This window comes from Fictibacillus phosphorivorans, from assembly GCF_023715845.1.
In the GTDB taxonomy this organism is placed as follows: domain Bacteria; phylum Bacillota; class Bacilli; order Bacillales; family Fictibacillaceae; genus Fictibacillus; species Fictibacillus phosphorivorans_D.
This window is the reverse complement of sequence record NZ_JAMBOR010000005.1, coordinates 56918-172260: the sequence shown is the minus strand read 5'-3', so window position 1 is coordinate 172260 and position 115343 is coordinate 56918. Positions and strand designations below refer to the sequence as shown.

Annotated in this window: 100 protein-coding genes and 1 pseudogene (1 of these 101 cut by a window edge); 19 read left to right on the top strand and 82 right to left on the bottom strand. The window is 40.9% G+C overall.

All coding sequences use genetic code 11. The annotated features are described in order from the left end of the window. Positions 1 to 166: 166 nt before the first annotated feature. On the bottom strand, positions 167 to 1423 hold the full coding sequence (locus M3206_RS06400) for an MFS transporter (RefSeq protein ID WP_251311681.1): 1257 nt from the start codon (positions 1421 to 1423) through the stop codon (positions 167 to 169). Between the two features lie 86 nt (positions 1424 to 1509). Next, positions 1510 to 2625, bottom strand: coding sequence for an MDR/zinc-dependent alcohol dehydrogenase-like family protein (locus M3206_RS06395; protein ID WP_251311680.1), 1116 nt, complete (start codon positions 2623 to 2625; stop codon positions 1510 to 1512). Between the two features lie 432 nt (positions 2626 to 3057). Here M3206_RS06395 and M3206_RS06390 point away from each other — a divergent pair, with 432 nt between their 5' ends. Next, entirely contained in the window at positions 3058 to 3861 is an 804-nt protein-coding gene (locus tag M3206_RS06390; protein WP_251311679.1) for a DeoR/GlpR family DNA-binding transcription regulator, read from the top strand. 72 nt (positions 3862 to 3933) lie between these two features. Here M3206_RS06390 and M3206_RS06385 read toward each other — a convergent pair whose 3' ends face one another. From M3206_RS06385 to M3206_RS06360, 6 genes are all read right to left on the bottom strand, one after another. After that, positions 3934 to 4701 (bottom strand): GolD/DthD family dehydrogenase, encoded by a 768-nt coding sequence (locus tag M3206_RS06385; RefSeq protein WP_251311678.1) that lies wholly within the window; start codon positions 4699 to 4701, stop codon positions 3934 to 3936. A 508-nt stretch (positions 4702 to 5209) separates the two neighbouring features. After that, entirely contained in the window at positions 5210 to 6259 is a 1050-nt protein-coding gene (locus M3206_RS06380) for an aldose epimerase family protein (protein WP_251311677.1), read from the bottom strand. A 70-nt stretch (positions 6260 to 6329) separates the two neighbouring features. Next, positions 6330 to 7829: a UDP-glucose--hexose-1-phosphate uridylyltransferase gene (gene galT, locus M3206_RS06375; RefSeq protein ID WP_251311676.1), complete on the bottom strand. Its 1500-nt coding sequence runs from the start codon at positions 7827 to 7829 to the stop codon at positions 6330 to 6332. An 11-nt stretch (positions 7830 to 7840) separates the two neighbouring features. Next, positions 7841 to 8830: a UDP-glucose 4-epimerase GalE gene (gene galE / locus M3206_RS06370; RefSeq protein WP_251311675.1), complete on the bottom strand. Its 990-nt coding sequence runs from the start codon at positions 8828 to 8830 to the stop codon at positions 7841 to 7843. Then, complete coding sequence (locus M3206_RS06365; protein ID WP_251311674.1) at positions 8830 to 10017, bottom strand: galactokinase; 1188 nt, start codon at positions 10015 to 10017, stop codon at positions 8830 to 8832. The genes galE (M3206_RS06370) and M3206_RS06365 overlap by 1 nt, the downstream gene beginning before the upstream one ends. 54 nt (positions 10018 to 10071) lie before the next feature. Beyond that, on the bottom strand, positions 10072 to 11868 hold the full coding sequence (locus tag M3206_RS06360) for a glycoside hydrolase family 2 protein (protein WP_251311673.1): 1797 nt from the start codon (positions 11866 to 11868) through the stop codon (positions 10072 to 10074). Positions 11869 to 12071: 203 nt separating this feature from the next. Here M3206_RS06360 and M3206_RS06355 point away from each other — a divergent pair, with 203 nt between their 5' ends. Next, entirely contained in the window at positions 12072 to 13106 is a 1035-nt protein-coding gene (locus M3206_RS06355) for a family 43 glycosylhydrolase (protein WP_251311672.1), read from the top strand. A 275-nt stretch (positions 13107 to 13381) separates the two neighbouring features. On the opposite strand, the gene M3206_RS06350 is transcribed toward M3206_RS06355, so the two are convergent. From M3206_RS06350 to M3206_RS06325, 6 genes are all read right to left on the bottom strand, one after another. Next, the gene (locus M3206_RS06350; RefSeq protein ID WP_251311671.1) at positions 13382 to 14365 is read right to left on the bottom strand and encodes a LacI family DNA-binding transcriptional regulator; all 984 of its coding nucleotides are present in this window, start codon (positions 14363 to 14365) and stop codon (positions 13382 to 13384) included. Continuing rightward, positions 14352 to 15338, bottom strand: coding sequence for a glycoside hydrolase family 43 protein (locus M3206_RS06345; protein ID WP_251311670.1), 987 nt, complete (start codon positions 15336 to 15338; stop codon positions 14352 to 14354). The genes M3206_RS06350 and M3206_RS06345 overlap by 14 nt, the downstream gene beginning before the upstream one ends. A gap of 57 nt (positions 15339 to 15395) precedes the next feature. Further along, on the bottom strand, positions 15396 to 16226 hold the full coding sequence (locus M3206_RS06340) for a carbohydrate ABC transporter permease (protein WP_251311669.1): 831 nt from the start codon (positions 16224 to 16226) through the stop codon (positions 15396 to 15398). A gap of 15 nt (positions 16227 to 16241) precedes the next feature. Further along, positions 16242 to 17138, bottom strand: a complete 897-nt coding sequence (locus M3206_RS06335) for a carbohydrate ABC transporter permease (RefSeq protein ID WP_251311668.1) — start codon at positions 17136 to 17138, stop codon at positions 16242 to 16244. A 116-nt stretch (positions 17139 to 17254) separates the two neighbouring features. After that, on the bottom strand, positions 17255 to 18529 hold the full coding sequence (locus M3206_RS06330; protein ID WP_251311667.1) for a hypothetical protein: 1275 nt from the start codon (positions 18527 to 18529) through the stop codon (positions 17255 to 17257). Positions 18530 to 18735: 206 nt separating this feature from the next. Continuing rightward, on the bottom strand, positions 18736 to 22152 hold the full coding sequence (locus M3206_RS06325) for a phosphodiester glycosidase family protein (RefSeq protein WP_251311666.1): 3417 nt from the start codon (positions 22150 to 22152) through the stop codon (positions 18736 to 18738). A gap of 431 nt (positions 22153 to 22583) precedes the next feature. Between M3206_RS06325 and M3206_RS06320 the strand changes: the two genes are divergently transcribed. Next, on the top strand, positions 22584 to 24263 hold the full coding sequence (locus M3206_RS06320; RefSeq protein WP_251311665.1) for a bifunctional metallophosphatase/5'-nucleotidase: 1680 nt from the start codon (positions 22584 to 22586) through the stop codon (positions 24261 to 24263). A gap of 325 nt (positions 24264 to 24588) precedes the next feature. Here the strand turns inward: M3206_RS06320 and M3206_RS06315 are convergent, their stop codons facing one another. The 8 genes from M3206_RS06315 to M3206_RS06280 all read right to left on the bottom strand — a co-directional run bounded on the left by M3206_RS06315 (position 24589) and on the right by M3206_RS06280 (position 34631). Next, on the bottom strand, positions 24589 to 26031 hold the full coding sequence (locus M3206_RS06315; protein WP_251311664.1) for an S-layer homology domain-containing protein: 1443 nt from the start codon (positions 26029 to 26031) through the stop codon (positions 24589 to 24591). 824 nt (positions 26032 to 26855) lie between these two features. Beyond that, entirely contained in the window at positions 26856 to 28196 is a 1341-nt protein-coding gene (locus tag M3206_RS06310) for a glycoside hydrolase family 30 protein (RefSeq protein WP_251311663.1), read from the bottom strand. Then, positions 28193 to 28819, bottom strand: a complete 627-nt coding sequence (locus M3206_RS06305; RefSeq protein WP_251311662.1) for a YesL family protein — start codon at positions 28817 to 28819, stop codon at positions 28193 to 28195. The genes M3206_RS06310 and M3206_RS06305 overlap by 4 nt, the downstream gene beginning before the upstream one ends. Positions 28820 to 28856: 37 nt before the next feature. Further along, a complete protein-coding gene (locus M3206_RS06300) occupies positions 28857 to 30467 on the bottom strand; it encodes a sugar ABC transporter substrate-binding protein (protein WP_251311661.1) in 1611 nt (536 codons plus the stop codon). A 64-nt stretch (positions 30468 to 30531) separates the two neighbouring features. Beyond that, on the bottom strand, positions 30532 to 31419 hold the full coding sequence (locus M3206_RS06295; RefSeq protein ID WP_251311660.1) for a carbohydrate ABC transporter permease: 888 nt from the start codon (positions 31417 to 31419) through the stop codon (positions 30532 to 30534). 14 nt (positions 31420 to 31433) lie between these two features. Next, the gene (locus M3206_RS06290; protein WP_425590713.1) at positions 31434 to 32411 is read right to left on the bottom strand and encodes an ABC transporter permease; all 978 of its coding nucleotides are present in this window, start codon (positions 32409 to 32411) and stop codon (positions 31434 to 31436) included. Between the two features lie 63 nt (positions 32412 to 32474). Further along, complete coding sequence (locus tag M3206_RS06285) at positions 32475 to 33494, bottom strand: LacI family DNA-binding transcriptional regulator (RefSeq protein WP_251311659.1); 1020 nt, start codon at positions 33492 to 33494, stop codon at positions 32475 to 32477. A gap of 375 nt (positions 33495 to 33869) precedes the next feature. Then, positions 33870 to 34631 (bottom strand): endonuclease/exonuclease/phosphatase family protein, encoded by a 762-nt coding sequence (locus M3206_RS06280; protein ID WP_251311705.1) that lies wholly within the window; start codon positions 34629 to 34631, stop codon positions 33870 to 33872. A 533-nt stretch (positions 34632 to 35164) separates the two neighbouring features. Here M3206_RS06280 and M3206_RS06275 point away from each other — a divergent pair. The 3 genes from M3206_RS06275 to M3206_RS06265 are packed head-to-tail and all read left to right on the top strand — an operon-like array spanning position 35165 to position 39387. Then, positions 35165 to 37285, top strand: a complete 2121-nt coding sequence (locus M3206_RS06275; protein WP_251311658.1) for an MMPL family transporter — start codon at positions 35165 to 35167, stop codon at positions 37283 to 37285. A gap of 45 nt (positions 37286 to 37330) precedes the next feature. Then, positions 37331 to 38002, top strand: coding sequence for a response regulator transcription factor (locus M3206_RS06270; RefSeq protein WP_251311657.1), 672 nt, complete (start codon positions 37331 to 37333; stop codon positions 38000 to 38002). Further along, positions 37999 to 39387 (top strand): sensor histidine kinase, encoded by a 1389-nt coding sequence (locus M3206_RS06265; protein WP_251311656.1) that lies wholly within the window; start codon positions 37999 to 38001, stop codon positions 39385 to 39387. The genes M3206_RS06270 and M3206_RS06265 overlap by 4 nt, the downstream gene beginning before the upstream one ends. Positions 39388 to 39736: 349 nt before the next feature. Here the strand turns inward: M3206_RS06265 and M3206_RS06260 are convergent, their stop codons facing one another. From M3206_RS06260 to M3206_RS06215, 10 genes are all read right to left on the bottom strand, one after another. Beyond that, positions 39737 to 40579, bottom strand: a complete 843-nt coding sequence (locus M3206_RS06260) for a sugar phosphate isomerase/epimerase family protein (RefSeq protein ID WP_251311655.1) — start codon at positions 40577 to 40579, stop codon at positions 39737 to 39739. Between the two features lie 28 nt (positions 40580 to 40607). Further along, positions 40608 to 41576, bottom strand: a complete 969-nt coding sequence (locus M3206_RS06255) for a Gfo/Idh/MocA family protein (protein WP_251311654.1) — start codon at positions 41574 to 41576, stop codon at positions 40608 to 40610. Continuing rightward, positions 41577 to 42590 (bottom strand): Gfo/Idh/MocA family protein, encoded by a 1014-nt coding sequence (locus M3206_RS06250; RefSeq protein ID WP_251311653.1) that lies wholly within the window; start codon positions 42588 to 42590, stop codon positions 41577 to 41579. Between the two features lie 22 nt (positions 42591 to 42612). Further along, entirely contained in the window at positions 42613 to 43428 is an 816-nt protein-coding gene (locus M3206_RS06245; protein WP_251311652.1) for a carbohydrate ABC transporter permease, read from the bottom strand. 17 nt (positions 43429 to 43445) lie between these two features. Beyond that, positions 43446 to 43874, bottom strand: a complete 429-nt coding sequence (locus M3206_RS06240; protein WP_349773998.1) for a sugar ABC transporter permease — start codon at positions 43872 to 43874, stop codon at positions 43446 to 43448. Positions 43875 to 43898: 24 nt separating this feature from the next. Continuing rightward, entirely contained in the window at positions 43899 to 44393 is a 495-nt protein-coding gene (locus M3206_RS06235) for a carbohydrate ABC transporter permease (RefSeq protein WP_251311650.1), read from the bottom strand. Positions 44394 to 44468: 75 nt separating this feature from the next. Further along, complete coding sequence (locus M3206_RS06230; protein WP_251311649.1) at positions 44469 to 45725, bottom strand: ABC transporter substrate-binding protein; 1257 nt, start codon at positions 45723 to 45725, stop codon at positions 44469 to 44471. Positions 45726 to 45839: 114 nt separating this feature from the next. After that, positions 45840 to 47048, bottom strand: a complete 1209-nt coding sequence (locus M3206_RS06225; RefSeq protein WP_251311648.1) for an ROK family transcriptional regulator — start codon at positions 47046 to 47048, stop codon at positions 45840 to 45842. 291 nt (positions 47049 to 47339) lie between these two features. Further along, positions 47340 to 48365 carry a GDP-mannose 4,6-dehydratase gene (locus M3206_RS06220; protein ID WP_251311647.1) on the bottom strand — a complete coding sequence of 342 codons (1026 nt, stop codon included), beginning with the start codon at positions 48363 to 48365 and terminating at the stop codon, positions 47340 to 47342. After that, complete coding sequence (locus M3206_RS06215; RefSeq protein ID WP_251311646.1) at positions 48340 to 49716, bottom strand: UDP-glucose dehydrogenase family protein; 1377 nt, start codon at positions 49714 to 49716, stop codon at positions 48340 to 48342. The genes M3206_RS06220 and M3206_RS06215 overlap by 26 nt, the downstream gene beginning before the upstream one ends. A gap of 113 nt (positions 49717 to 49829) precedes the next feature. On the opposite strand from M3206_RS06215, the gene M3206_RS06210 reads away from it, so the two are divergent. Both M3206_RS06210 and M3206_RS06205 read left to right on the top strand, forming a co-directional pair. Next, positions 49830 to 50729, top strand: coding sequence for an LCP family protein (locus M3206_RS06210; protein WP_251311645.1), 900 nt, complete (start codon positions 49830 to 49832; stop codon positions 50727 to 50729). Between the two features lie 250 nt (positions 50730 to 50979). Beyond that, positions 50980 to 51282, top strand: coding sequence for a DUF3846 domain-containing protein (locus M3206_RS06205; protein ID WP_251311644.1), 303 nt, complete (start codon positions 50980 to 50982; stop codon positions 51280 to 51282). A 271-nt stretch (positions 51283 to 51553) separates the two neighbouring features. On the opposite strand, the gene M3206_RS06200 is transcribed toward M3206_RS06205, so the two are convergent. The 12 genes from M3206_RS06200 to M3206_RS06145 all read right to left on the bottom strand — a co-directional run bounded on the left by M3206_RS06200 (position 51554) and on the right by M3206_RS06145 (position 64828). Next, a complete protein-coding gene (locus M3206_RS06200) occupies positions 51554 to 52429 on the bottom strand; it encodes a hypothetical protein (protein WP_251311643.1) in 876 nt (291 codons plus the stop codon). 107 nt (positions 52430 to 52536) lie between these two features. Beyond that, positions 52537 to 52770: a hypothetical protein gene (locus M3206_RS06195; RefSeq protein WP_251311642.1), complete on the bottom strand. Its 234-nt coding sequence runs from the start codon at positions 52768 to 52770 to the stop codon at positions 52537 to 52539. Between the two features lie 115 nt (positions 52771 to 52885). Beyond that, positions 52886 to 53899, bottom strand: coding sequence for a UDP-glucose 4-epimerase GalE (gene galE, locus M3206_RS06190; RefSeq protein ID WP_251311641.1), 1014 nt, complete (start codon positions 53897 to 53899; stop codon positions 52886 to 52888). Positions 53900 to 54177: 278 nt separating this feature from the next. Further along, a complete protein-coding gene (locus M3206_RS06185) occupies positions 54178 to 55038 on the bottom strand; it encodes a class II fructose-bisphosphate aldolase (protein ID WP_251311640.1) in 861 nt (286 codons plus the stop codon). Positions 55039 to 55042: 4 nt separating this feature from the next. Continuing rightward, positions 55043 to 56056 (bottom strand): inositol 2-dehydrogenase, encoded by a 1014-nt coding sequence (gene iolG, locus M3206_RS06180; RefSeq protein WP_251311639.1) that lies wholly within the window; start codon positions 56054 to 56056, stop codon positions 55043 to 55045. Positions 56057 to 56074: 18 nt separating this feature from the next. Continuing rightward, a complete protein-coding gene (locus tag M3206_RS06175) occupies positions 56075 to 57667 on the bottom strand; it encodes a solute:sodium symporter family transporter (RefSeq protein ID WP_251311638.1) in 1593 nt (530 codons plus the stop codon). 17 nt (positions 57668 to 57684) lie between these two features. After that, complete coding sequence (gene iolE / locus M3206_RS06170) at positions 57685 to 58566, bottom strand: myo-inosose-2 dehydratase (protein ID WP_251311637.1); 882 nt, start codon at positions 58564 to 58566, stop codon at positions 57685 to 57687. Continuing rightward, positions 58566 to 59597 carry a Gfo/Idh/MocA family oxidoreductase gene (locus M3206_RS06165; protein WP_251311636.1) on the bottom strand — a complete coding sequence of 344 codons (1032 nt, stop codon included), beginning with the start codon at positions 59595 to 59597 and terminating at the stop codon, positions 58566 to 58568. Before M3206_RS06165 ends, iolE begins: the two co-directional genes overlap by 1 nt. Before the next feature lie 30 nt (positions 59598 to 59627). Continuing rightward, complete coding sequence (iolD, locus tag M3206_RS06160) at positions 59628 to 61547, bottom strand: 3D-(3,5/4)-trihydroxycyclohexane-1,2-dione acylhydrolase (decyclizing) (protein ID WP_251311635.1); 1920 nt, start codon at positions 61545 to 61547, stop codon at positions 59628 to 59630. Positions 61548 to 61553: 6 nt separating this feature from the next. Continuing rightward, positions 61554 to 62516, bottom strand: a complete 963-nt coding sequence (iolC, locus tag M3206_RS06155) for a 5-dehydro-2-deoxygluconokinase (RefSeq protein ID WP_251311634.1) — start codon at positions 62514 to 62516, stop codon at positions 61554 to 61556. Further along, positions 62516 to 63334, bottom strand: coding sequence for a 5-deoxy-glucuronate isomerase (gene iolB / locus M3206_RS06150; protein WP_251311633.1), 819 nt, complete (start codon positions 63332 to 63334; stop codon positions 62516 to 62518). The genes iolC and iolB overlap by 1 nt, the downstream gene beginning before the upstream one ends. A gap of 3 nt (positions 63335 to 63337) precedes the next feature. Further along, positions 63338 to 64828, bottom strand: coding sequence for a CoA-acylating methylmalonate-semialdehyde dehydrogenase (locus M3206_RS06145; RefSeq protein ID WP_251311632.1), 1491 nt, complete (start codon positions 64826 to 64828; stop codon positions 63338 to 63340). A 253-nt stretch (positions 64829 to 65081) separates the two neighbouring features. On the opposite strand from M3206_RS06145, the gene M3206_RS06140 reads away from it, so the two are divergent. Together M3206_RS06140 and M3206_RS06135 are read left to right on the top strand one after the other, a co-directional pair. Beyond that, on the top strand, positions 65082 to 65840 hold the full coding sequence (locus M3206_RS06140; protein ID WP_251311631.1) for a DeoR/GlpR family DNA-binding transcription regulator: 759 nt from the start codon (positions 65082 to 65084) through the stop codon (positions 65838 to 65840). A 15-nt stretch (positions 65841 to 65855) separates the two neighbouring features. Then, positions 65856 to 66248, top strand: coding sequence for a tautomerase family protein (locus M3206_RS06135; protein ID WP_251311630.1), 393 nt, complete (start codon positions 65856 to 65858; stop codon positions 66246 to 66248). Positions 66249 to 66292: 44 nt separating this feature from the next. On the opposite strand, the gene M3206_RS06130 is transcribed toward M3206_RS06135, so the two are convergent. Continuing rightward, positions 66293 to 66613, bottom strand: coding sequence for a PTS lactose/cellobiose transporter subunit IIA (locus M3206_RS06130; RefSeq protein WP_251311629.1), 321 nt, complete (start codon positions 66611 to 66613; stop codon positions 66293 to 66295). Then, positions 66610 to 66900 carry a PTS sugar transporter subunit IIB gene (locus M3206_RS06125; protein ID WP_251311704.1) on the bottom strand — a complete coding sequence of 97 codons (291 nt, stop codon included), beginning with the start codon at positions 66898 to 66900 and terminating at the stop codon, positions 66610 to 66612. Before M3206_RS06125 ends, M3206_RS06130 begins: the two co-directional genes overlap by 4 nt. A gap of 242 nt (positions 66901 to 67142) precedes the next feature. Here M3206_RS06125 and M3206_RS06120 point away from each other — a divergent pair, with 242 nt between their 5' ends. Further along, complete coding sequence (locus M3206_RS06120; protein ID WP_251311628.1) at positions 67143 to 68009, top strand: SDR family oxidoreductase; 867 nt, start codon at positions 67143 to 67145, stop codon at positions 68007 to 68009. 44 nt (positions 68010 to 68053) lie between these two features. Here the strand turns inward: M3206_RS06120 and M3206_RS06115 are convergent, their stop codons facing one another. From M3206_RS06115 to M3206_RS06070, 10 genes are all read right to left on the bottom strand, one after another. After that, entirely contained in the window at positions 68054 to 68389 is a 336-nt protein-coding gene (locus M3206_RS06115; RefSeq protein ID WP_251311627.1) for a helix-turn-helix domain-containing protein, read from the bottom strand. 164 nt (positions 68390 to 68553) lie between these two features. Further along, positions 68554 to 69927 carry a sugar transferase gene (locus M3206_RS06110; RefSeq protein ID WP_251311626.1) on the bottom strand — a complete coding sequence of 458 codons (1374 nt, stop codon included), beginning with the start codon at positions 69925 to 69927 and terminating at the stop codon, positions 68554 to 68556. A gap of 70 nt (positions 69928 to 69997) precedes the next feature. Continuing rightward, on the bottom strand, positions 69998 to 71062 hold the full coding sequence (locus M3206_RS06105) for a glycosyltransferase family 4 protein (protein WP_251311625.1): 1065 nt from the start codon (positions 71060 to 71062) through the stop codon (positions 69998 to 70000). Further along, complete coding sequence (locus M3206_RS06100; protein ID WP_251311624.1) at positions 71059 to 72297, bottom strand: O-antigen ligase family protein; 1239 nt, start codon at positions 72295 to 72297, stop codon at positions 71059 to 71061. The genes M3206_RS06105 and M3206_RS06100 overlap by 4 nt, the downstream gene beginning before the upstream one ends. Next, positions 72281 to 73744 carry an oligosaccharide flippase family protein gene (locus M3206_RS06095; RefSeq protein ID WP_251311623.1) on the bottom strand — a complete coding sequence of 488 codons (1464 nt, stop codon included), beginning with the start codon at positions 73742 to 73744 and terminating at the stop codon, positions 72281 to 72283. The genes M3206_RS06100 and M3206_RS06095 overlap by 17 nt, the downstream gene beginning before the upstream one ends. Positions 73745 to 73758: 14 nt before the next feature. Further along, positions 73759 to 74376 carry a CpsD/CapB family tyrosine-protein kinase gene (locus tag M3206_RS06090; RefSeq protein ID WP_251311622.1) on the bottom strand — a complete coding sequence of 206 codons (618 nt, stop codon included), beginning with the start codon at positions 74374 to 74376 and terminating at the stop codon, positions 73759 to 73761. Then, positions 74363 to 75091 (bottom strand): YveK family protein, encoded by a 729-nt coding sequence (locus tag M3206_RS06085; RefSeq protein ID WP_251311621.1) that lies wholly within the window; start codon positions 75089 to 75091, stop codon positions 74363 to 74365. The genes M3206_RS06090 and M3206_RS06085 overlap by 14 nt, the downstream gene beginning before the upstream one ends. A 123-nt stretch (positions 75092 to 75214) precedes the next feature. Then, on the bottom strand, positions 75215 to 76045 hold the full coding sequence (locus M3206_RS06080) for a hypothetical protein (RefSeq protein WP_251311620.1): 831 nt from the start codon (positions 76043 to 76045) through the stop codon (positions 75215 to 75217). Positions 76046 to 76170: 125 nt separating this feature from the next. Further along, a complete protein-coding gene (locus M3206_RS06075) occupies positions 76171 to 77550 on the bottom strand; it encodes a sugar phosphate nucleotidyltransferase (RefSeq protein WP_251311619.1) in 1380 nt (459 codons plus the stop codon). 3 nt (positions 77551 to 77553) lie between these two features. Continuing rightward, positions 77554 to 78774 carry a glycosyltransferase gene (locus M3206_RS06070; protein WP_251311618.1) on the bottom strand — a complete coding sequence of 407 codons (1221 nt, stop codon included), beginning with the start codon at positions 78772 to 78774 and terminating at the stop codon, positions 77554 to 77556. 244 nt (positions 78775 to 79018) lie between these two features. On the opposite strand from M3206_RS06070, the gene M3206_RS18980 reads away from it, so the two are divergent. Further along, positions 79019 to 79201, top strand: coding sequence for an anti-repressor SinI family protein (locus M3206_RS18980; RefSeq protein WP_349773996.1), 183 nt, complete (start codon positions 79019 to 79021; stop codon positions 79199 to 79201). A 735-nt stretch (positions 79202 to 79936) separates the two neighbouring features. Here M3206_RS18980 and M3206_RS06065 read toward each other — a convergent pair. After that, positions 79937 to 82249 carry a glycerophosphodiester phosphodiesterase family protein gene (locus M3206_RS06065; protein WP_251311617.1) on the bottom strand — a complete coding sequence of 771 codons (2313 nt, stop codon included), beginning with the start codon at positions 82247 to 82249 and terminating at the stop codon, positions 79937 to 79939. A 177-nt stretch (positions 82250 to 82426) separates the two neighbouring features. On the opposite strand from M3206_RS06065, the gene M3206_RS06060 reads away from it, so the two are divergent. Next, positions 82427 to 82990 carry a glycerol-3-phosphate responsive antiterminator gene (locus tag M3206_RS06060; RefSeq protein WP_251311616.1) on the top strand — a complete coding sequence of 188 codons (564 nt, stop codon included), beginning with the start codon at positions 82427 to 82429 and terminating at the stop codon, positions 82988 to 82990. Here M3206_RS06060 and M3206_RS06055 read toward each other — a convergent pair. From M3206_RS06055 to M3206_RS06015, 9 genes are all read right to left on the bottom strand, one after another. Continuing rightward, positions 82985 to 83761 carry an HAD-IIA family hydrolase gene (locus tag M3206_RS06055; protein ID WP_251311615.1) on the bottom strand — a complete coding sequence of 259 codons (777 nt, stop codon included), beginning with the start codon at positions 83759 to 83761 and terminating at the stop codon, positions 82985 to 82987. The genes M3206_RS06060 and M3206_RS06055 overlap by 6 nt on opposite strands. Positions 83762 to 83782: 21 nt before the next feature. Then, the gene (locus M3206_RS06050) at positions 83783 to 85483 is read right to left on the bottom strand and encodes an ABC transporter permease (protein WP_251311614.1); all 1701 of its coding nucleotides are present in this window, start codon (positions 85481 to 85483) and stop codon (positions 83783 to 83785) included. After that, positions 85480 to 86610, bottom strand: a complete 1131-nt coding sequence (locus M3206_RS06045; RefSeq protein ID WP_251311613.1) for an ABC transporter ATP-binding protein — start codon at positions 86608 to 86610, stop codon at positions 85480 to 85482. Before M3206_RS06045 ends, M3206_RS06050 begins: the two co-directional genes overlap by 4 nt. A 22-nt stretch (positions 86611 to 86632) precedes the next feature. Further along, a complete protein-coding gene (locus tag M3206_RS06040; RefSeq protein ID WP_251311612.1) occupies positions 86633 to 87667 on the bottom strand; it encodes an ABC transporter substrate-binding protein in 1035 nt (344 codons plus the stop codon). A 504-nt stretch (positions 87668 to 88171) separates the two neighbouring features. After that, positions 88172 to 88504 carry a helix-turn-helix domain-containing protein gene (locus tag M3206_RS06035; protein ID WP_285876776.1) on the bottom strand — a complete coding sequence of 111 codons (333 nt, stop codon included), beginning with the start codon at positions 88502 to 88504 and terminating at the stop codon, positions 88172 to 88174. Positions 88505 to 88519: 15 nt separating this feature from the next. Continuing rightward, positions 88520 to 89146, bottom strand: coding sequence for a class D sortase (locus M3206_RS06030; protein ID WP_251311611.1), 627 nt, complete (start codon positions 89144 to 89146; stop codon positions 88520 to 88522). Positions 89147 to 89160: 14 nt separating this feature from the next. After that, positions 89161 to 89850 (bottom strand): hypothetical protein, encoded by a 690-nt coding sequence (locus tag M3206_RS06025; protein ID WP_251311610.1) that lies wholly within the window; start codon positions 89848 to 89850, stop codon positions 89161 to 89163. A gap of 87 nt (positions 89851 to 89937) precedes the next feature. Then, the gene (locus tag M3206_RS06020; protein WP_251311609.1) at positions 89938 to 90636 is read right to left on the bottom strand and encodes a CalY family protein; all 699 of its coding nucleotides are present in this window, start codon (positions 90634 to 90636) and stop codon (positions 89938 to 89940) included. A 99-nt stretch (positions 90637 to 90735) separates the two neighbouring features. Beyond that, a complete protein-coding gene (locus tag M3206_RS06015) occupies positions 90736 to 91269 on the bottom strand; it encodes a signal peptidase I (protein WP_251311608.1) in 534 nt (177 codons plus the stop codon). Between the two features lie 398 nt (positions 91270 to 91667). Here M3206_RS06015 and M3206_RS06010 point away from each other — a divergent pair, with 398 nt between their 5' ends. Next, complete coding sequence (locus tag M3206_RS06010) at positions 91668 to 94088, top strand: immune inhibitor A domain-containing protein (protein WP_251311607.1); 2421 nt, start codon at positions 91668 to 91670, stop codon at positions 94086 to 94088. A 446-nt stretch (positions 94089 to 94534) separates the two neighbouring features. Here the strand turns inward: M3206_RS06010 and M3206_RS06005 are convergent, their stop codons facing one another. From M3206_RS06005 to M3206_RS05960, 10 genes are all read right to left on the bottom strand, one after another. After that, complete coding sequence (locus M3206_RS06005; RefSeq protein ID WP_251311606.1) at positions 94535 to 95239, bottom strand: LPXTG cell wall anchor domain-containing protein; 705 nt, start codon at positions 95237 to 95239, stop codon at positions 94535 to 94537. Positions 95240 to 95327: 88 nt separating this feature from the next. After that, positions 95328 to 95948, bottom strand: coding sequence for a TasA family protein (locus M3206_RS06000; RefSeq protein WP_251311605.1), 621 nt, complete (start codon positions 95946 to 95948; stop codon positions 95328 to 95330). 97 nt (positions 95949 to 96045) lie between these two features. After that, a complete protein-coding gene (gene sipW, locus M3206_RS05995; RefSeq protein WP_425590712.1) occupies positions 96046 to 96621 on the bottom strand; it encodes a signal peptidase I SipW in 576 nt (191 codons plus the stop codon). Then, positions 96621 to 97448, bottom strand: a complete 828-nt coding sequence (locus tag M3206_RS05990) for a SipW-dependent-type signal peptide-containing protein (protein WP_251311604.1) — start codon at positions 97446 to 97448, stop codon at positions 96621 to 96623. The genes sipW and M3206_RS05990 overlap by 1 nt, the downstream gene beginning before the upstream one ends. A 294-nt stretch (positions 97449 to 97742) precedes the next feature. Next, on the bottom strand, positions 97743 to 98846 hold the full coding sequence (locus M3206_RS05985; RefSeq protein ID WP_251311603.1) for a threonine synthase: 1104 nt from the start codon (positions 98844 to 98846) through the stop codon (positions 97743 to 97745). A gap of 344 nt (positions 98847 to 99190) precedes the next feature. Further along, positions 99191 to 100639: a M20 family metallopeptidase gene (locus M3206_RS05980; protein ID WP_251311602.1), complete on the bottom strand. Its 1449-nt coding sequence runs from the start codon at positions 100637 to 100639 to the stop codon at positions 99191 to 99193. Further along, the gene (locus tag M3206_RS05975; RefSeq protein ID WP_251311601.1) at positions 100636 to 101961 is read right to left on the bottom strand and encodes an amidohydrolase; all 1326 of its coding nucleotides are present in this window, start codon (positions 101959 to 101961) and stop codon (positions 100636 to 100638) included. The genes M3206_RS05980 and M3206_RS05975 overlap by 4 nt, the downstream gene beginning before the upstream one ends. Positions 101962 to 102032: 71 nt before the next feature. Continuing rightward, positions 102033 to 103574 (bottom strand): AbgT family transporter, encoded by a 1542-nt coding sequence (locus M3206_RS05970; RefSeq protein ID WP_251311600.1) that lies wholly within the window; start codon positions 103572 to 103574, stop codon positions 102033 to 102035. Between the two features lie 150 nt (positions 103575 to 103724). Then, positions 103725 to 105050 carry a hypothetical protein gene (locus M3206_RS05965; protein WP_251311599.1) on the bottom strand — a complete coding sequence of 442 codons (1326 nt, stop codon included), beginning with the start codon at positions 105048 to 105050 and terminating at the stop codon, positions 103725 to 103727. Beyond that, positions 105047 to 106324, bottom strand: a complete 1278-nt coding sequence (locus M3206_RS05960) for a M20 family metallo-hydrolase (protein ID WP_251311598.1) — start codon at positions 106322 to 106324, stop codon at positions 105047 to 105049. The genes M3206_RS05965 and M3206_RS05960 overlap by 4 nt, the downstream gene beginning before the upstream one ends. Positions 106325 to 106490: 166 nt before the next feature. On the opposite strand from M3206_RS05960, the gene M3206_RS05955 reads away from it, so the two are divergent. The 5 genes and pseudogenes from M3206_RS05955 to M3206_RS05940 all read left to right on the top strand — a co-directional run bounded on the left by M3206_RS05955 (position 106491) and on the right by M3206_RS05940 (position 109893). Then, positions 106491 to 107435, top strand: a complete 945-nt coding sequence (locus tag M3206_RS05955) for a hypothetical protein (protein ID WP_251311597.1) — start codon at positions 106491 to 106493, stop codon at positions 107433 to 107435. Continuing rightward, complete coding sequence (locus tag M3206_RS05950; RefSeq protein WP_251311596.1) at positions 107383 to 107634, top strand: hypothetical protein; 252 nt, start codon at positions 107383 to 107385, stop codon at positions 107632 to 107634. Before M3206_RS05955 ends, M3206_RS05950 begins: the two co-directional genes overlap by 53 nt. 435 nt (positions 107635 to 108069) lie before the next feature. Next, entirely contained in the window at positions 108070 to 108315 is a 246-nt protein-coding gene (locus M3206_RS05945; protein WP_251311595.1) for a sigma factor, read from the top strand. Between the two features lie 49 nt (positions 108316 to 108364). Continuing rightward, positions 108365 to 108625: pseudogene (locus M3206_RS19175) on the top strand (sigma-70 family RNA polymerase sigma factor); the annotation flags it as partial. Continuing rightward, on the top strand, positions 108625 to 109893 hold the full coding sequence (locus tag M3206_RS05940) for a hypothetical protein (protein WP_251311594.1): 1269 nt from the start codon (positions 108625 to 108627) through the stop codon (positions 109891 to 109893). The pseudogene M3206_RS19175 and the gene M3206_RS05940, both read left to right, overlap by 1 nt. Positions 109894 to 109940: 47 nt before the next feature. Here the strand turns inward: M3206_RS05940 and glaH are convergent, their stop codons facing one another. The 6 genes from glaH to M3206_RS05910 form a co-directional block, all read right to left on the bottom strand. Continuing rightward, a complete protein-coding gene (gene glaH / locus M3206_RS05935) occupies positions 109941 to 110876 on the bottom strand; it encodes a glutarate dioxygenase GlaH (protein WP_425590711.1) in 936 nt (311 codons plus the stop codon). A 296-nt stretch (positions 110877 to 111172) separates the two neighbouring features. After that, positions 111173 to 111511: a DUF3870 domain-containing protein gene (locus M3206_RS05930; protein ID WP_251311592.1), complete on the bottom strand. Its 339-nt coding sequence runs from the start codon at positions 111509 to 111511 to the stop codon at positions 111173 to 111175. Between the two features lie 40 nt (positions 111512 to 111551). After that, positions 111552 to 112763: an L-2-hydroxyglutarate oxidase gene (gene lhgO / locus M3206_RS05925; RefSeq protein ID WP_251311591.1), complete on the bottom strand. Its 1212-nt coding sequence runs from the start codon at positions 112761 to 112763 to the stop codon at positions 111552 to 111554. Between the two features lie 34 nt (positions 112764 to 112797). Then, positions 112798 to 113121, bottom strand: a complete 324-nt coding sequence (locus M3206_RS05920) for a DUF4387 domain-containing protein (RefSeq protein ID WP_251311590.1) — start codon at positions 113119 to 113121, stop codon at positions 112798 to 112800. Between the two features lie 18 nt (positions 113122 to 113139). After that, positions 113140 to 114519 carry an acyclic terpene utilization AtuA family protein gene (locus M3206_RS05915; RefSeq protein ID WP_251311589.1) on the bottom strand — a complete coding sequence of 460 codons (1380 nt, stop codon included), beginning with the start codon at positions 114517 to 114519 and terminating at the stop codon, positions 113140 to 113142. A 157-nt stretch (positions 114520 to 114676) separates the two neighbouring features. Beyond that, on the bottom strand, positions 114677 to 115343 hold the 3' portion of the coding sequence (locus M3206_RS05910) for a GntR family transcriptional regulator (protein WP_251311588.1). It continues 80 nt past the right edge of the window; 667 of the gene's 747 nt are visible here — the last part of the coding sequence; its start codon lies off the right edge, out of view; it ends in the stop codon at positions 114677 to 114679.

Here is a 115343-nt window from a genome sequence, read left to right as displayed (position 1 = left end):
AACGTCAACATTTTTTTGTTTTATTATCGTTTTTTGTTGTTTTAGATTTTTATGATTAAACTTCAACAATAATTGTTTGTTTATAACGTAAAATTAAGAACGCCCATTAAAAGACGTCCTTATTATTGTTTGTTATTATTAATCAATTACTAAATCCTATGAGAACTTACTGTGCTGCCTTAAGTTCAGTAGAGTGGATCCCTTCACTTTTAGGAAGAGTAACAAATTTCATTAGAAATGCACTAACCAAATATAGTCCTGTATATATCCAAATAACACCTACTGCTCCAACTCCACCTATAAAAGCGCCAACAATTGCAGGACCAACAAATGTGCTTAATCCAGCGCCAAGGTTTAATATAGACATTGCCGCTCCTCTATTTTCCGGAGCTAATGAAGGAATTAAAGCAGATAAAGGAACATATCCGGCTAAACAAGCTCCGAAACACGCCGCTACAACCGTTGCCGCTATATAATTTGGTCCCATGAAGGCTGGAACATAGTAAAAAGCCACAGTAAAGACTGCACATCCTACTCCTCCAAACCACATAACGGTATTACGCCACCCTAACTTATCTCCCACAATTCCAAAAATCAGGTTAAAAACAATATTACTCGTCCAAAGGGAACCATAAATTTGCAACCACTCTGTTCTTGTGAATCCAACATCCATCATATAAGCCGGCATAAACACCACAAAGCCATATGCACCCGCTGTATTGATGGTTCTTACAATACCACCTAATCCAATCTTAGGTCTTTCAAATGCAATCGTAATACCTTTTGTTAAATATTTTAAAGCTTCTTGTTTCGTTTGAAACTTTTTCTCGCGGTTAGAATCTTCTTTATTTAGGAAAATTGCTACTGTAGCACCTAAAGCAACAAAGATCAATGCACTCCAAAGGGTATTCATTTCACCTAAAACAGGTAATGCAAAACTAGAATAATATGCACCTAAAACGTTTAATCCTCCTGTAAATGCAAACCAGAACCACCCTACAGCTGTTCCAAGCTTGTCACTCGGAGCATAGTATGTTACCCAGACTAAGAAGGAGTAAGCAAATAACGGATAACCTAATCCTCTGAGAGAGTAAGTTGGAATGATAACCCCAAGGTTCATGGTCGGTAATCCGACTGTTAAGAATACTAGTGTCCCTAATATAAACAAGCTTAATCCTATGATCATAGCATTACGAGGTCCTAATACTTCAGCTAATACCCCTGAAAGCCAAGCAGCAACCGCAACTGCGAAACCGTAAATAGAAAACAATAACGCCGACTGCTGCACGGTTAAACCATTATCCATTAAATACGAGGAAAGCCAACCTTGTTCGAGACCATCCCCCATCATAAAAAGCATAACTCCTAGGTACCCTAAAGCCATTTTGGAATCCATGCCCAGTCTATTCAATAATCCTTGCATACTCACTCCTCCATTCGCCTGAATATTCTTTCTATTCAAGAGATAGGTTCCCTATTATATGGGAACCTATCTCTTCTGTTTTTTTCTTATAGATTTGGGTTAAGAACAACTTTTAAGGATTTCGCCCCGTTTTTCACGAGCTGAAAGCCTTTTTCAAACTCTTCCAAAGGTAATTCATGTGTAACAACTCCATCTGTTGGAAGGTCACCGTTGGCAATTCCTTTAATAACATGTTCATAGCAATATGGACCTAAGTGAGACCCTAATACATCAAGTTCTTTACGGTCACTTATAATACTCCAGTCCACTGTTACCGGATCCTTAAATACGCTAAATTCTACGAATCTACCAAGCTTGCGAATCATAGTTAAACCTTGCTCAACCGATTTTTGAGCACCAGTTGCTTCAATATAAATGTCACAACCATAACCATCTGTTAATTCCTTTACAATAGCTATTGCATCTTCTTTTGCTGGGTTGATGACCATATCAGCACCAAAGTTCTTAGCCAGTTCTAGTCGATCATCGAATAGATCCAACACAATTAACTTCCCTGGTCCTGATTTTTTAATTGCCCCAATCATTCCGAGGCCCAAAGTCCCTGCCCCGGCAAGTACTACTACATCACCTAATTGAATCTGTGCACGCTGAACAGCGTGGAACGAACAAGCGTATGGTTCGATTAAAATAGCCTTTTCAATTGGAAGATCCTCCGGGACTTTATAATTGATTGCTTCCTTTGTAAATTTCATGTATTCAGCCATTGCACCGTTTACATTATTTTGAAATCCATATAAATCATGCTTTTCACACATCCAATATTGACCACGGTTACAAAAACGACATCTCCAGCATGGAACGATTTGTTCTGAGATTACTCTGTCCCCTACTTCAAAATCTTCTACACCTTTTCCTAGTGCCACAACATGGCCGATAAATTCATGACCCGGAATCATAGGAGCTTTAATATAAGCTGGCTGATTCTCGTCTCCCCAAAAACTTGGAGCTCCTTCAAACGCTTTCAAATCTCCTGCACAAATTCCACAGGCTTCAACCTTTACAAGAATCTCACCTTCACCAATCTCAGGAACAGCTACTTCTTCAAAACGATAATCACCTGGTTTATACGCCACTACAGCTTTCATTGTTTTTGGAATGTTTATCTTATTGGGGTCTTGAATTGTCATAGTAGTATTACACATAGAACATCTCTCCCTTTCCAGTATTTCTTACTTTTAAAACAACTTAATTAAAAATAGACTCAGAAGGATAGCGCTTACATTTTTAATAAGAAATATTTGAAAGCTCATCAGTCCTTTACTTAAAGATATACTAATTAAATTCAAACAATTAATTTTAACCTTTTTTATCGTTTACTTTTATAAACGATTGATTTTTTTCATTATATTATTATTTTTATTCATAAGTCAATTATATATTTTTGTTTGTTGTTATTTTATTATCGTTTATCTTTTTATAAAGAAGTAATTTACATTATCATAAATAAATGATGTAATATTATTATAAAAAACGAAAAAAAATGCTTTCGTTTTTATATATTATTGAATTCTTTTGAATTGTTATAAAGAATGAAAAAATTTAACGGTAAAAATAAAACAAATGTGGGTGATCAAATGGCAAAAGTATTTGCTCCTGAAAGAAGAAAACTAATAATGGACAAGTTATATCAGAACCAAAGAGTAACTGTAAAGGAACTTTCAGAAGAGATTAAAGTTTCTGAAGCTACCTTAAGAACAGACCTTACTAAAATGGAAGAAGATGGACTCCTCAAAAGAACTCATGGTGGGGCTATTTTAATAGACATTATAGATAGTGAAACCAACTTTTCAAGTAGGGAAAAAAGAAATAAAGATGAAAAATGTGCTATTGCCAAAAAAGCAGTAGAATTAGTTTCCAATGGTCAATGTATTATGTTAGACGCCAGTTCAACAGCTCTTGAATTGGCCCGTACTTTGAAAGATATGCCAATTCGATTAACTGTTGTAACAAGTGGAATAAATACAGCGCTTGAGTTAAATGAACATCCTGATATCACGGTTATCTTATTAGGCGGGATTGTAAAACGAGGTTCCTACTCTCTAGAAGGTAGTTTAGGTATAAATATTTTGAAACAAATTAATATCGATCTAATGTTTACTTCAGCTAATGGATTTTCATTGGAATCAGGTTTAACTGACTTCAGTGTCTATGAGGTAGAATTAAAAAAAGCTATGGTTAATGCTTCACACAAGGTTATAGCTTTGCTTGACCATACTAAAATTAATAAAAATTCCATTGCATCATTTGCTTCAATAGATCAAATAGATACTATAATAACTGATTTCAAAATAACGGATGATTATGCTAAAAAACTTGAAGAACAAAATATTGACGTTCTGGTAGTATCAACTGATGAAAATGGTCATAATCCTTCTTAAGACAGAAATCACCTGTGAAAAAGAGGTACAGCAATAATTGCTATACCTCTTAAATATTTAAATAGTTCTCCTCTATTTAATTGTATTTCCACCATCAACCACAATATTTTCTCCTGTCATTAAGTTGGTTGCATCGCACGCTAAAAATAAGGCAATAGCAGCAACTTCTTCGGGATATCCAAACCGTCCAAGTGGAATTTCTTTTTTCGCTTTTTCACCCTTTTCTCCTGCCCAAACCTTTTTACCTAATTCAGTTAAAATAACAGTCGGTGAAATAGCATTTACTTTAATGTCGAATTGAGCCCATTCATAAGCAAGTACTTTAGTCATTCCATGAATCCCAGCTTTACTTGCAGCATAAGCGACATGATTATCTAATGCAATAACTGCTGCTTGAGAAGCTAAATTGATAATATTTCCACCATTTCCTTGCTCAATCATTAAACTTCCAACTTTTTGGCTCATTTTAAATGATCCAGTTAAGTTAAGATCAATCGTTTTTTGCCAATAATCATCAGAAATTTTTTCAGCATCATCAAGTAATGCAATTCCAGCACAGTTTACTAAAATATCAACCTTACCGAAGTATTCTCTTACCTTCTGAATTGCAATGTCCATACTCTGATTATTAGTAACGTCACATTGTACACCAATGGCATTTTCTAAATTCAGCTTCTTAGCTAGATCTTCTACATTATCTTTTAGGTCAAAGATAGCAACTTTTGCACCTTTTTCTATGTATAATTCCGATACGGCCTTTCCAATTCCACTCGCTCCACCTGTGACAATAGCTACTTTATCTGTAATATTGAAGTTCTTATCGTATCCATGAAAACCCATAATTCATTCCCATCCTTTACGTTTTTATTTTTAATCATTCAGTAGTGGAAAATATAATTCTAAGTCTCCTAATCTTCTAACCTATTTTCTTTATAAAAAGTAATTCATCATAAATATTTAACTAATTATTTTTATTTTAATACTATTTTTATCGTTTTCCAACTTCTATTTTTGTTTATATTCATTTGTTTTTGTTTGGTATCGTTTTATAACCTCTTATGTAAACAAGAAGATGAATTCCAATATACAACAACTAAAGTAGAGCTATTAAAAGTATGCGGTGTTTGTAAATGATGACAATCGTTTTAATCTACGGATCACAGAGCCAAATTCACTCTAATAAGGTGAAATTATAGAAAAGACCGACTGTGGTGTCGGTCTTTTTAATTTGCGTATGTATCGGATATGTCGATTTGAGTGTATATCCTCTTTTAATTTTTTGTTCTATTTTTGAAAAAACATGGTGACTGATCAATGTAAGCCATATCCTCATTTTAGGGTTTATTCTTTAATCAATCACATCAAACACATACTTCGTAGTTGAACGGAACACCTCATCTTTATCCAATATGTTAGACGGGAAATGAGAATGATGAATACTGTCAGGAAGACCTTGCGTTTCTAAGCAAAGACCGAGATATTTTCTTGCTTTTACTCCTCGAATGGTAAAGTTAGACTCTAGCTGCGTGCCCGTATATAAAACTACACTTGGCTGATCTGTTTCAACCGTCAATTGCCGGCCACTTTCTTCGTCTTTCAATACCATTTCCTTATTCTCCTTTTCAGCAAGCAGAAATGGATGATCGTATCCATTGCCCGCTAAGACATTTTGCGGGTGCTCCGACTCTACTCCGTCCTTTATGTAGCGGCCCTCTCTAAAATCAAAAGGTGTACCCTCTACAGAGAGAATTTCACCTGTAGGAATCAACTCGTTATCGAGTTCCAGAAACGAATCGCTCTTTAATGTCAGGTCATGCTCTAGAATATCCCGCTTTAAATTTCCGGATAAGTTGAAATAAGAGTGGTTGGTTACATTAATCAGTGTTTTTTTGTCTGAAATGGCTTCATAGGAAATCAGGAATTCATTCGCATTGGTCAAGGTATATTTTACTTTCATATCTAGGTTGCCAGGATATCCTTCTTCTCCATCTGGACTGAGATAGTTATACACGATGCTTACTTCACTTTCTCCTTTAAGCACTTGAGAGTTCCAAATCACTTTATCGAACCCTTTTAATCCCCCATGAAGATGATGCCCGTTATTGTTTTTTTCTAGCTGATACGTCTGGCTGTCCAATTCAAAGGTTCCCTCTTTTATTCTACCGGCAAACCGCCCGACTACGGCTCCAAAATAAGGAGAATCGTTGATGTACTCTTCGATCGTATCAAAGCCCAGCACGACATTTTCTCTTTTTCCTGTTTTATCTGGCACGATGATTTTTGATATGATACAGCCATAATCTATGCTAACAACTTCCATGCCTTGATCGTTTACTAGAGTTGTAGATGTTACGGGGTGTCCGTTGATCTCACCAAAGTTCTCTTGCAGAATCTCCACGTTCTCCACTCTCCTATAAGAAAAATGGGCATCCGTCAGAACATGAACGAATGCCTTCTTATTCCTTAAATTAATCCTGCAGCGTAAAAATAAACCTTTTAAATGCATCCTGCCCTTTTTTATTCCGTTTAAAAACACCAGCGTCCATGAGTACACGAAGAAATTTAATCCCTAACTCTCTCTTTAAAATCCCTTCAACGGAATCAGGCGTAATGTCTTTTCCATAACGTTCTTTCATGTCATTGGCCCATGGCAAATGGTATCCTATGAGCTCATCGGTCTCTGCCAGCAAGTAACTTTTTATTTCTTCTAATTCATTTTTTAACCTTGAAGGCAAGACGGCGAGACCCATCACTTCAATCAAACCGATATTTTCCTTCTTGATGTGATGTACATCTTGATGAGGGTGAAAAATCCCAAGCGGGTAAAGGTCGCTTATCCGATTGTTCCTTAAGACAAGATCCATTTCAAATTCCCCGTTCCGATAACGGGCAATGGGAGTAATGGTGTTATGTCTTGTATCCCCTGAATAAGCCTCAATGTCTACACTTGAATCACTATAGGAAATCCATTTGTTCAAAATGAACGTCGCCGCTTCACTAAGTCCCGCTACATCACGGCCTCTTAAACGTATAACAGACATCGGCCATTCAAGGGTAGCTCCTCTAACAGACGGAAATGAGTTCAATTCAAAGGTGAATTCATCTTTTGCTTTTGCCATAGCAAAGTCATAACGACCGCCTTGGTAATGATCATGACTTAAGATCGAACCACCGACAATCGGCAGATCTGCATTAGATCCCGCAAAATAATGCGGAAATTGTTCAACAAAAGAAAGAAGTCTTTCAAATGTATCTTGATTGATCTTCATATCTCGGTGTTCACCCGAGAGTAAGATACAATGCTCGTTATAATAAACGTAAGGAGAATATTGCAGATACCACTCTTCATCTTTAAGATTCAGATGAATCAATCTATGGTTGGAACGAGCGGGATGTCCAATTCTTCCTTCATAACCTTCGTTCTCTATACATAGCAGACAATTCGGATAATCGTTTGACGAAGAAACTTTCATTTTCTTCTCGAGTTCAATTTCTTTAGGATCTTTCTCAGGCTTTGATAGATTGATCGTAATATCAAGTTCGCCATAAGGAGTGTCCGCTTTGTAGCTGATGTTCTTGGCGATTCTTTTTGTCTGAATATAATTGCTGTTTTGACTTAATTCATAAAAGAAAGAGGTTGCTTCCTCAGGATTATCTTTATATTTTTCATAGAAACTTTTATTTAATTCGGAGGGGCGAGGCATAAAACTATTCATAATCTTACTTGATAGAATTTCTTTTTCATCTAGTAAGTTATTAATTAAGTCTTTTTCCACAGCATATTCCACTAACTGCTCCAAAAAATCTGGGATATTACCCGTATTAGAGGGTTCGACTTCTTCTACAAAACTTTTCAATCCAAGGAGCGCAATAACCTGGTTTCGGGCATAGATTTCATCTTGCTTCTGTATCATCTCTAAAGAAACCGCCTTGTCAATCAACTTTTGAATAACCGAATAGATTTCCATCGTCTCCCCTCCTATCGGTTATAACCATTAGGATACGTTTGATGCCAGTTCCATGCATCTTCAATGATTGTTTCGATTTGAGTGCGTTTTGGTTGCCAGCCCAGAAGTTCTTTTGCTTTAGCTGATGAAGCTACAAGAGCTTTTGGATCACCTTGCCTTTTCGGTGCAATTTTTGCTGGAATCGAATGACCAGTTACTTTCCTTGCTGTTTCGATAATTTGCCTCACAGAATACCCCTTGTTGCTACCGAGATTAATAATATTGCTATCTCCCCCGTTTTGAAGATGCTGAAGTGCGAGAATATGAGCATCGATCAAATCTTCAACATGGATATAATCACGTACACACGTACCGTCTTCCGTCTCGTAATCATCGCCGAATATAGAGATGAACTCTCGTTGACCAAGAGCCACTTGTAGAACTAGAGGAATAAGGTGGGTTTCTGGGTTATGATCCTCTCCGATCGTTCCAGCTGAACGAGCACCTGCAACATTAAAATAACGGAGGGATATATATTTCAGGCCATATGCAGTGTCACACCATTTCATTATTTTTTCTACAACCCGTTTTGTTTCCCCATAGGCATTTGTCGGGTTTGTCGGCATTTCCTCTGTAATCGGCATGACTTCCTGATCGCCATATGTTGCAGCAGTTGAAGAGAAAACAATATGCTTAACGCCAAACTCTATCATGACATCCAGTAAGACCTGTGTTCCGGATACATTGTTATCAAAGTACTTAAGCGGCTGTTCCATCGATTCTCCTACTAGAGAATTGGCTGCGAAATGCATGACCCCGGTGATCTCTTCCTTGGTAAAAACACGCTGTAGAAACGCTTTGTCACGAATATCCCCTTCATAAAAAACAGCATCAGGATGAAGCGCCTCTTTGTGACCCGTCTGAAGATGATCTACAACCACTACCTTGTAGGTTTGCTCGATTAATTGGTATACCGCATGAGAACCAATATAGCCGGCCCCACCTAAAACAAGAATGCTCATCACACGACCTCCTTGGTAATCTCTTTTGCGCCATCACCGATTTTGGCAACGTAAAAGTCCGCTTTATATCCGATCTTCTCCAGATATTCTTTTCCGACCCTTTGAATAAAATCTTCTACTCTATCAGATGCGACGATAGCAATCGCACACCCTCCAAAGCCTGCACCTGTCATCCGGGCACCGAGAACACCCTCGTGTTTCCAGGCTGCTTCAACCAGCGTATCGAGTTCCTTCCCAGTGACTTCATAATCATCTCTTAAACTATGATGAGAGTCGTTCATCAACTTTCCGAATGTCTTCATTTCGCCTCTTCTCAATGCATGAAGTGCCTTCAACGTGCGCTGATTTTCATAGACGGCATGACGAGCTCTCTTCATTAATGTTTCATCTGCGATCAGATGTTTACTGGCTTCAAATTCTTTTTCTGAAAGGTCACCTAGTTCATGAATATCGAGAGCGGTTTGCAAGCGGCTTAACGCTTTTTCACACTCTCTTCGTCTTTCATTGTATTTCGAGTCGGCAAGCTCTCTGCGCTTGTTCGTGTTCATGATGACAATGTCATAACCATCTAAATCAAGAGGTGCGTATTCGAACTTTAAAGTGTTGCAATCCAACAGAATGCCGCAATCCGCTTTCCCCATTCCAACCGCAAACTGATCCATGATGCCGCTGTTCACTCCAATAAACTCGTTTTCGACCTTTTTACCGAGTTTCACCAGTTCGATGCGGTCCATATTTAGATCGAACATTTCATTGATCATGATCCCCATCAGCATTTCGAGCGAAGCCGAAGACGATAATCCTGCACCGTTCGGAATGTTACCTTGTATGAGGATATCTAACCCGCTTTTCAATAATCCATATTTATCCTGAATGTAACGGATCACGCCTTTTGGATAGTTCGCCCAGCCATGCTCTTTCCGGTAATCCATCTCATTTAACGAACATTCAATACTGCCTTGATCCGGAAAATTTATCGAATAGAGCTTGATGACCTGGTCATCCCGCTTCTTCACAGCCCCATATGTGCCATAGGTAATCGCCCCAGGAAACACATGTCCTCCGTTATAATCCGTATGCTCTCCAATTAAATTAATCCTGCCTGGTGAAAAAAAGATTCTGACTTCCTCTTGGCCTTCTACTGGAAAGATCTCATGAAATTTTTTGATTAGTAGTTGTGTATCCATCGTTAAGTTCCTCTCATTCTTTTCAGAGTGATGAGTCCAAATCTATTTTTCTATTTAAATGACACCCGGGTGCCACATATCATTGATCTCTTTAATCTTTTCAACTTCACACTTCGGTTTGCGGTCATATGTCAGCAGACCATTGATCTCTTGTTCCACATCTGTTAGCTGTGTATAGCAAAACCCAAACAATGCTTTAGAACTGTATACAGCTTTCATAATCCGTTTGTAATCTTCAACAAAATCCTCGGCATTGTTTACGGATGTGTATCCCCATCCGGCATCTTCTCCTGTTTTAAATCCGATTCCACCGAACTCTGTCAGCAGGATAGGCTCTCCCTCATATGTAAAGCCGTTTGCGTAGATGGAACGTCTTGCTGGTTGTGAAGTAAGTATTCCTTCAACCGACTCAAGATCTTCTTTGTATTTTTCATACTTTATCGTTTCATTCTTATTTCCATGATTATAGTTATGAACCGCACAAATATCTGTTTTTGTTAGCTCCCATCCATCATTCGAAACTACGAGCCTTGTCGGATCTAGGGAATGGATAAGATGATACATCGCAAGCGAGTGGTGCTGCTGCTGGCGGTTATCACGGACATTCGGAATTCCCCAGCTTTCATTAAGCGGAACCCAGGCAACTACAGATGGATGGTTGTAATCACGCTCTATGATTTCAATCCATTCCTTTGTCAGGCGGGCTGCAGCATCTTCACTGAAAGAGGGTGATGCCGCACACTCACCCCAGACAAGATAACCAAGCTGGTCAGCCCAGTAAAGAAAGCGCGGATCCTCCACCTTCTGATGTTTCCGGCAACCGTTAAATCCTAATTGCTTTGAGAGAATAATGTCTTTCTTTAAATCCTCATCAGAAGGGGCTGTGAGAAGTCCCTCCGGCCAATAACCTTGGTCCAGCACAAGTTTTTGATAGTAGGGACGGTTGTTCAGATAGATCATTCCATTTTCAGCGTGGATCTTTCTCATCCCAAAGTACGACTCGATCTCATCCTTTACCTTTTCTTTTTCCAAAACCTTGATCGTTACATCAAAAAGGTTAGGGTTTTCTGGCGTCCAGTTCCACCCATCATGGTGAAAGCCCGTACGGAAAATTTTATGGTTGTAAAGATTGAAAGTCCTTCTGTTATATGGTTCTTGAACGGCTATCGTGTCTTTTACCACTCTTTCACCTTTAAACGATATAACGAATTGAACGTCAACCTCTGAAAGATCTCCATTCACTTCAAATTCCACGCTAACTTCACCACGGTCTACATCTGGAGTAAATCGAAGTTTGGCTATATGATGAGGATCGATGGCTTCAAGCCAGACGGTCTGCCATATTCCTGTTGTCCGTGTGTACCAAATGGCATCCGACTCTTCGATCCAATATTGCTTTCCTCTTGGAATCGTTTCATCTGTCGATGGATCTTCTACTTTTACGACTAGGGTCTGTGTTCCATTTGTCATTTGTTCAGTAATATCAAAGGAAAAGTTCGTATTCCCGCCTTCATGAAAACCTACAAACTCTTCATTTATATAAACCCACGCACGATAATCTACTGCGCCGAAGTGAAGAATGATTCGCTTATCACTCCAATTTTCCGGTACTGTAAATTCCCGCTTGTACCAAACAAGGTCATGAAACGTTGGATCTGAAATTCCGCTTTGTTGTGTCTGATAGGCAAAAGGAACATTGATTTTTTTATCAAACGCCGTACTGTCAGTAAGGAACCATTTTTGTTTCGTTCCTTCATTTCCGTCATCAAAGGCAAAATCCCATTCTCCGTTCAAATTTTGCCATTCTTTACGTACCCATTGCGGACGTGGATATTCTTGACGATAAACCATCTCTATCTCTCCTTTTCAAACCTATTTCAGCCCATTATTGAAAGCGCTTTATATTCATTCTAGTAGATGGGTAAAACAGCGTCAATGATTTTACTTAAATTTTTACTAAATTTTTAACTCAAAAGTTTGAAGTGCTTCTTTTACTTCTTTATGATGAGAAGTGTAGTCGTTTTCTGAAAATTCATGAAAGGATGGTATATTTATTGAAAATAGCAAACTCATTGTTGTCCATCTTGGCAGTCAGCCTTATTTTCATAAGTGGCTGTTCAAAAGAAGAAACGAGCAGGGATCATTCACAGTTCCAAAACCCCGTGTTTGAACCAGTCCTGGCTGATCCTTCTATGATCAAGGGGAAAGATGGAAACTATTATGCTTATGGCACAGAAGATGATTGGGGCGATGGCAAGGGCGCAAAATATATACCCATTATTAAATCTTCGAATCTAACAGACTGGAAATTCGTCGGAGATGCCTTTACGGAAAAAGGTCGGCCAACGTGGAAGCAGGGTGGTTTATGGGCTCCTGATATTCAGCGTTATAACGGAAAGTATTATCTCTACTACTCTCTCTCCACTTGGGGAGACTATGATCCTGGCATCGGGGTAGCAACGAGTGATTCACCAGGCGGCCCCTTTCAGGATCAAGGACAAGTATTAAGAAGCAGTGAAATTGGTGTAGAAAACTCCATTGATCCTTTCTTTATCGAGGATAACGGAATTCCTTATCTATTCTGGGGAAGCTTCCATGGCATATACGGAGTTGAACTGTCAGAGGACGGAACAAAAACAGAAGGAGAAATCTTTCAGATAGCAGGAAATGCATACGAAGCGCCATATATGATTAAACGCGATGGCTATTATTATTTCTTCGGTTCTCTAGGATCATGCTGTGAAGGAAGAAATAGTACTTATCGGGTTGCCGCTGCTCGATCAAAATCTATAAAAGGACCCTATGTAGATAAAAAAGGCGTGGATATTCTTGTTTCTGAAGGTACTCCTGTAATAACTGGCGGAGAAACCTATATAGGTCCTGGTCACAATGCAATCGTTACAGACGATAAGAAGAAAGATTGGATCATTTACCACGCCATCGATAAAAAGCAGCCTAAGCTGGATAACGGTGCGACTCGCCGTCCTCTTTTTATTGACCCTATTGTTTGGAAGGATGGATGGCCTCGTGTAAAAAACGGAGTTCCTGGTGAAGAAGAGCAGTCTCCGCCTTTCCTAAATAAAAAATAAGTCATGCTCGGGATGAAAAGAGGCTGATCAACTTCAAACTCTTTTAAAGAGCGCAATATATTTTCACGGTACGTGTTCTTTAATTCTGTTACACGTTCGCTCAAGATGGCTCACTTTTCGCTCAAAATCCTCGCGTTACGCTCAGAATCACCGACCTACGCTCAAAATTGCTTATCTTCGCTCAAAATGGGTGGGTTTTCGCTCAAACTGGCTTTGCTTGATATAAAAAAAGGGCTTGAACTCAAAAGTTACGAAGCTTTTGAGTTCAACCCTTTTTATGTACTGCTTCCCCGTATTACAAGCTTTGTCGCAAGGACTACTTTTTTGGCAACCTGCCTGTCAGTCAGTCTTTCCACAAGCAGATCAACTGCTGTTTCGCCCATCAGCTCCGTGTATATTTTAACGGTACTTAAAGGAGGATAAATGTATTTTGAAACACTAATATCATTAACTCCTATAAGATTCACCTGATTTGGCACGGAGATGCCTTCTTCATGAAGTGCTCGTAAAGCACCGATCGCGATGGAATCATTTGCTGCAAAAAAAGCGGTTGGCAGCTTATCACCATGCTCTGCGACTGCCTTTTTCATCAGCAAATAGCCATCTTCAACAGAAAACTTACCCATGTATACTTTTGTTTCATCATATATGCCTCTTTGCGAAAGATAATTCTCAAAGCAAACTCTGCGAGGATCTTCGATTACCTCTGTTTGATCGTCATAGCTTTCTCGGCCGCCAATATAGCCAATGTTCGTATGGCCATTGTCCAGAAAACGCTGAAGGACATTTTCAGTCGCTTTGTAAAAATCACTCAGAACAGAATCATATTGATCATCGTCAGGTGAGCTGTCCACGAAAACAATATTCTCAGTCTGCTTTCGAAGCTCTTCGGCCTGCCTTTTATTATATTTTCCAATGGCAATAATCCCGTGAATTTCTTCATTTTTATCCGTGGTATCCTTATACATTTTTACAACCTGGATGCCTAGTGCTTCGCATCGATTCTCGATACCCAGGCGAATAGACATATAATAAAGATCATCCAACTCTTCTTTTTCCGTATACCAGTGAACGATCGCCAGTTTATAGGCAGCCGTGCGTTTTACCTTTTTTTTTCGATAAGATAGCTCTTCAGCAACTTCGAAAATCTTTTTCTTCGTTTCATCACCTACTGAAAGCTTAGAATCGTAGTTCAACACTCTCGATACAGTGGCAATAGAAACCCCGACGCGTTCAGCGATATCTTTAATCGTCGCCATCGTTTTCCCTCATCTCATTTTGCTTATACTCATTGTTTTCAATAGAAATTCCATTTTCAATTTCATCCACTTTTATAAATAGCGGCCGTTCCCTTCCGTGTGGAGTATCCGGATAATGGGTACAGATATAAAGTTGTCCCTCTAGATCACGGAATAAACTCGAATGTCCGGCGTTTCGATCAAGCAGCAGTTCCTTATCGTGCGTCCATTCTCCATCAATCATCCCATCTTTTGACCGGGCTACTGCAACGGTATATCCTCCAAGTCCAGCGTCGCCATAGTTTGGAACAGAATAGCTCGACCAAAGCATGATGAGCTCGCCGTTTTGAGCTTGATACATAAATGGAGCATCTGTTAGATAACCTGTTTTTTCAATCCGAGGGTCACCAAAATGTCTAATCCATGGCATCTTAGAGGCATTTAATATCTCAATTGGTTCACCATAGGACGTTTTCAGATCGTCACTAAGACGAAGAGCTTTGATCCTGCCCTCGTAAAGTTCTGTCCATTCATGGCAATAGATGATCCACCTTTGCCCCTTGCTATCTTCGAAATACGTCCCGTCCAGGCATTCTGAACCATGTGGTGTCACAGACCCTTCGCTGTGCGGAACATAGGGTCCTGCAGGGTGATCAGCAACTAATATACCAGTACCACGATGTTCACCAATTCCGCCTTTAAAAGAAGCAAACATATAGTATTTGCCATTCACTTCAAATACTTCAGGAGCCCAATAATGCCTTACTCCCCAGAATCCTTTTGGAGGCTGAAAAGCAACATAAGGCCCTTCCCAATCAGTGAGGTTATTACTCCAGTACACTTCAAAGATCGGATCCTGATCACCGCAACCATCAGCAAAAGTGGTTCCAAACAAATAGTACTTATTCTCTTTTGTACTTGTAAAGACAAAAGGATCTCTCATATGAACCTCGTCAGTTTTAGCACTTTTTATCGTACGGAATCCTGATTTCATCATACTCTCCTGTTCATTATATTCGTTTTTACTTCATTAATAAATCAACTGTACAAATTACTTAATTCCTGTGTTTGTCACGCTTTTTACGATATATTTGTTGGCGATCAAGAAAACAACGATTCCCGGGATCGTCGCAATAACGGTGGATGCCATCATTTTCGCCGGATTGACGAAGTTAGCGCCCTGAATTAAGGTAGCAATCCCGAGTGTAATGGTTTTCATGTCATTCGAGTTCGTGACGAGTGAGGGCCATAGAAAGTCATTATAGATGCCAAGGAAGGTAATTACACCAAGCGTCATGGCTACCGGTTTTATTGTCGGAAAAATAACATGGTACAAGATCTGCCACTGTGAGGCTCCGTCTATATACGCTGCTTCTTCTAGATCTTTTGGAAACGATATGAGGAAGTTGTACATTAAAAACACACCCATTGTACTCGCTGTATAAGGAAGGATCAACGGGACATACGTATCAAGAAGGCCGGCCTCTTTGAACATATAGAAAGCAGGAAAAAGCGTAACGATTCCTGGGATCGCAAGCGCCGCAAAAACCATCCCCAATATTACTTTCTTCCCTGGCACATTCAATCTAGCTAATGAATAGGCAGCCAAAACATCGATCATAACAACTAAAAACGTCCCTACAGCTGTAATGAGAGCGGTATTGAACAGCCACCTGAAAATAGGTGCTTCACTCACGGATGAGAAAACACTTACGTAATTCTCCATCGTCCATGCTGAAGGCAGAATGTTTGAGCTTGCCATCGATTCGCTTAGCGTCTTAAAAGATGTAAACACCATCCAGACCAAAGGCAGCAAGAACAAAATAGCAATGATTGTTGCCACTATGATGATCGGAAGGCTCTTTCTCGTTGATCTTTTCATCTTTTTCCACTTCCTTTACTCTTTATTCCGGTATGAAAGCCAGTATTGGAGAACGATAATGACCATCATGATCAGTCCCATGATTATGGCCATCGCAGAACCAATCCCAAGCTGGTTCATGCCGAATACAGAAGTCTGGATATTCATGATAAGCGAATTCGTTGATTGTTCCGGTCCGCCACCCGTAATGAGTTTCGTTTGTCCATAAAGGTTAAAGGAAGCAATCACCGTCATAATAATGATAAAAAAGGCAACATTCCTAATCTGCGGCCAAGTTACCGAGATGAACTTGGAGAAAGCTCCCGCACCGTCTAAATCCGCTGCCTCATAAAGAGCAGCATCTACTTCATCTAACGCATTGATAAACAGCATCATGTTAAAGCCGATGGTCCACCATATGGTCGTAATCAGGATGGTTAACCAAGCATACGGCTGTTCACCAAGCCAGTTGATCGGCTCCCTTATGACTCCTATGGACTCCAAGACATTATTAAAATAACCACCATTTCCGTTGAACAGCCATAGAAAAATAGCAGATACAGCCGTTACGGAAATAGAATAAGAGATAAAGAAAATCGTACGGTAAATGGGTTTAAGCTTTCTTGGAAGGTTATCAATGATCAATGCCAGACCAAGACTGATTAACACGAGCGGCGGTACACTGATTACCACGAAATATAAGGTGTTTTTTAAGCCTTTCATAAAAAGGTCATAGTACAGCGTACCAGGAGTAAGTATCGATTTATAGTTGTCCAGGCTGACAAATCCCAGATTCCCAGAAGAAATATTCCAGTTATGAAGACTCACCCAAACACCTAATGCAAGCGGAAGCGCCCAAAACAAGAGAAAGAGAATAACAAATGGCGATACCATGAGTACAGACCAGATTTTATGGGAAGCTCCTTTATACATGTTGACCTCCATCCGAAAGAACAGTTCGTCCCCTCTATGTTTCTGAATCATTCTTTTTATAAATGAAGAGTGGCTGCCCTAGGTTGGGCAAATCCACTCTTTTTGATTTTCTTAACCTATTCATTTTGGGGTGCAGTAGCTGCTACCTGTTCTGCAAGCTTTGTTGCTTTCTTGAGTTCTTTCATCAACTCTTTTTTAGTAAAATTCTCTGTCGTTACGAGTTTACTAAATACCGATTCGTTCATGTAACGCATCTGTTCCCCAAATTGATAAACCTGTGGTGGACTTACATAGTTTTCGAACTGCTTAGCGTTTTGGAAAGCAATCTGATACTTTTCTTGTTCTGCTTCAACTTTTTCAAGTGTAGCAAGGTGTACCGGAGCTTGTCCGCCATCCGCCCAGTTGAGCAGGTTTTCTGGCGTAAACATGAATTTCAAGTATTCAGCAATCCCCTCTTTTACCTTTTCATCCTCAACTTTAGAAGAAAGAGCGATCGTATGAGCGTTTCCGTAAGCAGCTAGTTCTGAACCGATCTGCGGAATTGGTGCTACGCCAAGCTTATCCCCATACTTTTCTTTCGCTGCTCCATAAAACCAGGGTCCAGTAATAGCCACTGCAGTTTTATACGCCTTCCCTTCTTTTGCTTCTTTCATGAATGTTTGGAACTCACCATCCAGACCTAATTTAGGAGGTGATACCTTGTCTTTCCAAACCATATCGTGGAACTGCATCAGGGCATCAGCATATTTCTCTTGAGCAAAGTTTAATTGTTTGCCATCTTTCAATTCGATGCCATTTTGAGCCGCAATCATCAGCATGTAGAACTCTACCAAACCGCTGGAAGGAACACCGAGAGTATACGTATCTTTACTTTGAGACTGAAGCTTTGTATTTAGCGCTTTTAAATCTTCATATGTTTTCGGGGCTTCCGCCGTCAGATCTTTATTGTAAAACATGGTTAACGGGTGAATATCCAGTGGAACTGCAAACATATCGCCATCCAGTTTAGCAATATCTAAACCAGCCTGATGAAAGTCAGATTCCTTAATCCCTGCCTTTTTAATAACAGGACTAATATCTTGGATCAGACCATCCTGGTTATAGGTTTCAAGGTTGTTTCCGTGGACGACAACAAGGTCATAATTACCTGATTTAAACTTCGTATAGTGGTCTTTTTCCTGTAGCTCTGTAACGACATATTTATCTTGAGACTCATTGAAGGCATCTGTGATTTTTTTCATATAGGCGCCGTCTCCACCTGTAAATCCGTTAATAAAGGAAATTTTAATCTTACCATCTGCAGTCTTTTCAGAATCAGACGAAGAGCTTGAACAACCTGCCAGCAACAAAACAACTGAAAGACTTATTGCTAAAAACTTCGTTAATCTCATAAATGGTTTCCCCTTTCATTTCCCCTCTAATTTGACACCCGATGAAAGCGCCTTCAGTAAAATAGTAAACTACTACGAATTATCAGTCAATTGTTTTTACTAAAAATTTAACTAAAACTTTATCTGTTACTTTAGTAACTCACTGTCCTATACAAAACAAAAAAGTAACTATCCTCGTTTAGGAGGAAGTTACTTTTCATAGAACACTAGTGAATGGTTATTCTTTTTTCAGCTAACGTGCCGTTTGATTCTACCCTTAGGAGAATCTCTCCTTGATGGAGGCCAGTCAGTTCTTGTGTGGCGGTGTCAAAGACAGCAATGTATGGGTTTGATTTTTTTGCCTGATCTAGAGCTTCACCAGTTCCAATAAAGAGATTGTCACTTCCACTCCAGTTGACGCTTGCTGGGTATCGCAATGGGAAGTTAACGTTTCCTGCCTGATGTCCAGTCGCGTCCACTTTTACTGTCTCACCTGCTAACATTGTTTCTGGTGCATCCATCGTTACCTCTTCAAGAAGCGGATTGACCTCTGCCCGTACCCATTCTGTATCACGAATCGGACTCTGTTCACTTGATCTCTCTGGTCCGTTCGCTTGTGACGGAATTGGCGTAGGATCGATTCCGAACATGGTCCACTCATGGAAACCGCCAGCATCAGGAGGACCATATGGGGCTTTTCCTGTAGGACCGACAACCATATACGGTACGCCGTCTACTCGTTCAACATTTACCGTATGTGCGTGACCGGAAACATGAAGAACGCCTTTTCCTTTGGATTCTTCTCTAAATTCCGTCAGCCACTTCTCCAACAGTTCAGCTTCTTTCCGGTCTGTCAGTTGGCTGTTTTGTGTAGAAAGCGGATCCCTTGTCGGATGATGCTCCAGAACAACTAGATTTTTGATGGCCGGATCTTTCGCTGCTTTTTCGAGCATGTTTTTAAAGACAACCAACTGTTCGAAATCTGATGTGCGTAAACTGCCGGTTGATGAATCCATAAGCGCAAACTGTGTGCCTTTATGGGTGAAGAAGAAATTGTTTTCTTTAAATGCGTGCAAGAAGTTGTCCAGGTTCCCGGTACCCATGATTTCGTGATTACCTGGAATATAATAGACCGGAATCTGATCTCCTATTTCTTCTTCCAGGATCTGCTTGGCCAGATCAAAATCTTGGGTATAAGCTGTATCCACAAAATCCCCGCCGATGATTAAGAAGTCCGGTTTTTCCTTCACAATCTGTCGCAAGCTTTCTCTTGCCATACGTACTTGCTGGCTGTTTGGATTGGCGGCGATAAACTGGCTATCCGCCATGACAGCGAACTTCCAGCGGTCTTCTCCAATTTCTGCGTTTTGCAAGATGATCGAGTCTTCCTTTTTCAGTACTACCGGTACTTCCACAGTCGGGCTTACTTTTACTGTTAGATCATCGTATACGAGTTCATCCGTGTATTGATTCGCCTGATTGGTTTCAATCGCTCCTATTGTCTTTAGCTCGAGCGGATATTTCACACCAGAAGGGACAGGTATCTCAATTTTTTTCCAGCCTGTCCACGTGACATATGGTCCGTAAAGGTAATGATTGCTTCCGTCAGACCCTTTTGTTGTAAATGACATCCATTCTCCTTTGCCGTTCCCTTTTACCCAAAGACCGATCGATCGGGGTTCTCCTGGCAGGAAGAGAGGATTGACCGGATGAACGTTTGCCGTACGCGTTCCCGTTGATTGCGTAAAGTCGAAGCTGACTTTGATCCCGTTTCCACTTTTACCTTCCCCGGTCTGTATCACACCAGAACCGCGAGCCGAAGAGAATCTCCACTCAGCCAGTGTTTCCATCGTTGAAACATGTTCTGTCTTTAATCCTACTGTAACCGGAAGAAAGGCTTCTTTCCCTTTTACCGTGGCTTTCACTAAGGTAGAACCTTCGTCGGTTTTTGTTTGAACAGAGAAGGAACCGTCTGAATTCGGCTTTACATCAATAACAGACTCGTCAAAATCTACATTCACATCTTGAGGTTCGATGGGTGCGGAATATCCGTTCTTGTCATATCCTTTTATATAGAACTCCCCGGTGGCTCCCTCAGCAAGACCAAGTCTCGGAACATCTGCTTCTATTCTTTCTAACTTCTCCAAAACCGTAACCGGATTAGTTCCTTTAATGTGTTTGTGTTGGGCTTCAATATTTCCTTTTCCTGATCGAGCGGCATGAAATAAACCATCATCATCCAGCTTCCCGACCGATCCGGGAATGGCTCGCCATTTTACTTCTCCCGTTTGTATCGGATCATATACATTGTCAAAACCTTTCGATGAAAACTTTCTGGTTAGCCCCGGAAAGACCCGGTCCGAATTTTCAATCTCTGACTCAGTCGACACGTTCATTCCGAAAAGTTTACCCGTCCCCTTTTCGGTAAAAAGGCCAATTCCGTTCGGGACGGCTCGTTCGATTCCGTCAGACGGACTGTTGACGATGTCCACTTGTTTCTCACCAGGAGTTCGGGCGACCATTGTTGTCGAACCGCCGCCATCCAGATTAAGTGCCTGATAAGCTCCAAACTCTTTCATCAGCTCTCCTAATTCATAGAGAGTCAGCCCACGACTGCTTGTCTGCCTGCCATCGACTGTCACAAGGTACATCTGTTTCCCGTCAGCCGAATAGCCGACTGCCGTTCGTGGGGCAACAACAGAATCGTCCACCTCTTGCACCTCACCATCTTTGACAAGAACAGGGTCCCCTCCAATGGCGAAATTGAATGGGTTGCCATTAGAGACTTTCGGTGCGTATTGAACCGCGATCTCCTGCCCTGCGGTTAGCTGCTGCAAGATTGCATCCCCCGCTTCACGTCCGATCAAGACAAGTGTGTCTTCAGGAATAGGTTCATCAGAAATACCCGGATGGCTTTCTATGACTCTTCCATTTTGAACTCTTACTTCATGTACGGAGTTACTGCTGCCAGCGACTCCACTTCTCGAAGCACTTCCCCAAATGGAAGAATACAAGCCGATTCCATTCGCCGGTATAGCGTACTGGTTAAAGGAAGTCAGTGTATAGGAGGTTTCATTAAACGTGATCGTTCCTTCCAGGAGGACATCTGCAATCTGCCCGATTCCGTTTGCATCCACTCCGGCCGATTTCTCTCTGCCAGTCGCTGCCCCTTTTAGTAGATTCCCATCCTGAACCTCTGCGCCGACCGGTGCTTTTGTTCCATTGATATCAAAAAAGTCGCCGTTCACACCTGCTATTGCGCCTTCGCGATTCGCTGTTTCTGATAGAAGCTCAGCTTTAGACACAATGCCAGGGTGCAGAATATCAGCAAAAACGGAGCCATCCGCCAAATCTACTTTCATCATTTCACCGTTCAGCCACCCACGGGCATCGAAACGTTCGAAGGTCGTTAATTGGACACCATCCCCAATCGTTTCCGTATGATGGTTGGTGACAAGCGTGATCCCATTTTCACTTTCAATAACCGTATGCGGCTCATCATGTTTGGATGATTGCGCTGGCCGCTCGTCTAAAATGCGAACATGGTCTGCATCAGATGGCGGTACTGCATAAACAGACTGCATCATGCCGGCTGCCACAAAAACCGAGAGAGAGACAACGAGGAAACACCGTAACTTATTCACAAATACTCCTCCTAGAAAGATAGATTTATTACTTCTATTAAAACAAATATCTATTCATTTCTAATGAGGCTTTTGTAAAGTTTTGAATAATTTGAAAATATAGGTACTTACTCCTTTCTTCTATTAAACCATGGAAGGAAATGCCTACAACTTTTCTAAAGTAAAAACCCCTCAAAAGACAGGGGTTTCGATAAATTTCAATATTTGTATAAAGGTATCTATTAGTCAATGGCTTTATTCCTAATTTAGGAATTTTTGTAATTTTTACAGGTGTTTTACTTAGGCATCAGGTATTTGTGCTGAGATAGTAAATAGTGTAAATAATGTATAAGATTTAAATTTTTTGTTAATTTCGACATTATTCGACTTTGCTTTAGATTATTACATGCTAAATTAATAACGTATGACAAATTTGAAGGGAATGTGATGGGATGGTTTTGACTAAAAAGTTTAAAAGTTTACTAGCTTCCACACTTGCCGTTGGATTGATTTCCTCCTCGGTGGCAATGCCGGCTTTTGCCGAAAAGAATGATCATGGAAAAAAGCCAAAGAATCCTACATTTAATTTATCGCTTATGCATACAAACGACACGCATGCTCACCTAGATAACGTGGCACAGCGCATTACCGCGATCAAAGAAGTCCGCGCAGAAAAGCCGAGCGCTCTTTTACTAGATGCAGGTGATGTTTTTTCTGGAACACTCTATTTCAACGAATTCAAAGGACAAGCTGATCTAGAGTTCATGAACCTAGCAGGTTATGACCTTATGACTTTCGGTAACCACGAGTTTGACCTCGGTTCCAGTGAAGAAGGACACAAAGCACTTGTTGATTTTGTTAAAGGTGCTGACTTCCCGTTCGTTAGTTCGAATATTAATTTTTCAAAAGATAAGAACATGAAATCATTATTCAAGAACCAAGTGAAACACTCTCCAAAAGACAGCACGATTTATCCATCTGTTGTGAAATGGGTGGACAAACAACGTGTTGGATTCATCGGACTTACGACAGAAGAAACAGTCGACATCTCCAGCCCTGAAAGCATTGAATTCAAAAACTATATTTCATCAGCTAAAAAGGCGGTAAAAGACCTTGAGCGCCGCGGTGTTAATAAAATCGTTGCGATCACACACTTGGGATATGACGATAACGCTGAGTATGACAACGACCTTGAACTCGCCAAATATGTTGATGGGATCGATGTTATCGTTGGCGGACACAGTCATACAAAACTTGAGGAACCTATTGTGAATACAAAAGACGAACATGGTAAAGCAAAAGATGCGACAGTTATCGTTCAAGCTTATCAATATAGCGATTTCCTAGGTACCCTTGATGTCCAGTTCGATAAAAAAGGAAAAGTTGTTGGACAAGCTGGATCTTTAATCGATGTAAGCACAAAAGAAGCTGACCCAAAAGCAGCTAAACTTTTGAAAAAGTACGCTGATCAAATTGAAAAAGTAAAGAACACTCCAACTGGCGGTGTGGCTGAAAAAGAACTCACGAATCCGCGTTCTAGCGAAGATGGACCAAGTGTACGCAGCAACGAAACTGAATTAGGAAACCTAATCACAGATGGCATGCTGGATAAAGCGAAAGATTATAATCCAAATGTGGTGATGGCTTTCCAAAATGGCGGTGGTATTCGTGCACCTATCGATCAAGGGGAGATCACTTATGGTGATGTGTTAACTACCCTTCCTTTCGGCAATACTTTAGCAACGATGAAACTAACTGGAGCTGAAATCAAAAATGCTCTTGAGCACAGTGTAAGTCAGTCACCTAAAGAACATGGCGGATTCCTTCACGTTTCTGGTATGAAGTTCACCTATGACAGCACTCAACCTGCTGGCAGCCGTGTGGTTTCAATGGAAGTAAAAAATGCTGATGGCACATTCACAGCAATTGATCCTGCACAAGAATATGTAATCGCAACTAACGCGTTTACAGCTAAAGGCGGCGACGGATTCACTGTATTTAAAACGGCTTATGAACAAGGCCGCGTTACAGACTTAGGTGCTTCCGACTGGGAGAACCTGCGAGATTATGTGGCGGAGTTAGGTACGGTTAATCCGGAGATTGAAGGACGTATTGTGGATGTTTCGAAGTAAATAAGTGAAGTAGTGATTTAGGGAGCTGGCCGGATGGGGTCAGCTCCTTTTTTGTGGTATTAGTGAACGATGCATAGAGGAGGTTTTTCAGTGCATAGAACCTTCACTTTTGTGCATAGAAAAGTGAAAGATGCATAGAATCTTTACTTTTGTGCATAGACTCTAGTTTTAGATTCATAGAACTCGAAGTTTTGTGCATAGAATCTTAAAAATAGTGCATAGGAAGCTACTTTACAGGATCTTTAGCAAATCCTAGTACCCAACAGACTTCCCTCCCCAAAATAAAAAAGCCTGAAGATTTCTCCTCAGACCTTAAAATCTGCTTTTACTCAAAATTCCATTTCAATGTACCATCGGATGGCTTTCCGTTATATAACAGATCTGCCCCGTATTCTAATGCTATCGTTGATTTACTCAATGGTGCTTGGAAGACAAAGTCGACAGTCTTTGTTTCGCCTGGAACAAGCTTTTTGAAGTTGCCGTACTGCGCTTCTGATGTACCATCATTATAAAAAGTTTTGAATGCCCCTTGGTCAACCGCTTCCGTTGTGTTGTTTGTTTCCGTATAGCTTAAGTGATATTCCACGAAGTTCGTTTTAGTCACTTTAGATAGCTCTGTCACTTGTACAGTCAATCCATTATCTGAAGAAACGTAAGGCGTATTTTCCTCTAGAAAGTCGTATCCTACACCGTCAGATGGAGCTAATTGAATCTCCCTTTCTACGTCAGATCCTTCTTCTAAAATAAGTTCGTTATCTGCGTATGTTTCATAACCTTCTTTATAAGCTGTAAGCGTGTATCTGTCTGCTGCTGCATGAAAAATGAATGTTCCGTCTGCACTTGTTACATCATTAGTAAAGATTTCTGGTGTTGCAAGAACTACGTTAACACCTTCAAGAGGTCTTCCATCTTGGTCAGTGACCACTCCTTGAATCGTACTCAATTCTGGTTCAGCCTCATACCTTATCACTCTAGCTAGAAACGCTGCAAATTCCGCGCGGGTTAATTGATTTTCAGGTCGAAACGTATTGTCGTTAAACCCACTAACTAGACCATACTCAACAAGAGTACTGATCGGTTGATACGCCCAATGCTTTTTAGGTACATCTTTAAAGTTTTCCGATGACGTTCCTTCTAGATCATATGCTCTTACTAAAAGAGAGGCAATTTCTGCTCTTGTTAAGATTTTAGCTGGCTTAAAGGTGTTGTCGCCGTATCCATTCATGATATTTGCTTCTGCAACCGCACCAATCTGATTAGCTGCCCAGTAACCTTTTGATACATCTTTAAATGTTGGTGTCACATTCGGTAAATCAAAGTTACGCGCCATAATCGCAGCTGCTTCAGCACGGCTGATCATTTTGTTGATGCCATAAGAACCATCTGGGAAGCCACTTACTAATCCCAGTTCGTGCAGTAAAAGGATATCATTTTGAGCCCAATGCCCTTTGATGTCATTGAAAGGGAGTCCAAAGGGAAACTCGAATCCTTCTAGATCCACTTTAAAATTTGTACCACCATTTAATTGTTTAACACAAGTAGCGTTGCTGTTGTACTGCGTAATTAACGCCTTTAGTTCATCCATGTTTTTAGCCGTTTTAGCCAATGAAGTCGGTTTGTGAAGCAAGTATACACAATCTGCTGTTCTAAAGTGCCCACCTAATTCATCGAGTGCCCCATTATGAGCGCTGGCTGTTGATGCATTGAAATTGAAAAATACTGCTGATAAAACGGAGAATAATGCCAAAACCTTAACAAAATACTTCATTTCTCTAACCCCTTTTCATTTTTCTCTAATAGTTTAATAACTTCATTTCAAAAAGTATGACGAAGCTACAAATGAACAGGTTTCAAAATTTATGAAATTAATGAAGAATTTGTTATAAGTGAGGTTAGGTTGGCTACTCCTGGAACGAGTAGTATTTGCGGTCTCCTCCAATAAGTGCGTAGAATTACTGTTTTTGTGCATAGAACTTCCATAACGATGCATAGAAAAGTGAAAGATGCATAGAATCTCATTTTTAAGTCATAGCATACAAAGTTTGATGCATAGCATACGAACTTTTGTGCATAGATTTTCCATAACGATGCATAGAATTCCTTTTCCCTTCACATTCCCCTAACATAAAAGGGAGTAAGATGCTAAATTACTTCTTCTAACTAGATAATAGGGTCAGACCCCATCCAATTTTAAATCCATAGAGTGACTATTACGGCTCATAGAAATGTGGAAGGCTCATAGCCACTACACGAAGACCCATAGAATGTTAGTTTTGATTCATAGAACACGAAGATAAGCTCATAGAACCTCTACAACGACCCTTAGCTTCCCTTTTCTATCATCTTTTCCCTAACTTAAAAGGATCACATCCATTTAAACAACCGTTTAAAAAGGTCAGCCCAGCCAAAAAACGCTATCCAAAGCGGGATGCTAAACAAAGTTCCCCAAAACAACCCCTTAAATAAATTCAATTCCTCTTCCATAACTGATTCTCCTGACTAATATGCATTTAATATTAGCCAGTGTGACCCGAGCGATCTTTTTACATACAGAAAAAAGCATCCTACCGCTATCAGTAGGGTGCTTACTACTCATATTTTCACTAAAGTCATCGCACTTTTTGGATCCATTTGAACATGTAAAAGCTCATCATCTTTCTGCTTGAGTTGGACCGATTGTGTTTCTTCACTATCGTTAAATAAAACGGTCACGGTGGATTCATCGGTATTTTTAAACGCGACTGTACGAATCACGTCCGTACTCGTAGATTCGATTCGCACTGCTTTTGGTCCAACAAACTTACTAAAGTGTGCTAACGCGTAATAATCCAGCGTATACGTTAGTTTTTTCGTTTTCTGTTCGACGGTTACAACACCACGACATGTACTGCGGCCAAAGCCTGGAACAGTGGGTCCGTTCTCTTCATCTAATGCCATGTTCCAAAGGACAAAGGACTTCGAATCATTACGCATAATCTCAATCCCTGTGCGCATCACATTGGAAAAAGCCGGTTCAAAGGCTGGGATCCACTCTCCACCTGAACCTTCCGTAAAATGAACTTCTTTCTCTGGATAGGCGCGATGGACTTGATGCTGAGCAACGGGCTTACCGCCATACCAATGCCACGCTACGCCATCCACCGCATCCCCTACATCATCAATGACAAACAACGGATAATCCGGCCGATCCCAGTTATGGTCATAGCACAAAATCTTTGTATCGATTCCGTTTTCCATGAAACGGGGCTTCAGATAATTTTTAATAAAATCAGCCTGTCGTTCTGCTTCCATCAGCATGCCAGGATAGTGTCCGGGAACATACAAAGGTTCGTTTTGCGGAGTGACCCCATAGATTGGAAGCCCGTGTTCTCCATAACTCTGAATATATTTCACAAAGTAATCGGCATAAACACGGTAACAATCTTCCTTCAGCTCACCGCCAATCATAGAGCTGCTTGTTTTCATCCAAGCTGGAGCACTCCACGGGGAAGCCATCAACTTTATATCAGGATTCAGACGCAAAGCTTCCTTTACTAAAGGAACAATATCTTCAAGATCATGGGCAATGGTAAAATGCTCAAGAGAAAAATCCGTCTCCCCTTCTGGAAGATCGTTATAGCTATACATCTCACGGGCGTAATCGGAAGCACCCATCGGATTACGCAACACCGATAGACCGATTCCCTTTTCAGGGTGGAACAGCTTTTCCATTAGTTCCGTTTGCTGTTTCTCGTCCAGCACACTATGGATCAAAAAGGCTGCGGAATCGGTGAAAGATGCACCAAATCCGTCGATCTCTTGATAGGTTTGGTCTTCATTAATCGTTATAACGGTAGATTCAGAAGCTGATAGATTAGATTCTATTTGTTGAAGGTCTTTTTGGACGAACAGCTCGTGTTCGCCGTTTGATTGATAGATCGTCAGGTTTTTCATGTAATCTCCTTTTCATCCTTATAGGCGACATAGTTGTTAAATAATCTTTCAAAAAGAAATGATTTTACATAAGCCGATAGAGAACATCCTAAGAACAACCAAATAATCAGTAATTTCGGAAGGAAGATCGGGATGATCCCAACAAAGAAAAGCGTAATAGCAAATAATAAAATCGAATAAGCCATGGAGTGAAAGCTTATAAAAATAGCATTCTTTATCGTTTGAAAACTACTATTTTCAAACTTAGCAAGCAGGGGGAATACATAGAGAAAGGCAAGCAATGATACGGTAACAACAAACAACATAGGGAAAAGAAACGCTGATCCTTTTCCCATAAAGAATTGCGCTGCGAATAAAAAAGTGACCGCTGCCATTACGATCGTCAACCAGATCTTTGTACTTTGCTTGAAGTTATGTTTAAAACCGTTCCAATAATCAAGGGCGATGCTCGTTTCTTCGTTTCGTGCCATTTTAAAGGTCGTCGTATACATGGCAGTTAATGCTGCGCCTATCGTGATGATCGGCAAACAGCTCATGATGAACAGTACATTTAACGTCAACAGATCAAAGATTCTAGCTAATGTCGTGAATATTTTTCCTTCGATGCTAAAGATTTTCTCCATGTTTGAGTCCCCCGGTTTTTAGCTAAGTTTTGCTTTTTTACTTCATCCCAAGCTTCTCGCGATTCTGCTCCATTTTTTCACTTTTGACCTTCGTGATCTTATCCCAGTTGTTTTCATCCAGGAATTTTTTATAACTTTCAAGCTGTTTATCAAACTGCTTCTCATTCTTAGCTCGGACCATACTTACCACCGTTTTTTGCCATTCGTTATCGATGGCACTGAATGAACGAGCTTCTGGTGTTCCTTGATCTGGATTCGTGCCTTCTAGTACGAAGTGTGGCACGAGTTTATCTTTGCCCCATTCGGTCATCTGTTTCGTTGCTTCGATCGTTGTATCGTCACTCAGCAAATTGTATTTATCATGCCCGAAGAAGAAGAATTCTCCAAAGCGATACTCTTTTTTGTATTGATCCGGATTCTTCGTACGCATTTCTTTGATCTCTGGTTTGAATTCATATTTTCCATCTGCATTTACCGTGTACGTCTCGCCTTCGATTCCATACGTTACGAGTGTTTGGCCCTTTTCGCTCAATAGGTACGTGAACAATTGGATCGCTTTTGCTGGATCTTTACTCTTTTTCGTTACATAGTTCATCATCCAGCCTGTAATCCCTGATTGATTCAATGTAGGTGCATTACCAACTGTACTTTGTGGCCCGTCCACCGCGATGTATTCACTTCCAGGATTGTTGCTCTTGAAGCTTTGCAGGGCCCCACCTTTTTGAGGAATGCCGCTGATTAGCATGGATGCATATTTACCAGCTTTGATCTTCTCTTCCATCGCTGTGCTGTCATCTGCAAAACTATCGTCACTGATGCCGCCCTTTTGATAAACACCGTTAAACGTTTTTAGCCACGTTAAGTAATCTTCATCAAGATTACGGTTATAGAACTTTCCATCCTTCGTTTCAAGCGGAACGCCAATATAATCTTGCAGCACGTCTCCAAACGCTTCACTAGGTCCAAAAGGAATCAATTTTGGGAATTGTTCTTTAATCTTTGTCATCGCACTTTGGAACTGCTCTGGTGTTTTCATCTCCGGTTTTCCGATCGTTTCATAGACATCCTTACGAATAACAAATGCCGTCGTTGCTGGGATCACACCTTTATCATAATCTTCTTGCGTATTGGAGAAGTTGGCATAACCGTATGTTTTTCCGTCCTTGAGCTCGTGCCATTTCAACGTATCTTTTACCGCAACTTTATGAAAATAGGGATCATACTTGTCCGCTAGCTCTTCCAATGGGAGTGCCCATGTGTTCGCTTTTTTCGCGATCGAGGAGTTTGCATCGAAAATAGAGATGATGTCTGGAATATCTCCGCCTGAGAAGAGTGCGTTCAGTTTCGTGTCATCACCCGTGATGAATTTAACATCAATGTTTAAGTCCTTTTTAATCTGCTTCGTTACGAAGTCATTCCCAAAATCGGCATTCCACCAATCTGCGTTTACGTACCACGTCAGCGTAGTGGTCTCTTTTCGTTTATCAAGCTTCCAAGCAGGTGTCTCCTTATCTAGCTTGTATCCCGCGTCTTTTAGACTACCTGTGCTCTCATTTTTAGAATCACTTGAGCAACCCGTTAACACCATAAAAACAGCTAACAGCAACACCAAACTCTTCCCAACCGCTGATCTTAGAATACTCCTCATTTGTACTCCTCCTTTTTATATAAAACCTGTTAACGCTTTCAAGAGTTCATAAAAAATAGGTCCCTTATTCTTTCACTGCCCCGAGCATCATCCCAGAAATGAAATGTCTTTGCAGGAGTGGATAGATTAAGATAATCGGCAAGGTCGTAATAACAATGGTCGCAAGCTGAACGCCTCTTGCTGTCGTTTCAATAACAACCGAGCCCCCTATATTTTGCATCGAGTGGGTTTGAGATTGAACGATGATCTCATAGATTTTCATCTGTAACGGATACAATGCTTGGTCCGTTACGTACAATTTTGTCGTAAAAAAATCATTCCACTGACCGACTCCGTTAAATAAAGCAATCGTTGCCAGCGCAGGTTTAGATAGCGGAAGATAGATCTTCCAAAAGATTTTCCAATCCCCTGCACCGTCAATCTTGGCAGAGTCCTCTAAAGACTTAGGAACATTTCTGAAAAAGTTCATTAAGATAATGACGTCAAAAAAGCTGAATAGGGCTGGGATGATATAAACCCAAAAACTGTTTAATAGTCCTAACGATTTGATAAGTAAATACGTCGGGATCATACCACCACTAAAGAACAACGTGATAATACCGAGCATGGAATATAATTTACGGCCTCTTAAATGCTGTTTGCTGTAGGCATAAGCGACCATCGCACAGAACAAGACATGTGTACTCGCTCCGATTACCGTCTTTGCTACAGATATGAAGAACGCTTGCCAGATCGTCTCATCTCTGAACACAGCTTGATAGTTCTCGAGGGAGAATTCTTTTGGCCAAAATACAAAACCGCCCTCCGCAAGCGATCTTCCAGAACTAAAAGACGAAACGAGCACATTCCAAATCGGAATGATAATAATAAACGTGAAGATAATCAAAAGAGACATATTAATAAAGTTAAAAATTCGGCTATCCATATCTCCCTTAACTACTTTTCTTTGCATAAACTCCCCCCTTCCTAAAGAACAGATTGTCCTTCATTTAATCGTTTCGTGACCTTATGTGCACCGAGTAGAAGAATGAGCGAGACAACAGACATCCCAAGACCTACTGCTGTCGCATATGAGAAATCCCCTTGTGTCATCCCGATTCGATAGACATATGTACTAAGAACTTCTGCTTTCTCTTGGTTCTGCGTATTCATGAGCACTAAAGTCTGATCAAAGTTCGACCCGAAGATCCCACTTATGGCGAGGATTAGATTGAGATTGATGATATATTTCATAGAAGGAATCGTAATATGCCAGATCTGTTTCAACCGGTTCGCCCCATCGATCTTTGCAGCTTCATAATAAGTCGGATCGATTTTGGACATGACGGCGAGATAAAGAATCGTCCCCCAACCGACTTCTTTCCAGATATCAGAAAGTGTCGCGATCCACCAATACTTCCCCGCATCAAGCAAGTAATTTTGCGGTTTATCTAGAATACCTGCGGCTATTAAGGTTTGATTTAATAATCCCGTCGTCGAGAACCACGTGATCAACATACCGCCCAATACGATCCAAGATAAAAAGTGAGGCAAATACGAGATGGTCTGCATGAAACGCTTGACCGGACCATCGTGCAGCTCATAGATCATGATTGCTAGAATGATAGGAGCGACGAACCCGATCGCGAGCTTCATCAAACTGATCGCTACGGTATTAATCATGGCTTCCCAGAAAAACTTGTCTGTCAGGATGATCCGAAAGTTCTCTAACCCTACCCATGGAGCGCTAGAAAAAGTGTCGAGCGCCGTATATTGCTTAAAAGCGATCAACAGACCATACATCGGTATGTAGCTGAAGATAATCATAAAAACGAGACCAGGTATAATCATGGACTGCAGTTCCCATTGGTTTTTAAAATCTTTGAAAAACCGTTTAATCCTCGGTTCTGTAGGCTTTTTTTTCGTTGTTTCAACGTCCCTTTTCCCCATAACCGATACCTTCACATTTATCTCCCTCCTTTGCTCATTTTTGTTGTAAAAAAAACGTTTTTATTGAAGAGTAAAAAATTATCTTCCTATCGTCTGGTCTACTTTCAAAGCACTAGAACGGCGGACAATGATCTCGCCTTGAAGCTTTTGTATTCTGCCTTTTTCTTCGTTTTTAATCAATTTCACTAGGTGATCCACAGCAAGTATGCCTTGTCTTGCGATCTGGTTCTTCACGGTTGTAAGTGGCGGTGAAAAATACTCCGCAAGATTGATATCATCAAATCCCATGACACTAACATCTTCCGGCACTTGATATCCTTGCGATTTTAATGCTTTAATACACCCGATAGCACTCACATCATTTCCAGCTAAAAAGGCATGAGGCAGTGTCTCTGGATGAGAATGAACGAATGATTTTACCGCGTTGTACGTCCCTTCTTCTTCAAAGAAACCTTGCAGGATATAGCTCTCATCAAAAGGTATTTGATGTTCTCTTAATGCAGCAAGATATCCCTCTTTCCGCTGGACACTGTCGTACATCGTATCAACACCTGAGATGTACGCGATTTTTTTATGCCCTAAGCTGATTAAATATTTGGTCGCGTCATAGCCTGCCGCATAGGAATCAAAGATGACGCTCCCCATCGTCTCATTCTCCAAGACCCGATCGAGAAAAACGGCTTTGACTTGTGCTTTCTCCATCATCGCAACATCTTTTTCATCGATTAATAGCTCTTCAAAAATAAGGACTCCATCAAGTCGTTGCCCTAAGATGTTGTTTAAGATCGCACGTTTATCTTTTGCGACTACGATGTTTAAACCATATCCTAACTTCTCACAATGACGAGCCATTGCTTCAACTAGCACATAAAAGTATGGCCCGCTTACACTTGTCGTAAAGAACCCCAACATCTTGCTTTCGCTAGCTTTTAATAGTTTTCCATTCAGATTCGGGATATAGTTCAACCTTTCTGCAACCGCTAATATATGAGCTTTTGTAGCAGGAACGAGTACATCCACGTTGTTCAATGCGTTAGAAACGGTCGAGATGGATACACCCGCTTCTCTCGCTACGTCCTTTATCGTTACTTTTCCCATTGGATTCTTCCTTTTTAAAACGTTTTTATTTTTTGACATATCTTTATCTATTCCTTGTTGTTAAAGTTGTAATCGTTATTTATGTAAGCGTTTTCTTTTCTTTCGAAAAAAATTTAAGTTTGTTGTTCCCACCCATGCTATCGAGTTCTTGATTTCATATTACCTTCAAAGATGTATTCCTAATCACCCCACATTCGTTATTAAATAGTAATGAAAAATGCACCACAGCATAAAAACGTTTTTATTAATTTTAAAACTACCATAACTTTAATAAAGTCACAATATATTTTTTAAATATTTAGAGTTTTTAGAATATTTTATAGCTAATGAACTATCTTCTTCACCTTCTTTTACATAAAATTTTAAAAAATCATGTTAACTAGGAAACGTTGCCATCATAGTTACAGGATAATGATCGGAAGGGTACCGGTTTTGTATCTTAGTTCTGATGATTTTTGATTGAGATAACATGATATCGGAAGACGCAAAGATATAGTCAATCGGCTCACCTTCAATGCCACCATTAAAGTCGTGGAAGGTTTTTCTCTTCTTTTCATCTTCATTTATGTAGGTAAAGGCATTTGTATATCTCATTTCTTTTTCACAAATAGCAAGAGCTTCACTATTTGGAGTATCATTAAAATCTCCCATTAAGATGGTTGGAAGTGGTTGTTTTTCATTTATGGAATGGATGGTGTCTTTGATTAAGCGTATCCCCTGAATTCGGGCTTCCTCACTGATATGATCTAAATGCGTATTGAAGATCCGGAATCTAGTGGAGGGCTCAGCTTTCAGTGAAAACTCACCCCACGTACATATTCGAGGGAAACTCGTATCCCAACTCATACTCCCTTCCACTTCTGGCGTTTCAGACAACCAAAACGTAGTTGAATCGTGAAGTTCAACCTTATCTTTTTGATAGAGAATCGGTGAACATTCATCCTCTTTCCTTCGCGGCTTGCCAATCCAACTGTAGCTAGGTAGCTCATCCATCAACTGAGATAACATCCTTGGGGTTGCTTCCTGTAAACCGACTATTATAGGGGCTTCTTGATGTATGACTTCGGCTACTTTGTCCTTCCGATCTGACCATGAATTCTCCGGAACAGGTACATCTACTCTTATGTTAAAGGTCATAAACTTCAATACTTCCACCTCACCATTGATCTATTTTATAAAGAAATAAGGATAGTATAGCATTATATTTTGTTGTGGGAAGCGTTTCATCTGAATTTTCTAATAAAAAGTCCTCTTATCAGAAGAAGAGCACCATTGTTAACGAAGACCCATAGAACAGCTACTTTGGCTCATAGAATCACCATAACGACTCATAGAACAGCTAAAGACTCATATGCCCTCCATAACGACCCATAGAATAGCTTTTTTGACTCATAGAACTAGCTTTTTGGCCCATAGACATCACTCAACGACTCATAGGATTTCTTTCTCCCCCATTTTCCATTTAAACAAATGAATCAGACCATGTTAAACAACGGTTTAAGCAGGGAAAATCAATCCATTAACTGCAAAAATTGTCTCTCCCCCTGTTTTTATGTTTATACTTTCTATATATCTTCATTTCACAGGCGCTAATTGTAAACAGAAGTTGAGGTTCAGTTTATTTTCATTTTATAGAATAGCTAGTGAAATTAGATTTAGGAGGCATTTATGTGAAAAAACTGCTGCATACAATAACAGATTGGGTTTCTACCAAGAGGGGAATGTGGATTACGATTATCAGCTGGCTTGTGCTGATGGTTGGCCTAAGTGCTGGCCCTATGCTTGGGGATTATAAGATAAATAATTTCCAGTCGCTTCCCGATGAAGCGAAATCCATCATCGCCCAGAATAAAACAGAGGAATATTTTCCTAACAAACAAGGAACGCCGGGCATCCTAGTTTTCCATAATGAAAATGGCGAGGTTCAGATCGATGAAGCTCAGCAGATATTAGAAGGAATCAAGAAAGAGGATATCGAAGGGGTCAAGACCATTGTCGATATCACCAAGCTTCCGCCGCAAGCTGTTAACTCTTTCATTTCTGAGGACAAGTCCACTTTGATTGTGCCAATGGAGCTTGAACAAGGACTCGGCAATGATCAATATGCGGAAATTAATGATCATGCTTCTGAGGTCGGAAATAAGATTGCTAAGAATCTTGAAAACACCGCATTCTATATTACCGGTCCTGCCGGTATTGCCGGAGACACAGTCAAGCTGTTTGAACAGGCTGACTTTGTACTTCTGATCGCAACAGTCCTTATCATTCTTGTACTATTAATCGCGATATACCGTTCACCATTGCTTGCTATCATTCCACTTCTAGCCACGGTGATCGTCTACCAGGTCGTGAATCAGAGTGTTGCTCTAATGGGGGCCGGTGGTCTCGAGATCAATAACCAAACGACCTCAATCATGAGCATTCTCTTGTTTGCTGCCGTTATTGATTACTCGTTGTTTGTTTTCTCCCGTTACCGTGAGGAACTGAATCATTTCGAAAACAAATATGAGGCTATGAAGCATGCCATGCGTGCAACAGGCGAACCTGTTTTCTTTGCCGGTGGAACCGTGCTGGCTGCCATGCTCATTCTGTTTTTCGCGGATTTCAGAGATTATCAGAACTTTGCTCCGATTTTTGGAACAGCTATGTTTTTTATCATGCTGGCTTCCATTACACTGGTTCCGGCTTTATTTACCCTATTCGGACGTAAGGCGTTTTGGCCTAAGGTTCCTAAGTACGGTGCAGAAACAGAAGTGAAACATAGTGTTTGGGAACCTATTGCCCGATTCGTTGTGAACAAACCAGGCCTCTCTGGAGGAATTGTTGGTATTTTCATGCTGATCACAGCGTTTAATGTGTTCAATCTTGATTATGAATTTGACACGGTCAAGAAATTCCCAGAGGATCTGCCATCTCGAGTCGGGTATGAAATCGTGGAAGCTCGATATGATAAAGGAGAGCTGGCTCCTTCGACACTTCTCGTTGTCAGTGATGACAAGTTAGATGAAAAGGATGCAGATGCAATCAGTAAAAAGCTTCAGGAATTTGATGAAGTTGCTTCTGTCCGCCTGTCTGCCCTGACCGAAGACGGGAAGGCTGCAAAAATGGATGTGGCCCTATCTATCAACCCGTATTCTAATAAGGCCATAGACTTTATGAGAAATTTACGTGATGATACACCTGAGCTTTTAAAAGAAATCGGTGTGGATGCAAAATCCTACTATAGTGGGGTAACACCGAAAATCGTGGATGAACAAGATATCAACAGCGGTGATATCAAAAAGATTGTCTTACTTGAAACGATCCTGATCCTTGCGCTGTTATTTGCGCTTACTAAATCCATCCGGATGCCGATCTACATGATGGCAACGATCTTGCTCTCATTTGTCTCGGCTTTAGGACTTGGAATTTTCTTGGTTGATGTATTATTCGGCTTTGACGCCATCAGTTCTCGTGTTCCTGTCTATTCGTTTATTTTCCTTGTAGCCTTGGGGATCGATTACAATATCATCTTGGTTTCACGCTTTATGGAGGAAAGAAAGAAACACCGTGTGAAGGAAGCTCTTGAAATCTCCATCCGCAATACCGGCGGCGTTATTTCTTCAGCAGGTCTTATACTAGCTGCTACATTTGCCGCCTTGATGACCATGCCAATTGCAGACTTGTTCGTCTTTGGCTTCATCGTTGCTATGGGAATTTTGATTGATACCTTCCTTGTAAGAGGCATGCTGCTTCCGGCATTGATCTTATTTTTCGAAAAAGATAAGGAAACTTCCCAGCAAAACATTTAGGAATAGAGAGGGTTCCTCCCTATTCCCCCAAGAGGAGGACCTTACATGAAAATACTTGTCGTTGATGATGATGTGCATATTCAAAAACTTGTCACGATCCATCTAAATCGTGAAGGCTATCAAGTGCTGCGTGCAGACAATGCGCAAGACGCTTTAATGCTATTAGAAGAACAAACGGCAGATTTAGCCGTCGTCGATGTGATGATGCCTGGTATGAACGGTTTTGAACTCACCAGGCTTCTGACAGACGACTTCGGCATCCCTGTTATTCTATTAACAGCAAAAGGACAGCTCAGTGATAAAGAAGAGGGTTTCCTGTCTGGATCTGAAGACTATATTGTCAAACCGTTTGAAGTGAAGGAGCTCCTTTTCCGCATAGCCGTCGTTCTGCGGCGTGCCGGGCGGGCTATGGAGACTGTTGTAAAAGCCGGTAATCTGTCCATAGACAGAAAAAGCTTTGAAGTGGAGATCAATCAGGAGACCATCCTTTTTCCACTGAAGGAGTTTGAGCTCTTGAGTTTGCTGGCTGCCCGAAAAAACAAGATCACACAACGCGCTGCTTTAATCGAACAGGCATGGGGGGCGGATTATGAAGGTAGCGAACAGACATTAAACACCCACATTAACCGCATACGCGACCGGCTGAAAAAATACGGAGCAAACGTTGAGATTCAGACGATCCGCGGCATCGGCTATAAGCTTGAGGAAACAAAATGAAGACGCTCTACCGAAAATTCATTATAGCCACACTTATGATTTTAGGGATCAGCATCCTGCTGTCCTTCCTTTTAACAAACTGGGTCTATGTGACTTCAACAAAAGGGAAGATCGACAGTCAGAATGTGATGATTGCAGAGGAAATCGCAAATGGACTGGAACATATGCATTCCTCTGCTTCTACTTATAAAACCTACTTAAACTCTATGAGTAAGCTCGGCTATCAGCTTTATATCGTAAATGAAACGGGCGATGGAGAGTTTTTCGGCCAGCCGTTCAAAAGGACCGAACTGCCTGAGGAAGCTGAGAAAGTGCTGACCGATCAAAAGGTTTATCACGGGATGGAGAGCTTTGCCGGAAAATTTCTGATGATGGGTCATTTTTCAAATGACCTTAAAAACACAGTTGGCGTTCCTTTTACCATGGAGAATCAAAATTACGGGCTATTCCTTCGTCCGAATAATAATCTAATTTTCTCAGATATCCACATGATATTCGCTTGGTTCTTTGTCGCCATTGCGGTTGTCAGCATTATCGGTGTGATCGTGTTCGCCAAGCATCTCATCAAACCGATATCCAAGCTGACGGAAGCAACCAAGGAAATAACGCGTGAGAATTTTAACTTTCCCTTAAATATTGAGAGAAAGGATGAAATCGGACAGCTCGCGGAAAGCTTCAGCCGCATGCAGAAACAGCTGCAGCACAATGATGAGGCCCGCAAGTCATTCATTAACAATGTGTCCCATGATTTCCAGTCCCCTCTTATGAATATTCAAGGGTATGCGGAGCTTCTGCAGACACAACAACTGTCGGATGAAGAACATTTCGAATATGTGCAAATTATCGATCAGGAATCGAAGCGGCTATCTAATTTGACGAAACAGCTTCTGCTACTCACTTCCCTAGATCAAGGATCCTATCCAATGCAGCTTTCAGAAGTAAGATTGGATGAGCAGATCAAGGAAACCATCCGCAGGCACCAATGGCGGCTGGAGGAAAAAGAAATTGAGGTTTCCTACAAGCTCGCACCCGTCACTTTTAAAGGAGACCCTGAGCTTTTGGTGAACATTTGGGACAACCTGCTGACAAATGCCATCAAATATAACTCGCATGGCGGCAGCATTCTGATCAGCCTGTCTCAGACTCCATCCGAAATTAAAGTTGTAGTGAAAGACACAGGAATCGGAATATCTGCACATACGATCGACCAGATTTTCGACCGCTTTTACAGAGTGGACTCGGCAAGAAAGAAAGATGGTACAGGCCTCGGGCTTTCGATCGTAAAACAGATCATCGAGCTGCATAACGGCGATATCCAGGCAGAAAGCCAGGCTGGCCAAGGCACATCCTTTACCATTACATTTTTCAGAGAAAAGCAACGGTAAAAAAAGCCCCCTATTCGGTTCGCCGAATTAGGGGGCTTTCTTTGTTTATCAATTTATGCATAGAGTAGCTAGTTTTGTGCATAGAACCTTGATAACAACGCATAGAAAAGTGAAAGATGCATAGAACTCTAAAAACTGTGCATAGAAAGTTCGTTTTGACTCATAGAAACAGAAGATTGGTGCATAGAACTTCTATAACTACCCATAGGATTCATTTTTATAACTATTTACTATGATCGGTCGCAATGACCTCCAACATCCTCATCATAATTCAAAAAAGAGGTTTTCATCATGGAAAAGCTTAATAACTAAATAGTAAAAGAGGGGGATACCTCCCCCTCTTTTCTACTCATACATTCTGCGCTTTGCTACTCAAACCGAACAAAACATCCATATGCCCTGCCGTATCCACTGCTAACTGATTCACAGAAACATCATAAGGCGTAAGTTCTGCCGTGATCACATCATCATACCCTGTTTCATGAAGGGCTTCCATGACGGCTTGCCAGTTCACATCACCTGTTAACAGTGGGACAAAACCTGTCATGTTCCCAATCTTCGTATTAAAATCTTTTACATGGACCTTACGAATTAACGTACCTAATATCCGTATCCACTGTTCGGGATAGCCAAATTGCAGGACATTCCCGACATCGAAATAGACACCGACAAAATCAGATTCTACTTCTTCAACATACTTCTTCATTTCAAGCGGGGACAATAAAAATTTGTTCCACACGTTTTCGATTCCGATATGAACACCTTTAGTTTCTGCATATTCCGCTAGCCGTTTCACTTCTTCCTGACTGTTTCGGTAACAGTCTTCATACGAGACTTTTTCATCCACCAATCCAGGGACGACCAAAACGGTATCCATCCCCATGAGATTAGCCAAATCAATCTGATTTTTGACGATGTCTCTTCCACGCTCTCTTACACTTTCATCATTTGAAGAAAGTGGCGCTTCCCATAATAGGGCGGTTGATAGACTGCGGAGTTTTAACGCGTGACGCTCAGCCAAACTCAACACACGTTCCGCTTCCCTACTACTCGTCTCCATCGTCAAACCTATGCCATCTTTATCGTAAAGATTTAACTCTACCGCATCAAAACCCGCTTCTTTGCTATATGAAAAAACATCTACTAAGGAGGTTTCTGCCGGATAACACCATTGATTGATCCCTTTTAGCATCTTTTATTCTCCTTATTAAAAGATTTAACTACACGAGTACAGGCTGTTTCTTTTTCGAAGATTCATAAGCTGCAAGTGCTACTTCTAATGCTTTCAGCCCATCCGTACCTGTGATAGAAGGTTCCTTTCCTTCAGAAACACTGGTTAAGAAATCGTTCACCAACCCGAAATCCATGTCATCTCCCCAGTAGTTCCACTTCACGCCTTCTTTATCGTATACATCTAATTTTTGAGCAAATGCATCTACCGAAAGTGTTCCTTGCGTTCCAACGATCTCTAATGTGACATCACCCCAAGTGGGATACGTCTCGTTTCTCGACCAGCTACAGTCCAAGGTCGTGAATACGTTATTATCAAACTCGATCGTTAAGATCCCGCAGTCATCGATCTCATGCTCACTGATCAGGTTACCGATCTCTGCATAGACTTCTTTAACTTCAGCACCCATGAACCATCTCATCACATCCACAACGTGGACCGTGTGATCAATGACCGCTCCTCCGCCTGATTTTTCAGGGTCCACAAACCAGCCGCCTGGATTCGTGCCTCGGTTCGTTCCTTTGATCGCAAGAATTTCTCCGAGATCGCCTTGGTCCACGATATGTTTCGCTCGAATGATGGACGAGTTGAAGCGGACCGGAAAGGCTGTCTGTAAGATGACTCCGTTTTCCTTGCACACTTTGATCATTTCTTCAGCATCTTCAGCTTTAGTCGCTAAGGGTTTTTCACACAAAACATGCACTTTGGCTTTGGCCGCAGCTACCACATGTTCATGATGCATGCTATTTTCTGATGTTACAATCACCGCTTCGATATCTTGACTCAGCAATTCTTCATAACTTCCATAGTGCTTAGTATCAAATCGAGAAGCGGCTTCTTTCCCTCTTTCAAAATTATCGTCTGCAATACCGACCAACTCAGCACCTGGGATCCGTTTTACGGCGTCTGCATATCCATAGGCATGGGAATGAGCGAAACTTATGATTCCAACTTTCATTTACTTCACACCTCCAATTCGTGCAAAAGCATCCAGTTCCACTTCTTTTTTCGTCTCAATCGATTGGAGAGCAGCCAAGGCAATCTCCATCGCTTTGTAGGCATCTTCCGCTGTTACAATGGGCTCCCTATCCGACTCCACACACGATAAAAAGTGCTCTAATTCTAAGTAGTACGGATTCTTCTTTAACGGACTTTCCGGTACAGCGACCCCGCCACCTGATTGACTTTGATTTCGTCCGGCAAACCTAACAGGAACGGATTTTGAACTATCATGCTCAACGATTCCGGTTTCTCCTGCGAACTCAAAATTCGTTGTAAAGGTCTGGTGCGCCCAGCTTCCTTCCACATGCGCGATGACACCACTTTTAAAGCGGAGGGTAACGAGTGAATAATCGATTCTGCGCTCATTTCCCTTCTCCACGCTCTTCGCATACACTCTCTCAACTTCTCCAAAACACCATCGTAAAAAGTCAAAATCATGGATGATCATATCTAGAACCAAGCCGCCACTGCTCTCATAATCGGCATACCAATCGTTAGATCCGTACGGGAAAGCCCCTCCTCTGTATGTACGAGCGACCGCTACGTTTCCGATCGAACCTTGCTCAATGACCTCTTTCGCCTGTACATACTCAGGAAAGAACCGTACAACATGACCAACAAATAGTTTCACCTTCTTTGCTTTACAATAATCGATCATCTCACGAGCATCTTTTAGGTTCCTTGCCAGTGGTTTTTCGCAGATGATGTGGAATCCCTGATCGGCTACTTTTTCTACATACGGCTTATGAATAGGAGTCGGCAGACAGATCGAGACCACATCGATCGGTTTTGATTCAATCGCTTCTTCATACGTCCCAAACGCTTCTGCACCTAGCTTTCGACCTAATTCTTTCGCTTTTTCTAGATTCTTATCTACGATTCCAACCAGTGAGACATTTTCCATTTTCGAGAGTGCATCTCCATGCGTGCTTCCCATGGTTCCTGCACCGATTACTAGTACATTCAACACGTTCATCTCTCCTTTACATGATCTATTTCCTTACTCCGCCAAGCGTAATACCGGCAATGAGATGTTTTTGTAGAAAGATAAAGATAATAACCATTGGGATCGTTGATAGCAAAGCACCTGCCATGAGCAACGGATAGTTCGTGGAGTACTCACCTTGGAAGGAAGCGATGCCGATCGATAGGACTCTCATATTTTCAGAGTTCGTCATTACCAACGGCCAGAGAAAATCGTTCCATGAAGCAAGAGCTGTAAAGATCCCTAAAGCAATGAGGGCTGGCGTTGAAATGGGAAGAATGATTCGCCAATAGATCCCCCACCACGAACAGCCGTCAATGGTAGCGGCTTCATCCAGTTCTTTGGGGATTCCCATAAAAAACTGCCGCAGCAAGAACACGCCAAACGCACTAAAAATCCCAGGGACGATAAGTGCATAAAAAGTATCGATCCATCCTAACTGACTCATGATGGCATAGTTCGGGATCAGGATAACTTGCGGTGGAACCATAAGAACAGACAGAATGATGATAAAGATGGTGTTTTTAAACGGAAAATTCATTCGCGCAAAAGCGAAGGCTGCTAATGAACAGAGGAATAACTGGGCGATCGTCCTGCCAAACGTAACGATGATCGTATTCACGTAATACTTAAGAAAATCAACGGTCTCAAAGACTTTCGCAAAATTATCAAAGCGCCATTCTGTTGGAATGAGAACTGGCGGCACTTGCATCGATTCGCCAAACGTTTTTAATGAGGTCGAGATCATCCATAAAAATGGCGTGATCATAATCAAAGCTCCAAGACTTAGAAGGATATGAATCATCAGTTTATTGCTTTTCATAGATGACACCTCCATTGTTACGAGTCATAATGAACCCACTTCTTCTGGAACACAAATTGGATAATCGTAATGACCAAGATCGCGATAAATAATAGGAATGCCTGAGCAGAAGCAATCCCCATGCTGGAGTATTTAAATCCTGATTCGTAGACCCCATACACGATCGTTCGTAAAGGCTCTAAGAGAGCGTTACTATCACCGATCATAATAAAAATCAGATCGAACATTTGCAGAGAACTGATCATCGCTGTAATAAACACAAAAAATAGAGTTGGAGTAATAAGAGGCAGTGTTATGCTGAAAAATTGTCTCACTTTAGAAGCACCATCGATTTGTGCCGCTTCGTAATACGTTTCCGAAACACCTTGTAATCCAGCGAGTAGCAGAATGACATTGTTTCCGACCGTCATCCAGACATAGACCAAGATAACAGATAGTAGTGCGATGTTTGGGTTGAATAGCCATGAAGGCTATGGAAGATGAAAGATACCTAGAATATAGTTGATCAAGCCGTACTCGGTATTGTACAACCACTTCCACACCATCCCTACCGCCACGGGCATCGTAACGACTGGAAGAAAATAAAGCGTACGATAGAACGTCATCCCTTTAATTTTTTGGTTCAATAGTACAGATATTAAGGTGGCAATACAGACTGATAGTGGTACCGAGACAAGCGTAAAGACAACCGTATTGATGATGGAACGGTGAAACGATTGATCTTGTATCAAATTGGTTATATTTTCGAAACCAACAAAGATCGGAGCTGTAAGACCATCCCAACTCGTAAAAGCTAAACCGAAGGACGCAACAGCAGGCATCATATAGAAAACAAAGAGTCCTAGAAATGTAGGAGCGACGAATAATAAGGCGATCCAAGCTTCTCTATTAAACTTCTTTCGCTTTTTGGCTACCTGGACAACCTTCTTTTCCTTTGATTGGAGGGCTACAGGGTAGTTATTCACGTTCTTCTTCCTCTCCTTTCATAAGTCAGATGGATTCAGGCAAGGAACCATCTGACTCTATTAACCTAGTAACTTCTACTTCGCTTCTTTTTCTAGGACCTCATTCATCTTCTCGGTGATGATGTCTAAAGCTTCATCAATCGGTTTTTGTCCTAAAAAGGCGCTTTGAATTTCCTTATTCTCAATATCCTGCCACTGGGAGGTGTATTTAGATACTGGATAAGGAACCCCGTACTCTTGAGCGTCTAAGAATACTTGAAGATCGAGTGAAGGAGTGGAGTTTAGCCAAAGTTCACTCATTTCTTTGTCAGCTGGGATAGAGAATCCAGATTCCGCGATGACTTTGCTTCCTTCTTTTCCTGTTAGGGCTTTAATGAGATCCCAAGCGACTTCATCATTTTTCGTCTTTCCATTCATCGCCCATCCAATTCCGTGGACGATCGATGCTCTTTCTTTGCCTTTTGGAAGTGGGGCAACGCCTAACTTATCCCCGAGAACGCTTTCAAATTCACCCGCACTAACAGAGATAGCCGGAATCATGGCTGATTTCTCGGACATGAATAATTGTTTACCTTCCGTTTCCATAACCGTTTTAGCAGATGGCGAGATTCCTTTTTTCATTAAGTTATCGAGGAAATGAAAGGCTTCTTTTGATTCAGGAGCATTGAACCCTGACTTGGTCTTATCATCACTAATGATGTAACCACCGGCTTGAGGAATGAGATTGTAATAAACGGACTGACTTCTCTTAATATCCATCGTATAGCCGTAAACCCCTTTTTCCTTGTCCGTCAGCTTTTGCCCGACCTTCTCGATGTCTTCCCACGTCCAGGTTTCATCCGGATATGGGATTCCGGCATCATCAAAGAACTTCTTATTATAATAAAGTCCTACTGCATCGATAAAATAAGGAGCGGCATGAAGTTTTCCTTCGTAACTATAGAGATCAACAACTGTCGGATAAAAAGAATCCTTTTTATAATCACTATCTTTTTCGATGTAAGGTTCTAGATCTCTAATGAGTTTTGAAGAAGCATACTGATGGAAATTAGGTCCGTTCATCCAGAACACGTCCGGGCCGCTTCCTCCCCCAAGGCTCGTTTTCAACTTCGTCCAATAATCTTCCCAAGGTGTGTATGTAACGTTCACTTTGATGTCTGGGTGCTTCTTGTTAAAGATCTCGATCGATTTATCTACAGATTCTTTTGCGTTCTTATCCCATAAGGCAACTTCTATCGTATTCTTGCTGGACCCGCCACCTGAGCTACAAGCAGAAAAGGCAACAACCATGATGATTAACAGTAGACTAACGAAAAACTTCACTTTTTTCATTTTTCTCCCCCTCGAGTTTAATAGTTTTAAAACAGGATTAAAAAGAGCACTACGTTAATAAGCACATATACATGCAGTAAACCTTTCAGCCGTTGTTCTGAACCTCCTTTAACTTTATTGAAAAACAAATTGGAATTTTTCTTGCAGGATGACAGCGGCAGCACCTAACATTTCAAAATCTGCTCCAAGTGATGTAGGCTGGATATTCACCTCTTCTTTCAAAATTGGAATGACACCTTGAGCTACCTTAGATCGAATAGCACCTAAGAAAAGCTCGTTATCCTGAATGATCTCACCACTAAGGATGATAACTTCTGGATTGAGTAGGTGGATCGTATTGATGATGCTCGTCGATAGATGGGACACCACTTCATCCATAATGCGAAGACATAATACATCTCCTTCCTTCAGAGCTTGTACAAATAGAGCTGGTGTGATTTTACTGAGATCACCTTTTACCTGATCGTGAATAAACGTTCCCTTGCCCCTTGTTAATAGAGAAGAAACGATTTTAGAATAAATGGCCGGCCAATTCACATAGTTCTCCAGGCAGCCTTCATTTCCGCATTCGCACTTTAAACCACCCCTCACAATCGTTGTATGACCTAATTCACCTGCAGAGCCTTTATAACCACGAAGTGTTTTTCCATTAATCATGACACCGGAGCCGACACCATCACCAATGGTTATGTACAGCAAATCTTTATACTGGCTAAAAGAACCAAAATAGTTTTCAGCTTGAACGAAAGCATTGGTGTCATTATCAATGTGAGTTTGGATATTAAATTTTTCTTCGACGATCTGTTTTAAAGCAATATTGTAAAGTTTTAGTTTGGAATTATAAGAGAGGATACCTTTTGAAGAGTCTACAATGCCAGGGGTGATGATGGAGATTCCCTCGCAAAGATCGATGTTGTCTTTAGAAGTTATAAATTGCTCAATAATAGTTAAAATGAGATTAATAATCTCATTGCCTTGATACTGATGAGTAGAATGAACTTCTCTTTTGATAATAGCTCCTTCCAAATTCATTTCAGAAATCTTAATAAATGAATTTGAAATGGAAACGCCTATGATGTACCTGGAATTCGGATCAAATCGGAGTAGAACGGGTTTCCGTCCCCCACTCGAAGAGCCGACACCATCTTCATAGACAACCCTCTGGTTGATCAGTTCATTCACGGCGGAGGTAACGGTGGTAGGACTTATATTTATAAGCTTTGCGATATCACTCCTAGATATAGGCCCCTTTTTTCGAATGGTATTCAAAATGATAGACCGATTGAGTTCCTGCATTAATTTTAAATCGCCTGTTCTTAGCATATAAATAAACACCTCATCTAGTTAAAATACCAACTTTCTAACAGTGAATTTATAAAGTTTGGATGAATTTCTTGCTTATTACAAGAGGTTTTTTTTCTTTTCTACTTTTAGCGAGGGAAATAACCTTTTTTGGTCAGTTAGTTTTTCCACTGTCTTTATTAAGTATGGTAAATGAAGTGAACTATATTGTAAATGATTTATTTATAAATTTCCTAATATTTTATAAATTTATGGTTGGAACAAAAGAAAAACTCCCCAACTAAATTTGGAGAGCTCTTGAATCTATATCTATTATTTAACTTCGTAATACTTCACATACCAATCAGCAAACCTCTGCAAGCCTTCTTCTATTGAAGTCTCCGGTTTAAATCCTACTGCTTGCTGCAATCGATCCGTTGAGGCATAAGTTGCTGGTACGTCACCTGGCTTAATTGGTTCAAACACTTTTTCAAACACTACTTCCTTACCTAGAGCATTACTTAATGCTTTCTCCAGTGTCGTAATAAAAGTCATCAACTTCTCTGGATTGTTATTTCCGATGTTATAGACTTTATTAGGTACTGATTCTTTAGGTGGATTGCTCAATAAACGTTCAATACCCGCTACAATGTCATCGATATAGGTAAAGTCACGGTAAAGATCGTTTTCAAAGTCCCCATTGTTAAAAATCTTAATAGGTTCACCCGCAAAATACTTATCGGCAAAGCCAAAGTAAGCCATATCTGGTCTGCCCATAGGACCATAAACGGTAAAGAACCGAAGGCCTGTAGAAGGGATCTTATATAGATGACTATACGTATGAGCCATCAATTCATTGGATTTTTTTGTAGATGCGTATAAAGATACTGGATGATCTACAAAATCTGTTTCTTCAAACGGAACTTTTTTATTTGTTCCATAAACTGAACTAGAGGATGCATAAACTAGGTGATCTACGGGGTAATTTCTGCATGCTTCTAATATGTTAAAGAAACCTACAATGTTACTTTGAATATATACATCCGGATTCTCTATGGAATATCTTACACCCGCTTGAGCAGCCAAATTCACAACGATATGAGGCTTGTACTCTTCAAAAATTTTGAAGAGCTCATCTTTATCCGAAATATCATTTTTAATAAAAGTAAATTTTTCAAATGGTTTCAGTTGTTCCAAGCGAGCATGCTTTAGATTCACATCGTAATAATCATTAATATTATCAATGCCGATTACGGTACAATTCTGTTCTAGTAGTTTCTTAGATAAGAAAGATCCTACAAAACCGGCAGCTCCTGTAATTAAATAAACTTTATTAGGATTTAATGGATTGTAATTCAATGTTACTCGACTCCTCTTTACCTACTCGATAAGCAGATGCTCGTCCAATGGAATGATACTCTACCCCTGCTTGTAACATCTCATCTACACCATAAATATTTCTTCCATCATATACTAAAGGAGTCCACATTAGTTCTTTATACTTTTCAGGGGTTACAGCTTTTACTTCTCCCCATTCTGTAAAGATAAAGCAAACATTCGCACCATCTAATGCTTTTTCTACAGTATCTACATATCTGATATTTCCATTGCCATGTTTACCTTCAGGATATACTTTAGCAAAGTTATCAGAACCAACTGGATCAAAAGCATAGATATCCGCGCCTTGTTCTAATAACATTGGTACATTTACTAACGAAGCTGCTTCTCTTAAATCATCTGTTCCAGGTTTAAATGTTAATCCTAAAACGGCTACTTTTAAACCATTAAATGTGATGAGTCTTTTGCTCGCTTTTTTATAAAGCATTGTCTTTTGATTTTCATTTACATCTATAGCAGCTTTAATGGTTTTCAATTCATAACCATTTTGTTTTGCTAGATACTCTAACGCTTTAGTATCTTTAGGGAAACAAGATCCACCGTATCCAATACCTGCATTTAAAAACTTACTTCCAATACGTTGATTATAGCTCATTCCTTTTGCAACGTCTTGAATATCTGCATCTACAAGTTCACAAAGGTTGGCAATGTCATTCATATATGATATTTTAAGTGCAAGAAAATCATTAGAAGCATACTTAATCATCTCAGCAGATCTTCTATTAACAGACACAATTGGTAGATTAAAAGGCTCATAGATATTCATTAGTAGCTCTTCTGCCCATTTACTTTCTGTTCCTATGATGATTCTTTCAGCATAGAGTGTATCGTGGACTGCTGAGCCTTGTGCTAAGAATTCTGGGTTAGAAGCTACTTCTATCTTTACGTCATTAACTAAAAAGTCCTGAATAAACTGGTCAACTTTATCGTTTGTACCAATTGGCACTGTTGATTTAACAACGACTAAACAATCTTTTTCTACCGATTCTGCAATTTGTCTAGCAACTGTAGCAATGTATGATAAATTTGCAGAACCGTCCTGTTGTTCAGGTGTACCGACACCAATAAAGATTGCATCAGCATCTTTATAAGCTGACTTGAAATCCGTTGTATAATCAATTCTTCCTGCAGCATAATTTTTTTGCATTAATTCTTCTAAACCTGTTTCATAGATTGGTGAAACTCCAGATTTCATTAAGTTTACTTTGTTTTCATCAATATCTACACAGGTTACTTGATGGCCTACCTCAGCAAAACAAACGCCGGCAACTAGGCCGACATAGCCTGTTCCAGCTACAGCTATTTTATACATAAATAACTCCCTCTCTTAAAATTTTATAGTTTATTTAGATAATTCAATAAAATGGTTGACATGATATACTTAAGTAGAAAGTCACCAATTCAATAGGAAAGAGAGAGTATTTTATGACCAAGTTCTTAAAGATTGTAGCGATTGTCCTAGGATTGGCTGTAGTCGGGGTAGGCGGTTATCTCTATTACCTGTATGACTCAGCAAAAGATGCGGCACATGAAATGCACGAAAAAATTGAAGTGGATAAACCTAAGCCTATCATTACGGGTAAAGAAGAAGACCTTAAGCCCATCTCAATCATGCTGCTTGGTGTAGATGAACGTGAAGGTGATAGCGGCCGGTCAGATACGATCGTGATTATCGCAGTCGATCCGAAGGATGATAAAATGCTCATGTTCAATATCCCTCGAGATACCCGAACAGAGATTATCGGCAAAGGAAAAGACGATAAGATTAATCATGCGTACGCTTTCGGCGGGACTCAGATGGCCATGGATACGGTGGAAAACTTCTTAGATACTCCTATTGATTATTATGTAAAGGTCAACATGGAATCTTTTAAACAAATCGTTAATGCGGTAGGCGGGGTAGAAGTGAATAACCCCTTTGCTTTTAAGGCAGAAAATTACTCATTCCCTAAAGGGAAACAAGAACTAAATGGCGATGAAGCACTTGCTTATTCCAGAATGAGATATGAAGATCCTCAAGGTGACCGAGGACGTAACAACCGTCAGCGTCAAGTCATTACTTCTATTATTAATAAGGGCGCTCGTGTTTCTTCTATTCTTAAGATCGATAATATTCTAGAGATTCTAGGTGACAATGTTAAGACCAATATGACGTTCGATGAAATGAAATATATTCAGAAGAACTATAAGAGTGCTAGAAGAAATATAAAATCTACGGAAGTAAAGAGTTCTGGAACGATGATCGGCGGAACGTATTATGGAATCGTAGATGATGCTGAGAAGGAACGGCTTCACCAATTATTAAATGAGTATTTAAGCGAATAGGTAATTTGAACCAGACTTCTGTGAGGTCTGGTTTTTCTATACTTTTGTAATGTAATAATACTTTGTCATATTTTGAAGAAAATTATTGAAAAAAAGATAGTTTCTACGATATTTTGAATCGAAAAACTTTCTTAAAAGAATGATAGGCTTTTTATAAATTTCGACAAAAAAACATAATTTACACCTATTACCAATTTATGAGTAATATGCTACCATGAGCATAGTAGGATAAACCGAGGGGGAAACGTCTTTGTCTACGATTTCTGTATTGATGGTTGAACCGTCTAAACGCCCGTCCATTGTTTCGATCGATAATGACTTAAGCACATTTGAAGAAGTCGTTAATGGCCCTTTAGATATGCAGCCGTTTTACCGTTCGCCATTCAAAATTGTCTGTAATGTAGAGAACGGATATGAACTTACATACGGCAAGAAGAAACCACGAGATAGCTTTTTCATCGTGAAACATGACGGCCAATTTGAAGGCATTGATCGAATGGAAGCTGAAGAAGTACGTGATTATTTGAAAGGGAAAATGAAGAAGTGGAAGTAAGGTGAGACCAGTGAAGGTGCTGGTCTTTTTGTTTTATCACTTTTGGAAAGCTCCGTTGTCTCTGAAAGAGGTGAATTTTCGCTGCAGGGCTCGCTTTCCGCAGGGTGTGCGGTGAGCCCATTTGTCACTTCGTGACATTGAATGGCCTCTCCTGTCCCACTCATCCTGCAGGAGTCTCGCCCTTCCTCTCCAATTCACTTTTCAATGAGGGAAAATAAAGACATAATCCAAGTCATTAAAAGATTCTTATGAAATACTTTCTCCGTTGTCCCTACTTCTCCAGCCAATTGTAATCTGGTCTCAATCTAAATGCTGCATGCTCTCTTCGCTTTTCCGTACTGAACATTCCGCTTAGCGTTCCATAGAAGTATTGTGTGAAGCTCGTTTTAATCTTTCGCTGCTTGTAAAGGAATACCGTTGTTTTGAAAGCTTCAATCACTATATAGGTTAATTGTTCAATGGGAGTTTGGAAGTTGAACTTTTTATAAGCCGTGAGGGCTTTGTGCCAGAAGGTATAGATCTCGGTGGCTCTGTCGAAGAAAGGTCTTACGGTTTGGATAAATTCTCTGGGTACGTTATCTGGAACGAAGGTATAGTCCAAGTCTTGAAGATGTGGAGAGATCCAAGAAGGCTGTGTGGTAAGTTTGACGTTCTCTTCCTGACGTATGTTTAGATCTTTCTTTTCTAGATTTGAGAAGAGATTTATAGATTCTGCCGATGAAATTGTTGGTTCCACTCTACTCTCTGAAGGGATCTCGTTATATTCTCGGTGTGTCATTTGTGTTTCATCCGGTATGTCAATTGGTTGAAAAACGAAGACATTATGAGCGAATCCCCCATTCGATCGATAGGTTTTATGCACTTTTAGAAATCCCGCTGATTTAGCTTTTCGGAGCATCCTAACGAAGGTTGCTCTCGAGATTCCACCTTGCCTTGTCGTGCAAGCGGAGACGAGTGTTGCAATCTTGGCGTTGGCTACACCTGGAACGACAACACTGTATTGAGTGAGTACTTCAAATGCAATGTATTCTGATCGGGTGAATAAGTCGGGGTGATGCTGCAGAAAAATATCCTTATGGTGATTGAACTCCCCTACACTTTGGAATTTACTCATATGTTTGTACTGATAGATGTTCCCTGCTCTCATTAATTTCTTCCTCCCTTTAATTGACTCATCTATAAGTGTTTTGAAAGAAGAAAAAAGGAGCCATGTGCAAAATAAAAAAGTGACTCTGCAATAAGAGCCACTCTCATTTAAATGGTCTGATCAAATTTAGATATAAATTCTTTTAATTCATAGTTCTTCACTTTAGATGTATTCCAAGTCTTTTCAAATTGATTTAACTTCTTCTTCACATAATCAAAAGGTGCCGTTCCTTGCAGTTCATCTTCTAAGTATAGTTCACACAGGTTATTTCCTTTATAGACGATCTTTATCCGGTGCCCATTCAGATAACACATATATCCACCATCAATTAGCCGAATCATATTAGCACGCCTCTCTCACCTTTTTCAGCATACGATATATAAGTATTTTAATTCTTAATAAAGAACATTTCAGGTAAAAAAATAGGTTTGTTTCATTACTTATTTTTATAGCGTGTTACCGTATCAGTTGCTTCCCAGATTGAGTTTGCCATTTCCACGTGTCTTTGCACATCTCATAAATGCCCCTTTTAGCCGACCATTGCAGAACATGATTAGCCTTAGAGGGGTCTGCAAAACAAACGGCTATATCACCTGGTCTTCTTTCTTGAATGCTATACTTGATCTGTTTTTTTGATACTTGTTCAAAAACATCGATCATCTCAAACACACTATGTCCTTTTCCTGTTCCTAAGTTGAACGCCTCTACTCCTGTTGTTACAAGGACATGCTCCAGTGCCTTCACATGGCCACTCGCGAGATCCATGATATGAATGTAATCCCTTATGCCCGTGCCATCATTGGTCTCGTAATCATCTCCGAAAATATTCAGGTGAGGAAGCTTGCCACTCGCAACCTGTGAGATATAAGGCAGTAAGTTATTTGGAATCCCAGTAGGATCTTCTCCAATAAGACCACTCTCATGGGCTCCAATCGGGTTAAAATATCTTAGCGAAGCGATACTCCACATAGGATTTGAAATAAATAGGTCTTGAAGGATTTGCTCTGTCATCTGTTTCGTATGTCCATAAGGATTCGTTGCACGTAATGGGGACTCTTCAGTAATCGGCACCCTATCCGGATTCCCATAAACGGTTGCCGAAGAACTGAAAACCAAGTTATACACTCCATACTTATCCATGATCTCGCATAGGTTGAGTGTACTGATTAAGTTGTTCTGATAATACATAAGAGGTTTTTCCACTGACTCACCAACCGCTTTATAAGCAGCAAAGTGGATTACGGCATTGATTTCATGGTTGGAGAAGATCGTATCTATCATTTCTTTATCGAGGAGAGTTGCTTCATAAAAGGTAAGCGTTTTTCCTGTAATCTTTTGGATGCGTTCGATCACATCAGGTTTGCTGTTTGAAAAATTATCGATTACGATCAATTCATAACCTGCGTTTAACATCTCTACACATGTATGACTTCCAATGTAACCCGCTCCACCTGTAATCAATACGGCCATCGAAAATCCTCCTTTACTCCTTTTAATCCATACCGTTAAACCTATGTACTGAGATAAGCTATAGATGTTAAGTTCTTTATAATGAACAATAAGAGCAAAAAAATTTTGGAATCCAGGACAATAATATTTTGAACGAGATCCTTAATTGTTTATCACCAGTATAGTTCTTTATAAAGAACAAATCAACTATTTATTCCCATATTACTCTACCGCTAAATGAAAATAGCACCTCTAACTTTTAAACAAGTGTTTAAAAGTTAGAGGTGCTTTTCTTATTTTCATTTTGAAGTTACTTGCTCAGCGCTTTTCTGATAAGCATTCGTACGTTTGATCACCGTTTCGATGACTTCATCTAAGGCTTTTTTACTTGGCTCAAAGATCTCCATAGGTGCGTATAGTTCTTGGTTTTCTGTGAGCACTTTTCTCACTGCATCTGACCAGGCGATATTCAACTCTGTATTGTAATTGATCTTGGCATGGCCATAGGAAATGGCTTTTTGTAAGTCAGCATCCGAGATTCCAGAAGCGCCATGCAGGACAAAAGGAACATCCGTAGCTTCACGCAGACTCGCCATCTCATCAAAACCTAGATTCGGCTCGCCTTTATACTTACCGTGAACAGATCCTAAAGCGGGTGCTAAGCTATCCACTCCCGTTTCTTTAACGAGCTGAATGCATTCATTTTGATCCGCATAGGCCAGATCGCTGTAGATCCCGTCTTCCGTTCCTCCAACACTTCCTACTTCCGCTTCCACCGTTACGCCATGATGATGAGCGTATTCTACAACTTCCCTTGTATTCTTCACATTTTCCTCGATCGGAAGTTTGGAGCCATCGTACATGACGGAATCATAACCGGCGTCGATCGCTTCTTTACAACGTTCCACCGTTTGTCCATGATCCAAATGCAGGACAGCTGGGACTGTAATCCCGAGATCCTTTTTCATAATCTTAAAGACACTTACTAAGAGCTCAAAACCACCTAACTTGTCGACGATTTTATCGGTTGTGCCTACAATAACCGGGGCTTTGCACTTCTCAGCGGTTTTCAAAATCGATTCCAGCCAAATCAATCCGTTCATATTGAATTGCGGAACCGCATATCTCTTTTCGAACGCATCATCTAAAATATTATACATATCCTCACCCTACTCCATGGTTAACTTTTACTGGTTTTCCACTTTCGTATGATTCTCTGGCAGCCTGCGCAATTCGCTGGGCCATAATGCCGTCTTTAAATACAACGGGAGTTTCTGTGTCGTTTAAAATGCTATTTACAAAGTCCTCGGTTTCTCGGATAAACGAGTCATTATATCTTTCTAGGAAAAAGTGCAGCGGTTGATCCATTTCTACGGTTTCGGCATGAAAATACTTCAGGTTTGTTGCTGTTTCGTTATCCGCCATAAGGGCACCTTTGTTGCCGAACACTTCGATCCGCTGATCGTATCCGTATACCGCTTCCCTGCTGTTATCGATCACACCAAGTGCTCCGTTTTCAAAGGTTAACGTAATAATCGCTGTATCAATGTCATTCTTTTCAGCGATCGCGGGGTTAACGAGGCTCGTTCCCTTCGCGAATACTTCAACGACTTCAGAACCTACTAGATACCTCGCCATATCAAAGTCATGAATACTCATATCCATGAACATCCCACCGGACGTTTCAATATAATCGAGGTGTGGTGGGTTAGGGTCTCTGGAAGTAATCTTTAGGATATGAACGTCCCCCACCTTGCCGCTTCTTACTCGGTTTTGCATTTCGTTAAAGTTCCTGTCAAAACGTCTGTTGAATCCGACTTGGAATTTCACACCTGCATCTTGCACGTCTTGAAAAGCTGCAATCGTCTCCGCGTCATCAAAACTGATCGGCTTTTCACAGAATACATGTTTGTTAGACTTTGCTGCCATTTTAATCAGATCAGCGTGTGTGCTCGTCGGGGAACAGATGAACACAGTATTAATCTCTTGATCTTCAAAAATATCATTATAGTCCTTAGTGATCTCTTCAACCCCACTGTCTTTAAACCAATCTTGTAGTTGGTCAGCAAACAGGTCAGATACCATTTTGAGACGGACATTCGGGTTCGCTTTTAAATTATGGATGTGTAACTTACCAATTCGTCCAGCGCCAATGACGCCTGCTACGACTTTTTTCATGAGGATATCTTCCTTTCTTTAACTAGCTAATACCAATGGGGAGAATATGATGTACATGGCTACTACGATTGATAGAATAATCGTTCCCACTAATTTAGAGTGTTTCCATGGTTTTAGATCCACTTTGTTCTTATACTTCTCAAATTCGAAGTCTTCTTTATCCGGCTTCAACGAGCTGAATCCATACAGAATCGCTAGATCAAGCAGGAATAATACGCTCCATACATACAGATAGTGAATATCGGCAAGCAGAAACTTTGACAGGCTGTAGGTAACGACATGAAAGATAAATGTCCATTTCGCACCCAGCGCTGACGTCTTCTTCGAGAAGAATCCGACTAAAATAATCGCCAGTAATGGCATGTTATACAGACCATTGAACTCCTGGATGACCGCAAACAGCCCTTGAGGGAACAATGAGATTAATGGCGCGATGATAACGACAATAAGTCCGACAACAACGGTAAGGATTCTCCCCATCTTGGCGATTTGACGATTGGTCGCCTGCTTATTGATCACCGGTTTATAAAAATCAAGGCTGAATAACGTGACTGTCGCATTGAGTGCCCCAACAAATGAACTCATGATCGCCCCAAAAACAACAGCACCGAAAATTCCATAAGACCAGTCAGGCAAGATGGTATTTACTAAGGTTGGATACGCTAAGTCCATTTTCATGTCGCCGCCAAACATGTTGTAAGCGATGATTCCAGGGATAACCAAGAAAAAGAGACCAAAGATTTTAAAGAAACCAACCATCATCGTACCTTTTTGAGCTTCTTTCAAGTTCTTTGCAGCTAATGCTTTTTGGACAATCATCTGATTGGTACACCAGAAGTATAGGTTGTTAAAAAACATTCCGAAGAAGAGCGTTGGCCAAGGTACGATCGAGGAATCAATAGGGCCCCACGCATTCAACTTATCTGAAGATTCAGTCACCAAATGGTCTACGCCGGCTAGGAAACTATCATTTCCTAACGCTATGAAACCGAGGACGGTAACCGTTAAGCCACCTACGATTAAACCGACTCCATAGATAGAATCACTATGAGCCGCTAAGGAAAGCCCGCCTACAAATAGATACAATATACCAACCAGCCCGATAAACGCGGCAATGATGACAACAGCTGTTACTGCACTTACTCCCAGATGCTCTTCAATATTAAATAGATCATTAAAGATTAAGGCACCGGAATAAAGCACTACCGGCATAAAGCTGACGATGTATGTAAACATGAATAGGATAGACACGATTCTTTTTGTCATCGTGTCATAACGGACTTCAATAAAGTCAGAGATCGTGTTTACACCATATTTGAAATACCTGGGCAGGAACACCCATGCACACATGACAATCGCGACTGCTGCTGTCACTTCCCATGCCATTACTTCAACACCCGCTACATAACTTTGTCCATTTTGTCCGACAAGGTGTTCCGTCGAAAGATTGGTCATGAGGATCGTCATACCGATCGTCGTTCCTACAAGGGAACGGCCACCTAAGAAATACCCCTCAGACTCTTGTGTGTCTACGCTTCTACTCCGGTAATACGCGTACATATAGATAGCCAGTATGATAACTGCGAAACTTACGATAGCAAACCAGTTCATATGGATTCTCCTTTGTATTAAACTAAGACGTCGATATACTGTTTTGCTTTTAACGCATACTCGAACGCATTACAGATACCAGGATCCTGTTCAGCTTCTACAACAATCCAGCCCTTATAATCATTAGCTACTAAATAGTCCAAGATCGGCTTAAAATCAATCGACCCATCACCCGGTACAGTAAAAGCACCTTTCTTTACGCCAGTAAGAAAACTGTCTTTCTTCTCAGCCACTTCAGCGGCAATCTCTGTTCTAACGTCTTTAAAATGTACATGCTTGATTCGATCAAAATGTTTTTTTAATACATAAAAAGGGTCTTCGCCAGAGAAAACGAGATGGCCGGTGTCATACAGCAAACTGACTTTCTCCGGGTCTGTTTCTGCCATCAGTCGATCGATTTCCTTGGCTGTTTGGACGCCTGTGCCCATATGGTGGTGATAGACGACCGTCATCCCCTTCTCATTCGCCAGTTCACCGAGTTTTTCCAATCCTGTAGTAAAACGCTTCCATTCTTCTTCAGAAAAAGTTGGTTTCTGTTCAAACAGCGGGGTGTTCATCTGACCTTGAATACTGTTACCTTGTTCAGATACAACGATGACTTTCGCTCCGACCGCATGCAGAAAATCTCTATGTTTGATGAAAGCTTCTTTTACTTCTTCAAAATCTTTCGTTGTCAGGTAGGCACTGAACCATGCACTGGCCACCTCAAGTCCTCTAAGGTCCAAATATCTCTTTAAAATCTCTGGGTCTTTCGGATATTTGTTACCGATCTCCGTCCCTTTATATCCTGCAAGCGCCATCTCACTGATACACTGTTCAAATGAATTCTCTGACCCTAATTCCGGCATATCATCATTTGTCCAGGCAATCGGGGCGCATCCTAATTTGATTTGTTTCATTAGACCATCACCTCGTATTTAAGTTCTACCAGGTTGTCCTCTTGGAAGGACTTTTGGCATGCAAGTGCGACTTCTGTGCTTCTTAATCCATCGACAGCAGAGACCTCTGGCTGCGTCTGTTCGCGGATGCATCTGACGAAGTCTTTGATTTCTTCTACATATGCCTCTCTGAAACGTTCAGGAAAGCTTTGAGACGTCGGTCTGACTACTCCATTTTCATTAAAAACGGTCACTTTGTTTTTATCAGGAGTTGCAGCAATCCGGACCATCCCTTTCGTCCCGATCACCTCTGTCTCCACATGGTATCCGTGGCTAGCCGTGCGTCCCGCTACTAAAAAAGCGGTTACATTATTCTCAAGGTGCATCGTCACAGTGCCGATTTCCACTTCATTCAATTCATCCAGTTCAGGAGCCGCTTTATTGTTACCAGTCGCCCACACTTTTTGAATCTCTGAGTTCGTAAACCAGCGAACGACATCGATGTCATGAACACTCATATCTAAGAAAATTCCGCCGCTTGGGCTCTTTCTCGCGAATTTCACAAAGCTGTCGAGTCCAGAAATCGGATCGATGCCATAAGAACGGATGATGGATATGTCACCAATCTCTCCACGATCGATCATTTCTTTCGTATACACATAATCCGCATCATACCTACGCATAAACCCTAAGTGGAATACCCTATCACTCTCTTCGATCGCGGTACATGTCCGCTTGATGTCTTCTACGTCTAGTCCGATCGGCTTTTCGCAGAATACATGGAGATTATGTTCAAGAGCTAATCGAATATGTTCGGTATGAAAACCAGAAGGTGTCACAATACATACAGCGTCCAGTTCTTCATTCTTAACCATTTCTTCATACTGCGTGTAAGCATAAGGAACGTTATATGTATGCTGCACTTCTCGGTTTACGTCTTCATCTAAATTAGAAATCGCGGTCAGCTCAACATGCTTCATGTTATAGATATTATCCGCATGGATCAGGCCAAGACGGCCTAATCCAGCGACACCGATTTTAATTGTTTTCATAGCTCTCCTTTTATTCTCATTCTTTTTCTCTTAGTATTGTTTGGCTTTACTTCTCATGTCGACGACTTCTTTGGCTTTACTCAAAACCGTTTCTTTTGCGGAATGTTCGGAGATCCCTACATTCCAGAAACTCTCATAGCCATCTGTCATCGTCTTAGGCAGTACTTTTATCTCAATCAATGTGGAATTTTCACTTTGTTTGGCTTGTTGGATCGCTTCTTCTAATTCCTGATCATTTTTCACTTTGAACGTATCAAAGCCATATCCTTCAGCTACTTTCGCATAATCTACGTTCAAGATACTCCCATCCGCTTTCGTGAACTCTGTGCAGTAGCTGTCGCCACCATGACCCATCTGAAGGTTGTTGATACAGCCAAAGCCAGAGTTATCAAAGAGTACGATGTTTATCTTGTAGCCATATTGAAGAGCGGTCACCATTTCGGTATGAAGCATTAAGAAGCTCCCGTCCCCAACGATGCTATAGACTTCTTTATTAGGATGAGCGATTTTTACGCCTAACGCACCCGCGACTTCATATCCCATTGTGGAATAACCATATTCGACATGATAGGTGTTCTCCACAGTCGGATTCCATAACCGGTGCATGTCCCCAGGCAGTGAACCTGCAGAAGTAATCACATAACTCGAAGGATCGATCAGATCATTAACTTTGATCAATGCATTCGTTTGAGGGTAAGTCGTTTCTAATGTTTCTGCGTATTCCTTCAGTTTTTCACGGCCAAAAGCATCACTGATTTCCGGCTGATACGCATCATTATCAAAGTCGACTGCAATTTCAGCCAGTCTTTTTCGTTCATCCAGCCATTCATTCTTATAGCTTTCCAGCTTTTCGCCAAATTCGCTTTCATAACCGTCCAACAATGAATGGAGACGTTCAACGGTCTCTTTCGCATCACCTACAAGTTGGATAGCATCCATCTTATACGCCTGCATTCTGCTGACATTGATATTGATAAATGTAGACTCATTAAAATTGAACGCCGTTTTGGAAGCGGAGGTGAAATCGGTATAGCGTGTCCCGATCCCTATGATTAAGTCCGCTTCTTTTGCAGCCTTGTTGGCAGCTAACGTTCCTGTGACTCCGATTCCTCCCATGTTATAAGGGTGATCAGATGAAACAGTGGATTTCCCTGCTTGTGTTTCCGCTAGTGCCACTTTGTATTTCGTTGAAAATTCAGCGATTGCTTGACCTGCAAGGGAATACTTCGCTCCCCCTCCTACGACGATCAACGGTTTCTTCGAAGCAAGAATCGCTTCCTTCGCTCGTTCGAGAGACGCTTCTGACGGGACAGCGCGATCTACATAATGAACTCGTTTCTTAAAGAAGGACTCATCATATTCAAACGCTTCGCCTTGCACATCCTGAGCGATCGACAGTGTGACCGGACCTGCTGTTTCCGGATTCGTTAATACTTCGAATGCACGAAGAAGTGCTGACATGAGCTGTTCCGGTCTTTCGATTCGATCCCAGTAACGGGAGACCGGCTGCAATGCATCATTGGTCGTGATTTTTTGGCTATGAAGGTGTTCTACCTGCTGCAAGACCGGATCAGGCTGGCGAGACGCAAACGTGTCACCTGGCAGAAATAAAACAGGCAGGTTATTCGCTAATGCCATTGCACTGGCGGTTACGAGGTTTGCAGAACCAGGTCCGATCGAAGTCGTTACTGCAAAGATTTTTCTTCTGAAGTTTTCTTTTGCAAAAGCAACAGCCGCGTGGGCCATCCCTTGTTCATTTTTTCCTTGGATCACTTTCAGATCTTCGGCCTCTTCCTGGAGAGCCTGACCCAGTCCAAGCACGTTCCCATGCCCGAAGATATTAAAAACACCTTCGACAAACTTATGTTCTTCGCCGTCAAAATGAATATATTGGTTGTTCAAAAATTTAATAAGTGCTTGAGCAGTTGTACATTTAATCGTATTGGCCATTAAAAATCACCCCACGTGACTATTCATTAAATTTTCAATGTCTGCGACTGTCGGCATCGCATCTGATGAGCTATGTTTGGATACGACGATCGAAGCAGCCGCACTGCCGTATTGTAAAGCTTCTTTAATGCTCTTATCGTTTTTCAATGCATAGATGAAACCTGAGGCAAAAGAGTCACCAGCACCGAACGTCTTCAACACTTTGGTTTCGTAGATGGTACCTTCGATGACTTCTCCATCCTTTGTGAAAGCTCTTGAGCCTTTCACTCCATGCTTGATGACGATTAATTGTGGAGAATGCTCAAAAAGCTCTTTTACCGTTTCCTCATCACTGTTGCCTTCTCCGTTTTCCATCACATCGAACTCATCTCTAGTTCCGATGACGATGTCTGCCATTCTTGCTACCGTGGTCATATAGACTGCGCTCTCCTGTTCGCTCTTCCACGTATACGGACGGTAATCAAGCTCAAAGATCACTTCAACACCGTTTCTTTTTGCCACATCCACCGCATGCAGTGCCGCTTCTCTTGATGGTGACTGGCTTAATGATGTACCTGAAATCAGGATGGTGTCGGCACGCTTGATATACTCATCATCAAAATCAGAAACGCTTAGATATAGGTCCGCAGCATTGTCGCGATACATTAAGATACTGCACTCTTCCGGACTTTTGATCTCTGTGAACGTCAGACCGATCTTTCTGCCTTCTGTATCTTTTTTGATGTAGCTTGTATCCACTCCTGATTTTTTCATGTAATCGATCACAAAGTTACCATGCTGGTCATCGGAAACTTTTGCGATCATTCCGACGTTCAATCCTAATTTAGAAGTCCCGATCGCTATATTTGCAGGAGAGCCTCCCACGTATTTTGTAAACGTCATCGTTTCTTCCATCGGGCGATTATATTCTGTCGCATTCAGATCAACAGCAGCTCTGCCAAATGTAATCAAATCTAGTTTTTCCATCATTAATCCCTCTCCAAGATCCATTCATGATCTTTATCATTATGAAACTTCCATTTTCTCTTTGGTCCAGCCATAACGTTCAGATAATAAAGGTCATACCCATCGGGGACGCCTACCGGATGATAGCCTTTTGGAACGGATACACAATCCTGGTGTTCGACTGACATCGTTTCATCTAATTCACGATCATCGGTATACACCCTCTGGAAGACAAAACCTTGTTCCGGATTCACTTCATGATAGTAGGTTTCTTCCAGAAATGATTCTTCAGGGAGGTTATCCTGGTCATGCTTATGCGGAGGATAACTAGAGAAGTTCCCGCTGTCTGTATACACCTCTACGACCAAAAGGTTTTCGGGAATGTCCACATCGTCTGGCAGGATATTGTGTACGAGCCTTTGATTGGCGTACTTCCCTCGTTCTTCAATATCATTGTCTTCCGCACGGATCACCTTCGTGTCCAACACTTTCGTAGAGTTTGAGTAACATAGAGCTAGTTTTGCTTGTTTATTCGATTTCACTTTAATAGTTTTGGTAGAAGGAACATAGATGCTATCCGTCGGTTTCTTATCAAACACGGATTCTCGCGTGCCGAGGTCTGAGTAAGTTTCTCCATCGACCTCAACATCCAGGTTTCCTGTCAGGACTACCGCACATAATTCAGTATCTTTCAGGTGCTCTTCATACTGGGCACCCTCTTTCATTTGGATGACCTTGAATTGTACGTATTCAAGATCTGTATTCGCTTTGTTTAAATCCTGAATTAAAGTTACCCCTTCGGATAACTTTAATTCTTTTTTCTTATATAAGAGATCAGCCACGATTTACCCCTCCTCAGAAAATTCTGGTTCCTGATGACGTGCTGTAACTACTTTCTTTCTCGTGTAGAACTCCACACCATCTTTTCCGTTTGCATGAAGGGAGCCAAAGAACGAAGACTTCCATCCGGAGAACGGGAAGATCGCCATCGGAGCAGGAACTCCAAGGTTGATTCCTAACATACCTGCATCGATGTTTTCACGGAAGTAACGAACGCTTGAAGCACTATCCGTGAATAGGCATGCACCATTCGCAAATTCTGACTGATTCGCGACTTTAATCCCCTCTTTTAGGTTTTTCACCTTCACGACTGACAACACAGGAGCAAAGATTTCGTCTTTCCAAATCTTCATATCTGTTTTTACATCTTCAAAGATCGTCGGTCCTACAAAGTAACCATCATCTGAGCTTCTTTCACGTCCATCCAGAAGAAGTTTAGCACCTTCTTTTTCCCCTTCTTCTATGTATTGGATCGTACGCTCCTTGTTCTCTTCTCGAATAACAGGTCCTAAGAATACACCATCATCAAGACCGTTACCCATTCGGATGTTTTCAGCTTCTGTTTTGAGTTTCTGCGTAAACTCCTCATAGATTCCTTCTTCTACCGTGATGACAGCAGCCGCCATACAACGCTCGCCCGCTGAACCGAATGCTGCACCGATCACTTCTTTCACAGCTTGATCCACGTTCGCATCGTTAAGCACGATCGTATGGTTTTTCGCTCCCGTAAGGGCTTGTACACGCTTAAGGTTGTCTGTACCTTTTTTATACACATACTCTCCGACTGGTTTTGAACCGACAAAGGAGATCGCTTTAATGTGTTCATTTTCAAGAATGCCGTTTACTACATCGTGGGCGCCGTTCACTACGTTGAATACGCCAGCTGGCAATCCGGAAGCTTCTAATAGTTCTACGATTTTCTCGATAAGCAATGGCGTTTTTTCAGATGGCTTCAAGACGAATGTGTTACCTGTTGCGATCGCCATCGGGAACATCCAGCAAGGTACCATCATCGGAAAGTTGAACGGTGTAATCCCACCGACAACACCGACAGGATAACGGTAGTTGGTTCCTTCGATATCTGTTGCGATAGATGGTAAGGAATCACCCATCATCAGACTTGGTGCGCCTGCCGCAAATTCAACATTTTCAATTCCGCGTTGAACTTCACCAAGTGATTCTTTTAGGCTCTTTCCGTTTTCTTTTGTAATGATCTCAGCTAGTTCCTCTTTGTTGTCTAACAGCAATTGTTGAAACTTGAATAGAATACGAGCTCTTTTTGGTACAGCGACATTTTTCCACTCATGGAACGTGTCTGCAGCAACCTGAGCAGCTTGATCGAGTTCCTCTCTCGTTGATAGCGGCACCTTGGCCATAACTTCTTTTGTAGCCGGGTTATATACATCAATGGTTTCATTGCTTTTACTTTCTACCCATTGACCGTTGATATAGTTTTTTAAGACTTTGACTTCTTTTAATGTTTGTACGTTTGACATATTTTACATCCTCCCTTAGGTAACCGTTTTCAGAATTCAGAATATTGATTTAAGTTATGTCCCAAAGGTTATCAATCATTCACATGTTAGTCAAGTGTTAAATATCTTTTGAGTAACTTTTGATTATTTTTTATTCTATTTTGGTGTTATTAACCAAAAATTGTGCTACAATGTGACTACATACATATCGCGAATATTTCACTATAGACAAAAAGTCCAGTGAAAATGCAGAAGGAATAAGGGGGTGTGCTTCATGAAGGTTAAACGAATTACTAGAATAGAAGAATACTTAAAAGACAAGCATGAGGCATCGTTAGAAGAGTTGAAAGAACATTTTAATGTCTCATTAAACACCATTAGACGAGATATCAATGAATTAGCTAAATCTTCAACGATTAAGAAGGTATATGGAGGGGTTGTTTATAATAAAAACAACCATGCTACAAGAGACTATGAAGACCGGAACATTAGCCTATTAAACGAGAAAAAGGAGATCGGTCAGCATTGTGGTCAATATATCCAAGAGCATGACATCGTTTATTTGGACTCTGGTACGACGACACACTTTGTTCTTGATCAATTGGATGAGGAGATCGAATTCACATTAATCACGAATAGTTTAGAAGTCATTAATAAGGCAGTTAAATTTCCTCATGTTAACTTGATCACCATCGGGGAAACCTATAAAAGATCAACGAAATCCTTTATCGGTATCTCCGATGACCTGACCATAAGCAAGTTTAATATCAATAAAGCATTCATGGCCGCAACCGCATTTTCCCTTGATAATGGAGCGACGAATTCAGACTTGTTCGAGAATAGGATTAAAAAACTCGTATGTAAACGAGCCCAGAACGTCTATCTATTGATCGACTATACGAAATTCGGTAAGACTTCCTTGTACACCTATTGTGATTTGGAGAATCTCCATACCATCGTGACAAATGCTGCGCTTGACGAGACATACGTAAGTGCCATTAAAGAATCTGGTACAAATATCGTTCTATTATAGAGAGGAGAAAAAAAGATGCCACTATTAAAATTTCATCTATATGAAGGCAAAGACGAAAAAGAGATCAAGCAGATCCTCGATGTGACCCATGAGGTCATGGTCGATGCCTTTGAAGTCCCTGCAAGTGATCGTTATCAACTCGTCCATGAACATAAAAAATATCAGATGATTATGGAGGACACAGGTCTCGGGTTTGAACGAACAGACGACTTTCTCTTGATTCATATGATTTCTAGAGAAAGAACGAAAGAACAGATTACGAAATTCTATGAAAACCTGGCGAAGAATCTGGATGAAAAGTGTAATATCAAACCATCTGATTTAATGATATCCATCTCGTCTAACGGTGATAATGACTGGAGCTTCGGTGGAGGGAAGGCTCAATTCTTGACTGGAGATCTATCTTAATCTTAAAAAGGACTGTCCGGATGAATTCCGGACAGTCCTTTTGTTTACGTTAAACATTTGTTTAGATGGAGCTCTGCTAATTCCTTAACCAGATCATGAACCATTTGAGCATTTGAAACATGATCCATCGCATGGATTAAATAGACGGTGACTGGAACCTCTTCTTCCCTCGCGTTCAAACTTAAAACATTCGTCTGTTCTTTATGAGCTGCGAGCAGAAACTCCTTGGAGAGGGCTATTTTTTCGTTGTACCCTTCTTGATCTCCCTCTTTCGCACAGTTCAAAGCTTCAAAGGCATGCTTTTTCGCTTGAGCCGATTCCGTGATTAGAGGCATAAATGAAGTGATATCGACGTCCGTTTTCATATCGCCTCGTTCAATTGCTCAAAGATACTGTAAGCATTCATATTGTTATAGTCATTTACGGAAACCTTAAGCACTTTGCCGTTGGTAACTTCCTTGTATTCCTTCTCTTTATGATGGATCTGTGGGACAAGAAGAACCGCATCCACCGGCTCTTTTTTCACATAATCCAACCCTTCTTCGGTGCTCTTTGAATGGATATTGAACGTTTCTTCGTTCTCTTGTGCTAATTCGTTTAGTTTTTTCACTAATAGACTTGTTGAAATACCCGCTTCACATACGACAATCACATTTTTCAACGCGCACACCTCCGGAATAGTAATGTCTCTACTTTATAGTACTTCATACTTTTATTTCAAACATTATACATTGCTTCTACTACACTATGTTTAGCCCAGAAATATACATCTTAAACGAAGGAACGAGGGAATCACACGAGACTCCCTAGTGAAAAAAACTAGGCAATCATGTTTATTCAGTTGTGAGATGGGAAGAAAGGAGTTATGAGAGATTAAAAAGGAGTGATTAAATAATGTCTAACCAAAGTCATCCAACAGGACAACCTGCACAGCATCAAAATCAACAGCCTGGTGTAGAATCGGAAATGACACCAAAACCTCAATCAGAAAGCCCAAGATATCAAGGCAGCGGTAAATTGAAAGGCAAGTCGACGCTGATCACTGGCGGAGATAGCGGAATCGGTAAAGCAGCTGCTATCGCTTTTGCAAAAGAAGGCGCGAATGTAGCGATCGTTTACTTAGAAGAAACCGGTGATGCAGAAGAAACGAAAAAGCAAATTGAAGAAGAAGGCGCTCAATGTCTGTTGATTCGCGGTGATGTGGGAGATGAATCATTCTGTGAGCAAGCCGTTCGCGATGTCGTTGGTTCATTTGGTGGACTCGACGTTCTTGTGAACAATGCAGCAGAACAGCATCCACAACAGAACTTTGAAGATATTACTGCTGAACAACTTGAGAAAACGTTCCGCACCAACATATTCTCGATGTTCCATTTAACAAAAGCGGCTCTTCCTCATCTGAAACAAGGAAGCAGCATCATTAATACAGCATCGATCACAGCGTATCAAGGTCATCCGGAGCTTATCGATTATGCTTCAACGAAGGGTGCTATCGTATCGTTTACGCGCTCATTGTCCAATAACCTTGTGAAAAAGGGTATCCGCGTTAACGGAATCGCACCAGGTCCGATCTGGACACCGCTTATTCCTTCAACGTTCTCTGCAGATAAAGTTGAGCAGTTCGGTAAAGATACGCCGATGGGCCGTCCGGGACAGCCGGAAGAACTAGCTCCTGCATATGTGTATCTAGCTAGTGAGGATTCTTCTTACGTTTCAGGACAGATGATTCATATTAACGGCGGTAAAGTTGTGAACGGATAAAAATAGCAAAGTAAAAAAGAGCTTCCTTTAACGGTTGCTCTTTTTTATGTTTCATTCGAAGGCATCTTTAGAATGCACTTCCACGATTCAAATGCTAAAAAGTTTCGGACTTCTTCTATACTTAAACCCGCCTTTTTTGCTTGAAGAATTAACTCGACCCATTCGGGATCAAGTTTTTCAGAAGGATTGGTTAATAAATATTCTTCCTTTACCTCTAAGGCTTGGGCTAGTTTTTGTAGAATTAAAACCGATGGATTTGAACTATTGTTTTCAATATTGCTTAAGTGCCCTTTAGAAATCCCTGATAAGGATGCTAGAGTGGAGATACTTACTTTTTTGTTTATTCGAAGGTCTTTGATACGCTCTCCAATACTTATCAAAAAATATCACCCTCTTTTTATAAAGGTAGACGGCATATATACGTTTTGTACGTTAGTACGGTGGAAGGGAAAAATTGTACGGTCGCGCTTCTTTTTTGTACAGTGACCCTATTTGTTGCACGGTTTGCATTCACTTTCCCGGCCATTTTTGATCAGTCCATCTATTAAGCTTTGTGCTGCTTGTTTATCTTTAACGGAGAAAGCGCAAAATCCTTAGGTGACACGAGAGATTGGATCGAAACTCCTTGAGCTTGATCTCTTTGTACGATCACCCTTAGTGTTTGCAATAAAATCTTGATATCTAACACAAGAGTGTAGTGTCGAATGTACAATAAATCATAATGCAGCTTGTCTTCAACCGTAGTCGTGTAGTTAGCCAGTACCTGAGCGAGCCCTGTAATCCCGGGTTTTACCGTTAATCGATCTTCATATTCAGGAATCTCATCCTTAAATTGTTTTACAAAATAATCCCGTTCTGGCCTCGGACCAACGATACTCATATCTCCTCGTAACACGTTAAAAAGCTGAGGCAGTTCATCCAAACGCGTTGCTCTGATCCACTTTCCAACGGATGTGACCCGTGGATCATTACTTGCGGCTAAAGTAGGGCCTGTCATCTTTTCAGCATTATTCTCCATGCTTCTAAATTTATAAATAGAATACGGTTTTCCGTTTAATCCGATCCTTTCTTGAAGATATAACGCCGAACCTTTTGAAGTTAATGGAATCAAGATGTATAAGAAAAGCATGATCGGACTGCTAATGACGAGTAGGATCGTTGAAATGACAAGATCGAACACCCTCTTACTTATCTCGTTACTTTTTGTTATATAAGGTGGCTGAATGGAATAGATCATCCTATCATCCAGCTGTTGAGGATGGCTTGTAGCTACAAGCAGATCAGTAAAATCAGGGATGAGTAGAATCTCGATCTTCGCGTGTGAAAAATACTGAATGACCTCATCTTTTTGCTCGCCTTTAACCGAAGGACACAAAAGGATCGCATCCAAATCACTATCATATTGATTGATTGTTTGATATTCCTTAGCTGAGATCGTTCCTGATAATTCAAACCAGCCTGATGCGTGGTTCAGCAGCTTATTTACGTTTCTATTTCTTTCATCAGCATCGTTCGATATAATCCAAACCTTCTTTTGACCGGATTGTATTTTAGATACGGACCACCAGCCATACCGAATAAAGCCGATCAAAAGTATTTGTATGATAAAAGAAAAGAACACGACTTGTGGATTTGCAATGAAAAGAAAAGGTAGATTGGAAAGTAATAATGCTAGAAAAGAATTACCAAAGATGAACTTTAAACTCTTTCTTTTTACTAACGAATAACAATCAAAAAAGAATAAGAGGATCAGAGAAACACACGACACAGACACAGCTACAAAATCTGAAGTTGTAAGGGTGGTGCTATCTATTAAACGATATACATAAACCGACACCTGAAAGCTTAAAAAAACGAGAAAGAAATCAACGGATGCCATTAAAATCTGGTAAAAGCGAACTTTAAAGTCTTCTAACATTTTTAAAAACTCCCTTCCACTCCCGCGTTGTTCATTTCACAACTTAAAAAGTTCTTAATAAAGAACATACCTATAAAAAAAATTTCCTTTGCTTCTGATACTCTTGATACGTAAGCTCGACCATTTGATTTAATGAGAATTCTTTTTTCACCTTATCTCTGGCTCTTTCAATCACCCTCAATCGCAGCAACTTGTTCTCTTTTAATTCTTTTATTTTGCTGCAAAATGCTTCAATGGAATGGTCTGCGATGAGAATTCCTGTCTCACTGTCTATAATGGCTTCCTTAATGCCACCTCGATCGATTGAAATCATGGGTGTGCCGACAGCCATCGCTTCTAAAACAACCATCGGAAAGACCTCTCTCTTCGACGTTAAGAGCAGTACATCCATTTCAGAAATAAAGGATTCTGGATGCTTAACGTTTCCGATTACCTTCACTTTGTCCTCTAATTGCAAATCTTTTATTCGTTCCCTAATGACAGGGAGCTCTGGCCCATCCCCCGCCACGTAAAATTCAATATCGGAATCATCTCGTAACGTGTTAGCGATCTCGACAAATAAAGCATGGTTCTTTTCTTCTGAAACTCGTGCTAAGATTCCAACCTTAAACATTTTCGACTTCTTTTTATCTTGGTACTTAAATTGTTCGAGATCGACTCCATTGTAGATCGTGATGAGCTTATCAACATACACGCCTATTCGCAGGAGATTCTCACTTTCAAAGTGACTGACCGTTATCACTTTGTTAACAAAATGATTCAACAAAAAGGCCATAAGGAAAGGAGCTTTCTTTTCTAAAATCGTGACATTGTGCTTCGTGTAGATGCAAAGAAACGAATGGATCATGGTTAGTCGAATCAAGAACAGCATCAAAACTGCTCGTAAGCTGTTTGCATGGATGATGTCTATTCTCTCTTTAAGAATCAGCTGACGTATTTGCCAAAAATTATAGAAAGGATTGGACCTCTTTAGCGCTGTGAAACGGTCTTTATGTTTAATATGCGTATACAGCTCTCCAGGTGCTGCAGCCGCATAAACGTTTACCTCACCATCCGGAAGATTGTTTTCCAGTTTACAAAAATACATTTCTGCTCCGCCTGTTGTAAGTTTGTCAGTCAACAAAAGAACATTCATGGCCTCACACCCTCTCGCAATAGATTTTTTGGTGGTTCATACGTAAACGCCTTCTCTGCTTCATGAAAATGAACGGCAAGTAAAGCGAGATACATAAAGAACAAATCATTGATGATCACAGATAGAGAAACCATCTGCATGATGAAACCGAAGAAAGCTAGAAATAAATACGGCTTTGTTCGATGAACACGATGTTGAAACAGCTGTACCACTACAAATAACAGGAAGAGAGAGAAGCAAAATAACCCTAGGGCACCTGACTCTGATAATATTTCTAAAAATGTATTATGCACTTGCAGCGAATCACCAAACTGGTATTGGTTATAAGGAAGGAAGTTTGATGCTCCTACTCCGATCCATGGACTTTCCATAAAATATCCCCATGCTCGACTCCATAACTCAAACCTTCCGCTCCCTCCATCACTCGAAAAATCTTGCATGCGAGATTCTATGACACTATAAATATCCAATCGAAAAAATGTAACTGCTATGTAAAGGGTGATCGTCACTGATAAAAAGGCACCGATCAAAAGTTTTACTTGTTTGATAGGATTGTTCAGAATCGCGATATAAAGGAGGAAAATCAGGATGTATGCCGCCAACCCTCCCCTAGAAAAGGTAAGCAGACTGGCCAGGATGCATAGAATTAATCCGATTCGATTTCGTTTCACGTTAAGATTACATAGAAAATAAGTGAAAAAGATGGTGTTATAGAAAACAAGGTAGTTCGGATCAGCTGTCAAGCCGATCAACCTCGGATACTCACGGTCCATAAATACACCGACTGAGTAGATCCCATCCCCCTGCATAATGAAGTTCAACTTCTTCAATCCTAAAAAGTAGAACACTAGATTTCCAATATTAAAGAGAATCCCTGCATAAGAGATCGCGTTTTCAATCAATGATTCTTTAGCGCTTCCCAACAAACGTTTCATCAAAAAATAGCAAACTAGATATAAGGCAATCCCGCAAATAATCCTAAGACTAGCCGAACCATACAGCGCAAACACGCCAGATAAGCAATAGGCGATATAGAATAAAAGCAATCCACATTCAAACAGTTGAAGCCTTTGAAACTGCATGCTCGACAGATGGATGATAAAAAAAATGACTAAAAAGAGCATGTATGGCTTTAAGGCAAAACCGAAGTCGATACTATATTTTCCTAAAGGAACGAGCAGGATCAGCAAAAACAAAGCAATGGGAAAGCTTTCTTTTCTATTTATGGATTGCATTTCCTACTCTCTCCTTTACCTTTAATCTAGCGTTCACCCCATGAAGAAGGCCAGCTACCTTCTCTCTCATCTCTTTATCTAAGTAAACCAGCAGCAACATACCCACGAGGTGAACGATCGCCCCTATAAATGGATAGCCTGAAAATGCTGTGGTACCTATAGACAAGAACAATCCAAAATAAAGCAGATACGGTAAGAGTGTTTTTTGCGCTAGTTGTTTTCTGTTCGGAAGGAAAAACCAAAAGCCGAAAAGTGCAATGATCTCAACCGCTAGACCCGCATAAGCGCCACCTATTACGCCATACTTCCAGCTTCCTAACACATAGAGCAGAACACCCGCTACCACTGCAAATAACTGCACCCCCGTTCTGTAACGCTGCATCCCTCTTGTCGTTAAGCCATCAGCTAGACCGATACCGATCGCTTGGAATACCACGAATAGAGCCAATAAGCTTAACGCTTGTGAAGCCGGCAGCCAGCTCTCTCCGAATAACAGAAGGATGAACTCATCAGAAAGATAAAAGATCGGTACAGCGATCACCATTCCAAAGAGCGCCATGCTTTTAATCAGCATGACATGTAAGGATGAATAGTCTGCCATTTGGTCGTTATGATACCGGCTAAACATCACGGGCCGATATGCTCCCGCAATCATTAAGGGGAGTTGTTGCAACGCCTGGGGTATGCGGTAAGCCACCGCGAACAAACCAACCTCTTTCAGCGTTAATGTTTTCTCTAAAACGATGGGGCCCAGTTGAGGGGTTATGATAAACAACAGCCCGCTGAACATGAACGATGTGAAATGCTTTAAAAAGCCAGGCAAAAAAGGTACATTTAAGCGAATTGGAATCTGACTCACCACAAGAATGATGGCAAAGACACCCGCTATACAATAGGAAATCCCATACATGAGACACACGATAATCGGTGAAAGCGAGAACAGGATGCTTAACAAGAGCGTGCAAATGAGCATAACAGCGGAAAACATCTTGATGATCCCGATATACTGCATCTTTCTCACCAATTGAAAGAACATCGTGCCGACACCTTGGAGCGCTAATCCTACTACCATCGGAATCGATAAAAAATAAGCAACGTTGATTAGCTCCTGGTTATTGGAGTAAAAAAAAGATATAAAGCAAGAGCCGCCAATCAATGTGATGAGAAGGAGAAGTGCCCTCACCTTTATGTAAGAGGATAAGACTGCTGTTACATCTGCATCCTTTTTAGACCCTTCTCGTATCGCAATTTCCGTTAGTCCTGCATCTGTAAAGTATCCCATGATCATCGCGGATGCTAACGCCACACTAAACATGCCGTAATGATAGGCTTCTAGATAAGAAGCTAAATAGATAAGAACAAGCGCATTTATGAAACTTGCTGCTGCTGTACTATAAAAAAGGTGAAAGATATTTTTTGAAATAGAATTCGGTCTCCATTCTTTCATGGTTAAGCACCCTTCTAATCCTTCTGATAGATCACACCAAGTATCGGTTTTTTTGAACGATCGATCTGTTTTTTAGTTGCTTCAGTATCTTTCAATTTGGTTTTACCTGACTGAACGACAAGTAGTACGCCATCACATTGATCGACCAAAACTTGTGCATCGGAAAATTCTAAATAGCTTGGCGCATGAAACAATACGAGATCAAACTGATCTTTCCACGCTTCTACAGCATCTTGGACTTTTTTTCTGATCCATAGCTCTTCAACTGGATTGGATAGATTACCAGCAGTGAGAATAGATAAGCGTTTCATGTAATGATTCCGAACTTGAAAGAGGTTATCTCCGTTTAGAACAACATCGATAAATCCTTTTGTATTCGGAATGCTGAAATATTTATGCAAACTTGGGTTTCTTATATCCGCGTCTACTAACAACACATTCTTCCCTTGTTCTGCAAAGGAAACAGCTAAATGAGAAGAGACATAAACATGTGGAGATCGTCCTTTTGGTGATGTAATCATCAAACGATGCGATGTATTGTCTTCTAATTGTTTTTCCAGGTTACTTCTTAAAATTCTCACCTGCTCTGTACTTTTGTTGATTTTGGATTGCCTTCTCTTAAGCCCTAGCACTTACATCCCCTCTTTTCATGATTCTTGAATGAAAGGAAAACATCGTCTTTTCTTTTTTTCTAACCTTGAGTTGGCCTAAAACAGGGAGACCGAGCAACCGCTCTACCTGTGATGGGTCTTGGATCGAGTTATCCAGATATTCTTTCAGCATACCTAGGCCAATTCCAAGGAATAACCCAACAAATAACCCGATCGCGATATTAATGAATGGATTGCCCACTTGTTTCACTGAGATATCGAATTCCGATTTACTCACGATTTTTAAGTTTTTTACGTTTAAAAGATCATTTAATTTTTTTACCGACACGTTCCCGACGGTATAGGCGATTTGTTTTGATTTTTCAGGATCTGATTCTTTAATGACGATGTGGATAATCTGGGAGTCCTTATTGTTTTGAACCGATATCTTCTCTTCCAGTTCTTTTAAACTGTCCTCATTACCTAACTCATTATTTACAGCGTTCAAAACGATAGGACTCTTAATGAGATCGACAGCTGAAGCTAGGATACGGATCAGCTCCTGGTTTTCTGTAAAGCTGTTTTCATTCTGTTCTTTCCCAACAATGATGTACTCTGTTGCTTCATAGCTTGGTTTTACAAAATAGATCGAGACGATTACAGCGAGTAACGAAACAAACAGGGTCGTTAAAAAAATTGTAATGGCTCTATTTTTTAAGATCTGAAGAAACCTCATTAAGTCTATTCGTTGTTCCATCATTAGCCCCCCTTGCATTTGTTCGAAATAATGAACTCTAACGGTAAAAAAAGAGGATTCCTTGAATTTTTCCCGATGTCGAACCTCCAACGAAAAAACTCCAAAACTTGGAGTTTTAACTATTCACTTCATATTGAACTGACCTTTATCTACAATTCTTGAAGCAGGTATGCTTCTAATATCTAGTTTGTTGTATGAACTTTGTGCCGTGAATTCCACGAGCGTATTATTTTTCACTTGCGTTAAATCCCATGCCATTCCATGAAATTCATTGTACTGGCTGGAAATGGTCATCAGTTTAACGGTTTGGCCTGAAGGCTGAATCTGCAAATTCGTAAAAAGATTCCCGCTGCATTCATTCGGGATGCTTTCGCTTGAGATAAACGTGATCCCTTGAACACAGTCATCGATCGATACACTTTCAAAACGATTCGCATTGATCCAGCTATACCCTGTAGCCGGCTGAACACTCTGTAAACGAATGGCTGTATTTAATCCTGCGATATTGATGTTTCGAAAATTAACAAATGAGATTTCGTGATTGGTACCGTTCGAATAAAGATGCAGCCCTGTACCTTTATAGCTTCCGCTCCAGTTCACGATATTGATATCTTGTATAATTGTTCTGTTCCACGTGTTGTAGTATCTATATTTTCCATCCAGATATATCACTTGTGAGTTAAAATTAGCATCATCAATCGCAATGTATGCCCCAACTAATGATGCATTTCTTTGAATCTCTAAAACTCGGAAGTTGCCACTGATCACAAAGCGTGACGCATGACCAAACAATAATCGTACGCCTTCTTTGACCACAATTTTACTGGTTATATAATAGTCACGGTCTGCAAGAAGAACGGTCTTGTTCCCATTATAAGTGTGGGCATAGTCGATAGCTGCCTGAACAGCGGCTGAATCATTCGCCCCATTAAAGTTATCCACTACAATTGTCATGAAGATCCCATACCTTTCTTAACAAGTTTTGTACTTGTTACTCTATTAAAGCCATCTCCTGAAGAGACAAGCTAATAGATACTATAAGATATGAAATTCCATGGTAATCGGCAACTAGATTTAGATTAAATGACAATACTAGATTTATTCATTTCAGGAATACATTCTTCCCAGTTCGTTGAGACACTTAATTCATCTTCAATGGTTAATAGAGAACCTGTTTGAACCTCAATGATTTCGAGGTCTTCTAGCGCTCTAATACTGTGTTTCGCCCTTGCAGGAATCTCAAGTATCTCTCCTTCTCTTACTCTTTTTATGCTTCCATCTAAGACAAACTCCCCCTCGCCCTTTACAATCATCCATACTTCCTGACGATTGATATGCATATGGTAACTCAAGTTTTTCCCTTTATGGATGACGAGTCTTTTGGTAAGGACTTCTTTCTCGGCATCTATCTTGTTATGTTCTAACGTCTTATACCAGCCCCACCTTTTTTCTTCATACATGGGTTGTGGTTGATCGCCTTTTAACAATTGTTTAATCATCGGACTTTTTTCTTTATCCGAAACCAATATGCCATCAGGACTAGCAGCCACGACAAGATTTGAGCCACCAATGATGGTGACAGGAATATGAAGTTCGTTAATTAGATGGGTGTTTACTGAATCTTGACTGATGATGCCTTCCCCTACCTGTTGCACACTCATCTCATCCGTTAATGTGTTCCACGTACCGATATCCTTCCAATAGCCTTCGTACTTGAGCACAACAACATTCTTTTCCTTTTCGATTACAGCATAGTCCATACTGTCTTTTGGAAGACTGTCATACTCTTTAAGTAATTTTTCAAAAGTCGTCGGCCGACCCATGTTTTGTAATCTCGTAATCATGTAGTTCAACTTGAAAGCAAATACGCCACAGTTCCATAACCCACCAAGCTCTATAAATTCCTTCGCGAGTGCTGTTGATGGTTTCTCTTTAAAATACTTCACTTCGTTCCAAGGTGCGCGATCCTCGTGTTTTGGAATAATGTAGCCATATTTTTCAGATGGAAAAGTTGGCTGCACACCCATTAATGCGATGTTCGCATTCGATTCTTTAAGAACCTTTTCCATTTCCTTCACTTTATTGAAAAATTGCTGTTCTACATAAGGATCAACAGGCAGGACAACGATTACTTCATTCGGATCAACCTTTTTATAAGAGTAGAGATAGGATGCCGCTAAACAAACAGCTGGAAAGGTGTCTCTTCGTTCGGGCTCAACGATCAGATCACGTACAGGGTCCAATTGATTCATGATCATATCTACTTGTGTACTGCTTGTTGAGATGAGTGTTGAATGTTCGAGACCTGCTTCTTTTAATTGACTCCAAACCCGCTGAATCATCGATTGGCTTTCACCATTCTTATCCTTAAGCACTTTTAAAAACTGTTTAGAGCGTGCATCGTTTGATAATGGCCATAAGCGTTTACCCGATCCACCTGACAAAAGTACCAGCTTCATTCTTCACACCAGCCTCTTTTTCGTATTGGATAGATGTTGGCTTTCCCTCTTATTGTTAATCGTTCTCCTATATAGCTCAACTAACTGCTCATTGAGATGCTTCCATTGAAAGTTGTTCTCCACAAAACTTCTCGCTTCTTTTCGCATCCCTTCTAATTGAGGCATATCGGCAAGAAGCCTGACAACGGCATCGGCAAATTCTTTATCTTGATCACAGACCACTATGTTTTTTCCGTGTTTGCCCCCTATTGGATCGTTGACGATGGACGTCGTGATGACAGGTGTTCCGCAAGACATCGCTTCTAATACTTTGTTCTGCAGCCCGGCACCCATCTTAAGGGGACAAACAAAAAGCTTTGATTTCCAAAGATATTCCCTTACATCCTCCACCTCACCGGTGACAACAATATTTTCATACTTTTCACAAAGACGCAGAAGATCTTTTGTTGGGTTGCGACCGACTATATAGAACGTAAAGTCTTTCCTTCTCTCTTTTATAAGCGGGTAGATGTTATGTATAAAATATTTAACGCCCTCCCGATTAGGGGCATAGCTCATGTTCCCGACAAAAATTAAGTTGTTATGATTAGTGAGTTGTTTTTGATAAGAAAAATAATCAAGATCTACGCCATTTGCAATGCTTGTTAAGGTGTTGCGATTCAATGAAACGTTATTCTTATCTACGTCTGAAATAAAAACTCCAGCATCATAGTGGTAGCTCGCTAGTTGTTCCATTTTATGTACGTTTCTTGCTTCCCAACGGAGGATTGGGTTGGCTAATGATTTTTTCATGTGTATCGTTCGATTAAGGTTTAAGGAAATGGAATCGACAAAATCTATTACGTTCGGTAGATGACGAATTGAAGAATGATAAGGAAATAAGCGAACAAGTTGATGGTGGACGATATCAAATTCGTATTGTGATGCCGCTTTTGTTAACGCTTGATGCATTTCATGGGAATGGTAGAGTGACATTTGCAACGGCCAACCTTTAAATAAACCCGTAAACATATTTTTCACTGCTTCTGTTTTTTTAAAAGGTACGACTGTAACCTCTTTACAAAGTTGCTGGAGTTCATAAGGGATAGAGTTTTCGGTTCCAAAGGAAATCAGATGAACTTCATGTCCCAAAGACTTTAACCCTTTTAATTGGTTATACGCTCTTAATTGATCACCCTTAATTGGAGGATAGGGCAATCGAGGTGAAGCAAATAAAACCTTCATGATATCACCTACCACGTTTTTTTATTACACAATAGTGTTCTTTAATAAGAACGTTTTTATGATTATAGTAAGTAATAAATAGAAATTCAAGAGTTTAGAGAACATTTTATTCATTTTTAAGAACAAAGAACTATTTTCAGGATAATAATTAGAAAAATATTACAATTGTATTACAAGGGTAATTTTTGACAAATTTTTCATAAGAACCTCTTTATAATCAAGAAAATAAGTTACATATGTTTGGATGTTTTCACTCATTTCGAACATGGACAAGTTAGAAATAAAAACGTATGGGGGGATTTTTCTAGTGGAGAATACCTTATGTTTGGATCAAGAGTGGATCGAGTTAATGTTAGAAGCAAGGAGCCAAGGGTTTAGCTGCGATGAGATAAGAGATTTCTTGAAGAATCCTACTTGCTTTAAATAGGGCTCTGTTTTTGCTTAAGCCTTTAAAGCCTGACCTACAATGTACCCAACTGGTAACTGCCGGTTGGGTTTTGTAGCTCATAAGCACTGTTCCGATTTCGTACAAACTCCCTATACCTATATGGTCTCTTCTATACGAAATGTATAGTCCATTATCTATTTTCTTTAGGGGGGACTGTGTCTATGGTTAAGCAAAAGTACCACCGTGTGATGCTCAGGTATTTTTTAAGCCTTTATCACAGCTGTAAAGACAGGAAGTTACGAGAACAATTTTTAGAGAAAATAGATTATCACGAACGGAAGATTCAACTTATACAAATGAATGTGATCCGCTAAAAAGGGGCGACTCAAAAGTGTAAAAACTTCTGAGTTCAGCCCTTTTTTTATGTAAAACAAGAGAAAAAGGATGTTTTGATGAATCAAAACCAGATTCGTTACTAATACCGTATGAATTCAAAGCAAGAAGGCTGCCAATCGAGTTGTTTTAGCACTAAAAAAGACTTGATTTAGCAAGTTTGAGCGAAAACCACCCATTCTGAGCGAAGATCCGGAATTTTGAGCGTAGCTCGGCGATTCTGAGCGGTACTCGAAGATTTTGAGCGAAGAGAGGGTCATCTTGCGCGAACGTGTAACAGAATAAAAAAACGCGTACCGTGAAAACCTCATTCAGACCGCATCATTCAAAAAAGAAGGCTGACATTGGTCAGCCCTCCGTTTTAAAAAAAACTTCATTATACTATTTAACCGTTACTTCAATCGGTTCTGCCACAAGGTTCCACTCTTCCCCTAACATGTTAAACGTATGTTTAACAAAGACTTGGGCTTTTCCTGGAGCTACTGCTTCAATCGTGTTTCCGTTCACGGTCACGACACCATTATGGTCTGCAACATACAGCTCTGTCTCAATGTTTTCCCGCTTGTCTACGCGATAGCTGACTTTCGCCTTTGCGTTTATGGTATGTGATTTGCCCACATTTACATTCACTTTTTTAATCGGTGTTTCCAGCTGGATTGGCGAATGTGTCAGCCATTGTGTGTAATCGGTGATCGGTCCGATCAAGCCTTGTTTTAGTTTGTCCACAAATGGCGGTTCTTCTCGGAATGTCCAGTGCATGCTCAGCATTCCGCGCTGACGCATGTACGTGATGAACTCGCTATAAACCGTATTGTAGCTCGCATTTAAGGTAACGTCATTCATCGTTCCATAATCGACCATTTTCTTTGCGTTCTTTAGCTTCTCATCATAGGTGGTTGGTTCTGCTGCTGAAAAGAGATAACCGATCGGCAGTTCTGGTGCGATGTCGTTCATCACCTGCATGCTATCCAAATAAAAGCTTTGCATCGAAACCTGATCCATCATGCCTTCACTTTTCACCTCATCGATCACCTGCTGCTCGATATCGTGGTCTTTTATTTCAACAAGCAGAACGATGTCTTTTCCTTTAAATGCTTGCAAGAATTCTTTAAAGGTTGGTACTTTTTCTCCTGCAAATTTCTCATCATATTTCATTCCTGCATCCAATGCGCGAATTTCTTCTAAAGTCAGTTCATGTACAGCACCTGTTCCGTTCGTTGTCCGGTCTACCGTATCATCGTGCATAATGACAAGATGTCCGTCTTTTGTGCGTTGAACATCTGTCTCAATCTGATCAGCACCTAAATCATACGCCATTCGATAGCCGACCATTGTGTTCTCTGGTGCTTGCGAAGGAACACCTCGGTGGGCAGCCACGATCGGTCGCTGGATGATCGTTCTTTCCGGATACTGACTGAACGCTGTAACGGCAAGAGCTGGCTGATTGGTCACGATACCATCTACCCCTAAATGAAGAAGAGCATGGGTATCGGCCATCGTATCCCCGCCAACTCCCCAAACGGCAACCATTCTATTATGCAAGTAGTAGATTTTATCTGGTGTTAGAAGTTTAAAAGGAATCATGACCATTTTACTCTCACTAGCGTGAACATCTTCAACGATTTGCTGAAGATCATGCTTATTCAGAGAGTTTTTTTCATAAACAAGACCACTGCGAATTTTAGGATTCAGCGCTTTGATCGACTCAATAATTCCCGTGTTACTTGAAACCACATGAACATCTGTTATGGATGTTTCATTTAAAACAGCAACAACCGCTTCTTCTATCCCAGCTTGCTCAATATGTAGTACTGGAATTTTCTTTGTCTTAAGCGCGCTTAACTGGTCTTTTAGCGGTTTTCCGTTCGCATAAAGTGTTCCTTCTCTGTTTTCTACTTTTAAGAGTGCGGATCCCGTTTGATCATCGTAATTTTGAACTTCCGCTCCCTCTATTAAAGTAGGTGCATTGATGATATTGGTAGGTGCTTCATCTGGTAGTAACGCACCCGAACTTGGAACAGGAGGCAGATCAGCATTATACGAAGACAGTTTTACGTTATCGTATTGAACCGTGGATCCAGCCGCTTGAAAACCGATATCACCGCCTAGCCATTTCGATGCGCCTGCGGTGTCCACTACAAGCTCCCCATCCACATATTGCTGAACGCGATTTTTTTTTGCGATTACTTTTAAATGATAGCTTTTGTTAAATTCGAAGTTCTCTTTATAAAAGTTCGTTTCGGTTACGTTCCATGCATTTTTTTCTGTACGTTCCGCAAACTCGATTCCATTCAGGGCAGAAGTTCCCCTTCTGATGGCGAATTGATAAAACGGATAATCTTCATTTTGAACCCGGTACATGATCGATGCCCAGCGTGTATCCTCGACCGCCGAAACAAAGGTCATATCGGCTTCAAATACATAGTTTCCTTGATTATCATTCGCTAAAGGGACAACGACTTTAGCAGGCTGATTCGTTGCAGGTGAAGTTAGAACCAGCTTTCCGTCTTGTACATTTCCTTGTCCTTCAACCACTTTCCACCCTTGTGGCAATGCTCCGTTATCAACATTATCAAAAGATTCGTTTAGGATGACCGTGTCATTCGCTTTTACCGGGCTTGATACTTGTGGAACAGCAAGACTTATAGCTAAGGCAGACATGACGATAAGCTTACAAATAGAATGAATGTTCACGTTATAAAACAACCTCCATGATTAAATGTTTGTGAATCATTGAGCATAAAGACCTAGTTCACCTCCTTTAAAGACTTTAAATAAGTCATACGTCGCGTGCATTTTAGACGTCATGTGATAAACTCTTCATAAAGAAATTGTAAGAATGTTAGAAATACATACGAGGTGGGCATAGGAATGGAACTAGTAAATATGGTAGAATCTCAGCTTATTGCTTCTATTAAAAACCAGAAAGATCTTGATAAGGCGATCAAAAGTTCAGCAAATATTGCCTTTCTATTAACGGGGGATATCTCGACTGCTGAAGACTATATTAAACAACTCCGTGAAGCGGGTATGTTTATTTTCCTTCATCTCGATTTTATTGAGGGCTTGTCCAATACGAAAAGTGCCATTAAATATATAGCTGATGTGTGGAAACCGACTGGTATTATCTCAACAAAAATCAACATGATCCGGTATGCAAAAGAAGAAGGGCTCATCACGATTCAGCGCATCTTCTTAATCGATCGTGCTGCTGTTGACAAAGGGATAGAAATGGTCAAATCGTGTAAGCCCGATGCGGTTGAAGTATTGCCTGGGTTGATGCCAAAAGTGGTCGACAAGCTCTCACACCAGCTCAAGCTTCCTCTTATTGTTGGAGGATTGATCCAAGAAAAAGAGGATATCTTGTTAGCGCTTGAAGCTGGAGCATTAGCTGTTTCTTCTGGAGACCCCGCAATGTGGGACTTTGATCTATAGATTGACGACTTCTTTGATACTGTCAATGACATAAGAAGGCTGAAAGAAAGACTTCTTTAACATGTCTTGATTCGTTACACCTGTCATCACGAGTACAGATTGCAGACCGTTCTCAATTCCCATACGGATATCCGTTTCGAGCCGGTCCCCAACCATGTAGCATTGAGAAGGGTCCAATTGAAGTACTTGAGACACTACATACTCAGCCATCCATTTTGAAGGTTTACCTGTAATAGACTCAATCCTTTGACCCGTAACACCCTCCAACGCACCGATCATGGCGCCGCAATCCGGAATCTCACCGCCCAATACAGGACAAGTCCGGTCAGGATTGGTCGCAATGATCGTGGCTTTATTTAACCATGCTTGAAAAGCTAGATTGATTTTTTCATAGCTGAACTGGCGATCCCATCCGAGTACAACGAACTTTGCTTGTTTAGCATCATATGTCATCGGAATCCCTTCATCGGCTAACTCTTGTATGAGTGGCTGTTCACCGATCACGAGAGCGGCTTCACCTGTTTCGAGAGCATCCTTTAAAAACTTCGCAGTGATGAAGTTCGAGTTGATCACTTCATCCAGCTTTACATCGATACCGAGTTTACGAAGCTTTTTCACGTAGTCCATTCGGGTCGAGATCGATTTATTCGTTAAGAAAACGACCTTATCTCCCCGCTGTTTGAGGGCGGCAATCGCTTCTGCCGCACCCTCAATTAACATTTCATCCAAATAAACCGTTCCATCTAAATCAAAAATAAACCCTCTAGTCAATGCTCTTCTCCACCATCCATCTTATAGTTGATTTTTTGAAATACGGTTTGCGATCGCTTGTAAAATGAGCACGATCACGACAAGAACAACAGACATCGCAGCAGCTGTATAATACTCGCCACGTAAGATGTTCTGGAAGATCGCCAAACTCATCGGTGCCCATTCTGCAGGGGCTAGCAATATAGATATACTCGTTTCTTTAATAACAGTGATAAATACAAGGATGGATCCCGCTGCAATACCCGGCAGCATCAAAGGTCCGATAATCGTAATTGCCGCTGTTAATGGTGTTGCTCCTAAGTTAACCGCTGCTTCTTCAATATCTTGTTTGATGGAGCGCATCGTACCCATCGTTGACCGAACCATGTATGGAAGGCGTCGGATCGTATAAGCAAGGATTAAGAGCAGAGCTGTTCCCGTCAGGTGAAGCGGTGCCGTGTTAAACGTCTGAATCAGTGCGATACCAAACGCAATACCCGGTACAACGAGCGGAACCGAAGTCATGAAATCCAACTTTGATGAGTTCTGTCTAACTACAAAATAAGAAACAAAGGTCGCGATGATTACGCTAAGGATGAGTGCTCCAAGCGCAAGCACGATACTATTCTGTATGTTTCCGATCGAACTGGTAAAGATCGTTTGATAGTGTTTCATCGTATAACCGTTCGGAAGCGGATTCTTGCCCCATGTCGTCGCTAACGATTGCAGTAAGATCGATAACATCGCGAGTAATGGAACGATCACGATAACAAGGGAGTACACAGAAAGCGTTCGTGTTAATCCTTTCGCATCATTGAGTTTCTGCTGCTTCGGTTTTCCTGAAACAGAGCCATAGTTCTTCCCTTTTGTAAAAAGGTGCTGCAGCCAGAAGAAGAACGCCGCTACGAGTACCATGATGACCGTTAAGATCGCTGCTCCGCCCCAGTTAAAGAACCCTGCAATTTCGCGGTATGCTTCAACAACGAGCAAGTTCAGATCTTTTGGTGCCAATATGATCGGTGTACCAAAGTCTGAGAACGAAACGGTAAAAATTAAGAGAGCACTTGAGATCACACCTGGAATGGCGAGCGGAAACGTGACAAAGATGAACGTGAACCAGTTTCTCGCACCGAGGTTCAGTGAAGCTTCTTCAAGAGAGATGTCACTCACTTTGAAAGCCGCTACCATCGGCCATAGGGCATATGGGAAAAAGAAGAACACCTGGACAAGAATGATTCCAGCCATCGAGTACGGATCAAGTAGCATCCCTTCCCCGCCCAATGCATTGTAAATGTACGTCACCCATCCTGAACGGCCGAACATGATGATGATCGCATAGGCTGAAATGAAAGTCGGAACGATCAGTGGGATCGTACATAATGCTGCAATTGTTTTCTTAAACGGCATGGTAGTACGGGCAATTCCATATGCGATTGGAATACACATGACGATGACGATCAGCGCGACGAGAACAGCCAACTGTAAACTGTTCGTTACCGCTGAAAAGTACGTTTTATTCGTAAAAATCTTTTCGTAGTTAGCTAAGGATATAGCCTTGAACTTTTCAATCGTTGAACTTAAGATTCCTGGATCTGTGATCGACCCTAGTAGATTAATGGGCTGACTTGTAAAACTTACTAGAAATACGGAAACTAAAGGCAGCAGCAGGAAAATCCCGAAGAAAGCATAGATCAGAATCTTAACGACGGTTAATCCATTAAAGGAACGCAGCCGGTTCTTCATATTAACAACACCCTTTCAGGATCGATCGTTAACTGAACCTTCTCTCCTTCTGTCAGAATGGCTTCACCCGGTACAAATGTCGTATCAACAACAAGCTGGTATTCCTCTACTTGAATGTCATAACGTACGATGGAACCGAGGTATGTTGAAACAAGAACTTTCCCCTCGATGATGTTGGTCAGCTGATCTTCACTTATCGTTCCAGGTTTAAACGCTTTAATGTTTTCAGGACGGATGATGACGTTTACATCGTTTTTCTCAACATGGTTCATAGATTTAAGTAAAAAGCCATGCCCTTTCACGATGGAATGTCCGTTTTCCTGCCCCACCACTTCTCCTTTTAACACGTTCGATGTACCAACAAAATTCGCGATAAACGGTGTAGAAGGCCTGCTATAAAGCTCAATCGGTGTCCCGATCTGTTTTACTTCTCCCTGATCCATAACCGCGACCCGATCCGCCATGCTCATCGCTTCTTCCTGATCATGTGTGACGAAGATGGTGGTAATGCCAAGATCCTGCTGGATGCGTCGGATCGTATTGCGCATCGAGTGACGAAGTTTTTGGTCTAGGTTCGATAACGGTTCATCCATGAGCAGGACGGCAGGTTCCATGACAAGTGCTCGTGCCAGAGCAACACGCTGCTGCTGTCCACCTGATAATTCGCTCGTCAGTCGCGTTGCATGCTTATCTAACTCAACGTACTCTAGGATTTCCATCACCTTCTGCTCGATCGCTTTTGGATATTTTCCTAGTTTTCGGTTGAGCAGTCTTAAGTAGATGGGCAGTTTTGTTGCAAGATTGCCTGCATTTAATTGTTTAATGTTTAAACTGTAAGCTACATTTTCAAATACGTTCATGTGCGGAAAAAGGGCATAGCTCTGAAATACCATTCCGCAGTTTCTTCTATTCGGAGGAATATGGTTTACTTTTGTCTCTCCGATGTGAATCGTTCCTGATGTCGGCTGTTCGAATCCTGCAATACAACGCATCGTTGTTGTCTTCCCACACCCTGATGGTCCAAGTAGAGCGAAGAACTCGCCCTCTTGGATATCAAGGTTTACGTTATTCAGGGCCTGAACACCAGAAAACTCTTTAGTAAGTTGTGAAATCTTAACTGAACCCATACTCAACCACCCCTAATGTATTTTACTGAAATTTCTCTTTCCACTCGTTTCTTACACGGTCGTAGTTCTCATTCACCCAGTCGATATCAAGATCAACGGCAAGGGGTTTTACCTTTTCAAGTGTAAGAGGAGTCTTCGATTCTACATCAGGGTTGATCGGGATATGGTACCAGTTTGCTAAAATCTGCTGTCCTTCTTTTGAGAGTAAGAAATCGATCAACTTCTTACCGCCTTTAGGGTTCGGACCGTTTTCAACGAGAGATGCCGGGTTTACTAGGATCGGTGTCTTATCCGGAACCACGAAGTCTACACTCTCGCCCTTTGCTTTTTGCTCATAAGCCATGAAGTCAAAACCAACACCGATGTGCGCTTCACCCATTGAAACGGCTTTTGTCGGAGCAGAACCTGAATCCGGCATGGAGTTCGCTTGATCTACAAGTTTCTTAAAGTACTCCCATCCTTCCGCCTCGCCACGCTGCATCATCTGATTTAACACCATAAGTGTTGAGGTACCAGATGCTGCCGGGTTTGAGAACTGAATCTTTCCTTTCCACTTCGGATCTAGAAGGTCATCCCACGTCTTTGGTGCTTCTTCTGCTTTCACAAGGTCAGTATTGTAGGCAAATCCAAGTACGAAAATTTCAACACCTACATATTTACCATCTTGGTGTTTTACTTTAATCCCGTTTTCAACGGTGTCCCAATCCTTTGCAAAGTCTGGTACATAAGCACCGATAATTCCTTTGTCTGCAGCAGCTTCAAATGGAAGGATTCCGCCGCCACCGTACCAAACATCACCTTGCGGGTTATCTTTTTCAGCCATCATACGGTTTACAAGAACGTTCGTACCTGCATACTGAACATTAACGGATCCGCCATGCAGTTCTTCAAACTTTTGTCCGAGTTCCTTCGTCATGTCAGGCGTTTCTGGTGAGTAAAACGTGATTTGACCGGACTTATCCCCGTCCCCAGAACCTTGATCTCCTGCACAAGCTGTAAGCAAGAGGATACTCATCAGTAAAATTAAAGAAGTAAAAATTGAAAAATGTCTTTTCATCGTTCCAACCCCCTATTTCATATAATAGAATCGATTCGATGCGAAAAAAGAAAAAGAGAAGACACGCCAATGTAAGCCCTTACAAAATAAGGGTCTTACAAATTGGGTTTCTTCTCAATGTCTCTTCCCGTTCATATTCGATTACCTTTATTATACGAAATTATCTGAATTTTACAACCTGTTTATTTTAAAAACTCAAAAATTGTTACATTTTGTCTCTTTAAAAGGAAAATAAAGAAGCTAATCAAGCGATCGATTAGCTTCTTTATTAGATGGAGTCATCTGTTTCCCGCTGAAACTCCCGATATTTATCGTGTATCAGTTTTGACGTGTCCCACCTTTTTTCCATTTGGTTCAGTTTCTTTTTTACGTATTCAAAAGCGGATCGACCTTAGTATTCGTCTCCCAGATAAATATTACATTCGTTGTTACATAGATATACGACCTTCAGCATATTGCCGTTCAAATGGCAGATGTACACACCGTTGCCTAACCGGATCACATCTAAACTCCTTCCTTTTCGGAACGTTTCCATGCTTCATAGGCTAAAAAGTCTCGAATGTTTTCTTGATCGATGCCCATCTCTTTCGCTTGCGAGACTAGTTCTATCCATTCAGGATCTAGTGATTCCTCTTTTGTGTTTAATAAATTTTCCACAGGAACATCCAAAGCCTTGGCTATTTTTTGAATCATTTGCGCAGATGGGTTGGTTTCATGATTTTCAATACTGCTCAAGTAACTTTTTGATATACCAGCTACGGCAGCGAGCTTTGATAAACTATTATGATTTTGAAGTCTGTATTTTTTGATTTGCATTCCTATTTTCTTGTGCATCATAACAACTTCCTTTGCTCAAAAAACCTCCTCTTTAGACAGAACAGCTCTAACAATATAACGGTGCGTTGGATTCTTCATCGGATGGCAAGTGATTAGCGTAATGATACTTTCCTTATCTGTGTTTTGAAGAACAGATAGATCAGTAGGTAATACGAGTAGCTTTTCTGTAACTTTGTAAGTAAGGATTTTTTTAGTCGTTTCGACCTGAATGAGATCACCCGTCTCCACTTCCGGAAGCCGATTGAATTGTTTTCCGTACGTGTAGCTTCGATGGGCCGCAATAGCGGCGTTACCCGTCCCGCCTAATGGTGATGTTCCTTTCAGGTGCCCTGCGGCTACTTTTAAATTCGCCTGTGACGCACCTTCCATGATCGGAATGGTTAAATCAATTTTAGTAATGGAGAGTTTACCGATAATTGAGCTTTTTTCTATTTTGGAATCATCTACTTTACGAGGTCTGTGTTTTTCAGAAAAAACATCATCCAGCTGTTGAGAACTTTCTTGAATGAGAGAATTTGCTGAAGCAGAATCCCAGTTCTCCAGCAACTTTGCCTCTTGATACGTGTAGTACATACTTTTGGCTTTCGGATACAACATGGTCGTAATCCCTGCTGCGATCAACACGTAAGCCAGCCACTTCATTACCGATCCTCTTTTCAAGGTGCTTCTGTGTTCGTTTGTTGGTCAGGTGCCGGCTCTTCAATGGGTGTAGTTGGTGCAGGAACAGCTAGAGCTTCTGGAGTACTCACTTCAGGTTGCGTTTGTTCGGGTGTTCCTGGCTGTGTAGGTTGTGCTGGCACTTCCTCCGTTACATCTAACTCCTGCTCTTCTTTTGGTTCCCTAGTCTGGTTATCTTCATCCACTTCTTCCTCAGGCACTTCGGCGGGTTTAATCATTTTTGAAGGATCTAATGGGATGACAATCTCTTCGTCGATATAACCTTGAAAACCAACGAGTTGATATTTAATCTCTGTTGATTCGCATGTGGACGTAAAATTACTTTCTATTGTCTCGCTTATTAGAGATTGACCAGGTTTTAGAACGTTTGATTTCGTATATGTACGATCATTTAATAGAACTAATTGAATGGGGATCTTGATGTTCGATATATTTGTGATTTTCACACTGCTTTCTACCTGACAGTTGTCCAAATACATAACCTCACCCAGACGAATATTCACTAGATCCGCAGTCGTGGCGTTCGTGATTCTTCCCTCTGCATTTGCTTCTGCTGTAAACCAAGCGAACGTATCATACCTCGAACTCATAAAGAGTAAGCAATAGATCATCATGATCATAGGAAAAATCACATGCCTTGTTTTTCTTCGTTCCCATATGTGTTTCAACCAACCCACCTCCTGCTTTTCCTATACGACTACTTGAAAGAAAAGACAGCCGACCAAATCGACTGCCCGTCTCTTCTATTATTCAGATTAATTTGTACCAGCTTCTGGACCGAACTTCGCTCCATCATCTGTTTGCTTCGCTTCCACTTTGAATTGGGCATCATAGTGTGCACCTTGATACTCGTTACCCGCACTGTCAAGAAGTTTTACAAAGAACATAATTTCAATGTTTTGGTTATTTCTAAGTTTCCAGAACTTCCCTTCACCAAAATTAATGGTCTTCTCATTGTTAGACGCCTGAGCTTTCAATGCACTTGTTTGCTCATCTGATAGCATTCCGCCTTCTACTTCAAAGCTTGTAGCTGATTTTGCTGCTTTTGGAACTACGGGATTTGTTACACCTTTATCAAAGTTGTTTTGATAATCCATTACCATATCTTTTAAGATGGTTTCATTTGGTCTTTCTGCATATTTGATCGCCATGTATCCTACTTTATATTTATTAACTGGAGCCTTATCTACTGAATGTGTGTAGGTGGCCCTTAAGATTTGATTCAAGCTACCCGTATTGTCAATTTTTTTGAACTCACTTACTAACATTTGAGATGGAGCAAAGTTTTCATGAGTAAACAGCTTCGTATCCATTCCTAGTGACAATGTACCGCCATCAATTGTTGCATTCGCGGACTTTACATCCGTAAACCATGAATAAGTTCCAAAACCTGCAGATACAACCAAAGCTCCAGCTAGTGCCGTTCCTAATAACGCTTTTTTTGCTACTTTCATTTTAATAGCCTCCAGTATTTTTTATTTTTTTAACGATAACTATGTAACAGTCCCTATCAACTAACTGAATAGCCCCACCTCCTAAAATGGATCAGAATGTTAAACAGCTTTTTCTTTTCTAGATAGAACCCTTGAAAGAAGATCATAGATTTCTAGGAGCAAATAACTTAGAAGCGGAATTAAGATTAATAGCGTGATTCCCCAAGGACTGCTGACAAACTTAGATACATATCCAGCCTTTGGAATGGTGAAAACATGGGTTCCTATTACATTCTCGGCTGCAACAATCTCTGAATCTTTTACATTGTTGCTATCTCCTTTTGTGACGAAACCATTTTTCATTTTTCCTATCACTCTATGAGTAATCAATTTTCTATCGCTTTTTTTAAAAGTAATCACATCATTTACTGCAATTTCAGAGGCTGGCTTCTCTTTTACAAGAACCAAATCTCCTGCAGTAAAAGCCGGCTGCATACTGTTTGAAAGGACGGTTAACGGTTTGTACCCAAAAATAGAAGGGATCTGATCAGGATTTTTACTAGCTTGGTAACTGGTATATAAAAGAAAGCCAATACTAACTACCATGACGAACATCATGATGCTAGTTAAGATTTTGAAAATACGTTTGTGCATTCTAACACATCCTTTGTTCGTTATAAAGCACTTTATGGTTATCAATTTACACGACGACACAAAACATGTCAACCTATATAACGAACATTTTGTTGTTTATTTTGTCGACAATTCTCAACAAAATCTAGTAAAAACGGATTTCGCTACCAAATTCCTGCTAAAAAATGATACTAATCGATTTTCTTATTCGATATGTAAGAAACTTTGTTGTTCTTTATAAAGTACGATACATCTTTTCTCTAAAATGGTAATTTCTTCTTTACAAAAGTTTGCTATTTTCGTATTATTCTAATTATAGAACTTATTGTTCTATATAATGAACTTACATAAGGAGATGATGAAGAGCTACTTTTTGTCGTGCAGGGAACCTATTACAAGGGAAAACAGGAGGAGAAGAAATGGGAAAATGGAGTAAAAAGCTCGGCACTTCCTTAATGCTGACAGGGATTTCTATGAGTCTTCTGGCACCGTCCGCTTTTTCTACGAATAAAGCGATGCCGTTAGAGAACTCCTACTCAAAAACATCCGCCATCTTAGAATCCGCACCGATTGACATGCACTTAGTAGATCAAGATCGTTTGGCAAAAGCACTTAAGGAGCAGGGGATCATTGCAAAAAATGCTTCAAGTACAGAAACCGAAAAAGCGGTTAAAAAGTACATTGAACTCAAAAATCAAAAACCAGCGGGAACAGCAGAAACGAAAGATCAGCAGGCAAAGGAAATTTCAAAACAATCGAGAGCATTCTTGAAAAAACAAAAAGAAAAGCTATCTAAAAAACTAAACAACACGCAAACCTTAACAACAGGCAGCGGATTTATGAACGTAGATCCTGCAAAGCCCGTAAAGTATAAAGGCGACGTACGTACAGATAAGGTACTCGTGCTTTTAGCTGAGTTCTCAGACTTCAGCCACAACAACATCGAACAAGAAGAAGGCTACATGTACTCGGATGACTTCAGCCGAGAACACTATGAAAAGATGTTGTTTGGCGATGAAGATTTTGAATTGTTCGATGGAACAAAGGTAAAAACATTTAAGCAATATTACGAAGAACAATCCGGAGGCAGTTATACGGTTGATGGCCATGTAACGAACTGGGTTACTGTTCCGGGAAAAGCTAAAGATTATGGTGATGATGCAGCATCAGGGCATGATAATCGAAATCCATTAGGACCGCGTGATTTTGTAAAAGATGCCCTTAAGGCTGCTGTGGCAGATGGTGTAAACTTAGCGGAGTTTGACCAACTGGATATTTATGATTTGGATGGCGACGGAAATTTGAACGAACCTGACGGCTTAGTCGACCACTTGATGGTCATCCATGCAGGTGTTGGGCAAGAAGCCGGCGGTGGAGCGTTAGGTGCTGATGCGATTTGGTCTCACCGTTGGGTATTAGACGGTGTATTCCCAGTCCCAGGTACACAAACAGATGTACCTTACTGGGGCGGGAAAATGGGTGCATATGATTATACCATTGAGCCAGAAGATGGAGCAGTCGGTGTCTTTGCACATGAATACGGACATGATCTAGGGCTTCCAGACGAGTATGACACACAATACTCAGGTGACGGCGAACCTGTTGAATCTTGGTCGATCATGAGTGGTGGAAGCTGGAACGGTAGGATAGCAGGAACGGAGCCAACGAGTTTCTCCCCTCAGAATAAAGAATACTTCCAAAAAGTAATGGGTGGAAACTGGGCAAACATGACTGAAATCGACTTAAAAGACATAACAGCATCCGGCACATTAGTGAAAGTGGACCAATCTGTAACAAAATCGAAAAACCCAGGATTAGTTAAGGTAAATCTTCCACAAAAAGAAGTAGAAAGCAAGATTCAACCGGCGTTTGGCGAGAAATACTATTACAGTACGAAGGGCGATAACCTTCATACAAGTATGGAATCTCCTTTATTTGATCTTACCAACAAAACTTCGGCAACGTTCACGTACAAAGCTAACTATGAAATCGAAAATGGCGGAGAATACGATAAGTTATCCGTCTATGTACAAGATCAAAGTGGAAATATCCTTAAAGAAATTGAAAGACTTGGATGGACGGCAACAAAAAAAATACAGTACACAACCGAGGGCAATTGGGTTGATAAATCGTATGATTTAAGTGAATTTAAAGGTAAGAAAGTGAAATTGGTTTTTGATTATCAAACAGATGGTGGACTTGCGCCAGAAGGATTTGCTCTTGATAATGCTCAACTTACAGCGGATGGAGTAGTTGTGTTCTCTGATGATGCAGAAGGATCACCGAAATTCAAATTAAATCATTTCATCGTTTCCAACGGTATATCATTTGCTGACCACTATTATTACATCGAGTGGAGAAATACAGCAGGCTCTGACAAAGCCCTTCAATCAAGCCGTGGCGTTAAATACAACACAGGAATGGTTGTATGGTATGGCGATGACAGCTTCACAGACAACTGGACGGGTATCCATCCGGGTGAAGGCTTTATCGGAGTAGTTGACTCTCACCCTAAAGCTATCGTAGGAACGAAGGATGGCCTGCCAACGGTAGAGAATTCTACTCGTTATCAAATTGCGGATGCAGCATTCTCATTTGATAAAACACCGAGCTGGTATGTCAATTCACCAAGCCGCGGAATCTTTGATTACAAATCACAAAATGGTGTACCTGTATTTAACGACTCTGTAACGTATATAGATAACAAAGATTACAACGGCAGTCTACCAGATGGTGTCATTGATGATGCTGGTAAGAAACTTCCGAAGTACGGCTTGAAGTTCACGATCATCGGAGAAGCTTCAGATAACTCTGCAGGATTGATCAAAATTAGTAAGTAAGTGGAATGAGAAAGAGGGGCTGGCTCAAAAGTGTAATAGCTTTTGAGTTCGAGCCTCTTTTTTTATATTAAATAAGAGAAAAAAGGACGTTTTGATGAATCAAAACGCACGACTTTGTAAGTGTCTAAACAAAAATGACTGCCAAAGGGCTGTTTTTAGTTCATTGTAGGACCTGATATAGCAAGTTTGAGCGAAAAGAGACCTATTCTGAGCGAAGATATGGAATTTTGAGCGTAACTCGGCGATTCTGAGCGTAACTCGCGGATTTTGAGCGAAACGAGGGTCATCTTGCGCGAACGTGTAACAAAATAAAAGAACACGTACCGTGAAGATTCAATTGAAGGCACAAAAATAAACTAGCTGTTTGGAGATGCTGCATGATTAACGCAGTGTACCCGTCCAACAGCTAGCTCTTATTAGTAAATCTAGTAATCGTTTGTTTCATCCTAAACTCTCTTAAAAGGATTTGGCAGAATTGATTTTTTCATAAGCAATAATGCAAGGCCCGCTAATGTGATAAATAGTCCTGATAGAATCACATAAATCGGATTGTCTTCCCCTGTTTGCGGAAGTGAACCTGTTTCTTTAGATGGCAGGTTTTCATTGTCATTGCTAGGTGGAGAGGTCACTTCACGTTCATCAGGGTTATCTATACCTGTCGTTGGTGGTTCATCCTTGCCTTCCGCATAGACAACGAATTCAACTTTCGTCTCTAAACCTTGAAACTCGTTTCCAGATATGTACGGAAATTCAACGGTTACAATTAATTTTTCTTCTGAAAAAGATGCTAAAGGACGTGGATTTATTCCTTTGAAGTCTTTTAACGAACCTTGATACACCCTACCAGATGCATCTTCAATTTTAAGTTGAAATTGATTAAAGAGTTTCTCGGATCCTGTCTTCATACGTGATTGAATGTTATAAGAAAAATCCTTATTGCCGTTATTCTGTATGGTTAGCTCACGTGGCGCCCAGTCTCCAGGTTTGAAATCCTTGATATCAAATAAGACACTGTCTGGAAAAGTATCAATTTTGATTTCTGGCGTGCTGGAGTCGGCACCTGTGTTTCCGATAGGGATGAAGACTGCTACAATAAGAATTAGGCAGCTATAAATCAAAATAAGTTTAAATTTGATTGAATTAAGTTTCATAGATTCACCTCTCAATCTGCGTCATAGAGGTACCTTATCACAAAAAGGTGGGAGTATTGCTTTCCCACCTCTTTGAATATTACTGAAATTATCTTTCTTCACCATTTGTTTGGTTCCCAGTGAATTCCCACTTAAGTTTTAATGAGTCTCCTTGGAATACGTTTTGATTATCTTCATTGTCAACAAACTCCATCTCAACTCCTAGCCAGTCACTAGAACCAGTAACTAACCCTTTAGTTCCCCATCTGTCTCCAAAGATACGTTCCATTTTATCTTTAACTACTTCTGGAGACATATCTTGTAATTCAGCAAGAGTTGTTTCCCATACTACTACTCCAGCAGCTGGGTTTAGTAATGGTGCTTTATCTGCGTTAACCATAAAGTTAACTCGAATATGCTTTCCAAAATCTGCATCAGCATTATCGCCCTTTGCATCTTTAACTTCATAGGTTGTATCTAAAATGACATTTTTAATGTTCAACGTACCTTTATTTTGAAGTTCAAACACGCGGAACATTGTATCTCCTGGTTTTAAATTATCTACATCAAAAATTCTAGTTGGATTTGCTGCAAGATCAAGTTTACCAGCTGCAAAAGTATTATTCGTTACTGCAGTATCACTAAAGTAAGCATACGTCCCCCCACCGATTAAAGATAAACCAAGTGCTGCTGATGCTACCCCAAGACCTAATTTCTTTTTCAAACTCATTCCTATTTCCTCCCTTTCACCCTTTTTTCGGGTATGTACAATTTTTTATATTGAACCCGTAAAGACGGTTATCGATACGGAATTTCAACCTCATTAATTAATTGGTTGTAGGTGTTTCTTTAGTCGCCTCCACTTTTTTACTTACATCTACTTCTTTAATCGCACTCCAAATCGTAAAACCAGAATACAGAAGTAATAGTAAACCTGGTAAAACTAACAATAATAAAGCTCCTAGTTTGGATTGTGCGCCACTTAAGAGATAGCCAACGTAAGGAATCGTGAATCCTTTATACTCACCGACTACATTTGCTGCTAACACTGGATCTAGATCGGCTGCATCATTGTTATCACCTTTAGTGATGTACTGAGTGTTTTCTCCCGTGCCTTTCACTTCCTGAACACGGTGCGTAATCAACTTTTCTTCAGATGCTTTGAATGTGATAACATCCCCTTTTTTAAAACGGGTCATGTCTCCACCGGGTTTGATGGCAATAATGGAACCTGTTTCTATGCCTGGCTCCATGGAACCAGATAGAACGGTTTTCAGTTGATAACCCATCACTTGAGGTTCGCCACCTGAAGCTCTTGAAATAATCACGCTTAATGCCATAGCCACTAATAGAATCGAAAGTACTATCGTAATTAAATGGTTGAACCACTTTAATGCTTTCACTATTTTTCTTCCTCCTTCACTGGCTCATCTGCTGTTAAGTCATCAGTTGTGGGTGGAGTTCCAGCTTCACCTTCATCCGTTTTTTCCTTTGCATCATTCTTAGCCTTTTCTTCAGCATCTCTCTTTGCTTTTTCCTCTGTATCTTTCTTAGCCTTTTCTTCAGCATCTCTCTTTGCTTTTTCCTCTGTATCTTTCTTAGCCTTTTCTTCCGCTTCTTTTCTGCCTTTCTCTTCCGCTTCTTTTCTAGCTTTTTCTTCATCTGCTTTTAACTGTATTAATTTTTTCTCAGCACCCTTAAGAGCCGAATCTGCAGACAATATGTCGTTATTGATGGTTGCCAATTCTCGCTTTGCAATATCAAGAGCAGTTTTTATGTAATTCCTGACTTCTGTTGACCCTTCAATTCCGTTTCGAACGTCTTTCTCTTCCAATTGAAGATGGTCTTCAAGAATTTTAATGGAAGCATTCGCGTTTTCAACCGCATCTGTCATTTGATTCCGAATGCTTTGAGCTTTACCTATAGCATTCTCCAGCTGCTCTGCATTTTTATTTTTAATAAGTAACTGGTTGATCTGAATGAGCATTCTAGAGGATTCATTTGAATAATCTTTTACGTTATCTGTTAATTCTTTTGCATAGTCCGGAAAAATTCTAGCTGCCGAAAAGCTCGCCGTTACTTCTTCTTTATCTGAAAAAAAAGCATATGTATCTGAAGCTATGTTCGAAATCCCATATATGCTAAACGCAAAAAGACTGCATGTTATGGCTACCTTTTTAAAAGCTTGATTTCTTTTCTTCTTCAATCTATCAGCTCGCTTCGGATACATTTTTTCACCTTCCGTTTTCAGTTCTTTAAGAAATAATCTATGTTCTTTTTAAAGAACGTTTATGTCGCTATTATAGAACATAATTCCCAGTTAAAAAAGTCTCATTTTCGATGATATTTGTTCTTTTAAGAGTACTTTTTTACTAATTATCTTCCATTTTCTTTAAATTACATTGATTATTATCTTTTTATGTTCTTTTTAAAGAACATTTTAATGAGTGAAACATAAAAGGAGAGCCACCTACACAAAGGGGCTCTCCTTTTGACCATTGAATATAAATTTTTTATTAACGGATTAGGAAGTCTTAATTCCCGCACCACATAAGGGAATCACAATCACTTCGTCAGACATTCTCTTGTACTTTAGGTATCCCGCATAGTTGGCTGCTGTGGTTGGTTCTACATAGAAACCTTTGTCTGCAAGCGCAACTCGTGCTGAAGTGATCTCTTCTTCAAAAGTGGTGATAAACTCACCGCCGGTTGCCCTCACTGCTTCTAGAATTTGAGCAGACCGTGCAGGCTTTGCAATCGCAATCCCTTCTGCTAGTGTTCCGGCGTTCTCTACAGGTTTAGCTGTTTTTTCATTTTTAAAAAAAGCTTTGGCTAGCGGCGCACAGTTTTCTGCTTGAACTGCGACGATCTTCGGTATCCTTTCTATTACTCCGTTTTCCATCAACTCTTTACATCCGTAAAAAGCGCCTAACAACAAGGTGCCATTTCCGACTGGGATGATGAGCGTATCTGGCATCGTTTGCATCTGTTCCCAGATCTCATAAGCGTATGTTTTCGTTCCCTCATAAAAATAAGGGTTGTATATGTGGCTTGCATAAAATATCTTTTCTTCTTTTAGTGCTTGTTGTGCAGCGGCAGCTACATCTTCCCGGTTTCCTTTGATCGACCTGATCGTTGCACCGTGAGCCTTAATCTGGGCTATCTTTTTGGGAGAGGTTGAATCGCTTAAAAAGATCGTGCATGAAATTCCAGCGCGCCTCGCATAAGCGGCAATAGAGGTTCCAGCGTTCCCGCTGCTGTCTGCTATTACTTTTGTTATACCTAATTCTTTCGCCTTTGCTATTAACACAGCAGCACCGCGGTCTTTAAAAGATAAGGTCGGCATCATATAGTCGACTTTTACAAAAGTGTTGGGTTCATCATCATCTAATTGAACCAACGGTGTAAACCCTTCTCCCATGGTGATGGACTTCCAAGTTGTCGCAACACTCGTAAACGGAAGCACATCGTAATACCTCCACATGGTTGGAAGGTTAGTTTGAATACTCTTTGGAGTGAACGTCACTTTTTCCTTTACTAGGTCCAGCATTCCTCCACAGTCACATTTCCACATCCATTCGGTCACATTAAATCTCTTATGACATTTATAGCATTTAAATTCGGTCATTCTGTTCCTCCTACATATTTAGTGGTAGGTAAATTGACCCATATGGCATATTTGAGAAAATAGATATTAAAGGGTATAATTCAAATGTAAAAAGAGCCGATATAACCAGTAAACATGTCTATTTTTCGGGGTGCTTTGTGGCAAGTTTAAAGATGCGATATCACAGAATGATGCTTAAATATCTTTTCATTCTTTATAAGAGCTGTAGAGACAAAGAACTACAAGAAAATCTGTTTAAGAAAATAGATTATCATGAACATAAAGTTCAATACTTTCTTACAAAGATCTTATGACCGATTCTCAAATAAGAGGAAGAGCCAACCGTTTGAGTTGGCTCTTTTTGATTAACTTTTTAAAGGAGAAGGGTGTACCCCGGGGGGAATCGGGCATTCATAAGGAGTACCTTTTCTTTTTTCTTGGAATTCTTGCTTTGCACGTTCCAAAAGCTCTTTATTCTGTAAAAGTTCGATCGCCGAACCGGCCAGCGCTTTTCCAGCTTGAAGCATTCCCTTTTGACCGATTGGTGTTGAACCTTGTGCGACGAGCTGCCATGAATGCAAGGGTGTTCCAAATACAAAACTTGAACCCCAGAATTGCGCGGTAGGAACGACCCAGCTGACATCCCCTACATCAGAAGATCCGAACATGACATCATTTGTTTTCTGATAAGGAACGATTTCTGGATAAAAAGGTGACTGAAGTTCTGTCGTGAATTCTTCGCCCGATGTTTTAGCGATCTCATTCTTCGTATTCTCGATGTCGTCACGGGTGATCTTTTGATGAATATCCTCTGCGAACTTCATCTCACTTTCTTCATAATTAGGCAGGCCAAACCTCTCCAGATTTTCATGCAGTACCTTCCCGAGTTCGTGGTTCGGGATGTAGTTCGAACACGCTTTATCGAACTTGATCTCCATCTCAGTTTCGGTCATGAGTGCTGCCCCTTTTGCAATATTGACGACTCGTTCATATATATTCTTCAGATCAGTCATTTTAGGTGCACGAATCAGGTAGAGGACTTCCGCTTCTGCCTGTACGACATTTGGTGAGAAACCGCCAGTGTTCACGATCGAATAGTGCACTCTCGCTTCTGGAATGATGTGTTCCCGCAAGTAATTCACACCAACGTTCATCAGCTCAACCGCATCTAACGCACTTCTTCCAAGATGGGGGGAATTCGCGGCATGAGAGGCTTTCCCTTTAAACTTGAAATACACTTGATAGTTTGCGAGTGTTGAGAGCGAAAAGATTCCCGAAAACGAACCAGGATGCCAAGTGAGCGCACAATCTACGTCATCAAACAAACCTTCCCGCACCATGTACGTCTTGCCCGATCCGCCTTCCTCACCTGGGCAGCCGTAGTACTTAATTGTTCCTTTTACATTATGCTTCTCCATATAGTTTTTAACGGCTACTGCTGCAGCTAATGGGGCTGTCCCGAGTAGGTTATGTCCGCAGCCATGACCGTTTCCGTTTTCAACAACTGGATCATAAGTGGATACACCTGCCTTTTGGCTTAATCCTGAGAGTGCATCAAATTCACCTAATAGAGAAATGACCGGCTTTCCACTTCCGTACGTTGCGATGAACGCTGTTTTGATTCCGCCTACTCCTCTTTCAACGTTGAACCCTTCCTTTTCGAGCACTTGGGCTAACAGGTCAGCCGAGTTGTATTCTTCAAACCTTGTTTCTGCATAGTCCCAGATTTTATCGCTAATCCCGATGAATTTTTCCCGGTTTTGTTCGATGAACGCATGAATCTCAGAGACATAATCCTTTGTTTCAGTCTTCATCCAATCACCTCATCCTTTTTTAATCGATCTATATTTAAAATGAACTTGGATAAATAGTTAACTGCCATAATCATAGAGTCTTCTTGAATATCAAATTTTTCGTTGTGATGCCCTGCGGCAAGAGTTGTGCCGAAAATGACGTAGGAAGCAAGCCCGCCGTTCTTTTTTACACGGTCCATCATGTATGTGGCGTCCTCAGATCCTGCGGCGTTCGGTGATTCACTTAAAACAGAGTCAACTTTATCCACGTCTGACGCGATCTCTTCAATAAAAGCTTTTAATGGTTCACTCGAATCACTCGTTTTCGCTTCACCCACAATCTCATACGTAACCTCCACATCATGCATGACAGCTGAACCTTTTATGATATTTAGGGCGTTCTGTAAGATATACTCGTTTATTTCTGATGTCTCGCCGCGTGTTTCAATTTTTAGCTCGGCTGTTGACGGGATGATGTTTCGGCCGCTGCCTGCTTGAAGAACGCCAACATTTACGCGCGACTGGCCGTTGCTATGTCTAGGAATACTGTGAAGATTCAATACAGCAGAAGCAGCCGCTAAGAGAGCGTTCTTTCCTTCTTCAGGATTGCCGCCGGCATGCGCTGCTTTCCCTTTGTACGTGACATCGATTTTTGTCGTAGAAAGAAAGCCATTTGCCCCGCTTACGACTTGCCCCGCCGGAATGCCGGTACCGATATGAGAAGCGATAAATACCTCAACATCATCCAACGCACCTGCTTCCACCATCGACTTCGCACCGCGGACCCCTTCTTCAGCCGGTTGAAAGATGAGTTTAATCGTACCGGAAAGTTCATCTTTTAGTTGAGACAAAAGTTTTGCCAACCCGAGGCCTATGGAAGTATGGGCATCATGTCCGCAAGCATGCATCATTCCTTGGTTGATCGAATCATATCCCTCCTTATGAGGAAGGTGATCTTCACTTTTCGCTTCCTGAATGTCAAGTGCATCCATATCAAAACGCAGTCCGATCACAGGTCCAGGCTTGTTGGTTTTTAAAGTAGCGACAACACCGGTAAAACCGCCGGAGAAAACAGGCAGCCATTTCGGATCAGCGCCTTGCTCCAACGCCCTCTTTTCCTGTTCGTTTAAAAAGCTCGTGGGCGGCAATCCCATTCTTGCCTTTGCATCCACAACTTCTTTTCCAGCCAGAATCTCATAGCCCCACTCTTCTAAACGAGCTGCGACTAGTGAAGCCGTACGGAACTCCACCCACCCGGATTCAGCGTATTTGTGAAAATCTCTTCGCCACTCTACCATTTTTGGGTAGATCTCTTTTACTAGATCGGTTTCAATTATTCCCATGTTATTCTTCCTTTCTATCTAGAAAACTCGCATGGAAAAAGGAGAAGATTCACCCCCCCTTTTCTCTCTAACTACTTTATATACATGCTGATCCCTGGTCCGATCGGAATACCGAGTAGACCAAACGCGACCAGCATGATGATCCAGATCGTCAAGAATACGATCGTATACGGAATCATCAACGCCATGAGCGTCCCGATTCCTGCTTTTTTATCATATTCATTCATAAATGCTAGCAATATGGCAAAGTACGGATTGAGCGGTGTCACCATGTTCGTCGAAGATTCACCGATTCGGTACGCCACCTGGATAAAAGCAGGGTGATAGTTTAATAGCATCAGCATCGGGATGAATACCGGTGCCTCCAGGGCCCAAAGCGCGGAGCCACTGATGATGAACAAACTTAGGATGGCCGTTAATAAGACGAAGCCGATAATGACCGGCAACCCCGTTAAGTCCATATGAGCGAGTAGATCCGCAGAGTTCACGGCGATCAATGTGGACAGGTTGCTCCAGTTAAAGTAGGCGATGAACTGCGCGATCGCAAAAACGAGGACGATGTATCCTGCCATATCTCTAATCGAATCAGTCATCACTTCCGGCACATCGCTCACTTTATTGATCTTCTTCATAGTCACACCAAACGTAACACCGACTGTAACAAAGAAAAGGAAGATGATCGGAATGATCCCATCCAAGAAAGGTGATGGAATGATACCACCTTCTTCATTTCGAAGCGGTGAATTCGGAACAAAGAGAATGATTGCAACAACACCAATATAAAGAAGTGCCGCAATCAGCGTATTTCGGAGTGCTTTCGACTCTACCGCATCCCCTTTAAAGTCGAGCTCTTTCTTATCCGCGTTCCCTTCATACTTGCCAAGACGGGGTTCTACAAATTTTTCCGTGAGCAATCCACCCGCGATCGTTAGTACGATGGTCGAAATACTCATGAAGTACCAGTTATCGACTGGTGTTACAACTACATCCGGGTTGATGGTTGTAGAGATTTCAGTCGAGATTCCTGATAAGAGGGCATCCGTTCCGGCGATCAAAATGTTCGCCGTGAATCCGATACCGGAAGAGGCAAAACCTGCCGCAAGACCTGCTAATGGATGCCTCCCAATCGAGTAAAAGACTACCGCGGCCAGTGGCGGAATGATAACAAACGCAGCATCTGACGCAATGTTCCCCATGATACCGATAAAAAATACGGTATACGTGATGATTGATCTGTGCGCTTTAATAATCGTTTTCTTGATAGCGCTTTCGAATAACCCGACACGTTGACACATCCCAATCCCAAGCATCATCGTCAGAACGAGTCCAAGTGGTTTAAAGCCGGTAAAGTTCTCAAGCATGGACGTTAACATGAACGTAAGCCCTTCTCCAGACAGTAGATTTTTCACCTGAAGAACTTCGCCAGATCCAGGGTGTTTGACGGATACGTTAAAAAGACTTACGACAAACGAGATGACGATCATGAAAAGAGCCAGATAAACAAAGAGCATGAACGGATGAGGCAATTTGTTCCCTACCCGTTCAATCACGTTTAGAAAACGAGTAAATCCTTTTTCATTAGAAGTTTGAGTTTCAGAAGCCAATTGCGGCATTGAGTTCCCCCCTTATCATAATTACGGACTTTTTCCGTTAATATTCCTATATTAAGGATTCTGTATAATCTGACAACTTCCCTTCTTTTTTTATAAAAAATTTTTGTGGAAAAATTTTTATGAAATTCTGGACATAAAAAAGAAGCGAACTCACTGGCCGCTTCCTGCTTTTAGATTACATCTAAACTCATATATTTTTTTCGGTCGTCCTCTATTGCCTGACTGTTCTTCCCCTGACACTTTTACAAGTTCAAGCCGTTCCATTTCACTTAAGATGCGTCGGGCGTTTCGTTCGGTTCCTTTTAACCAGACTGCGAGTTCTTGTGACGTAATTTGTGTTTTTTTATAATAGTGGGAAAGTGACTGGATTTTGCTTACGATTGCTGGAGAAATCGAGGCATCCTTCAGCCTTGTTTCCCATTCATCTCCACAAATCCTGCTGCTGTACGAAATGTTTTCCTGAACACCGGACTTTTCAACCACCTGTTTATATTCATCGACTAGGATAATCACCGGTAATTCCTGTTTCCGGGCATATTGAAACGCTAAACGAACATTTTGCTCAGCTTCAACTGCGGTAAAGCCATACCCGAGCCCAATCCTTACGTCCAGTTTGCTGTGCAGCTTAGCTTCTTCCACCAGTTTCAACAAGGAATTATCATGAAGATGAAGTTCGACCTCACCCCTTGTGGCATAGATATAGAAGTGTCCGTCCCCGATCTGTACGAACGAACCTCTAATGGTCTCTGCGTAATTCAGCAAAAGTCGTTGCAATTCCAACTCCTGATGTTTCATTTTATACGAATAAAACTGGTCAGATCCCATGTCTGACGGGTGAAACACTTCGATTCCAAGGATCGCTGTCTGTGCCTTCTTATACCACGCGGATTCGCCCCGCTCTTTTAGAAATTGAAGAATCAGCTGAATCGAAGGAACATCTGGCGTGACCCGGTAACAAGGAATATTGAACTCTTTTAGTTTGGTATAAACCGCTTGAATGCATGTTATGGCAACATCGATTTCTCCTCTGTTGTACAGATCTCTATGAAAACGGACAATATCCTCTGCAGGCATGTATCCGGTGTAAGGAAAAGTGGATATCTGTAAGGCAGGTATCGATTGTTGGATGGCTTCCAACTCCTGATCTTGAATCGTATCAAGACTGATCTTTTTTAACAGCTTCTGCTCATTGACCTGCGCCTCTAGAAGCGTCTTGTATAAACTATTTCCGTTAAGCGGAACATAACTCCCTTCCTCTTCTCGTATCAAACCGTTGTTCAACGCAAAATAATACGGGGCTTGTCCGGAAAAGAACCATTGGTCAACATAAGCTTTATTCTCTACAATCATTTCTTTTGTTTCTTCTATCGTTTGATAAGCAAATGGAACGATCTCGATCTTATGAAACTCTTTTGCAGCATCTTTCACGAGATGGATTGAATCTTGTGGTCCAACGACCCCCAACCGGATTTTCATCGATCATTCCCCGCTTCTTGTTGTAAGTATCCGACAAGGATCTCAACTCCTATACGTAAATCTTCAAGTGTTGCATGTTCTTTTGGATGATGGCTCAAACCATCACGGCACTTAATAAAAATTAAACTCGATGGCCATTTTTTACTCATGTTCATCACGTCATGCCCTGCCCCGCTTTCCATGACGAGAGGGCTGTATCCAAGCGACTCACCGATCTTTTTTAGTTTTTCGGATAGTTCTCGATTTAGGTGGATCGACGCATTGTGAACGATTGTTTCTACCTTTATTGTAACATCTTTTTCCTTTTCGATGGTCTGGCACTTTTCTTTTATCATAATTTTAAAACGCTCTTTAAGTGAATCGTCCACACTCCGGATATCGACCCCAAGCATAACGGTGCCGGGGATGACGTTCATTGCATTCGGCTGAACGGTAAGCGTGCTAGCTGTCGCAACAATTGGGTACTCACTTTCTTTCGATAATTCTTCAGCTTTTTCCGAAATAAACGTGATCAACGGTGCAGCGGCAACTAAAGCATCCTGCCTCATCCCCATCGGTGTCGTTCCGGTATGTCCCATCTTGCCTTCGATCTGAATGCTGAGACGAATCGGACACGCTACGGCAGTTGCTACGCCAAATTCAGCACCTGCATGTTCGATTCTCATCCCTTGTTCGATATGGAGCTCGACAAATGATTTGATCTCATTTTGTTCACGTTCGGCATATTGAATGGAGCCCCAATGTAACCCTCTGCTTTCAAACGCTTGTTTAACGGTTGTGCCAAATGCGTCTTGCAGGTCTTGAAGTTCTTTCGGGTTAATGATGCCAGACATCGCCTTACTGCCAATGGTTGAGATAGGGAATCTCGAAGACTCTTCAGATGCAAAACAAATCACTTCTAAGGGGTGAGTTGGCTCGAACCCTTCCTCTTTTAACACTTTTATCGCACCTAATGCACAAAGGATTCCAGCCACTCCGTCATAACCGCCTCCACCTTTTACGGTATCGAGGTGGGAACCCATTGAGACTGCAGGTAACGCAGTGTTTCCTGCGTTTACCGGATTCCATCTTGCGATAACATTCCCCGCTTGATCTCGTCTGACCGTTAAACCCATCTTTTCAGCTATTTGGATAAAAATATCGTGAGCTTCCCACTCTTCCGGGCTGTATCCAAGTCTTGAAAATCCATTCGGCTGGTTCATATCCTCGACTAGATTCAGTTGAAGAAGATGCTCTTCTAACCACTGTTCCGTACTGATTACACTTTGCTTCAATCGTTGCGCCTCCTTTACTAGATTAATTAAAAGAATTATTCCGAAAATGTTCCGTTAATAGTAGTTTACGCTAAGACCTAGGAATTCTCCTTCTTTTTAAGTTGAAACTACTTTTAACGTTGCTTCGTCTTACTATTGGATGCGCATCGAAAGGAGGCTTGATTATTTGAAAGAGAGGTTACGAGAAACAAAACAAATAGAAGGACACATGAACCGCTTAAATAAAATCATGGATGAACAGATGTCGAGAGAAACCGTTTTTAGTGAGATGGATGAACGGAACATCTTACGGGAAATTCATGAACGTAAGATGCGCCCCGTATCGAGGAGAAGGAGACCTTTTGTCCCTGCTCTGTTGACGATTGCATTGTTTGCTGGACTATTGTTGGCCACCGTTACCTACCTAGATGATTACTTTCAGCCAAAACAACAAGCTATTCAAAAGCCAAACAAGCCAAAAATTGAAGATAAAAATATAGAAGTTAAAGAAACCGAAAAAATTCCGGATAAGAATGAGGTAGTGGTAGAGGAAAAGAAAGAGGATGAGGACCTCGATGAACAGCCAGTTACCTATGATGCCTATTTCACTGACTCAAATGGCAGGGTCGAGATCAATAAAGAAACAGGCAATTTGAAGATTTGGGGTGGTTTTATCAACCTTGCTGGAAAAGAAAGTCCACCATTCGACGTTAAAGCGAATATACTCAACCCCGAGCTGGAGGGAGCTTTAAAAGAGTTATCCTTTTACTTTAATGATGCGAGAAATGCCCAGATTCAGAACGACGAAGTTTTTGAATTCGAACAAGAAGTTCCGCTTTTAAAAGGTGTTGCAAATGAAGACCTTAAAGACAAGGTGCATCTTTCTTTTATTGTGAATGATCAAGTAGTTAAAACACATGTGATTGAAGAGATAACCGTTATCGAAAAAAGCGAGACGCCAGTTGAAGAAACCATGAAAATTGAAGAAATCAAAAGGAACCTTAAACGGGGTATGACACAAGAAGAAGTGATCGCAGTGTTTGGCGAAAACTATACACCTGTTCGTGGTGCAATGAATGATGAGAACCTTTGGCGCCGCAGATCCGGGTTACACGTTTTCTGCAGATCATGACCTCCCTGATGCTATGGATCAGAAAGGGTTACTAGACGGTAAAGTGGATACCATTCTGTTTGTGGAATGGGATGAAAACTTAAAAGTGAACAGCTTTAGTTTTTATAACCTGCTAGAGTATGGATTTATGTACAATTATCGTGTTCTTCCCAATGGCAAAGTGAAAGAAGACAGAGGAGACGATTGGGGGATAGAGTAGGAGTGCTGGAGTGCTGTCTTAAAAGGTGGAAAATCCTTTTGGGGCAGCTTTTTTGTTGGCCGTTTTGAGAAATTATCAGTCTATGCATCAAAATTCGATTTCTATGCCTCATAACTTGAAATCTATGCACAAAAAAGAGAGCTTTATGCATCAAAGTGAAATGTCTATGCACCATTAATCGTTCTATGCATAAAAAATAAAAGTCTATGCACTGAAATCCATGTTCTATGCACAAACTCGGCCGCACGCCCAAGGATTAATGAGTGGTCATCCCTTCGTGTCCGTCTGAGGTGGAAAAACGTGTTATTTGTATTTGTTTGGGGACTGACCCCCGACAATTTACTGCCAAATTTATACTTATATTCTATAATAATGAAACCTGTGGTATGTTTGCGTCGTCTTACTTTCTGTAAAGCATTGCAAGGGGGTTGTTAAGTGGGAAATCAGGGATTAAAGGAAGACGTCGGCATCTCAAGTATGAGCAACGATGAAGCGATCGTTTTCCTTATGAAAACTTACGGAGAAGAAATCAAACGTCTTGTTTATACGTTCGTGAAGAACTGGCAATCGGCTGAAGATATTACACAGGACGTTTTTGTAACACTATATACAAAGCTAGATACGTTCCGGGGAGATTCAGCGATAAGAAGCTGGATTTACTCGATCGCTATACCGCTCTAAGGACTTTTTAAAGAGCTGGAGTTACCGAAAACTTAAAACCACCGATAAGTTTTCAAACGACCAAAAAGACAGTATCGCATCTGCAGAAGACGGCGTCATTTCAGAAAGTGAAGATCAGGTTCTCTATCAAGCTGTACTCTCACTTTCTATTAAATATCGTGAAATCATTTTATTACATTACTATAAAGATTTTTCTATTCGGGAAATATGCGAGCTTCTTTCTATGAACGAATCGACTGTCAAAACCCGCTTAAGTCGAGCTAGAAAGCTGCTTCAGGAGCAATATGAGCAACTTGGAGGTGAAAGGTAATGGAAAATCGCCTCAAAGATTTAAATAGAATCGTAGACAAGGAAATATCGAAAACACCGGTTTTCACTGAAAAAGATGAGAGAAACATTTTATCAGCGATTAATAATACAAAAACCTCACCTTCCCAAATCAACAAAAAACCAAGAACCATCATCCCTAGACTTTTAACGGCTGCACTTTTTGCTGGAGTAATCTTTACTTCTTATACAATGGTTGATAACTATTTAACGCCTAAAACCACCATGGAGAATAAAAAAGATAAAAAGCCTGAAGTTCGGTATGCTCAGGAATTTACGCAAACTTCCAACCAACTAACTTACGACGTAAGTACACAGGAGCTTACTGTGAAAGGTATGGTTAAAAACACTACAGATTATGATAGTGAACCTTTTCAAGCAAAAGTTAATATTTTAAGTGATGAATTGGCTACTTCTTTAGGTACACAGAGCCTAGACCTCAATGTACCTTTAAATAAAATCTTAAAACCAAATGAGTCCTACTCTTTCGAAAAAGTGATTCCTTTGAATCTGGGTGTCGTCGATGAGAATACATTTAAAGATGCCCTAGAAGTAGAGATATATAGTAAAACCAAAACATTAACGTCATTTGTCTTGGATCAAATCACTTACGAAGAAGTTCCTGTTAAAGAGTCTGTAAAAGAGCCTGCAGAAACTGAAGAACCACCTGTTCAACAAGATCCTGAACCACCTGCAAAAGAAGAAATCACACCGAATCAGGAAGAAAAACTTGGAGAAACTTCTCTTGCTGACTTAGAGGAAAAATACGGCAAAAAGAAAACACCTTTTGAAAAACTAACTATTACCGTGGAAAATGGAACATTATACTTTAATGGAATTACTGTTGGAATGAAGTCAGAAGAGATTAACCATATTTTAGGTCCTTACGATGAACATTCTATTTCACATGATGATTATGAAGGTCATAACCTGGCAAGATGGAAGGTTAAAACTAACGATAATCTTTATGTACATTATGAGGATGATCCTAGTAATAATTATACGGCTAGAATGTTGTTAGCTTATTTAAATGAAAATGAATTAAAAGAGTTAACTGCTAGGTTTGGGGAACCTTATTATGAGAATAGTAACGGGTTTAGCTTCTATTATTTAGAAGACTCTCAACAATTGCTATCTATTTACGATGGTTCTTTATTAGAAAAAAAGGATTTTGAAGGCTATCAATTAATACTCCGTTTTGAAGATCATCCCGAAATGCTAAAAAGAAACGTACCTCCGAAAGAATCATAATAAATAAAAGAGGCAGCCTACAAACGCTGCCTCTTCTTTATATTTACTTATTCCGAAAACCTTCCACGCTGGCGCAATAACTCGCGGTTTAAGTTCGGGTTCTTTTCAAAGGCGGCACGACCGTGCAGCCAGAACAGGTTGTTCAGAACGACTAAATCCCCAACTGGCAATTTTAGCTCGATCAGGCTTGAATCGTTCTCCATGGATTCTGAGAGTTCTTTCAAGTAAGTCGCCTCTTCAATCTTTTCAGGATAAGCAAATTGATCGATGAAGCAGATACATGGCTTGTTGTTCACTTTAAAGAATGTCCTTCTCTGAACCTCTTGGCTGACATTTTTACTCGCTGGGGCTTTATAGGTAAACTTGTGTGACGCCAGTGGATGGTTAGAAAATTTATCTAACTCTTCCCAATCATCCAAGTGGAGCAAACGCGATTCGCCGCCAACCGCATTTTCTTCCTTCATCTTCATCATTAAAAGCCAATCTGTGGCTTCATCAACGAACGTTCCATCTGTATGCAACGTAAAGAGTCGATAAGGCTGACGCAGGTAAGAATCACTATTATCTATATCCTTCACTGTAAAACGCGCATAATACTTTCCAGACATGGAGTCGAAGTTAGGAATCCCTATGAGATGTGTGATAGCTGTTGAAAATTTTACGTATTCCTCAAGGTTCTCGGTTTGGTTTTGCAAACCAATCGTAAAGCCGCCTGTTTCACGATCGTGGAGAATACCGTTTAATACCTCTTCCAGGCTTTCATTCGTTAGTTTGTTCAAATGATCAGCTACGATATGACGCATGTAAGGAATATATTCTAGCTGTTGTACGGAGATTTCATTTGTTAACACTAAGAATTGCTTGATTACCTCTGGAGCGAATTCAATATGAAACATGCGGTCACTTTGTGGATGAACGCTTACCTCATATGTTTCTTTCTTACCCACAAATGTAGAAAGTTCTCTTGTTTTTACGGTACTCATCATCATCTTCCTCCTCATATTTTGATTTGAACCAAAAAACAAAAATAGCCAGCTATATTATGGGTACGCACCTCACAATACAACTGGCTATTATTCACCGTCATGCTCTACGGAAATAGAGTCATGGTAAATTTGCAGTTAACATCTATTCGCTTTTGTTTTTCTATCGAATGAATAAGTAGTACTCACGATTTTGAAAAGGTTATTTTCATAAGGTGAATATCTTGCTTATTCCTATCTCCATCATATATTACTGAATACACAAAGTCAATAAAATTAACTAAAAATTCAGTTATTTAATTTTGATACTGAGGGTGCTCTTCTCTTACATTCAGGTATTGTGTATGAAGGTCTTTTAATGCGGCAGTAAGGGCATGGATCGCTTTGCCGTGGTATTGACTTTGTAAAATCTTAATCGCCTCATCAACCCCGTCCGCAAGGCTCGTTCCCTTGAGCAGCTGTCCGATGAATTCTCTTCCGTGTTCTGTAGCCAATGTACAAGAAGCTTCAAGAATAACGCCATACTTTCTTTCAACTTCAGCTGTGATCGTTAAAGTATCAAAGACACTCTTCGCTGCCATTCCTTGAGGTAAACGGGCATGCCCTGCAATAAAAATGATATGTGGATTATACATTTTACAAGTCTCCTTTATTAAGAAATGGTCAACAAAGAGATTAAATGATAGCCTTTGATAAATACGATTGTTCCGGGATTCTGCTCACTACTTCCTTCCCAATTTCGATCGAAGCTGTAGCTGCCGGAGAAGGTGCGTTACAAACGTGTATCGTTTGTTTCCCCATAATGATATGGAAATCGTCAACAAGCTTCCCATCCGCTTTTAACGCTTGGGCACGAACCCCTGCTGGAGCCGGAACGAGGTCGCTTTCCTGGATTTCAGGAATAAGTTCTTGAAGACTGGCTACAAATCTCGCTTTGCTGATTGAACGAGCCATCTCGTCTATTCCTTCTTTCATATATTGACTCGCCAACTTCCAAAATCCGCTGTAGCCCATCACTTCTGCAAAGTCTTTGAGCGAGAAATCCGTCTTTCTATATCCTTCCCGCTTGAAGCTGAGGACAGCGTTCGGTCCGGCGTCCACTTCTCCACCTATCATTCTTGTAAAATGAACGCCTAGGAACGGAAAGTTAGGATTCGGTACAGGATAGATCAAGTTCTTAACAAGATGCCTTTTTTCGGGCTTTAACTTGTAATACTCACCGCGAAACGGCACAATCTTCATGTCTGTTTGGTAACCAGAGGCTCTCGCTACCCGGTCACTATGAAGTCCGGCACAGTTTATCATAAGCCTCGTCTTAAACGTGCCTTGATCGGTTTCAACGACGACTTCATCGTTTGATTCAGTTACTCGCTCAACTTTCGTACCAAGCTTGATTTCCCCACCATGAATTTGAATGATCTCAGCAAACTTTTCACTTACTTGTCTGTAGTTGACGATTCCAGCAGCAGGAACTTGAATCGCCGCTAGGCCCTTTACATGAGGTTCAATTTCTTTTAGTTCTTCTTGATCGATAAGGCGGGTTATTAGTTGATTATCTATACTTCGTTTATAAAGATGATTTAATTGTTCGAGTTCTTCCTTTTTTGTAGCGACGATCACTTTCCCGCAAATGTCGTGCTCAATGTTGTGCTTTTTGCAGAAAGCGGTCATCGATTGGCTGCCTTCCCTTGCGAATCGCGCTTTGTAACTGCCTGGTTTGTAATAGATACCAGAGTGGATGACCCCGCTATTATGTCCAGTCTGATGAAGGGCTAATTGAGGTTCTTTTTCGATTAAAAGAACCTTTGCATCCTCAAAGCGTTCATAAAGGGCCATGCCAACCGACAGACCGACAATGCCTCCCCCTACAATAATAAAATCATACATGGCGGATACCCCCTCCAGGGTGCTTTTTCTTTAGTTAAAGAGTCGGAACTTCGATGGTTAATAGCGGCGGATATTGCTGAGAGCCGAAAATATCTCCGTCTCCTGGATCCCCGCTCGAACGATCACGTAAAATCGTAAACTTGATAGCGTTTGCAGGATCATAATGAACAAAGTCAGTAATTTTTTCTTCAGGTACCTTGTAGAGTGCCGAGATGGATTCTTTTGTAATCACACCGCTTTGACGAACGAGTTCATACTTTTCCTTTTCTTTAAAAATGATGTCAAACGTAATTTTGTCTGTTCCGGCATTTTTCGAGCGAATGGTTTTCGCTAATTCGTGTAAAAGTTTTGTTCCCATGATATCTCTCCCCTTCTATTAAACTTCCAAAAGTGTTCCGACTTCTTCAACATGCACATCAAAAAGTTCGAGTGGATCTTTTACAGGAATAACATGATTCATCGTCCAGCTGTAGGATGGTCTAGCGTAGATCACGTCATCAATTAAAAATGCCGCTGTTCCTGCTGTTCCTTTCACTTCTGGAAGTCTCGCATAGAATATCTGCCTTGTCGCAAATAACGTTAGAGCTTCTGCTGTTTCTTTAGATTGAGCAATTCCTTCTACCACAATCCCGAGTTCATGTGATTTGATCTCTTTCACGGGTTCAAGTGCTCCCATTACCCCATCTTTACCGAACGTTCTAAAATTAAGATGGTATTCTTCACCTGCAAATTCTTCGGCAACCTGTTCTTTCGCAAGCCGCAATACTTCATCAATATGTTTTATCGTGTAAGGATCGCGAACACCGGCGATTCCGATGAACTTCTCTCCCAATTTACCGGCACCTTCGAGCTTTACTTTGATGTCGCCTTCGATCGGCACATATTTAAATCCTGTGATGCGGCAAGTCTTTTCATCATATTGTTCGTAAAGACAATCTGTCATGTCGAGCATCCCGCCTGCAAAGTATTCAAAGAAAGGATTGGCACGTTCGTACATGGCGTGACCGGATACGGAAGCAATCGTACAACTTTGGTCAGGATGCATCGCCGTTACTTTAATATCATCATGGGTGATCGTACCGATAATACTTTCTTTTGCCCCATACGGCTCTGCACAGAATGAAGCACATTCCAAAACCTTACCTAAGTAATAGGCATTCGCTTCAGGAAAGCCTTCCCGAATAGCAGGGGCTGCGAAGATCGCGCAGTCACTGGAACGGCCGCCGATTATAACATCCGCTCCCATATCGAGCGCTTTTACAAAAGGATGGATGCCGGCAACTGCTACCACTCGTTCTGTTTTATCTAGATCCTCTTGTGAAATAGGGTCGCGTCCATCGAGGCCTTCAATAACCACTTCGCTTTCAAGCTTATTAGATAAATAGGATTTATCCACTTCAGAATAAAAGTATGCGAGTTTAAATGGAGGCAAGTTATGTTCTTTCGCCAGATCTTTAATGATTTGGACATACATATCTACTCGGCTATTCGCCCCTGTGTCACCAGAAGATCCAACAATCATCGGCACTCCTTGTTCACGTGCAGCTAACAGCATTAACTCCAGGTCATGTTTCTGCCATTTATACATACTGACGGATCGATCATCACCAAGAGCTGAAGCACCGATGTCATCACTTCCAGAGTCACAGCAATAATAATCAGGTTTTGTGGCTGCGGCTATACGAAAACTTTCTTCTTTTGTAGGAGCAAAACCAAGATGGCCGTTCGGACAAAGGATTCTTAATTGTTTCTTCATAGAATAAGTTCCTCCCGTTATTTGTTATAACACGTTATAACCAGTATAGGCACAGTTTACTCTGGATTTAATTATTTGTCAATTCAGAAAATAAAAATAGTTTTTTGGAACACTCTTCTAAAGCAAAAAAAATACCTGGCATCTACCGTAGGAACGGTTACATATGCCGGGTAATAAAAAACTTATATTTATCTCCTCGATAATACGTCTCTTTATATTCAAGGGGTGTTTTGTCTTGATAGACGATGGATGTGACACGGAATAAAGGGAATCCTTCTTGCACATTCAGAATCTCTGTTAAAGGGTAATGGGCCGATTGTGCCTCAAAAGTCTGTTCTACATGAGTAGGATGCAAACCGATCTCCTGATCCAACCGATATAAGTCCAGTGTAGAAAATGGCTTTTCCGCTTGCAAAGCTTTCTCGGCTGCTTGTTTCATCTTCTCTCCTACACGATTAGGAAAGTAACTATTATAGTAAACGACAGGAATCTCATCCCCATAACCGATCAATTCTAATTTGATTACTCTCTCCATCACGTTAATATCTAATAATCTCGATAGTTGAAAATCACTGGTAATTACCTGTGAACCTAGCATTTTTGTCGTTGCGATAAGACCTTGCTGCTGAAGCGTAGATTCAAAGTTATTAAAATTGCTTAATTCCTGTTTGATCTTAGGCTTAGCAACAAAAGTGCCTACTCCATGTACCCGCTTAACTAGCCCTTCTTTTTCAGCAAGGTTGATCGCTTGGCGCACAGTAATACGGCTAACGTTGTATTGTTCGACCAATTCTCTTTCAGAGGGTATTTGATCATCAGGTTTT

What these genes read in the sequence shown, in the direction of transcription:
- M3206_RS06320 (WP_251311665.1), top strand. Translation starts at nt 22,584, where the DNA reads ATGGTTTTGACTAAAAAGTTTAAAAGTTTACTAGCTTCCACACTTGCC.
- M3206_RS06045 (WP_251311613.1), bottom strand. Translation starts at nt 86,610, where the DNA reads ATGGGTTCAGTTAAGATTTCACAACTTACTAAAGAGTTTTCTGGTGTT.
- M3206_RS06175 (WP_251311638.1), bottom strand. Translation starts at nt 57,667, where the DNA reads ATGAACTGGTTTGCTATCGTAAGTTTCGCAGTTATCATACTGGCTATC.
- M3206_RS06105 (WP_251311625.1), bottom strand. Translation starts at nt 71,062, where the DNA reads ATGAATGTTCTTTTGTTGACTGACAAACTTACAACAGGCGGAGCAGAA.
- M3206_RS06140 (WP_251311631.1), top strand. Translation starts at nt 65,082, where the DNA reads ATGAAGGTTAAACGAATTACTAGAATAGAAGAATACTTAAAAGACAAG.
- M3206_RS06365 (WP_251311674.1), bottom strand. Translation starts at nt 10,017, where the DNA reads ATGGATACACAACTACTAATCAAAAAATTTCATGAGATCTTTCCAGTA.
- M3206_RS06315 (WP_251311664.1), bottom strand. Translation starts at nt 26,031, where the DNA reads ATGAAGTATTTTGTTAAGGTTTTGGCATTATTCTCCGTTTTATCAGCA.
- M3206_RS05985 (WP_251311603.1), bottom strand. Translation starts at nt 98,846, where the DNA reads ATGACCGAATTTAAATGCTATAAATGTCATAAGAGATTTAATGTGACC.
- M3206_RS06385 (WP_251311678.1), bottom strand. Translation starts at nt 4,701, where the DNA reads ATGGGTTTTCATGGATACGATAAGAACTTCAATATTACAGATAAAGTA.
- M3206_RS06000 (WP_251311605.1), bottom strand. Translation starts at nt 95,948, where the DNA reads ATGAGTTTGAAAAAGAAATTAGGTCTTGGGGTAGCATCAGCAGCACTT.
- M3206_RS05975 (WP_251311601.1), bottom strand. Translation starts at nt 101,961, where the DNA reads ATGGGAATAATTGAAACCGATCTAGTAAAAGAGATCTACCCAAAAATG.
- M3206_RS06010 (WP_251311607.1), top strand. Translation starts at nt 91,668, where the DNA reads ATGGGAAAATGGAGTAAAAAGCTCGGCACTTCCTTAATGCTGACAGGG.
- M3206_RS06165 (WP_251311636.1), bottom strand. Translation starts at nt 59,597, where the DNA reads ATGAAAACAATTAAAATCGGTGTCGCTGGATTAGGCCGTCTTGGCCTG.
- M3206_RS05940 (WP_251311594.1), top strand. Translation starts at nt 108,625, where the DNA reads ATGGAAAATCGCCTCAAAGATTTAAATAGAATCGTAGACAAGGAAATA.
- M3206_RS06330 (WP_251311667.1), bottom strand. Translation starts at nt 18,529, where the DNA reads ATGAGATTAACGAAGTTTTTAGCAATAAGTCTTTCAGTTGTTTTGTTG.
- M3206_RS06395 (WP_251311680.1), bottom strand. Translation starts at nt 2,625, where the DNA reads ATGTGTAATACTACTATGACAATTCAAGACCCCAATAAGATAAACATT.
- M3206_RS06110 (WP_251311626.1), bottom strand. Translation starts at nt 69,927, where the DNA reads ATGTTAGAAGACTTTAAAGTTCGCTTTTACCAGATTTTAATGGCATCC.
- galE (WP_251311641.1), bottom strand. Translation starts at nt 53,899, where the DNA reads ATGGCCGTATTGATTACAGGTGGAGCGGGTTACATTGGAAGTCATACA.
- M3206_RS06360 (WP_251311673.1), bottom strand. Translation starts at nt 11,868, where the DNA reads ATGGTTTATCGTCAAGAATATCCACGTCCGCAATGGGTACGTAAAGAA.
- M3206_RS06280 (WP_251311705.1), bottom strand. Translation starts at nt 34,631, where the DNA reads ATGACCTTTAACATAAGAGTAGATGTACCTGTTCCGGAGAATTCATGG.
- M3206_RS06335 (WP_251311668.1), bottom strand. Translation starts at nt 17,138, where the DNA reads ATGTATAAAGGAGCTTCCCATAAAATCTGGTCTGTACTCATGGTATCG.
- M3206_RS06080 (WP_251311620.1), bottom strand. Translation starts at nt 76,045, where the DNA reads ATGACAATTGTAGTGGATAACTTTAATGGGGCGAATGATTCAGCCGCT.
- galE (WP_251311675.1), bottom strand. Translation starts at nt 8,830, where the DNA reads ATGAGCATTCTTGTTTTAGGTGGGGCCGGCTATATTGGTTCTCATGCG.
- M3206_RS05965 (WP_251311599.1), bottom strand. Translation starts at nt 105,050, where the DNA reads ATGAAAATCCGGTTGGGGGTCGTTGGACCACAAGATTCAATCCATCTC.
- iolE (WP_251311637.1), bottom strand. Translation starts at nt 58,566, where the DNA reads ATGAAACAAATCAAATTAGGATGCGCCCCGATTGCCTGGACAAATGAT.
- M3206_RS06400 (WP_251311681.1), bottom strand. Translation starts at nt 1,423, where the DNA reads ATGCAAGGATTATTGAATAGACTGGGCATGGATTCCAAAATGGCTTTA.
- M3206_RS06270 (WP_251311657.1), top strand. Translation starts at nt 37,331, where the DNA reads ATGAAAATACTTGTCGTTGATGATGATGTGCATATTCAAAAACTTGTC.
- M3206_RS06185 (WP_251311640.1), bottom strand. Translation starts at nt 55,038, where the DNA reads ATGTATAATATTTTAGATGATGCGTTCGAAAAGAGATATGCGGTTCCG.
- M3206_RS06225 (WP_251311648.1), bottom strand. Translation starts at nt 47,048, where the DNA reads ATGCTAAGAACAGGCGATTTAAAATTAATGCAGGAACTCAATCGGTCT.
- M3206_RS06210 (WP_251311645.1), top strand. Translation starts at nt 49,830, where the DNA reads ATGACCAAGTTCTTAAAGATTGTAGCGATTGTCCTAGGATTGGCTGTA.
- M3206_RS05915 (WP_251311589.1), bottom strand. Translation starts at nt 114,519, where the DNA reads ATGAAGAAACAATTAAGAATCCTTTGTCCGAACGGCCATCTTGGTTTT.
- M3206_RS05980 (WP_251311602.1), bottom strand. Translation starts at nt 100,639, where the DNA reads ATGAAGACTGAAACAAAGGATTATGTCTCTGAGATTCATGCGTTCATC.
- M3206_RS06085 (WP_251311621.1), bottom strand. Translation starts at nt 75,091, where the DNA reads ATGGAACAACGAATAGACTTAATGAGGTTTCTTCAGATCTTAAAAAAT.
- M3206_RS06260 (WP_251311655.1), bottom strand. Translation starts at nt 40,579, where the DNA reads ATGCTAAAAGGGATCAATCAATGGTGTTATCCGGCAGAAACCTCCTTA.
- M3206_RS06070 (WP_251311618.1), bottom strand. Translation starts at nt 78,774, where the DNA reads ATGAAGGTTTTATTTGCTTCACCTCGATTGCCCTATCCTCCAATTAAG.
- M3206_RS06215 (WP_251311646.1), bottom strand. Translation starts at nt 49,716, where the DNA reads ATGTATAAAATAGCTGTAGCTGGAACAGGCTATGTCGGCCTAGTTGCC.
- M3206_RS06300 (WP_251311661.1), bottom strand. Translation starts at nt 30,467, where the DNA reads ATGAGGAGTATTCTAAGATCAGCGGTTGGGAAGAGTTTGGTGTTGCTG.
- M3206_RS06120 (WP_251311628.1), top strand. Translation starts at nt 67,143, where the DNA reads ATGTCTAACCAAAGTCATCCAACAGGACAACCTGCACAGCATCAAAAT.
- M3206_RS06255 (WP_251311654.1), bottom strand. Translation starts at nt 41,576, where the DNA reads ATGAAAGTTGGAATCATAAGTTTCGCTCATTCCCATGCCTATGGATAT.
- M3206_RS06060 (WP_251311616.1), top strand. Translation starts at nt 82,427, where the DNA reads ATGGAACTAGTAAATATGGTAGAATCTCAGCTTATTGCTTCTATTAAA.
- M3206_RS06350 (WP_251311671.1), bottom strand. Translation starts at nt 14,365, where the DNA reads ATGGCGACGATTAAAGATATCGCTGAACGCGTCGGGGTTTCTATTGCC.
- M3206_RS06020 (WP_251311609.1), bottom strand. Translation starts at nt 90,636, where the DNA reads ATGAAAGTAGCAAAAAAAGCGTTATTAGGAACGGCACTAGCTGGAGCT.
- M3206_RS06035 (WP_285876776.1), bottom strand. Translation starts at nt 88,504, where the DNA reads ATGATGCACAAGAAAATAGGAATGCAAATCAAAAAATACAGACTTCAA.
- iolC (WP_251311634.1), bottom strand. Translation starts at nt 62,516, where the DNA reads ATGATGGAAAAACTAGATTTGATTACATTTGGCAGAGCTGCTGTTGAT.
- M3206_RS06230 (WP_251311649.1), bottom strand. Translation starts at nt 45,725, where the DNA reads ATGAAAAAAGTGAAGTTTTTCGTTAGTCTACTGTTAATCATCATGGTT.
- M3206_RS05950 (WP_251311596.1), top strand. Translation starts at nt 107,383, where the DNA reads ATGAGAACCTTTGGCGCCGCAGATCCGGGTTACACGTTTTCTGCAGAT.
- M3206_RS18980 (WP_349773996.1), top strand. Translation starts at nt 79,019, where the DNA reads ATGTTTTCACTCATTTCGAACATGGACAAGTTAGAAATAAAAACGTAT.
- M3206_RS06095 (WP_251311623.1), bottom strand. Translation starts at nt 73,744, where the DNA reads ATGAAAGAATGGAGACCGAATTCTATTTCAAAAAATATCTTTCACCTT.
- M3206_RS06040 (WP_251311612.1), bottom strand. Translation starts at nt 87,667, where the DNA reads ATGAAAAGACATTTTTCAATTTTTACTTCTTTAATTTTACTGATGAGT.
- M3206_RS05970 (WP_251311600.1), bottom strand. Translation starts at nt 103,574, where the DNA reads ATGCCGCAATTGGCTTCTGAAACTCAAACTTCTAATGAAAAAGGATTT.
- glaH (WP_425590711.1), bottom strand. Translation starts at nt 110,876, where the DNA reads ATGAGTACCGTAAAAACAAGAGAACTTTCTACATTTGTGGGTAAGAAA.
- M3206_RS06130 (WP_251311629.1), bottom strand. Translation starts at nt 66,613, where the DNA reads ATGAAAACGGACGTCGATATCACTTCATTTATGCCTCTAATCACGGAA.
- M3206_RS06195 (WP_251311642.1), bottom strand. Translation starts at nt 52,770, where the DNA reads ATGATTCGGCTAATTGATGGTGGATATATGTGTTATCTGAATGGGCAC.
- M3206_RS06200 (WP_251311643.1), bottom strand. Translation starts at nt 52,429, where the DNA reads ATGAGAGCAGGGAACATCTATCAGTACAAACATATGAGTAAATTCCAA.
- M3206_RS06135 (WP_251311630.1), top strand. Translation starts at nt 65,856, where the DNA reads ATGCCACTATTAAAATTTCATCTATATGAAGGCAAAGACGAAAAAGAG.
- galT (WP_251311676.1), bottom strand. Translation starts at nt 7,829, where the DNA reads ATGGAAATCTATTCGGTTATTCAAAAGTTGATTGACAAGGCGGTTTCT.
- M3206_RS06030 (WP_251311611.1), bottom strand. Translation starts at nt 89,146, where the DNA reads ATGAAGTGGCTGGCTTACGTGTTGATCGCAGCAGGGATTACGACCATG.
- M3206_RS06295 (WP_251311660.1), bottom strand. Translation starts at nt 31,419, where the DNA reads ATGCAAAGAAAAGTAGTTAAGGGAGATATGGATAGCCGAATTTTTAAC.
- M3206_RS06245 (WP_251311652.1), bottom strand. Translation starts at nt 43,428, where the DNA reads ATGAAAAGCAATAAACTGATGATTCATATCCTTCTAAGTCTTGGAGCT.
- M3206_RS06005 (WP_251311606.1), bottom strand. Translation starts at nt 95,239, where the DNA reads ATGAAACTTAATTCAATCAAATTTAAACTTATTTTGATTTATAGCTGC.
- M3206_RS06145 (WP_251311632.1), bottom strand. Translation starts at nt 64,828, where the DNA reads ATGTCAAACGTACAAACATTAAAAGAAGTCAAAGTCTTAAAAAACTAT.
- M3206_RS06340 (WP_251311669.1), bottom strand. Translation starts at nt 16,226, where the DNA reads ATGAAAAGATCAACGAGAAAGAGCCTTCCGATCATCATAGTGGCAACA.
- M3206_RS05990 (WP_251311604.1), bottom strand. Translation starts at nt 97,448, where the DNA reads ATGTATCCGAAGCGAGCTGATAGATTGAAGAAGAAAAGAAATCAAGCT.
- lhgO (WP_251311591.1), bottom strand. Translation starts at nt 112,763, where the DNA reads ATGTATGATTTTATTATTGTAGGGGGAGGCATTGTCGGTCTGTCGGTT.
- M3206_RS06100 (WP_251311624.1), bottom strand. Translation starts at nt 72,297, where the DNA reads ATGCAATCCATAAATAGAAAAGAAAGCTTTCCCATTGCTTTGTTTTTG.
- M3206_RS05920 (WP_251311590.1), bottom strand. Translation starts at nt 113,121, where the DNA reads ATGGGAACAAAACTTTTACACGAATTAGCGAAAACCATTCGCTCGAAA.
- M3206_RS06015 (WP_251311608.1), bottom strand. Translation starts at nt 91,269, where the DNA reads ATGCACAAACGTATTTTCAAAATCTTAACTAGCATCATGATGTTCGTC.
- M3206_RS06390 (WP_251311679.1), top strand. Translation starts at nt 3,058, where the DNA reads ATGGCAAAAGTATTTGCTCCTGAAAGAAGAAAACTAATAATGGACAAG.
- iolD (WP_251311635.1), bottom strand. Translation starts at nt 61,547, where the DNA reads ATGGCCAATACGATTAAATGTACAACTGCTCAAGCACTTATTAAATTT.
- M3206_RS05930 (WP_251311592.1), bottom strand. Translation starts at nt 111,511, where the DNA reads ATGTATAATCCACATATCATTTTTATTGCAGGGCATGCCCGTTTACCT.
- M3206_RS06285 (WP_251311659.1), bottom strand. Translation starts at nt 33,494, where the DNA reads ATGGGAAAAGTAACGATAAAGGACGTAGCGAGAGAAGCGGGTGTATCC.
- M3206_RS06050 (WP_251311614.1), bottom strand. Translation starts at nt 85,483, where the DNA reads ATGAAGAACCGGCTGCGTTCCTTTAATGGATTAACCGTCGTTAAGATT.
- iolG (WP_251311639.1), bottom strand. Translation starts at nt 56,056, where the DNA reads ATGAAAAAAGTCGTAGCAGGCGTCATTGGCGCTGGACGAATTGGTAAG.
- M3206_RS06075 (WP_251311619.1), bottom strand. Translation starts at nt 77,550, where the DNA reads ATGAAGCTGGTACTTTTGTCAGGTGGATCGGGTAAACGCTTATGGCCA.
- M3206_RS06305 (WP_251311662.1), bottom strand. Translation starts at nt 28,819, where the DNA reads ATGGAGAAAATCTTTAGCATCGAAGGAAAAATATTCACGACATTAGCT.
- M3206_RS06265 (WP_251311656.1), top strand. Translation starts at nt 37,999, where the DNA reads ATGAAGACGCTCTACCGAAAATTCATTATAGCCACACTTATGATTTTA.
- M3206_RS06310 (WP_251311663.1), bottom strand. Translation starts at nt 28,196, where the DNA reads ATGAAAAACCTGACGATCTATCAATCAAACGGCGAACACGAGCTGTTC.
- M3206_RS06345 (WP_251311670.1), bottom strand. Translation starts at nt 15,338, where the DNA reads ATGAAATCAGGATTCCGTACGATAAAAAGTGCTAAAACTGACGAGGTT.